At 51.9% G+C, this 115343-nt stretch carries 111 protein-coding genes, 8 tRNA genes and 3 pseudogenes (2 of these 122 cut by a window edge); 57 read left to right on the top strand and 65 right to left on the bottom strand.

What is annotated here, in order from left to right:
* Positions 1–836: the 3' portion of a hybrid sensor histidine kinase/response regulator gene (locus tag IQ22_RS14810; RefSeq protein WP_145143325.1), read on the top strand. 1339 nt of this gene lie to the left of the window's left edge; only the last 836 of its 2175 coding nucleotides appear in the window; the start codon falls outside the window, past its left edge; the stop codon is at positions 834–836.
* A gap of 220 nt (positions 837–1056) precedes the next feature.
* Positions 1057–1422, top strand: a complete 366-nt coding sequence (locus IQ22_RS14805; RefSeq protein ID WP_145143323.1) for a VOC family protein — start codon at positions 1057–1059, stop codon at positions 1420–1422.
* Between the two features lie 683 nt (positions 1423–2105).
* Here the strand turns inward: IQ22_RS14805 and IQ22_RS14800 are convergent.
* Positions 2106–2849 carry a class I SAM-dependent DNA methyltransferase gene (locus IQ22_RS14800; RefSeq protein ID WP_145143350.1) on the bottom strand — a complete coding sequence of 248 codons (744 nt, stop codon included), beginning with the start codon at positions 2847–2849 and terminating at the stop codon, positions 2106–2108.
* A gap of 420 nt (positions 2850–3269) precedes the next feature.
* Here IQ22_RS14800 and IQ22_RS14795 point away from each other — a divergent pair, with 420 nt between their 5' ends.
* Positions 3270–3698 carry a DUF2231 domain-containing protein gene (locus IQ22_RS14795; RefSeq protein ID WP_145143347.1) on the top strand — a complete coding sequence of 143 codons (429 nt, stop codon included), beginning with the start codon at positions 3270–3272 and terminating at the stop codon, positions 3696–3698.
* Entirely contained in the window at positions 3695–4987 is a 1293-nt protein-coding gene (locus IQ22_RS14790; RefSeq protein WP_145143321.1) for a PQQ-dependent sugar dehydrogenase, read from the top strand. The genes IQ22_RS14795 and IQ22_RS14790 overlap by 4 nt, the downstream gene beginning before the upstream one ends.
* Before the next feature lie 455 nt (positions 4988–5442).
* On the opposite strand, the gene IQ22_RS14785 is transcribed toward IQ22_RS14790, so the two are convergent.
* Positions 5443–5745: a DUF1883 domain-containing protein gene (locus tag IQ22_RS14785; RefSeq protein WP_145143319.1), complete on the bottom strand. Its 303-nt coding sequence runs from the start codon at positions 5743–5745 to the stop codon at positions 5443–5445.
* Between the two features lie 301 nt (positions 5746–6046).
* Between IQ22_RS14785 and IQ22_RS14780 the strand changes: the two genes are divergently transcribed.
* The 7 genes from IQ22_RS14780 (at position 6047) to IQ22_RS14750 (ending at position 12729) form a co-directional block, all read left to right on the top strand.
* Complete coding sequence (locus IQ22_RS14780; protein ID WP_145143318.1) at positions 6047–7006, top strand: ribonuclease Z; 960 nt, start codon at positions 6047–6049, stop codon at positions 7004–7006.
* A 115-nt stretch (positions 7007–7121) separates the two neighbouring features.
* Positions 7122–7838: an rRNA pseudouridine synthase gene (locus tag IQ22_RS14775; protein WP_145143316.1), complete on the top strand. Its 717-nt coding sequence runs from the start codon at positions 7122–7124 to the stop codon at positions 7836–7838.
* Positions 7839–7883: 45 nt separating this feature from the next.
* Complete coding sequence (locus IQ22_RS14770; RefSeq protein WP_145143314.1) at positions 7884–8345, top strand: YehS family protein; 462 nt, start codon at positions 7884–7886, stop codon at positions 8343–8345.
* Between the two features lie 68 nt (positions 8346–8413).
* Entirely contained in the window at positions 8414–9460 is a 1047-nt protein-coding gene (locus IQ22_RS14765) for an RNA methyltransferase (protein WP_145143312.1), read from the top strand.
* Positions 9461–9714: 254 nt separating this feature from the next.
* Entirely contained in the window at positions 9715–10122 is a 408-nt protein-coding gene (locus IQ22_RS14760; RefSeq protein ID WP_145143310.1) for a 3-phosphoshikimate 1-carboxyvinyltransferase, read from the top strand.
* Positions 10123–10586: 464 nt separating this feature from the next.
* Complete coding sequence (locus IQ22_RS14755; RefSeq protein WP_145143308.1) at positions 10587–12245, top strand: nitrite/sulfite reductase; 1659 nt, start codon at positions 10587–10589, stop codon at positions 12243–12245.
* Positions 12229–12729: a DUF934 domain-containing protein gene (locus IQ22_RS14750; RefSeq protein WP_145143306.1), complete on the top strand. Its 501-nt coding sequence runs from the start codon at positions 12229–12231 to the stop codon at positions 12727–12729. Before IQ22_RS14755 ends, IQ22_RS14750 begins: the two co-directional genes overlap by 17 nt.
* 46 nt (positions 12730–12775) lie before the next feature.
* Here the strand turns inward: IQ22_RS14750 and IQ22_RS14745 are convergent, their stop codons facing one another.
* Positions 12776–13768, bottom strand: a complete 993-nt coding sequence (locus tag IQ22_RS14745) for a YhdH/YhfP family quinone oxidoreductase (protein WP_145143304.1) — start codon at positions 13766–13768, stop codon at positions 12776–12778.
* A gap of 55 nt (positions 13769–13823) precedes the next feature.
* A complete protein-coding gene (sohB, locus tag IQ22_RS14740) occupies positions 13824–14849 on the bottom strand; it encodes a protease SohB (RefSeq protein ID WP_145143302.1) in 1026 nt (341 codons plus the stop codon).
* Between the two features lie 235 nt (positions 14850–15084).
* Here sohB and IQ22_RS14735 point away from each other — a divergent pair, with 235 nt between their 5' ends.
* Positions 15085–15399, top strand: coding sequence for an SCP2 sterol-binding domain-containing protein (locus IQ22_RS14735; protein ID WP_145143300.1), 315 nt, complete (start codon positions 15085–15087; stop codon positions 15397–15399).
* 132 nt (positions 15400–15531) lie between these two features.
* On the opposite strand, the gene nudC is transcribed toward IQ22_RS14735, so the two are convergent.
* The 6 genes from nudC to IQ22_RS14705 form a co-directional block, all read right to left on the bottom strand.
* Positions 15532–16362 (bottom strand): NAD(+) diphosphatase, encoded by an 831-nt coding sequence (gene nudC, locus IQ22_RS14730; protein WP_145143298.1) that lies wholly within the window; start codon positions 16360–16362, stop codon positions 15532–15534.
* Entirely contained in the window at positions 16359–18047 is a 1689-nt protein-coding gene (locus tag IQ22_RS14725; RefSeq protein WP_145143295.1) for a FimL-related protein, read from the bottom strand. Before IQ22_RS14725 ends, nudC begins: the two co-directional genes overlap by 4 nt.
* Positions 18048–18083: 36 nt before the next feature.
* A complete protein-coding gene (locus tag IQ22_RS14720) occupies positions 18084–18896 on the bottom strand; it encodes a crotonase/enoyl-CoA hydratase family protein (RefSeq protein ID WP_145143293.1) in 813 nt (270 codons plus the stop codon).
* 197 nt (positions 18897–19093) lie between these two features.
* Entirely contained in the window at positions 19094–19855 is a 762-nt protein-coding gene (gene dnaQ / locus IQ22_RS14715) for a DNA polymerase III subunit epsilon (RefSeq protein WP_145143291.1), read from the bottom strand.
* Between the two features lie 18 nt (positions 19856–19873).
* On the bottom strand, positions 19874–20326 hold the full coding sequence (gene rnhA, locus IQ22_RS14710) for a ribonuclease HI (RefSeq protein ID WP_145143290.1): 453 nt from the start codon (positions 20324–20326) through the stop codon (positions 19874–19876).
* Positions 20319–21086, bottom strand: coding sequence for a methyltransferase domain-containing protein (locus tag IQ22_RS14705; RefSeq protein WP_145143288.1), 768 nt, complete (start codon positions 21084–21086; stop codon positions 20319–20321). The genes rnhA and IQ22_RS14705 overlap by 8 nt, the downstream gene beginning before the upstream one ends.
* 156 nt (positions 21087–21242) lie before the next feature.
* Between IQ22_RS14705 and gloB the strand changes: the two genes are divergently transcribed.
* From gloB to fabI, 7 genes and pseudogenes are all read left to right on the top strand, one after another.
* Positions 21243–22019: a hydroxyacylglutathione hydrolase gene (gene gloB / locus IQ22_RS14700; protein WP_145143286.1), complete on the top strand. Its 777-nt coding sequence runs from the start codon at positions 21243–21245 to the stop codon at positions 22017–22019.
* 74 nt (positions 22020–22093) lie between these two features.
* Positions 22094–23683 (top strand): lytic transglycosylase domain-containing protein, encoded by a 1590-nt coding sequence (locus IQ22_RS14695; RefSeq protein ID WP_145143284.1) that lies wholly within the window; start codon positions 22094–22096, stop codon positions 23681–23683.
* A 141-nt stretch (positions 23684–23824) separates the two neighbouring features.
* Entirely contained in the window at positions 23825–25651 is a 1827-nt protein-coding gene (locus tag IQ22_RS14690; RefSeq protein ID WP_145143282.1) for an extracellular solute-binding protein, read from the top strand.
* Positions 25651–26733, top strand: a complete 1083-nt coding sequence (locus tag IQ22_RS14685; RefSeq protein WP_145143280.1) for a microcin C ABC transporter permease YejB — start codon at positions 25651–25653, stop codon at positions 26731–26733. The genes IQ22_RS14690 and IQ22_RS14685 overlap by 1 nt, the downstream gene beginning before the upstream one ends.
* Complete coding sequence (locus tag IQ22_RS14680; protein ID WP_145143278.1) at positions 26733–27755, top strand: ABC transporter permease; 1023 nt, start codon at positions 26733–26735, stop codon at positions 27753–27755. Before IQ22_RS14685 ends, IQ22_RS14680 begins: the two co-directional genes overlap by 1 nt.
* A gap of 56 nt (positions 27756–27811) precedes the next feature.
* A pseudogene (locus IQ22_RS14675) lies at positions 27812–29368 on the top strand (ABC transporter ATP-binding protein); the annotation flags it as partial.
* 15 nt (positions 29369–29383) lie between these two features.
* The gene (gene fabI / locus IQ22_RS14670; RefSeq protein ID WP_145143274.1) at positions 29384–30178 is read left to right on the top strand and encodes an enoyl-ACP reductase FabI; all 795 of its coding nucleotides are present in this window, start codon (positions 29384–29386) and stop codon (positions 30176–30178) included.
* 41 nt (positions 30179–30219) lie between these two features.
* Here the strand turns inward: fabI and IQ22_RS14665 are convergent, their stop codons facing one another.
* The 4 genes from IQ22_RS14665 to IQ22_RS14650 form a co-directional block, all read right to left on the bottom strand.
* On the bottom strand, positions 30220–31050 hold the full coding sequence (locus IQ22_RS14665) for a formate/nitrite transporter family protein (RefSeq protein WP_145143272.1): 831 nt from the start codon (positions 31048–31050) through the stop codon (positions 30220–30222).
* A gap of 9 nt (positions 31051–31059) precedes the next feature.
* Entirely contained in the window at positions 31060–31305 is a 246-nt protein-coding gene (locus tag IQ22_RS14660) for a hypothetical protein (protein ID WP_145143270.1), read from the bottom strand.
* A gap of 145 nt (positions 31306–31450) precedes the next feature.
* Entirely contained in the window at positions 31451–31828 is a 378-nt protein-coding gene (locus IQ22_RS14655) for a response regulator (protein WP_145143268.1), read from the bottom strand.
* Between the two features lie 111 nt (positions 31829–31939).
* Positions 31940–32143, bottom strand: a complete 204-nt coding sequence (locus tag IQ22_RS14650; protein WP_145143266.1) for a hypothetical protein — start codon at positions 32141–32143, stop codon at positions 31940–31942.
* A gap of 385 nt (positions 32144–32528) precedes the next feature.
* Here IQ22_RS14650 and dusA point away from each other — a divergent pair, with 385 nt between their 5' ends.
* Together dusA and tal are read left to right on the top strand one after the other, a co-directional pair.
* Positions 32529–33542 carry a tRNA dihydrouridine(20/20a) synthase DusA gene (dusA, locus tag IQ22_RS14645; RefSeq protein WP_145143264.1) on the top strand — a complete coding sequence of 338 codons (1014 nt, stop codon included), beginning with the start codon at positions 32529–32531 and terminating at the stop codon, positions 33540–33542.
* 49 nt (positions 33543–33591) lie between these two features.
* On the top strand, positions 33592–34515 hold the full coding sequence (gene tal, locus IQ22_RS14640; RefSeq protein ID WP_145143262.1) for a transaldolase: 924 nt from the start codon (positions 33592–33594) through the stop codon (positions 34513–34515).
* Positions 34516–34541: 26 nt separating this feature from the next.
* On the opposite strand, the gene rssC is transcribed toward tal, so the two are convergent.
* Complete coding sequence (rssC, locus tag IQ22_RS14635; RefSeq protein ID WP_145143260.1) at positions 34542–35024, bottom strand: anti-sigma factor antagonist RssC; 483 nt, start codon at positions 35022–35024, stop codon at positions 34542–34544.
* Positions 35021–36205: a two-component system response regulator RssB gene (gene rssB, locus IQ22_RS14630; RefSeq protein WP_145143258.1), complete on the bottom strand. Its 1185-nt coding sequence runs from the start codon at positions 36203–36205 to the stop codon at positions 35021–35023. Before rssB ends, rssC begins: the two co-directional genes overlap by 4 nt.
* 211 nt (positions 36206–36416) lie before the next feature.
* Between rssB and IQ22_RS14625 the strand changes: the two genes are divergently transcribed.
* Positions 36417–36716: a PilZ domain-containing protein gene (locus IQ22_RS14625; RefSeq protein WP_145143256.1), complete on the top strand. Its 300-nt coding sequence runs from the start codon at positions 36417–36419 to the stop codon at positions 36714–36716.
* Between the two features lie 50 nt (positions 36717–36766).
* On the opposite strand, the gene IQ22_RS14620 is transcribed toward IQ22_RS14625, so the two are convergent.
* Positions 36767–37471: an MlaA family lipoprotein gene (locus IQ22_RS14620; RefSeq protein WP_145143254.1), complete on the bottom strand. Its 705-nt coding sequence runs from the start codon at positions 37469–37471 to the stop codon at positions 36767–36769.
* A gap of 169 nt (positions 37472–37640) precedes the next feature.
* On the opposite strand from IQ22_RS14620, the gene IQ22_RS14615 reads away from it, so the two are divergent.
* Positions 37641–37907 carry a DUF4404 family protein gene (locus IQ22_RS14615; protein ID WP_145143252.1) on the top strand — a complete coding sequence of 89 codons (267 nt, stop codon included), beginning with the start codon at positions 37641–37643 and terminating at the stop codon, positions 37905–37907.
* Between the two features lie 3 nt (positions 37908–37910).
* On the opposite strand, the gene queF is transcribed toward IQ22_RS14615, so the two are convergent.
* The 3 genes from queF to IQ22_RS14600 are packed head-to-tail and all read right to left on the bottom strand — an operon-like array spanning position 37911 to position 40495.
* On the bottom strand, positions 37911–38738 hold the full coding sequence (gene queF, locus IQ22_RS14610; protein ID WP_244309164.1) for an NADPH-dependent 7-cyano-7-deazaguanine reductase QueF: 828 nt from the start codon (positions 38736–38738) through the stop codon (positions 37911–37913).
* Between the two features lie 48 nt (positions 38739–38786).
* Positions 38787–39566, bottom strand: coding sequence for an ABC transporter permease (locus IQ22_RS14605; RefSeq protein ID WP_145143248.1), 780 nt, complete (start codon positions 39564–39566; stop codon positions 38787–38789).
* Positions 39563–40495: an ABC transporter ATP-binding protein gene (locus IQ22_RS14600; RefSeq protein WP_145143246.1), complete on the bottom strand. Its 933-nt coding sequence runs from the start codon at positions 40493–40495 to the stop codon at positions 39563–39565. The genes IQ22_RS14605 and IQ22_RS14600 overlap by 4 nt, the downstream gene beginning before the upstream one ends.
* Before the next feature lie 162 nt (positions 40496–40657).
* On the opposite strand from IQ22_RS14600, the gene IQ22_RS14595 reads away from it, so the two are divergent.
* A complete protein-coding gene (locus IQ22_RS14595; protein WP_145143244.1) occupies positions 40658–41068 on the top strand; it encodes a PA2817 family protein in 411 nt (136 codons plus the stop codon).
* 83 nt (positions 41069–41151) lie between these two features.
* Here the strand turns inward: IQ22_RS14595 and IQ22_RS14590 are convergent.
* The 4 genes from IQ22_RS14590 to IQ22_RS14575 form a co-directional block, all read right to left on the bottom strand.
* Positions 41152–41227: transfer RNA gene (locus IQ22_RS14590), tRNA-Gly, on the bottom strand.
* A 2-nt stretch (positions 41228–41229) separates the two neighbouring features.
* Positions 41230–41305, bottom strand: a tRNA-Glu gene (locus tag IQ22_RS14585).
* A 69-nt stretch (positions 41306–41374) separates the two neighbouring features.
* A tRNA-Gly gene (locus IQ22_RS14580) sits at positions 41375–41450 on the bottom strand.
* 2 nt (positions 41451–41452) lie between these two features.
* Positions 41453–41528, bottom strand: a tRNA-Glu gene (locus IQ22_RS14575).
* Between the two features lie 217 nt (positions 41529–41745).
* Between IQ22_RS14575 and IQ22_RS14570 the strand changes: the two genes are divergently transcribed.
* Entirely contained in the window at positions 41746–42492 is a 747-nt protein-coding gene (locus IQ22_RS14570) for a hypothetical protein (RefSeq protein ID WP_145143242.1), read from the top strand.
* Between the two features lie 35 nt (positions 42493–42527).
* Here the strand turns inward: IQ22_RS14570 and IQ22_RS14565 are convergent, their stop codons facing one another.
* The 4 genes from IQ22_RS14565 to msrB all read right to left on the bottom strand — a co-directional run bounded on the left by IQ22_RS14565 (position 42528) and on the right by msrB (position 44964).
* Entirely contained in the window at positions 42528–43010 is a 483-nt protein-coding gene (locus IQ22_RS14565) for a GAF domain-containing protein (protein WP_145143240.1), read from the bottom strand.
* A complete protein-coding gene (locus IQ22_RS14560) occupies positions 43003–43902 on the bottom strand; it encodes an ATP-binding protein (protein ID WP_145143238.1) in 900 nt (299 codons plus the stop codon). The genes IQ22_RS14565 and IQ22_RS14560 overlap by 8 nt, the downstream gene beginning before the upstream one ends.
* Before the next feature lie 142 nt (positions 43903–44044).
* Complete coding sequence (locus IQ22_RS14555) at positions 44045–44572, bottom strand: glutathione peroxidase (RefSeq protein ID WP_145143235.1); 528 nt, start codon at positions 44570–44572, stop codon at positions 44045–44047.
* The gene (msrB, locus tag IQ22_RS14550; protein WP_145143233.1) at positions 44569–44964 is read right to left on the bottom strand and encodes a peptide-methionine (R)-S-oxide reductase MsrB; all 396 of its coding nucleotides are present in this window, start codon (positions 44962–44964) and stop codon (positions 44569–44571) included. Before msrB ends, IQ22_RS14555 begins: the two co-directional genes overlap by 4 nt.
* A gap of 199 nt (positions 44965–45163) precedes the next feature.
* On the opposite strand from msrB, the gene IQ22_RS14545 reads away from it, so the two are divergent.
* From IQ22_RS14545 to nuoN, 26 genes and pseudogenes are all read left to right on the top strand, one after another.
* Entirely contained in the window at positions 45164–46375 is a 1212-nt protein-coding gene (locus IQ22_RS14545; protein WP_145143231.1) for a pyridoxal phosphate-dependent aminotransferase, read from the top strand.
* A 4-nt stretch (positions 46376–46379) separates the two neighbouring features.
* Positions 46380–46820, top strand: coding sequence for a hypothetical protein (locus IQ22_RS14540; protein ID WP_145143345.1), 441 nt, complete (start codon positions 46380–46382; stop codon positions 46818–46820).
* Positions 46821–46911: 91 nt separating this feature from the next.
* Positions 46912–47790, top strand: coding sequence for a protease HtpX (gene htpX / locus IQ22_RS14535; RefSeq protein WP_145143229.1), 879 nt, complete (start codon positions 46912–46914; stop codon positions 47788–47790).
* 432 nt (positions 47791–48222) lie between these two features.
* Positions 48223–50457 (top strand): NADP-dependent isocitrate dehydrogenase, encoded by a 2235-nt coding sequence (locus IQ22_RS14530; RefSeq protein ID WP_145143227.1) that lies wholly within the window; start codon positions 48223–48225, stop codon positions 50455–50457.
* Between the two features lie 82 nt (positions 50458–50539).
* Positions 50540–50980 carry an NUDIX hydrolase gene (locus IQ22_RS14525; RefSeq protein WP_145143225.1) on the top strand — a complete coding sequence of 147 codons (441 nt, stop codon included), beginning with the start codon at positions 50540–50542 and terminating at the stop codon, positions 50978–50980.
* Positions 50981–51039: 59 nt separating this feature from the next.
* Positions 51040–52158 carry a tRNA 2-thiouridine(34) synthase MnmA gene (gene mnmA / locus IQ22_RS14520; RefSeq protein WP_145143223.1) on the top strand — a complete coding sequence of 373 codons (1119 nt, stop codon included), beginning with the start codon at positions 51040–51042 and terminating at the stop codon, positions 52156–52158.
* Entirely contained in the window at positions 52155–52775 is a 621-nt protein-coding gene (gene hflD / locus IQ22_RS14515) for a high frequency lysogenization protein HflD (RefSeq protein ID WP_145143221.1), read from the top strand. The genes mnmA and hflD overlap by 4 nt, the downstream gene beginning before the upstream one ends.
* An 86-nt stretch (positions 52776–52861) precedes the next feature.
* Positions 52862–54232 (top strand): adenylosuccinate lyase, encoded by a 1371-nt coding sequence (gene purB / locus IQ22_RS14510; protein ID WP_145143219.1) that lies wholly within the window; start codon positions 52862–52864, stop codon positions 54230–54232.
* Between the two features lie 57 nt (positions 54233–54289).
* Positions 54290–55459: a ribosomal protein uL16 3-hydroxylase gene (locus IQ22_RS14505; RefSeq protein WP_145143217.1), complete on the top strand. Its 1170-nt coding sequence runs from the start codon at positions 54290–54292 to the stop codon at positions 55457–55459.
* Positions 55452–55871, top strand: a pseudogene (locus IQ22_RS23570) (GNAT family N-acetyltransferase); the annotation flags it as partial. The gene IQ22_RS14505 and the pseudogene IQ22_RS23570, both read left to right, overlap by 8 nt.
* The gene (locus IQ22_RS24300; RefSeq protein ID WP_483247337.1) at positions 55857–56381 is read left to right on the top strand and encodes a DUF7931 domain-containing protein; all 525 of its coding nucleotides are present in this window, start codon (positions 55857–55859) and stop codon (positions 56379–56381) included. The pseudogene IQ22_RS23570 and the gene IQ22_RS24300, both read left to right, overlap by 15 nt.
* On the top strand, positions 56378–57163 hold the full coding sequence (locus tag IQ22_RS14495; protein ID WP_145143213.1) for a secretin N-terminal domain-containing protein: 786 nt from the start codon (positions 56378–56380) through the stop codon (positions 57161–57163). The genes IQ22_RS24300 and IQ22_RS14495 overlap by 4 nt, the downstream gene beginning before the upstream one ends.
* Positions 57164–57500: 337 nt before the next feature.
* Positions 57501–58387: pseudogene (locus IQ22_RS14490) on the top strand (isocitrate lyase); the annotation flags it as partial.
* Positions 58388–58724: 337 nt separating this feature from the next.
* Positions 58725–59138 carry an NADH-quinone oxidoreductase subunit A gene (locus IQ22_RS14485; RefSeq protein ID WP_145143211.1) on the top strand — a complete coding sequence of 138 codons (414 nt, stop codon included), beginning with the start codon at positions 58725–58727 and terminating at the stop codon, positions 59136–59138.
* 10 nt (positions 59139–59148) lie between these two features.
* A complete protein-coding gene (locus IQ22_RS14480; RefSeq protein ID WP_145143209.1) occupies positions 59149–59823 on the top strand; it encodes a NuoB/complex I 20 kDa subunit family protein in 675 nt (224 codons plus the stop codon).
* Between the two features lie 45 nt (positions 59824–59868).
* On the top strand, positions 59869–61650 hold the full coding sequence (gene nuoC / locus IQ22_RS14475; protein ID WP_145143207.1) for an NADH-quinone oxidoreductase subunit C/D: 1782 nt from the start codon (positions 59869–59871) through the stop codon (positions 61648–61650).
* The gene (gene nuoE, locus IQ22_RS14470; protein WP_208733643.1) at positions 61647–62147 is read left to right on the top strand and encodes an NADH-quinone oxidoreductase subunit NuoE; all 501 of its coding nucleotides are present in this window, start codon (positions 61647–61649) and stop codon (positions 62145–62147) included. Before nuoC ends, nuoE begins: the two co-directional genes overlap by 4 nt.
* A complete protein-coding gene (gene nuoF, locus IQ22_RS14465) occupies positions 62144–63493 on the top strand; it encodes an NADH-quinone oxidoreductase subunit NuoF (RefSeq protein WP_145143202.1) in 1350 nt (449 codons plus the stop codon). The genes nuoE and nuoF overlap by 4 nt, the downstream gene beginning before the upstream one ends.
* Before the next feature lie 155 nt (positions 63494–63648).
* The gene (nuoG, locus tag IQ22_RS14460; RefSeq protein WP_145143200.1) at positions 63649–66366 is read left to right on the top strand and encodes an NADH-quinone oxidoreductase subunit NuoG; all 2718 of its coding nucleotides are present in this window, start codon (positions 63649–63651) and stop codon (positions 66364–66366) included.
* The gene (nuoH, locus tag IQ22_RS14455) at positions 66363–67358 is read left to right on the top strand and encodes an NADH-quinone oxidoreductase subunit NuoH (protein ID WP_145143198.1); all 996 of its coding nucleotides are present in this window, start codon (positions 66363–66365) and stop codon (positions 67356–67358) included. Before nuoG ends, nuoH begins: the two co-directional genes overlap by 4 nt.
* 11 nt (positions 67359–67369) lie before the next feature.
* Positions 67370–67918 (top strand): NADH-quinone oxidoreductase subunit NuoI, encoded by a 549-nt coding sequence (gene nuoI / locus IQ22_RS14450; protein ID WP_145143196.1) that lies wholly within the window; start codon positions 67370–67372, stop codon positions 67916–67918.
* A gap of 10 nt (positions 67919–67928) precedes the next feature.
* The gene (gene nuoJ, locus IQ22_RS14445; protein ID WP_145143194.1) at positions 67929–68441 is read left to right on the top strand and encodes an NADH-quinone oxidoreductase subunit J; all 513 of its coding nucleotides are present in this window, start codon (positions 67929–67931) and stop codon (positions 68439–68441) included.
* Between the two features lie 18 nt (positions 68442–68459).
* Positions 68460–68768 carry an NADH-quinone oxidoreductase subunit NuoK gene (nuoK, locus tag IQ22_RS14440; protein ID WP_145143192.1) on the top strand — a complete coding sequence of 103 codons (309 nt, stop codon included), beginning with the start codon at positions 68460–68462 and terminating at the stop codon, positions 68766–68768.
* Entirely contained in the window at positions 68765–70612 is a 1848-nt protein-coding gene (nuoL, locus tag IQ22_RS14435) for an NADH-quinone oxidoreductase subunit L (RefSeq protein WP_145143189.1), read from the top strand. The genes nuoK and nuoL overlap by 4 nt, the downstream gene beginning before the upstream one ends.
* A gap of 30 nt (positions 70613–70642) precedes the next feature.
* Positions 70643–72175, top strand: a complete 1533-nt coding sequence (gene nuoM, locus IQ22_RS14430) for an NADH-quinone oxidoreductase subunit M (protein WP_145143187.1) — start codon at positions 70643–70645, stop codon at positions 72173–72175.
* Positions 72176–72182: 7 nt separating this feature from the next.
* The gene (nuoN, locus tag IQ22_RS14425) at positions 72183–73634 is read left to right on the top strand and encodes an NADH-quinone oxidoreductase subunit NuoN (RefSeq protein ID WP_145143185.1); all 1452 of its coding nucleotides are present in this window, start codon (positions 72183–72185) and stop codon (positions 73632–73634) included.
* 57 nt (positions 73635–73691) lie between these two features.
* On the opposite strand, the gene IQ22_RS14420 is transcribed toward nuoN, so the two are convergent.
* The 5 genes from IQ22_RS14420 to IQ22_RS14400 form a co-directional block, all read right to left on the bottom strand.
* A complete protein-coding gene (locus tag IQ22_RS14420) occupies positions 73692–74741 on the bottom strand; it encodes an AI-2E family transporter (RefSeq protein ID WP_145143183.1) in 1050 nt (349 codons plus the stop codon).
* Between the two features lie 176 nt (positions 74742–74917).
* Positions 74918–76267 carry a sensor histidine kinase gene (locus tag IQ22_RS14415; RefSeq protein WP_145143181.1) on the bottom strand — a complete coding sequence of 450 codons (1350 nt, stop codon included), beginning with the start codon at positions 76265–76267 and terminating at the stop codon, positions 74918–74920.
* Positions 76264–76929, bottom strand: coding sequence for a response regulator transcription factor (locus IQ22_RS14410; RefSeq protein ID WP_145143179.1), 666 nt, complete (start codon positions 76927–76929; stop codon positions 76264–76266). Before IQ22_RS14410 ends, IQ22_RS14415 begins: the two co-directional genes overlap by 4 nt.
* A complete protein-coding gene (locus IQ22_RS14405; RefSeq protein WP_145143177.1) occupies positions 76929–77210 on the bottom strand; it encodes a PepSY domain-containing protein in 282 nt (93 codons plus the stop codon). The genes IQ22_RS14410 and IQ22_RS14405 overlap by 1 nt, the downstream gene beginning before the upstream one ends.
* Positions 77211–77236: 26 nt before the next feature.
* A complete protein-coding gene (locus IQ22_RS14400) occupies positions 77237–77545 on the bottom strand; it encodes a PepSY domain-containing protein (RefSeq protein ID WP_145143175.1) in 309 nt (102 codons plus the stop codon).
* Positions 77546–77709: 164 nt separating this feature from the next.
* On the opposite strand from IQ22_RS14400, the gene IQ22_RS14395 reads away from it, so the two are divergent.
* Positions 77710–78792: a patatin-like phospholipase family protein gene (locus IQ22_RS14395; RefSeq protein WP_145143172.1), complete on the top strand. Its 1083-nt coding sequence runs from the start codon at positions 77710–77712 to the stop codon at positions 78790–78792.
* A 65-nt stretch (positions 78793–78857) separates the two neighbouring features.
* Entirely contained in the window at positions 78858–79967 is a 1110-nt protein-coding gene (locus IQ22_RS14390) for a DNA topoisomerase IB (protein ID WP_145143170.1), read from the top strand.
* A gap of 4 nt (positions 79968–79971) precedes the next feature.
* Here the strand turns inward: IQ22_RS14390 and prmB are convergent, their stop codons facing one another.
* The 4 genes from prmB to IQ22_RS14370 form a co-directional block, all read right to left on the bottom strand.
* Positions 79972–80883, bottom strand: coding sequence for a 50S ribosomal protein L3 N(5)-glutamine methyltransferase (prmB, locus tag IQ22_RS14385; protein ID WP_145143168.1), 912 nt, complete (start codon positions 80881–80883; stop codon positions 79972–79974).
* A 186-nt stretch (positions 80884–81069) separates the two neighbouring features.
* The gene (locus IQ22_RS14380) at positions 81070–81933 is read right to left on the bottom strand and encodes a rhomboid family intramembrane serine protease (protein ID WP_145143165.1); all 864 of its coding nucleotides are present in this window, start codon (positions 81931–81933) and stop codon (positions 81070–81072) included.
* Positions 81930–82901: a metallophosphoesterase gene (locus IQ22_RS14375; protein WP_145143164.1), complete on the bottom strand. Its 972-nt coding sequence runs from the start codon at positions 82899–82901 to the stop codon at positions 81930–81932. The genes IQ22_RS14380 and IQ22_RS14375 overlap by 4 nt, the downstream gene beginning before the upstream one ends.
* On the bottom strand, positions 82901–83785 hold the full coding sequence (locus IQ22_RS14370) for an NAD(+) kinase (protein ID WP_145143162.1): 885 nt from the start codon (positions 83783–83785) through the stop codon (positions 82901–82903). Before IQ22_RS14370 ends, IQ22_RS14375 begins: the two co-directional genes overlap by 1 nt.
* Positions 83786–83891: 106 nt before the next feature.
* Here IQ22_RS14370 and IQ22_RS14365 point away from each other — a divergent pair, with 106 nt between their 5' ends.
* Positions 83892–84770 carry a DUF1853 family protein gene (locus tag IQ22_RS14365; RefSeq protein WP_145143160.1) on the top strand — a complete coding sequence of 293 codons (879 nt, stop codon included), beginning with the start codon at positions 83892–83894 and terminating at the stop codon, positions 84768–84770.
* Positions 84771–84785: 15 nt separating this feature from the next.
* On the opposite strand, the gene IQ22_RS14360 is transcribed toward IQ22_RS14365, so the two are convergent.
* From IQ22_RS14360 to IQ22_RS14350, 3 genes are all read right to left on the bottom strand, one after another.
* Positions 84786–85703 (bottom strand): 1-aminocyclopropane-1-carboxylate deaminase/D-cysteine desulfhydrase, encoded by a 918-nt coding sequence (locus tag IQ22_RS14360; protein WP_244309162.1) that lies wholly within the window; start codon positions 85701–85703, stop codon positions 84786–84788.
* A 10-nt stretch (positions 85704–85713) separates the two neighbouring features.
* On the bottom strand, positions 85714–87051 hold the full coding sequence (locus IQ22_RS14355) for a chromosome partitioning protein ParA (protein ID WP_145143155.1): 1338 nt from the start codon (positions 87049–87051) through the stop codon (positions 85714–85716).
* A 271-nt stretch (positions 87052–87322) separates the two neighbouring features.
* Positions 87323–89374, bottom strand: a complete 2052-nt coding sequence (locus tag IQ22_RS14350; protein ID WP_167654173.1) for an NADPH-dependent 2,4-dienoyl-CoA reductase — start codon at positions 89372–89374, stop codon at positions 87323–87325.
* 202 nt (positions 89375–89576) lie between these two features.
* Between IQ22_RS14350 and IQ22_RS14345 the strand changes: the two genes are divergently transcribed.
* A complete protein-coding gene (locus tag IQ22_RS14345) occupies positions 89577–90566 on the top strand; it encodes a carbon-nitrogen hydrolase family protein (RefSeq protein ID WP_145143153.1) in 990 nt (329 codons plus the stop codon).
* A complete protein-coding gene (locus IQ22_RS14340; RefSeq protein ID WP_145143151.1) occupies positions 90563–91615 on the top strand; it encodes an AraC family transcriptional regulator in 1053 nt (350 codons plus the stop codon). Before IQ22_RS14345 ends, IQ22_RS14340 begins: the two co-directional genes overlap by 4 nt.
* A gap of 150 nt (positions 91616–91765) precedes the next feature.
* On the opposite strand, the gene IQ22_RS14335 is transcribed toward IQ22_RS14340, so the two are convergent.
* The 17 genes from IQ22_RS14335 to leuC all read right to left on the bottom strand — a co-directional run bounded on the left by IQ22_RS14335 (position 91766) and on the right by leuC (position 110033).
* Positions 91766–91842, bottom strand: a tRNA-Asp gene (locus IQ22_RS14335).
* 141 nt (positions 91843–91983) lie between these two features.
* Entirely contained in the window at positions 91984–92736 is a 753-nt protein-coding gene (locus IQ22_RS14330; protein ID WP_145143341.1) for an SDR family oxidoreductase, read from the bottom strand.
* 14 nt (positions 92737–92750) lie between these two features.
* Positions 92751–93962 carry an O-succinylhomoserine sulfhydrylase gene (locus IQ22_RS14325; RefSeq protein WP_145143148.1) on the bottom strand — a complete coding sequence of 404 codons (1212 nt, stop codon included), beginning with the start codon at positions 93960–93962 and terminating at the stop codon, positions 92751–92753.
* A 10-nt stretch (positions 93963–93972) separates the two neighbouring features.
* Positions 93973–95478 (bottom strand): amidophosphoribosyltransferase, encoded by a 1506-nt coding sequence (purF, locus tag IQ22_RS14320; RefSeq protein ID WP_145143146.1) that lies wholly within the window; start codon positions 95476–95478, stop codon positions 93973–93975.
* Positions 95479–95532: 54 nt separating this feature from the next.
* Positions 95533–96075, bottom strand: a complete 543-nt coding sequence (locus IQ22_RS14315; protein WP_145143144.1) for a CvpA family protein — start codon at positions 96073–96075, stop codon at positions 95533–95535.
* A 55-nt stretch (positions 96076–96130) separates the two neighbouring features.
* Complete coding sequence (locus IQ22_RS14310) at positions 96131–96730, bottom strand: SPOR domain-containing protein (RefSeq protein ID WP_145143142.1); 600 nt, start codon at positions 96728–96730, stop codon at positions 96131–96133.
* Positions 96731–96733: 3 nt separating this feature from the next.
* A complete protein-coding gene (gene folC / locus IQ22_RS14305; protein WP_145143140.1) occupies positions 96734–98020 on the bottom strand; it encodes a bifunctional tetrahydrofolate synthase/dihydrofolate synthase in 1287 nt (428 codons plus the stop codon).
* On the bottom strand, positions 98020–98907 hold the full coding sequence (gene accD / locus IQ22_RS14300; RefSeq protein WP_145143138.1) for an acetyl-CoA carboxylase, carboxyltransferase subunit beta: 888 nt from the start codon (positions 98905–98907) through the stop codon (positions 98020–98022). The genes folC and accD overlap by 1 nt, the downstream gene beginning before the upstream one ends.
* A 270-nt stretch (positions 98908–99177) precedes the next feature.
* The gene (locus tag IQ22_RS14295) at positions 99178–99810 is read right to left on the bottom strand and encodes a phosphoribosylanthranilate isomerase (protein WP_145143339.1); all 633 of its coding nucleotides are present in this window, start codon (positions 99808–99810) and stop codon (positions 99178–99180) included.
* Positions 99811–99864: 54 nt separating this feature from the next.
* The gene (gene truA, locus IQ22_RS14290) at positions 99865–100722 is read right to left on the bottom strand and encodes a tRNA pseudouridine(38-40) synthase TruA (protein ID WP_145143136.1); all 858 of its coding nucleotides are present in this window, start codon (positions 100720–100722) and stop codon (positions 99865–99867) included.
* 2 nt (positions 100723–100724) lie between these two features.
* Positions 100725–103601 carry a FimV/HubP family polar landmark protein gene (locus tag IQ22_RS14285; protein ID WP_145143134.1) on the bottom strand — a complete coding sequence of 959 codons (2877 nt, stop codon included), beginning with the start codon at positions 103599–103601 and terminating at the stop codon, positions 100725–100727.
* Positions 103602–103743: 142 nt separating this feature from the next.
* Positions 103744–104754 carry an aspartate-semialdehyde dehydrogenase gene (locus IQ22_RS14280; protein ID WP_145143132.1) on the bottom strand — a complete coding sequence of 337 codons (1011 nt, stop codon included), beginning with the start codon at positions 104752–104754 and terminating at the stop codon, positions 103744–103746.
* 119 nt (positions 104755–104873) lie between these two features.
* The gene (asd, locus tag IQ22_RS14275) at positions 104874–105986 is read right to left on the bottom strand and encodes an aspartate-semialdehyde dehydrogenase (protein ID WP_145143130.1); all 1113 of its coding nucleotides are present in this window, start codon (positions 105984–105986) and stop codon (positions 104874–104876) included.
* A gap of 56 nt (positions 105987–106042) precedes the next feature.
* Positions 106043–107125 carry a 3-isopropylmalate dehydrogenase gene (gene leuB / locus IQ22_RS14270; RefSeq protein WP_145143127.1) on the bottom strand — a complete coding sequence of 361 codons (1083 nt, stop codon included), beginning with the start codon at positions 107123–107125 and terminating at the stop codon, positions 106043–106045.
* Positions 107126–107179: 54 nt separating this feature from the next.
* Positions 107180–107944: a class I SAM-dependent methyltransferase gene (locus IQ22_RS14265; RefSeq protein ID WP_145143125.1), complete on the bottom strand. Its 765-nt coding sequence runs from the start codon at positions 107942–107944 to the stop codon at positions 107180–107182.
* A 9-nt stretch (positions 107945–107953) separates the two neighbouring features.
* Positions 107954–108598 (bottom strand): 3-isopropylmalate dehydratase small subunit, encoded by a 645-nt coding sequence (leuD, locus tag IQ22_RS14260; protein ID WP_145143123.1) that lies wholly within the window; start codon positions 108596–108598, stop codon positions 107954–107956.
* Between the two features lie 10 nt (positions 108599–108608).
* On the bottom strand, positions 108609–110033 hold the full coding sequence (leuC, locus tag IQ22_RS14255; protein WP_145143121.1) for a 3-isopropylmalate dehydratase large subunit: 1425 nt from the start codon (positions 110031–110033) through the stop codon (positions 108609–108611).
* A 124-nt stretch (positions 110034–110157) separates the two neighbouring features.
* On the opposite strand from leuC, the gene IQ22_RS14250 reads away from it, so the two are divergent.
* Positions 110158–111030: a LysR family transcriptional regulator gene (locus tag IQ22_RS14250; RefSeq protein WP_145143119.1), complete on the top strand. Its 873-nt coding sequence runs from the start codon at positions 110158–110160 to the stop codon at positions 111028–111030.
* 46 nt (positions 111031–111076) lie between these two features.
* Here the strand turns inward: IQ22_RS14250 and IQ22_RS14245 are convergent, their stop codons facing one another.
* From IQ22_RS14245 to alaS, 8 genes are all read right to left on the bottom strand, one after another.
* Positions 111077–112042: a tRNA dihydrouridine synthase gene (locus tag IQ22_RS14245; RefSeq protein ID WP_145143117.1), complete on the bottom strand. Its 966-nt coding sequence runs from the start codon at positions 112040–112042 to the stop codon at positions 111077–111079.
* Between the two features lie 19 nt (positions 112043–112061).
* Positions 112062–112499, bottom strand: coding sequence for an acyl-CoA thioesterase (locus IQ22_RS14240; RefSeq protein ID WP_145143115.1), 438 nt, complete (start codon positions 112497–112499; stop codon positions 112062–112064).
* A gap of 87 nt (positions 112500–112586) precedes the next feature.
* Positions 112587–112663 (bottom strand) — tRNA-Arg (locus IQ22_RS14235).
* Positions 112664–112732: 69 nt separating this feature from the next.
* Positions 112733–112809: transfer RNA gene (locus tag IQ22_RS14230), tRNA-Arg, on the bottom strand.
* Between the two features lie 108 nt (positions 112810–112917).
* Positions 112918–113008, bottom strand: a tRNA-Ser gene (locus IQ22_RS14225).
* Between the two features lie 59 nt (positions 113009–113067).
* Positions 113068–113253, bottom strand: coding sequence for a carbon storage regulator CsrA (gene csrA, locus IQ22_RS14220; protein WP_145143113.1), 186 nt, complete (start codon positions 113251–113253; stop codon positions 113068–113070).
* A 163-nt stretch (positions 113254–113416) separates the two neighbouring features.
* The gene (locus IQ22_RS14215; RefSeq protein WP_145143111.1) at positions 113417–114652 is read right to left on the bottom strand and encodes an aspartate kinase; all 1236 of its coding nucleotides are present in this window, start codon (positions 114650–114652) and stop codon (positions 113417–113419) included.
* 97 nt (positions 114653–114749) lie between these two features.
* Positions 114750–115343, bottom strand: the 3' portion of a protein-coding gene (gene alaS, locus IQ22_RS14210; protein WP_145143109.1) for an alanine--tRNA ligase. It continues 2031 nt past the right edge of the window; only the last 594 of its 2625 coding nucleotides appear in the window; its start codon lies off the right edge, out of view — the gene reads right to left on this strand; it ends in the stop codon at positions 114750–114752.

Here is a 115343-nt window from a genome sequence, read left to right as displayed (position 1 = left end):
AGCGTCAGGAGCTCGTGTTCGAGCTTGATGTTCATCAGGCACCGTTGTATGTCGATGGCGACCGCACCCGACTGGCGCAAGTTACCAGCAATATTCTCCATAACGCCGTCAAGTTTACCAACCGCGGGGGACGCATTCGAGTCGAGTTACGAGAACAGAGCGGTTATGCCGCCGTGATCATTGAGGACAACGGAGTCGGCATCTCGGAAGACGTGCTTGAGCATGTTTTCAAGCCCTTCACTCAGGTAGAGCAAACGCTTGCCCGTAGCAAAGGCGGTCTGGGTCTTGGGCTCTCACTCGTGGCAAGTCTGGTGAAGATGCATCGTGGTGAGGTTACTGCGGAGAGCGAGGGTGAGGGGCGCGGCTCTCGATTTACCTTCACGCTGCCGCTCACGATGGCATCTACGGAGCAAGTGTCTGTTGAATATGATGACGCTGGCTCGTCAAACAATGGCGGTTTGCGAGTACTCATCATCGAAGACAACGTAGATACTGCGGCCGTGTTGCAAGAATTGCTTAGCCTCGACGGTTACGAGACTAAAGTTGCCCATTCCGGCCCCGCCGGCGTGGAGGCGGCAGCTCGCTTTTGGCCGCACGCGGTCGTGTGTGACCTCGGCCTGCCGGGAATGGACGGCTTTGCAGTTGCCACGGAGCTGCGTAAGCAGCCCGCCTCGGCATCAGCGCGCCTCATCGCGCTCTCTGGCTACGGACAACCTGAGGATCGCCGCCGCTCCCTAGAACACGGTTTCGACCTGCACCTTACCAAGGCCAGTGACCCGGCCGAGCTGCTACAGGCCCTCGCCGCGCTCGACCTAAAGCTCGCGTCGCCCTGTTGAAAGCTTGCTCAAAGCCGTAGGTTTAGCCTTTGCTCCTTATGAGCGCCGCCCCCCCGAAGCGGGCGGCGGCGCTCGAATGGTTTCAGAAGTATTGGAGAGCGCAAAGGCATCCATCTAACGAGGCGCTGCCGCCGACGGTCTCGCCGTGCCTGGGCGTTAACGTTGGGCGCTTGCTCTACTAGGTATGAGCAGGCAACCCATCAAATGAAGGAACACAAGGATGAACAACAGCCCTATTGAAAACAAAATCGGGTGTGTCTTTATCCCTGTCAGCGACATGAGACAGGCAGTCGAGTGGTATAGCCGACTGCTTGGGCAGCCTGTGGAAACTATATCCCATGAAGGGCAGATTTATGATCTTCCTATGCGTGGTGCTCTAGGTGTGATTCTTGATAGCCATAAACCGGTGATCAATTCGTCACAACCAATATGCTTTTTTTGGATAGACGAGCTTCATCAGACAAGAAGCTTTCTCGCTGAAAATAATGTAGAGATTGTAAGAGAGATCGAAGACGTCAGAAGCGTTTTAACCCTAACATTAAGGGACCCGGACGGCAATTTATTGACGGTCTGCCAGCGCAAGTAATGACAAAAGTGGAGAGGCAGCTTGGAACACCACCATGTACATGCCGGGGACAAGGATGCAGTTCTCAATAGTTTTCAAGTAGTATTCAGGACCAAGTGCGCTGCGACATAATTAAAATCATCAGCAGCCCCAACAATGGCATGAACTTGCTCAATGGAGCATATCAAGCCCATCTCAGTCAGGCCTAAATTCGTAGGCTACTGGCTATTAACTCTTATTATCCCAATGGATCTTTTTAATCTTCTATTGCTTAGAGCTCTCGACTTTAAAGTTTTTTTATCCGCCTCGCTTTTAAGTATCCCAGCAACGTATTTCGCTGCGCGCTGCCTTCTGACTAAGGAACGAGACCTAGCAGACTTAATCTCCCTTATCGAAGCGCGAGTGATTTACATCACATGCCTATCAGGCTCTATTATTCTTCTAATGTTTTCTAGCCTTGAGCATACAGTTCCTGGATTTCTTGCAGCATACCTTTATTCAATTCGCGAGCCATTTGTGATAGAAATTTCAAGCTGGCTCAGCTTTTAACTAGTTCCTTAAACCATTCGCCTCTCTCAGTAGGGGGCTAAAGTCTGTCCTATAGTTTCATCGTTATGAAAAAAATTTTGTATTAATGTTAATGATTAAAAAAATCTTCTCAGCCGTCACTCCAATGGACCCACTTTTGCTAGGGCCCCTTCCCATCAAATCTTTATGCAGGCAAATATTGCGTTTCCAGACGTTTTGTTCCAAGGAATGATCTTTTCGTAATCGTGCTCAAGAACATGAACGTCAAAGTACGGCTGCAAAAGCGCCTGCAACTCGGCGAAACTTACAGCCACCATGGGATGTTCGTCGTGCCATACTTCTGTTTCATTCGCTGCCGTTTTTTCGATACGAAGTTTCAGCGACTGTTGTTCGCCCTCCCCACTATAGTTCCAGCCCGAACTGAAGCTGAATAAGCCATCAACGTGCTTGGCGGTGTGCGATAGCGATGAATAGTTGTCGATCATGTTCTTGTCGACAGCGTTGAAGCAGAAAACTCCATGAGCGTCCAGAGCGCCATATACGCTAGCAATACAGGCTTTCAGCCTATCGATGCTCGCGCTGTAATGGATGGAGTACAAAAAACAGGTAATGAGGTCTACTGGCTCATCTACTTTGAAGCAACACATATCTTGCAAAGAGAACCGGGCTTCAGGGCAGCGAGCGGAGGCTCTATCCAGCATGGGCTGATTGATATCGAGCCCAGAACTCTGATAGCCAGCATCAATAAAATGCCGAACATGCGGTCCGGTTCCACAGGCCAGATCGACATGCCTACTCCCCGCGTTCCCAAATAACTGATGCAGCCTGTGAATGCAGTGGCTTTGCGCCCGATAGTCAATATCAGCGCACATGAGATCATAGTAACCCGACAGGTCGGTATAAAGGGCGTTGCCGGGCATAGTAACCTGATTTGAGCTTGCAGCTTTGGAGCGTGCATCATATCCCAAGCCGGCCATATGACGAACTGGCTTTCAGCAGGTAGTAACCCGGCGTTGGAAACATTATAGAGGCCTTCTTTATCTATCGAATCTAGGCAACTGCTTTCTGCCTAAATGCTAAAAAGACTATGGAAGGAGGCAGAAAGCTTTCTAAGCAGATGCCGCTTTATCGCCCGCCTTTCTGTAACTTCCCTGCCCTGCTTTAGCAATTCCAAGGCTAACAACTTTGCCCCTCTAACCCCACCGATACTGGCTACCAACGGTTCAGGGTGAACTATGCGCCAGCGATACGATCCCTTTTATGCACAGTTAAAGCGAGCCTGGCGCCCAGCACATTCGCACCGGGCACAGGCCAGGATCGCCAGCGAAGAGGACTCCGCCGTGACCACAACCACCTACCGCAACTACCGAACCACGCCGCATCCGCTACACGCTATTCTGCTTGCTGGAACCGTTCCCCTGTTTCTTGGCGCCCTGTTAAGCGATATCGCTTACTTTCGTAGCTTCCAGATTCAATGGAACAATTTTTCCTCCTGGCTGATCGCTGGAGGTCTTGTTTTCTGTGGCCTAGCGATCCTGTTCGCACTGGTTAATCTGATTCGAGCCAGCCAGAAAAAAGGTCGCCCGCTAGTTTACTTTTTACTCCTGGTAGTGACATGGGCACTTGGCTTCATTAATGCTCTGGAGCATGCCAAGGACGCCTGGGCAACTATGCCTTTTGGCCTGATTTTATCGCTGATAGTCACATTGCTAGCCTGTGTAGCGGCCTGGATAGGCCTCTCTAACTTGCGCGCAAGAGGTGAAGCATGAAACAGATTCGCGCACTCTCTGTTCTGACCCTATCGGTGCTTCTAAGCGCCTGCGGTGGCGAAGGAGATAGCTCCCCATCGTACGGTGCCAACCCTCAGCTTCCTGACCCTCAGCGGGGTTTACTGCCCAAGATGAAGATTGCTGATCCTGCACAGTGGGGTGATCAAAAGCCAACGGTGCCTCAGGGCTATACGATCACGGCCATTGCAACCGATCTGCAGATCCCGCGGCAGAGCCTCGTGCTGCCTAATGGGGACATCCTCGTGGCCGAAGGCAAAGGCGGCAATGCACCAAAGCTCAAGCCAAAGGATGTAATTGCTGGCTATATCAAAGCGAAGGGTACGACTTCGGTCAAAAGTGGTAATCGCCTCACCTTGCTGCGAGATGCTGATGGCGACGGAACCTATGAAATGAAGACCGTGTTCGCCGACAACCTTAATGCGCCGTACGGTCTGGCCTTGTTCGAGGGCAATCTGTACGTAGCCAACCAGGATGCGCTCGTGCGCTTCGACTATCAGGAGGGCCAGACCAAAGCCAGCGGGCCGCCAGCCAAAATCACCGATTTGCCGTCAGAGATCAACCACCACTGGACCAAAGCGCTGACCATCAGCCCCGACGGACGTTTCCTGTATGTCGGCATCGGTTCCAACAGCAATATTACCGAGCGAGGCATGGAAGCTGAGGTTGATCGGGCCATGGTCTGGCAGATCAGTGCCGAAACCGGTGCTCACAAACCTTACGCCACCGGCCTGCGTAATCCTACAGCGCTGGCGATACAGCCTGGGACCGGTCAGTTATGGGCAGTCGTCAACGAGCGGGACGAACTAGGTCCTGATCTAGTACCGGACTATCTGACCTCGGTACGCGAGGGTGGCTTTTATGGCTGGCCTTACAGCTACTGGGGCCAGAACGTCGATGATCGTGTACGACCACAGAGTCCAGACAAGGTCGCTGCAGCGATCAAACCGGACTACGCCCTCGGGTCGCACGTTGCCGCCCTCGGCCTGGACTTTTCCACGACCGCCATGGGCGATGAGTACGCTGAAGGCGTCTTCATTGGCGAGCACGGCAGTTGGAACCGTCAAAATCCGGTGGGTTACAAGGTGGTGTTTGTACCATTCAGCAACGGGCGCCCTTCAGGCGAGCCCATTGACTTCGTCACCGGCTTTCGCACCGCTGACGGCAAGACGATGGGGCGGCCGGTTGGTGTGACCGTAGACCCACGCGGTGCGCTGATTGTCGCAGATGACCTGGCAAATACCGTATGGCGGGTAACCCGGACTCAATAACCGCTAGATGATCATAGAGACCTGCCAACGACCACTACGGTCGTTGGCAGCAATAATCATCACTTCACTGTAAAACGAGCAATGCAGGCACGCATCGTAGGTGTGGCACGTTTAGCCAAACTTTTTCCATCGTGCATGACCTTTCCGTTACAAACGAACTCGACTCCCTGCCATGGAGCGGAGAGACTTCTACAGAAATATGCCTCCCTTTAGAGGGTGCGCTTGAAGATGAGAAAGCTCTGCCCTCATGAGCCAAACTATCTTTCTTAAAACCTTCTCAGGCGTGCTTGACGATGCTACACGTGCATTACCTGTCTCGTGAGCGCTCTCTATCAAGCAGGCATTAGCTAACTGAGTTATCACATCCTTATTTAGGGCTGAGCGTTGCAGCCCCCTGACATGAATGCAGGTACTAACTGCCATAAGTATCCTGCCTGATGCTCCGCCAGCGGTTCTTAACTGAACGGCGAGCTCGAGCGGCGGACAATCTTTATCGAATATTTAAGATTTGGCTTATGCGTAACGCTAATAGGCCGACGCGTCACGGTATCGATCGTAATATTCCAGAAGCCGGTACTGGGTACGGTAATTCTGGCAGGAAACGTATCGAATGCACCGCCATGGTAACTATGACGACCGCCGTTTTTGAAACTACGGAAGTTTGCATCGTTCATGAGTCGGATATTGCACATCTGCGAGGACTCAATGACGACAAGATCGCCCTCAGTAAGATGCTCGCGCTGGTGTATGAATTTCATGACTGCTCCATAAGATGAGTCATAAGACAATTATGACTCACGCCTGGTTATTGCTCAGGCTATGCCTCTATTTTACCGAGACATGAGCACTTGTAATCATTGAACGTTCAGATAGGCAATTTAGATATACCTTAGGTGGGTGTAATGACTTTAGCCAGCCTACCATCTTGGCCAGTAAAACCTATAGCCAACCGGATTTTGCTGTCCTGCCAATTACTCGTATCGTGCAGCAATAGCGCCTCGCCTGGCTACAATACGCAGGAACACTGCTTTTTCTTTCATCTGAGTTTCGAGAAGCACTGTGGACATACTTTTTCTTGGCACATCGGCTGGAACCCCTACCAAAACACGTAACGTGACGGGACTGGCCTTGATCGAGGAAGTGGGACGCGCATGGTACTTGATCGACTGTGGCGAGGCCACGCAGCATCAGCTCCTGCATACCTCCCTGTCGCTACATGACCTGCAGGCAATATTCATCACACATGTCCATGGTGATCACTGTTATGGCCTCCCCGGGCTTCTTGCAAGTGCGGGTATGCTGGGCCGGAAGGAACCGCTTCCGATCATTGCTCCTGCCGGTATTGAACATTGGATAATGGCAACGCAGCAGATGAGCCAGCTGTACCTGCCCTTCGAGTTGATTTTCGTGGCAGTCGAGTCGCTGACGTATTGGGATACGCCTCGCTGGCGAGTCGACACGATACCGCTTTCCCACCGAGTACCTTCCTTTGCCTACCGCTTTAATGAGTCACAGCCCGAGCCAAGCCTCGATAGTGAAAAACTTATTCGGGAACACATTCCTCGCGGACCACTTTGGGGGCAACTTAGAAAAGGAATCGATGTAATACATGATGGCCGCACACTCAGGAGTAGCGACTACCTTCTTTTCCGCAATGCCCCCCGCTGCCTTGTCATAGGTGGCGACAACGACCGGCCTGGCCTTTTAAGTAATGCTTGCCAAGGCGCTCAGGTGCTCATTCATGAGGCCACTTATACGCAGGAAATCGCTGCCAAGGCCGGCAAGGACGTAGGCCATAGTACCGCCGCGGACGTTGCATCCTTTGCCCAGGCAACTGGCTTGCCTAACTTAGTGCTGACCCATTTCAGCCCACGCTATCAAACCGCTACCAACCAGGGATTGTCGCTTGAGGATCTGCGAAACGAGGCTGCTGCCTGTTATGAAGGGCATTTATTTCTAGCGGAGGATTTTTCCAGGCTCCGCTTAAGCAAAACCGGGCAACTGACTAGCCTCGCCTAGCTTGCGCTCCCGTTAGTAGACAATGAAAAAGCGTTTAGGATCTTTTTCATAAAAACCTGTCCTCTGCAGGTACTACAGTTACACTGACGGCCCTTTTTTCAACAGTGCACCTCCCATGACCGATCCCATTCGCCTGTCCAAACGCCTGATAGCGCTTACCGGCTGCTCTCGCCGAGAAGCCGAGCTGTACATCGAAGGAGGCTGGGTTACGGTCGATGGACGCATCGTAGATGAACCACAATATAAGGTGCAGTCCGAAACGGTGGAGTTGCTTCCGGGCGCCAGCGCGACCCCCTTGGAGCCCATCACACTAATATTGCATCAGCCTAGTGGCGCAATAGAGGGCCCCGACGCATTACTGCAACTCCTCCGACCCGACACGCATTGGTCTGAAGATCCCGCACAGAAGCGCGTCCTTAAAGGGCACTTTGCCCGCCTTAACACAAGCCTTCCTCTTCAGCCTGGAGCACAAGGACTCACCCTGTTCACGCAGGACTGGCGCACGCTCCGCAAGCTAACTGACGATGCGGCCAAGCTCGAACAGGAATATGTAGCAGAGGTACGTGGTGAAACGGCAACTAATGGCCTTGAGCGCCTCAAGCGCGGCCATACTCATAAAGGCCTCACATTACCCGCCTGCAAGGTAAGCTGGCAGAGTGAAACCCGTTTGCGTTTTGCCATGAAAAATCCAGCGCCGGGCATTATCCGGCAGATGTGCGAAAGCATCGGATTGCAGGTAATAACCCTGAAACGCATTCGGATCGGTGGCGTGCCTATGGGTAAGCTTCCTGCCGGACAATGGCGTTATCTGTCCTCCCATGAGCGCTTCTAGCTCTTACCGACCCAAACAGCGACGCTGTCCTAACTGGAAATACCTATGCTAAATAACGATGTATTACGAAGCGTGCGCTATATGCTGGATATCGATGATGCCTCCGTCGTTGATATTCTCAAATTGGCCGATTGTGACGCCAGCCTGACCGATATAAAGGCGTATCTTAAGAAAGACGACGAGCCTGAATATCTCCCCTGCCCTGACGAGATCATGGTGCACTTTTTGGACGGCCTGATTTTTCATCTGCGAGGCAAGGATGAGAGCCGCCCCGCTCGTCCTCTTGAGTTGCCTGTTACCAACAATCTTGTGATGAAAAAGCTGCGCGTTGCCTTTGAGCTCAAGGAAGACGACATCAGGAATATCCTTCAATCGGTAAATTTTCCTATCGCTAAAGCAGAGCTCAGTGCTGTATTTCGGACGTTCGGCCACAGCAACTACCGTACATGCGGCGACCAACTGTTACGAAACTTTCTTAAGGGCCTGACGCAACGTGTTCGAGGCTGATCAACCGGATTGTCTGGCTCATCTTGCCGATAGATACCATGCGCACCGAGTGATACCATCCGCGCCCCATGCGAATCCACGATATTCATCAACGCCTTGCCGACCTCGGCGCCAAGCCTTTACATATCGGGCGAGTCTGTCGCGCCTGGCTGAAAGGCTTGCCGCTTGATACTGGCACACGTCACCAAAAAGCCCAGGACTTTCTGCCCCTTAGCGTTCGTGAAGGACTGGCAAATCTGTCTGACGAAATAACGGGCTTGGCGCGCCTGCGCTCGGAGCATCCGGCCGCCGATGGTTCTGCCCGGTTATTGGTCGAGCTGGCCGATGGGCAAATGGTAGAAAGCGTTCTGCTACCGCGTGATGGTCTTTGTGTATCTAGTCAGGTTGGTTGCGCAGTAGGCTGTGTGTTCTGCATGACAGGCAAAAGCGGTCTGCTGCGCCAGCTAGGTAGTGCCGAGATCGTCGCCCAGGTGGCATTGGCTCGCCGCTTCCGCCCAGTCAAAAAAGTGGTCTTCATGGGTATGGGCGAGCCGGCACATAATCTTGACAATGTACTAGAGGCGATTGATCTACTCGGCACAGACGGTGGTATTGGCCACCGTAACTTGGTGTTTTCTACAGTAGGCGACCGCCGTGTGTTCGAACGCTTGCCCCAGCAGCACGTCAAACCGGCCCTAGCCCTCTCCCTGCACACGACTCGTGCTGACCTGCGCCAGCAGCTGCTACCGCGCGCACCGCGCATTGATCCGGAAGAGTTGGTTGAGCTGGGAGAAACTTATGCCCGGACTATTGGCTACCCGATTCAGTATCAGTGGACATTGCTGGCTGGCATCAACGATACGCAGGCCGAACTAGACGGCATCCTGCGCCTGCTTAAAGGCAAATACGCCGTCTTGAATGTGATCCCTTATAACAGCCTTGAAATAGATGATTATCAGCGCCCTAGCGGCGACCGTATCGTCGAGATCGTGCGTTACCTGCATAGCCGTGGCGTACTCACCAAGGTACGTAACTCAGCTGGCCAGGATATTGAAGGCGGCTGTGGCCAATTGCGGGCACGTGCCATTCAAATCATTGACACACGTCCATTGTTAAGACGTACGCATCAATCCTGACACGCCAAGCCGTACACTGTGCTAGCCGTTAGCATCTTTCCTTTAGAATACATTTCCTATCCATACCTCGGTTCGCCTTATTCAAGCAGAGACACTTGGGCAAGGCCTCATTACTGTGGCCTTCATCAAACCTTTTTCATTAAAGATAGCTAGCCATGTGTCGATATATGCCAGGTAATGCATCTCTAAAAGACTGACCAGCCTTTTAGCTTATGCCAACCGATTACGCGCAGCGGCAGACAGGAAGTAGTAGAATGCAACAGCAGGATATCCAGCAAGACCCTTTCGTTATTGGCCTGAAAGAGCGCTTGCCGAGTGATCTTCAAGACTCGTTCAGTAACGAGCAACTCGAAGCGCTAAAAATCGCCTTTGGTGCCCGCCGCTGGGGGCAGCATTCAGTAGACCTGCGAGGCACCTTTAGACTCTGGAGCTGGCGCTATTACTTCGTTTTTCTAGCGGGACGCAACAAGCGGGAGCGGAGTCGCGTCCAGGAAGAACTGTCTTCGATAGCCAAGGCATTTGCTATGGCCGTGTTCCTAGTATTTTGCGTCGGATGCGGCTTGGTCATTCTGTATTTGATTAAATCCGCCTTGGGCATCAACCTTTTCCCTGATTTTTCCCTAGGTTTATGGACTGAATTCAAACGACTTTTCGATAGCTGAAGCTAATCAGCCTTCTTTCCCTGAATACTCTGCTACGACTGCATGCCGATCTTATGATCGGCTGCGTTGATACCCTCGCATTCAAAAAACTAGCTCTTCTCAAATATCCACTTGCGCATAGCTTGTGGTAGCAGGGATAACGCACTGATCTATACGCGTTGCGTAACCTGACAATACATCTGGCCAACGCAATCTCGATCCTATTTAAGAACTATTGCAGGGTTGCCCTATATAGCCTTCCCTTTACAAGGCGACTTATCTCTATTCCACCGATCTCTGCCTAGTAATGAGTGCTTGATAAGCAGCATTGTTGCAAATACATCTCAACACCCTAACCTTATCGTCAAAACTGATTTTTATATAAAAAAACATCACTTTTAAGCATATACGTGGCCTGTTATCTTTCCTGCATGTGATAAGAACGCACAGCTGTGCGCATAGCCTTAGCCTGAGCAGGATTTTTAATGTACGTATACGACGAATACGACCAGCGGATCGTAGAGGAGCGCGTCAAGCAGTTTCGCGACCAGACCCGCCGCTACCTGGCCGGGGAGCTTTCTGGCGAGGAATTCCGCCCTCTACGTTTGCAGAACGGTCTTTATATCCAGCGCTACGCCCCTATGTTGCGAGTTGCGGTGCCTTATGGTCTGCTTAATACCAAGCAGGTTCGTAAACTGGCTCAGATCGCTCGCGACTATGACAAGGGATACGCACACGTCAGTACTCGCCAGAATTTCCAGTTCAACTGGCCGGATCTGGAAGACGTTCCGGACATCCTGGCTGAGCTTGCCACCGTCCAGATGCATGCTATCCAGACCAGCGGCAACTGTATTCGCAACACGACCACCGACCAGTTTGCAGGGGTAGCGGCGGACGAAATCATCGACCCGCGTCCCTGGTGTGAAATTATCCGTCAGTGGTCGACGTTCCACCCTGAGTTTGCCCACTTGCCCCGCAAGTTCAAGATTGCTGTTAATGGCGCCAAGCGGGACCGCGCGGCGATAGAAGTACATGACATCGGCCTTGAAGCCGTTCGTAACGAAGCAGGCGAACTAGGTTTCCGTGTACTGGTCGGCGGCGGTCAAGGCCGTACGCCTTATGTCGGCGCGTTCATTAACGAGTTTCTTCCTTGGCAGCATCTACTGACGTACCTGGAAGCCATCCTGCGCGTTTACAACCGTTACGGCCGTCGTGACAACAAGTTCAAGGCGCGGATCAAGATTCTGGTAAAAGCACTAGGTGAGCAAGTATTTGCCGAAAAGGTCGAGGCGGAGTGGGCTTATCTTAAAGATGGTCCGAACACCCTAATCGAAGCAGAAATCGAGCGCGTCTCTAAGTTCTTTGTTGATCCTGCCTATGAGACTTTACAAGACCAGTCCGACGCATTGGCACGCCTTGACGCTGAACACCCTGGCTTTGCCCGCTGGCGTTCACGCAATACATTTGCCCATAAGAAGCCTGGTTATGTAGCAGTTACCCTGTCGCTCAAACCGACCGGTACTGCACCTGGCGATATTACAGACAAACAACTCGATGCTGCTGCCGATCTGGCTGATCGTTATAGCTTCGGCGAACTGCGTACCTCCCACACTCAAAACATCATTCTGGCCGATGTTCGCCAGGATCAACTGTTTACCTTATGGGGTGAACTACGCGAGCAGGGCTTCGCGACGCCAAACGTCGGCCTGTTGACCGATATGATTTGCTGCCCGGGCGGTGATTTCTGCTCTTTGGCCAACGCTAAATCAATCCCGGTCGCCGAATCCATCCAACGCCGCTTCGATGATCTGGATTACCTGTTCGATATCGGCGAAATCGACTTGAATATCTCCGGTTGCATGAATGCTTGCGGTCATCACCATGTCGGACATATTGGTATTCTGGGTGTAGATAAAAAAGGTGAAGAGTTTTACCAGGTTTCCTTAGGTGGTTACGCCGGGCGTGACGCCAGCCTGGCTAAAATCCTGGGCCCTTCCTTTGCTCAGGACGACATGCCTGATGTAATTGAAAAGATAATTGCCGTGTATGTTGAACAGCGTACCGAAGACGAGCGCTTTATCGATACATACCGCCGTGTTGGCATCGAACCCTTTAAGGAGCGCGTCTATGCAAAGAATCATTAAGGGACGCCAAGTCGTCAACGATAACTGGCACCTGCTACCCAAGGAAACGGCCTTCGAAGACGTGCCAAACAGTGACAGCGTTATCGTTCCAGCCAACTTGTGGCTTGAGCATGGCCACGCCCTTACCTTACGCGATGGCGGCCTTGGCGTTTGGCTGGACAGCGATGAAGAGCCTGAAAGCATTGCCGACGCGCTGGAACACTTCCAGGTCATCGCCATCAACTTTCCAGCATTCACTGACGGTCGCGGCTTCTCTTATGCACGACTGCTGCGCGAGCGCTTTGGTTACAAAGGCGAACTGCGCGCCATAGGCGATGTACTGCAAGATCAGCTGTTCTTTATGCAGCGCTGCGGATTTGATGCGTATGCTATTCGCGCTGATCGCGATCCGGAAACTGCCCTGGCTGGCTTGGACGACTTCACCGTGACCTATCAGGCCGCAGCTGACCAGCCTCAACCTCTTTTCCGCCGCCGCTTGGCCTGAATAAAAAAAGCCCCGCTCAGTAAGCGGGGCTTTTTTAGTACGTGCACTAATCCAACCGAACCAGAATCCGCCCTATCATCTTTCCGGCTAACATCTGATTGATGGCGTTAGGCAAATCATCCAAGTGCACTTCACGGGTAATATCGTCTAAATCGTCGAGCTTCCATTGAGTCGCTAGACGCTCCCACATGGCAGCCTTGATATGAAGTGGCAGCTCTACTGAGTCTACCCCCAGCAGATTCACACCTCTGAGAATGAAAGGAAACACCGTGGCCTTAAAGCTGCTTCCAGCGGTCAGTCCACAGCATACAACGCTCGCACCATAATGCAGCGACTTGACGACATTGAAAAGAATGTCACCACCTACAGTATCAATCGCACCTGCCCATTGTTCCTTGAGCAGTGGCTTCTCGATACCATCCATCATTGTGGCGCGATCTAATATTTGTCGCGCTCCAAGTCTGTTCAGGAATTCAGCATGATCGATTTTGGCAGAGGCAGCCGCCACGCTATACCCCAGCCGGGTCAATAACTTGATGGCCAGCGTACCCACTCCACCGCTGGCCCCCGTCACCAACACTGACCCTGCAGAAGCCGTTAATCCGCTTTTTTCCAGCTTTTCAACACAAAGTCCGGCTGTTAGGCCTGCTGTCCCCAGGATCATTGTTTCGCGTAATGAAAGGCCGCCAGGCCGCTTGATGACCCACCCGGCCGGAACACGAATGTACTGGCCAAAACCACCCGGCGTGTCCATGCCCAAGTCATAGCCCGTTACAACAACCTCATCACCTGGCTTGAAGTCAGCAACCCTGGACTCAACGACTACGCCCGCTGCATCGATACCAGGCGTATGAGGATAGCGCCGCGTTACACCACGATTACCAATTGCCGAAAGGGCATCCTTGTAATTAAGCGATGAGTAACTGACCTTGATCAGGATGTCGCCAGACGGCAGATCGGCGATGGAGCGCTGGATAACGTCCTGCTGAAAGGCACCGTGCGCACCTTCAGTAACCCAGAGCGCTTTGAAAGAATCCATCTACCTCTCCTTCTCATTATGCACAGGCTATTTAAGGCCTCTGTTCTATAGGCTACTACTGCCAAGGACGGCTTTGACTGAGTCGGCCCCACCACGTAGTCACCAGCCGATCGATAGTCACACTGGCAGCCATTCCGATCCGCTCCTGCAGATTCTTGCGCTCGACGAATCGCACCAGAAAGACATCAGCTTCTTTAGAGCGCTCACATAAGTATTCGTCGCTCGTTTTCAACTCATCAACGAGACGCTTACCCAAGGCAGCCTGACCGAGCCAAACTTCACCCGTCGCGATTTCTTCCATGTGTAATTGCGGGCGATAGCGGCCAACAAAGCCCTTGAAAAGCTCATGTGTTATTTCGAGGTCCTGTTGAAACTTCTCTCGACCTTTCTCCGTATTTTCACCAAAGACTGTCAAAGTACGCTTGTACTCGCCTGCCGTCAGAACTTCATAATCAACGTCATGCTTTTTCAATAGACGGTGCACATTCGGTAATTGAGCAACTACCCCAATGGAGCCGAGAATAGCAAACGGGGCACTAAGGATTTTTTCACCAATACAAGCCATCATATAGCCGCCACTGGCAGCTACCTTGTCTACGCATACTGTCAAGGGAATGCCGGCCTGACGGATGCGCGCCAACTGTGATGCAGCCAAGCCGTAGCTGTGCACCATGCCACCACCACTTTCCAGACGCACTACAACCTCATCTTGAGCAGTAGCCAACGTTAGAATGGCCGTCACTTCATGACGCAGCTGCTCGGTTGCAGAGGCTTTAATATCACCATCGAAATTCAGAACATAAACATAAGTTCGTTTTTCACCCTTTTTACGCGAAGCCTTTGCTGCCTTGGCTTCCTCCTTTCGCAGCGCCTTGAAACGCTGTTTATCAAGAATGCTTTGCTGCAAACGTAAGCGTAACGACTTATAGAAATCGTTAAGCTTTTGAACCTCAAGATGACCTCCCGCTCCTCTCCGCCCTTTACTGCGTATAGCCGCAATAAAGATCAGTACCGCTAAGATCGCCAAAACGACGGTAATCGTTTTGATGAGAAAACTGGCGTAATCTGCAAAAAAGTCCACGTACTCTCCTTACCTCGGTGCGCCCGGTATTTTCACTCGGGTTAGTTTATCAAGCATACTCACCGTCGCGCCTGTGAGCCAACTATCCTGCCGACTGCATTGATTCAAACAAGCGTATGATCTTGCATTGACAGTATTCTCTTGCCCACCTACTCTCGATGATCGTCGCAATGACTACACAAAGTACATCGCGACCAACATGTTCTACCTACATGACCTCACAAGGATTCTGGATATGAGCAGTGCTGCTGAGACTATTGAAAATCTGAAAAACAAGTTCAACCCTGAAGCGGCTGCCGGCTTGGATCTGGTGTATCAGTTTGATATTGAAGATGGCGAAAACTATTACCTGATCGTTAAGGACAAAACCTGCGATGTGAAAGCAGGTAACGCTGAGCAAGCAGATTGCACACTGATTATGAATACCGAGACACTAAAAGGTATTGTTTCAGGAGAAACTGATGGTATGCAGGCGTTCATGGCTGGCAAAGTACGCACTGAAGGCAACATGATGCTGGCCCTGAAATTAGGTGAAATCTTCCCTAATTGATATTGTGAGCCGGAGGACTGCTTCCGGCTCAGCCTATCGCAATATAGATAACGCCTTATTGTCCGAACACCACAGCTAGCGCCACGCCATCTTTAAAAGGTCTCGTTGATGATGCTCCGGCGCTTAGTGCTCCTAATTTGGCAATAAGGGTTCAGGCAAGCCTAAGCGTTGTGCCAGATAAAGATCGATCAGATAACGTGAAATAGACTGTTTAGGCGGCAGCAACGGCAAGTTATTTAGAGAGAACCAACGCGCATCCTCGATTTCGTCAGGCTGACAGATAATTTCTCCACCTGCATAGTCTGCATGAAACCCCAACATCAACGAGTGAGGATAAGGCCAACTCTGGCTTCCCAGGTACCGAAGGTTTTGTACCTCTACGGCTACCTCTTCCCGGACCTCTCGCCTAACACAGGCCTCGACCGACTCACCCGGTTCGACAAAACCTGCCATCGTACTGTAGACCCCTGGCGCGAAGCGCGGCGATCTTGCCAGTAGCACTTCGTCACCTCGCGTTACCAAAACGATCATGCTGGGAGAAAGACGTGGATATTGAGTCAACCCACATGCAGGGCAGCTTAATCCGCGCTGCCCTTTGAGAGCACGGGTTGGCGTGGCACAACGTCCACAGAAGCGATGATGAGCGGCCCAGGTAGCGATTTGCGACGCATAGCCAAGCATTTTGAACACATCATGCTCGGCACATAGCATCAAAGGACGCAACGCTTGCCAAGTATAACCCTCAAGCTCAGCCGCAGCCTCGACCTCACATAACATGACCGGAAGCCCATCGAAGTAACCCAAGCCATACTGGCCGGAAATGGGCAGCCTCTTAAGTACATCAAGCGAGAGTGGAAAGAAGGCTTTCTCGCCTCGGGTTAAAAATCCTGCGGGACTATGCACAATAGCATGCCCTATAGCGTCAGCAGCTAGATCAATACATCCTGGTTCCCAACGACTCATGCGGCAGCCACCGGCCTCCAACCCAACGCACAAACGCTGTCCGACGCGACCTCAAGGATATCGGGACGCCCCGGAGAAGGTGCCAAGGCGCCACTCTCAAGAAAGAACTCGATACTGCTCAATGCATCGGCTAGCACTTCGATCAGAGAAGTCGTGGGCATGTTATGACTATCCATCATCTGCACCTGAATATATTGAGCACAGATACCGGTCAGCTCAGCCGCTCGCTCGTGTGCCAGGAACCAGAGCGCTCCCCGAACGTTATGCAGTACACCTGGAACGCTAGCAAGATGGGCGACCTCACCGCGAGAGTCTAGATAAGCCGAGATTGCTTGCTTGGCTGTTACCAGCCCGGACTTCGCCTCTTCAAGCAAGAGAACATGGGCTTCCATTAAGAGATGACTGGCAAACGATTCCGCTTCATGACCTGAAGCAGTATTACCAACAGGGGACTCCTGCCCCTCATAACGTTCAAGGCTGGCAACTAGGCTTTCTACGTACAGGATAGCATCGGCCAGCTTGTCCAACCCTTGGCGATCAGCCTTTCCTGCCTTGGCCCAAGTATTGAGCATTGGAAGATGGGCCTGAAGCGCCTTGCCAGCTGCGCCTTGCTCGATCATTACGAGTGTTTTGGCCAGAATACCAAGCTGCACGTACAACCGCGCATAAGCATCGGACTCAGCGGCATCGCGCTCAATCAAATCCAGTAGCTCTTTAGCCGTGTTCAATTCCTCTTGAATGGCTAATGAAAGCGATTGCATGACTGCAACGCCTGGACCAGTGAGGCGACGGTACGTTTCCTCTAATTGGCGATCGGTGTAGCTGAGAGGCTCCATGGCAAAAGCAGACCGCAGCGCAGTCACACGCGCCCCCCGTCCTTCAGACAACGCGGCCAGGTAGAGAAGATCTTTAAGAATACTGCGTGGCGGCTCATAGTCAGCATTAGTTAACAGCTGACGCAACTCCCGATCGAGCTTGGCAAACAATTGCTTACGTGCTGCATGGGGCAACAATGCGCCATCATTAAAGGCTTCGAGCGTAGCGGCTCCTATCCAGCATAAACGTGCGCCAGGGCGATCATGCAGCAAACTATCCAGGCGCGAAAGCGCACGCTCCATAAGCCTCAGCCCAGATCTGACATTGTTCCCTCGAAGCAACCCCATCAGGCCGATCTGATACATCTGGCGCATCCGCCGCGCTAGAGCAAGCCTCGCCTCGTAAGGCTGCCCATCGGGGCAATGGCTTGCAGGACGTGGCAGATCCAGCCGTACACTAAAGAAATAACACTCCGGTAGGGCAGGCTGCCCTGTCACATGACGAAGCTCATTGATTACGGGCAGGAGTACTTCAGGAATATCATCCTGCTGATGGTGCAGCTGTTCAAGGTAGCGGCGCAGCACATGCAAGGCATGACAAAGCGCCATAAGGTGTTCATCGCGCTCCCCCCCTGCACCAGCAGGAATATCCATAACCAGATCGAAGGCTTCCTGAGCCAATAGCTCCGCCCCAGTCAACTCGATTAGGGAAAGGGCACCTCGTATCTGATGGATACATTCCACTGCACGCTGAAGCAGGCTGCTACAGTGACGCTCCAGGATAAAGCGCTCCAGGTTCTGCTCGGCCTGCTCAATTGTCGCGAACAGTTCATCACGTACTAAACCTAGCGCTCTCGCTCCGGTAACCATGCCTTCAAACGCCTCCTGCGCTACATCCGCTTGCTATCAGTCCGGAAAATCCGGAGCCTGTCTGCTCATCTGCGCCGCTAAGGCGATACGCAAATCGTTTGACTGCAGCATTGCCGCATTCCATGTGGCGATGTAATCCAAACCGTCGTCGATACGATGATCCTGCATATAGTTGATCATCGCTTTGGTTCCACGAATGGCCCGAGGTGATTTCACTGCAATCGTTGCAGCTATCTGCATGACATCATCCATCATTTGATCAGCTGTCATATATAGACGATTGACCAGACCAATGGATAAGGCTTCTTCACCTGTAAAGTGCCGTCCCGTGAAGGCCAACTCGCGAAGCACACCATCACCAATCAGCTTTGGTAGACGTTGTAACGAGCCGGTATCAGCTACCATTCCCAAATCAATCTCCTTCAAGGCAAACCGCGCATCTGCTGAGGCGTAACGCATGTCACAGGCTGCGATCAGATCGATAGCACCACCCAGACAATAACCTTGAATAGCAGCTAAAACGGGCTTACGACAGTTAGCCACTGCATTGAATGAAGATTGAAGTTCAAGAATCTTAGCGTGTAATAACTCCGTATTGTGTCCTACGTCACGCCCAAGCTGACCAGCGGTCTCAGAAAGCAACGAAAGGTCAATACCTGAGGAAAAGTGTGCACCAGCACCAGACAAAACAATGGCACGGACAGAACGTTCCTGATCCGCCCAGTGAAAGATTTCACGGATCTCCTGCCAGAACGCGGCATTCATGGCATTAATCTTTTCAGGACGATCAATGATAACATTAACAACCTGATCGACCTGCTCCAGACGAAACGCGTGGAACTCTTTCATCTGCCCCTCTTCCAAGTAATAACGGGCCTTGGACCTGTCACGCCAGAGTCAACCAAGGTGCAGTTATCGTAATGAAAAACCTATCTAACTGCGACCTTAGTCACATCCCAGGGCAATACAGTTCAACTGTTAACCGGAAATATTTTCATTAAGGCCTTCCGGTTTAGCATGTAGCATTAGGCCTGATATCAAGTAGCCTATTTTATTTCCTGTGTTGAAGATGTCTTTGCTGCGGCTTCCAGCTGGAGCCATACCGGCAAGGCACCGGCTGACTTTTCAATAGCAGCCATACGTGACGCATGAGCGGCTAGCTCTGCTTCATTAGCCTTTATCACACGTGTTCTGGAGCGATCTGCAGGTAGTCGCCTGATAGGACTTGCCGTAGAGCCCCCAGAGTCATTTTCCTGGCCCTGCCCCGCCAGCGATAGCGAAGTCTGACCTCCTGTCATCGCCAAATAGACGTCCGCCAGGATCTCCGAGTCGAGCAAGGCGCCGTGCAGCTCACGATTGGAGTTATCTATCCCGTAGCGCTTGCAAAGAGCATCTAGACTGTTGCGCTGCCCTGGATGCCGACCTCGCGCCATCTGCAAGGTATCGAGTACAGTGCAGTGATTGGTAATTTCGCACCAGTCAGGCCGATCACCCAGCAGCTTGAATTCGTTATTGATGAAACCAATGTCAAACGGCGCGTTATGAATGATTAATTCGGCGCCTTGAATGAAGGCAAAGAACTCATCAGCAATCTCGCGAAACCGTGGCTTATCGGCTAGAAATTCGTCACTGATGCCATGAACGGCCAAGGCCCCTTCATCCACGGTACGGTCAGGGTTCAGGTAAACGTGGAAATGGCGCCCCGTCAGACGGCGCCCGATAATTTCGACACCACCGATTTCGATAATGCGATGTCCATCAGTAACAGGCATGCCTGTCGTTTCGGTATCGAGCACAACGCTGCGCATGTATCACTCACCTTAGAATCAAACAGTTCGCAGTTTACGGATTTCATCAACGCCACGGTTGGCCAACTGGTCAGCGCGCTCGTTACCGTGATGGCCGGTATGGCCACGAACCCATTCCCAGTTCACGGTATGACGCGAGACCTGAGCATCCAACTCCTGCCAGAGATCAGCATTCTTGACAGGTTGTTTGGCCGATGTTTTCCAGCCTCGCGCCTTCCAGCCGTTTAACCACTCAGTAATACCTCGCATGACATATTCCGAGTCGGTAACAAGACGCACTGTACAGGGCCGCTTCAAGGCTTCAAGCGCCCGTATGGCTGCCATCAGCTCCATCCGGTTGTTTGTAGTAACTGCCTCCCCGCCCCATAACTCGCGCTCGTTACCCTTGTAGATCAGTAAGGCTCCCCAGCCGCCGGGCCCTGGATTACCTTTACAGGCCCCATCCGTAAAGATTTCTACGACGTCATTCATTGGTTCCGCTCGTTTCTCGACGGCTGATCTTAGCTACAGGCATAGGAATCAATTTTCCGCGCGGCTCACGACGAGTCTGTGGTAGAGGCCGCAGACCCATCATTAGTTTACGGGCAGACAATAGATAGAATCCGGCCCCGTTAGCCTGATTACCGTTCTGGTTACGTTCGAGCCATGCCAGGCGGTTTTGCCAGACCGGCGAAGAAAGCGGCGGACGATAACATCCGAACCGCCGCCGCTCCAAGGCGAAACCAAGCAAAGATAGCCAGTCTCCTACCCGACTGGCCCCGATACAGCGAGCCTTGCGAAAGGCATCTGCTGCAAAATAGTGCCGGATCCCCCAGGCACTCCAGGGATTGATTCCAATAATTAACAAATGCCCACCCGGGCGCACACTCAATGCAGCCTGACGCAAAAGACGGTGCGGTGAAAGGCAAAAATCCAGACCATGTTGAAGCAGCACGACATCTGCTGCATTTTCACTTAGTGGCCAAGCGCCTTCCTCACAGGCAATATCTATTCCTGGAAGTGGTGGTCCTAGTCGAACGCCATGTCGTAGCTGACTGCCACCGGGAGGAATTCTCAATGACGGGCCGTAGTGGACCAGATAGCTACCAAAGTAGCGCTTCAGCTCATCGGCTAACAAACGCTCCTCTTCCTCCAGCATCAACTGGCCCAGCGGACCATCGAGCCATTGACGTGCAGATTGCATTAAGGTGAGCCAACGGGTGTCGGCCTGAGCAAACGCTTCATCTACCATCTGCTTATCTCCAGAATTTGACGGCCCTGCTGCCTGTCAATCGTCGCTTTGCATAAGACCGCATTATTTCTTATCTGCTTGCCTTCGCCGATCCCTTCATCTTTTTGTCGCACATGACCTAATATGCTGAGTGCAACTCATTACTGGCCAGCTCTTATGATAAAAATCGATGCCCTTTCCGCCTTTAGCGATAACTACATCTGGTTGCTGCAAGATACCGTACAACAGCAATGTGCTGTGGTTGATCCAGGGGACGCATCGCCAGTATTAGCTTGGCTCAAGACGAATCCGGGCTGGACGTTGACTGATATTCTGATCACCCACCATCACCATGATCATGTTGGTGGTATACCGATATTAAAAGACGCTACCCATGCTCATGTTTATGGCCCTGCCCTAGAAGGCATCCCTGGCCGGGACACCCCTCTGAACGAAGGGGATACGCTTGAAGTGTTGGGCATGACATTATCGGTTCTCCATGTACCAGGCCATACACTAGGTCATATTGCCTATGTAAAGCAGGGAGCCCAGCCTCTTCTTTTCTGTGGCGACACATTATTTGCTGGCGGATGCGGCCGTCTGTTCGAGGGAACACCGGCACAAATGCATGAGTCATTGGCCAAGCTGGCCGCTCTGAAAGCCGATACAGCTGTGTATTGTGCTCATGAATACACATTGAGCAATCTACGTTTTGCCCGAGCGGTCGATCCGACCAACAGCACCCTATCCGAACGCCTCGTAACCGTCGAAAGTCTACGTGCAAATAGCAACATAACATTACCTTCAACCCTTGCTGAGGAACGTGCAACAAACCCCTTCCTGCGCTGCGGTGAAGCCGTAATCAGACGAGCCGCCGATGAAAAAGCCGGCTTCCCTCATCGCTCCGAAGCAGAGGTCTTTGCCACCCTTAGAGCATGGAAAGATCATTTTTGAGGACTGTTCAACCTTGACCCTGCTGAGTCGCATTCCTAGAATCGCGCAAATTTTTCAGGGAATGCGCTCAGCCAATGCCGCCACAGCCGCAAAAAAATGTCGACTTAGACGGATTGGCTCGTACCGCCAAGCTCTCCGCCCTATGCCTTGCTATCTTTCTGGCCGGCTGTCAGGGCATGGCACCTAAGGAGCAGGAGCGTTACCTGCCAGAAGACAGCTTAAGCAGTAGCATTAATATGAAGCGTGAGCCTGAATGGCTCAAGCTAGCCCCTCAAAAGCATACTCCCAATGATGTTTGGGAGCGTGTGCGCAGCGGCTATCAGTTACAGAATGAAATTGGTGTCAATCCCCGTATCGAGCAGCAGCGGCTCTGGTATGCCAGCAATCCGGCTTCCGTTGAGCAGTCCTGTAATCGTGGCGGGCTGTATCTTCACTATATCGTCGAGCGCCTGGAAGAACGCAACATGCCACTTGAGCTGGCGCTTCTTCCCGTCGTAGAAAGCTCTTTCGATCCTTTTGCCTTATCACACAGCGCAGCGGCTGGCATCTGGCAATTCATTCCTACGACAGGGCGCTATTTCAATTTGCGACAAACCCGCTGGTATGACGGCCGGCTCGACATTACGGCTTCCACTAACGCAGCGCTGGACTATCTGAGCAAGCTACATAATATGTTCAATGGTGACTGGCTACTGGCACTGGCCGCTTATAATGCCGGCGAAGGGACAGTGAGCCGAGCGATTGAACGCAATCAAAAGCTTGGACTTCCTACCGACTATTGGAATCTCTCATCCCTGCCCCAGGAAACTCAGGCTTACGTTCCCAAGCTACTGGCTTTGTCACAACTGGTATTGAACCCTGACTCTTATGGCATCCAACTTGACCCGATTGCCAACGAGCCTTACTTCGAAGTTGTCAAAATCAAGCAACACCTCGATTTAGCCAAGGTAGCTCAACTGGCAGAGCTGGACGAAGACGAGCTTTATCGGCTCAACCCGGCATATACCCGTCGAGTCACAATGGACGGCCCCAAACAGTTATTGATTCCAGCCGAAAAAGCAGAACTTTTCGAAGAAAATCTGGCGCAGAAAGCAGCCGATGCTGTGGTTCACTGGCAGGAGTATCAGGTACGCCGAGGCGATACCCTCGGCTCGATTGCCAACCGCTACCAGATCAGCACCGCACAGATCCAATCATTCAATAAATTACAAAGTACTCGTTTGGGGATTGGGCAGCGATTAATGCTACCCCGGGTAGCTGGCATCGCACCATTGGCTCCTAAGGAAAATGTAACAGCCTTGATCGAGGAGCCGATCACCCGCACTTACCGCGTCAAGAGCGGCGATAATCTTTGGACAATAGCGCGCGAAAATCATGTCGAGCTCAACGACTTGAAACGCTGGAATGCGCTTGATAAACGCAGCCTAAAAGTAGGACAGGTACTCAAGCTGTACGGCACTCCTGTCCAAAAACAAAAGGCTAGTAAAACAGCTGCTTCGCAGACGCCTCGCCAAAACGCTACGTATTATCGGGTAAAGCGAGGAGACTCGCTCTACATGATTGCCAAGCGATTTAATGTGCAGTTACAGAATATCCAACAATGGAATCCTAGTAGCAGCAAAGCGCTTACACCAGGGCAAACGCTAACGTTGTATCTCGATTAAGGCCGCTGGCTGCACTACATGTCTTTTTTGACCTTTCGTGAACTGGTAGTGTACTGCGCTCTTGTTTCAAGCACGCACCCTCGATAGACACATCCGAGCCGTGTAGTCAGGTTATCGCCTCTCATGTAAGGGAACACTACGATGCAACATCTTACTCGTATCTGGATCCCTACCGTTTTACTGATCCTGAGCCTAGCCTGCCAATCTATCGCAGCAGCTCCTCAGCATGCCCTTACCCTTTATAACGAGCCTCCCAAATATCCGGCTGGATTCACTCATTTTGACTATGTAAACCCTGACGCCCCAAAAGGCGGAACTCTACGCCTTTCGAGCTTTGGGCATTTCGACACCCTCAACCCTTTTAACGGCAAGGGCGCTGTAGCTGATCAAATAGGCCTGCTGTATGACAGCCTGACCTTTCATGCCTTAGACGAGCCTTTTACTGAATACGGCCTATTAGCTGAAAAGATCGAAAAAGCAAACGACAACAGTTTTGTCCGTTTCTATCTGCGGCCCCAAGCACGTTTCAACGACGGCACCCCTGTTACAGCTGAAGATGTAGTATTTACCTTCAATATCTTGATGAAGCATGGTGATCCGTTCTACCGCAGCTATTATGCCGATGTGAAAGAAGTTGTTGTTGAGGCGCCTCGTCAAGTACGGTTTGACTTTAAAACGACCCATAATCGCGAGCTTCCCCTCATCCTGGGTCAACTTCAGATCCTGCCCAAACATGCCTGGGTCTCACGTGACTTCACCAAAACAACCCTTGAGCCACCATTGGGAAGCGGACCTTACCGAGTCACCCAAGTACAGCCTGGGCGTGCGATTCGGCTCGAGCGGGTCAAGGACTGGTGGGGTAAGGATTTGCCGGAGACTCGGGGGTTCTACAATTTCGATACCATCACCATAGATTATTACCGTGACCAGAACGTGGCACTAGAGGCTTTCAAAGCCGGCCAGTTCGACCTAACTTTGGAAACCTCTGCAAAAAATTGGGCCACAGCTTACAACACGCCGGCACTGCATGAGGGTCGTATCATTAAGGCCGAGCTGCCCAATAATCAGCCTCAAGGCATGCAAGGTTTTGTCTTCAATTTGCGGCGCGCTCAATTCAAGGACAAACGCGTCCGACAGGCTATCGCACTCCTGTTCGATTTCGAATGGAGCAATCGCCAGTTGTTCTATGGCGCATACAAGCGCAACAACAGTTATTTTGAAAACTCGGAGTTGGCTGCACGTGGACTGCCTGGGCCTGATGAGCGTGCGATACTCGAACCGCTTCGTGAGCAATTGCCGGCCAGTGTTTTCAAGCAGCCTCCCAGCTTGCCGCAGACGGATGGCAGCGGCATCATTCGCCCATTTCAGCGCGTGGCCTACCAGCTTTTGCTCGAAGCAGGTTACCGTATCGAAGACAATCGTATGGTCGATGCCCAAGGCACTCCCCTACGCTTCGAGTTTATGCTGGCCCAACCAGCATTTGAACGCGTGTTACTTCCTTTCAAACGCAACTTGGCAGAGATCGGAATCGACATGCAGCTGCGCAACGTAGATCTCTCGCAGTACATCAACCGCATTCGCTCACGCGACTTCGACATGCTGGTTTTCAGTTGGGGACAAGGTAGCTCACCCGGTAATGAGCAACGGGAGTTCTGGCACTCCAGCAGCGCCGACGACCCGGGCAGCCGCAACCTGATCGGCCTACGTGATCCAGCAATCGATCGCCTGGTAGAAGGCCTGATTGCAGCTGACAGCCGGAGCGCCTTGGTCAGCCATACCCGGGCCCTTGATCGCGTCCTGATGGCAGGTTACTACGTGATTCCGAACTGGTACACGGACCGTTGGCGTATCGCTTATTGGAATCGCTTTGGACGTCCAGCCAAGACGCCGTCATCTGACTATGGGTTGATGACATGGTGGCAGACTCATGACAAAGCTGTTGGTAGCGCCATACAAGGTAAACCGTAATGCTGGCTTATATTCTACGCCGCGTGCTTTTTATCATCCCAACGCTATTTGGGATCCTGCTAATCAACTTCGTTATTATCCAGGCCGCTCCTGGCGGCCCGGTCGACCAAGCTATAGCCAGACTTGAAGGCCTTAATACTCCGGGTGGCTCCACGGGACAAATTTCCGAGGGCAGCGCTGAAATTGCAGGAGGGAGCTCACACTATCGCGGTGGCCAGGGACTCGATCCCGAACTAATTGCCCAGATAGAGCAGCAATACGGCTTTGATAAACCCGCCCCGCTACGCTTTTGGCTAATGCTCAAAAACTACGCTCAACTGGATTTCGGCGAAAGCTTTTTTCGCGACACCACAGTAACGGATCTGATACTGGAAAAAATGCCAGTTTCTATTTCTCTAGGGCTTTGGAGCACATTGATCCTGTATGTGATCAGTATTCCGCTAGGTATCGCCAAGGCGGTACGTCACGGGAGCCGTTTCGACGTTTGGACCAGCTCGGCTATTGTGATCGGCTATGCGATACCGGCTTTTCTCTTTGGAATACTACTTATCGTTTTCTTTGCAGGGGGTAGTTATTTTCAGTGGTTCCCTTTACGCGGCCTTACTTCACCAGACTTCGACCAGCTTAGCCTGGGCGGTAAAATCATTGACTATTTCTGGCATTTGGCGCTTCCGGTTACTACCTTAGTCATTGGCGGCTTCGCCACCTTGACCTTATTGACCAAAAATAGCTTTCTGGATGAAATCAACAAGCAGTATGTCATCACTGCACGTGCGAAAGGCTTGATAGAACGACGCGTTCTATATGGGCATGTTTTTCGTAATGCCATGCTGCTTGTGATCGCAGGCATTCCCGCAGCGCTGCTGGGTGTATTTTTTTCCGGCTCGCTTCTAATCGAGGTAATCTTTTCACTGGATGGTCTTGGGCTACTGAGCTTCGAATCCATCATGAATCGTGATTATCCAGTCGTATTTGGCACCTTGTTTCTGTTCACACTATTCGGCCTGTTAACCAAGCTCATCAGCGATCTGACCTACATGCTGGTCGATCCCCGTATCGACTTTGAAAGCAGGGATTACTGATGCTTCGCCTGTCTCCTATCAATCAGCGCCGCTGGACACGCTTCAAAGCTCATAAGCGCGGCTGGATCTCGCTCTGGCTCTTCCTTGCCTTGTTTATTATTAGCCTAGGTGCAGAGCTTGTTGCCAACGATAAGCCCTGGGTTATCCATACGGATAACCAGTGGTATTTCCCCGCTATCGTCCAGTACACGGAAACAGATTTTGGGGGTGAGTTTCCACTGGAGCCGAATTATAAAGGGCCTTACTTTCAGGATCTGATGGATAAGAAGCAGGCTTGGGCGCTGTGGCCTCCCATACCCTACCGCTACGACAGCATTAATTATGATCTAGCGGTCCCGGCGCCGGCGCCACCGTCTGCTGAAAACTGGCTAGGTACTGACGATCAGGCTAGGGACGTACTAGCCAGGGTGATTTATGGGTTCCGCATTTCAATTTTGTTTGCTCTCATCCTGACGTTTTTCAGCACCATCATTGGCGTGGCCGTCGGCGCCTTGCAGGGTTACTTTGGTGGCTGGGTGGATTTATTGGGCCAGCGCTTTCTAGAAATCTGGTCAGGCCTTCCTGTACTCTTTTTATTAATCATTCTGTCCAGCTTTGTACAGCCTAACTTTTGGTGGCTGCTAGGCATCATGCTGCTATTTTCCTGGACCGCTCTGGTAGATGTAGTACGTGCCGAATTCTTGCGTGGGCGAAACCTAGAATATGTACGTGCCGCACGTGCGCTTGGCATGAAGGACGGCGCCATCATGCTTCACCACATTCTGCCCAATGCCATGATCTCAACCATGACATTTCTGCCCTTCTTGCTTACTGCCGCCATCGGCACGCTTACCTCACTGGATTTTCTTGGTTTTGGCTTACCGGCAGGCTCACCCTCGCTTGGGGAGCTTATTGCTCAGGGCAAAAACAACCTGCAGGCACCATGGCTTGGCATTTCCGCTTTCGTCACCCTCGCCCTGATGTTGAGTCTTCTAGTTTTCATTGGCGAAGCAGCCCGTGATGCATTCGACCCGAGAAAATAAAAATGACTACCGGCAATCTGCTTGAAATACGCGACCTATGCGTTGAGTTTGTCAATGAGGGCAAGGTCACCCGCGTTCTGGACAAGGTCAGCCTGGAGATTCGCCCCGGTGAAACACTAGCTCTTGTCGGCGAAAGCGGCTCGGGTAAATCCGTCACGGCCCATAGCGTGTTACGCCTGCTACCAAAGTCGACGACACGGTATGCTGCTGGCAGTATCTACTACGGTGATCAGGATTTATTAAAAGCACCAGAGAGGATACTAAATGGTATCCGAGGGAATCGAGTCGCCATGGTATTTCAGGAACCCATGACGTCACTCAACCCTCTTCACAATGTTCAAAAACAGATTCTCGAAGTGTTGGCCTTGCATCAAGGACTGACAGGTAAACCCGCACAGCAGCGTGTACTTGAGTTGCTGGAGCTGGTTGACATACCCGAGCCGGCAAAACGTCTTTCAGCCTACCCACATGAACTTTCTGGAGGACAGCGACAGCGAGTCATGATTGCCATGGCTCTCGCCTGTGGGCCGGAACTTCTGATTGCAGACGAGCCAACTACCGCTCTTGATGTAACAGTCCAACAGACCATCCTGCGCCTATTAAAGGATTTGCAACGCAAACTGGGCATGGCCATTCTGCTTATCAGCCATGACCTAAACCTGGTGCGACAAATTGCTGATCGCATATGTGTCATGCAATGCGGGAGAATCGTCGAAGAAGGAACATGCGAGGCTATACTTCAAACGCCTCGTCATTCTTATACCCAGGCCCTGCTCAATGCAGAGCCTACTGGCGAACCGGTAGCCGTATTGCCAGCAGCTGCCGAGATGGAAGTGAACGCATTGAAAGTATGGTTTCCTGTTCGAAAAGGGTTATTGCGCCGAACAGTCGATCATGTCAAAGCCGTGGATGGCATCGACTTTATTCTTCCCAAGGGGCAGACGCTTGGGATCGTAGGTGAGAGCGGGTCAGGCAAGACGACCTTGGGGTTAGCCGCGCTTCGTCTTCTAGAAAGCAAGGGAAGTATCCGTTTCTCCGGAAATGAGCTAACAGCGCTGACCCCAGCCGAATTGAGGCCCTTACGCCGCCAGATGCAGATAGTGTTTCAGGACCCCTACGGCAGCCTGAGCCCGCGCATGTCCGTAGCACAAATCATTGGCGAAGGACTGCGGATACATAATATCGGCACGCCGGAGGAGCAGGAAGCCGCGGTTATCGATGCATTACTTGAGGTCGGCCTTGACCCTGCCACACGATATCGGTATCCGCATGAGTTCTCAGGAGGTCAACGGCAACGCATTGCCATTGCACGCGCCCTGATTTTGAAACCGTCACTTATCTTGTTGGACGAGCCCACTTCGGCGCTCGACCGAACCGTACAACGTCAGGTCGTAGACTTACTCCGCGACCTACAAGCCAAACACAACCTGACTTACCTATTCATTAGTCATGACTTGGCTGTGGTAAAAGCACTCAGCCATTATCTGATGGTAATGAAAGGAGGCAGGATTGTAGAAGAAGGTTGTGCCGCAGAGCTCTTCACGAATCCGCAGCACCCGTACACCCGGCAGCTATTGGATGCGGCATTTCTGTCGCCCGCAGCTGCCCACTAATCAAGAGGAAAAAACATGGGATTTCTCGCCGGTAAGCGTGTCCTGATCGTAGGTGTCGCCAGTAAACTCTCTATCGCTTCCGGCATTGCCGCCGCGATGCATCGCGAAGGCGCTGAACTGGCCTTTACCTATCAGAACGAGAAGCTCAAATCGCGCGTTGAAGAATTCGCTGCCGGATGGGGCTCCAACGCTGATCTGTGCTTTCCCTGCGACGTAGCCAGTGATGAGGATATTGCTGCAGTCTTTACCGAGCTGTCCAAGAAATGGGATGGTCTGGACATCATCGTACATTCGGTCGGCTTTGCTCCTGGCGACCAGCTAAACGGCGACTTCACTCAAGTCACTACCCGTGAGGGCTTCCGTATCGCCCACGATATCAGTGCTTACAGCTTTGTTGCACTGGCTAAGGCTGGCCGCGAAATGATGAAAGGCCGTAACGGCAGCTTGCTGACACTGTCCTACCTGGGTGCCGAACGCACCATGCCCAACTACAACGTCATGGGTATGGCAAAGGCTAGCCTCGAAGCAGGTGTCCGCTACTTAGCTAGCAGCCTTGGCCCGGAGGGCACCCGCGTTAATGCTATTTCCGCAGGCCCTATCCGCACTCTTGCCGCCTCCGGCATTGCTAGCTTCCGTAAAATGCTGGCTGCTAACGAGCGCCAGACACCTATGCGTCGTAATGTCACGATTGAAGAAGTTGGTAATGCAGGAGCTTTCCTGTGCTCTGACTTGGCTTCTGGTATTAGTGGCGAAATTCTATATGTGGATGGTGGCTTCAACACCACAGCGATGGGCCAGCTCGAGGAATAAGCAGGCCCTAAATAAAAAAGGCCCTTCGGGGCCTTTTTTATTTAGGGCGTATCGCTACGAATCTGGGCATGACTAAGCAAAGTAAAAATGAATGTTCCTCCAATAATGTTTCCTACCAACGTAGGCGCAGCAAAGACAAACCAGAAATCACTCCAAGAAGACTCACCTGCAAGCACTAGATAACCTACTTCTGCAGAGCCCACAACTATATGAGTGAAGTCGCCAAGTGCCATGAAGTAAGTAACAGCAATAATTATCCAGATCTTTGAGTTTTCAGCCGAAGAAATCATCCAGACCATGGTAGCAATCATCCAGCCCGAGATAATGCCCTTGGCAAACATTTCGAATGCGCCATTCTCCATGACTTTCTGGCCAATCTTGAGGAAAGCCGTATCGGTCTCAACATTGAACAAGGGTAAATGCAATACAACATAGGCAATCAATAGCGTACCCATTAGGTTACCTATGAGAACAATACCCCACAGCCTGAGCAACTGCCTTAAGCGCCCCCAGGATGGCTTAGTCATGATAGGCAATACTGCTGTAATGGTATTTTCAGTGAACAATTGCTGACGCGCTAGAATGACTGCCATAAAGCCAATCGGATATCCCAGACTAGATATCAACTTGCTAGTGCTTACCTCTGGAAGATGAGCATTTAAAAGACCCATGGCAATTAGAGAAAGGCCCATAGTCAACCCTGCTGCCAAGGCAGACCACCATAAGGCCGCCAGACTGCGCTCCAGCTCCTGATCGCCTTGCTTGCGAATAGTTTCGTGCATCACCACGGCTCGTGGTGGTTGCTTTTCGCTTACGTCCTTCTCTTCTTCAGCCGTCAGGCCCGGCGTCTTGCCATCAGAGGCATTATTCATAGCATGTCCTTAACTTAGGCTTTCTTCCCAAATCAGATCACCATTCTCAGCGATTTCAGCCACTCGGCTTAAAGCCGCATCGGCTGCCTCTTCGGCTTCCGAAGCCAAGTCAAAATGACGCTCCGTTGCAACGCGATGAAAACGAGGCGGACTATCCTCTGTGCGGGCTTTTACACCAATTACAGCATCAAAACCTTCATCAGCTGGCACTGCCGATGAAATTGCTTCGAAATGCTCAAAATGCTTGATCGCCATGCCTGTCACTCCTTTCGCTTGTCATAAGATGATTAGCCAATACTTATACGAATATGACTGACACCGTCTTGAAACGATCAATAAGCAGAAAGAAAAGACATAAGAATAAAGTGCTACTTGCTGTCGAAACCGGACAAAACACACTTCAAGCCAGAAGCTTCTGGATATAGTCCTGTAGTTTGTCTAAAGAAAAAGGCTTGGCCAGAATAGGCGCCTTGGCAATGACAGAACTCCCTGTATCCATAATCTCAGCAGGGTAACCACTGATAAACATAACCTTAAGATCCGGACGCAATTTGAGCGCAGGCTCTGCGATCATAACTCCAGACACACCATCTGGAAGGCGATAATCCGTAATTAGAAGGTCAAGGTGGGGCTTAGTGGCCAATATGAGAAAAGCCTCTGTAGAAGATGGGGCTTGTAGCACCTTGTAACCCAGCTCACTAAGATAATCGACCAAAATGAGCAAGACTTGGGGTTCATCTTCTACAATCAATACAACTTTATTATTTGTAGAACCCATGAATGTCTCACATGAAGAATAAGGCTGCTTTGACAATTACAGCCTTTTGAGTTCCCGTAAAAGCAATCTTTCTTTCAAAGGCTTTCCTGCCTACATACCTGCGGTCAGCTCTTATTCATCCTGCCCTTGCTTATCTTCATCTGTTGAAGGAGTAACATCTCCTCCCACGTCAACACCAGCTCCTTTTCCTGTTGTTGAGCCGTCTGGCGTGCCTAGGCCAGTAGAATTAGCGTCTTTGGCATCATCCGCAAACGCAACGCCTGTAGCAGCCAACAAGCCTGAAACTACTAAAGCAGCAATCGTATTGAGTTTCATAAGTCAATTCTCCATTTCGGCAATCCACAAAGCGAAACACCTACAGGTGTTAGCATCTTGAGTAAGCTAATCGCATAGGGCTTCTGTGAAGTAGACACACAGATACCTCAAGTGTTCTTCATGCCGACACTAGAAAATTCTTTGATGAGCGCCGTCTTTAAAGAGTTTTTAGACATTATCCAACCAGAGCCAGAAAAAGCTCTTCTGTTTCAAGTAGACGTTTCATCTAAAAGTATTACCTAGCGGTTTTATACAAATCTTAAACGAGAATGGCCCACAAACATCCTGTAAGCCATAATATGTTATTCAAATACGTTTTCTACCGCGTCACCGCTCCGCCTCTTGATCACAACGGTCTAACATAGCTGTAAATCGGATCACCTTAATGACTGCTCTAACCGCATCAAGCCCAGCAGCTCCTCACTCTGCTGCACTGTCCCGCCGCTTTTCTATTGCCCCGATGATGGATTGGACTGACAGACACTGCCGGTTTTTCATGCGGCTACTGTCCCAGCGGACACTACTCTATACAGAAATGGTTACTACCGGCGCGCTGCTGCGAGGTGATGCGGAGCGCTTTCTACGTCATGACATCAGCGAACATCCTGTTGCCTTGCAACTGGGAGGCAGTACGCCTGCAGAGCTGGCAGCCTGTGCCAGAATGGCCGAAAGTGCTGGTTATGATGAGGTCAACCTCAACGTAGGCTGCCCCAGTGACCGCGTACAGAACAACATGATTGGCGCTTGCCTGATGGCCCACCCACAGCTAGTAGCTGATTGCGTCAAGGCGATGCGGGATATTGTCAGCATCCCAGTGACAGTTAAACACCGGATCGGTATCAATGGGCGAGACGATTACAACTATTTAGCTGAGTTTGTCGACACGGTAAGCCAAGCCGGCTGTACCAGCTTTACCGTACATGCACGCATCGCGATTCTGGAAGGATTATCACCAAAGCAAAACCGTGAGATTCCACCACTCCGTTATGAAATCGCAGCACAGTTAACCCAAGACTTTCCAGACCTTGAGTTTATTCTCAACGGTGGAATCAAAACCCTTGAAGAGTGCCATGCTCATTTACAAACGTTTAATGGCGTAATGCTTGGCCGTGAGGCTTACCACAATCCTTATCTGCTGGCTCAGGTAGATCAGACACTGTGGGGGGATAGCTCTCCTGTCATCAGTCGACAACAGGCACTCATCAAATTGCGACCCTATATGGCTCAGCACATAGCATCGGGCGGCGCCTTACATCACATTACACGCCATATTCTAGGCTTAGCTCAAGGAATCAAGGGAGCCCGCCGTTTCCGACAGCTATTATCGGTAGATATCCACCGAGACGAAAAACCTATGCGTATAGTTGACCGCGCCATTGAACTCCTTGAAGGTCATTGACTCTGGTTGCTCACATCAAACCGTCATCACATGAGGATCGATAGCAAACATGAACAAGCTCGAACAACTAAAGCAGTACACAACAGTCGTTGCCGATACGGGTGATCTGGACGCTATCACCAAACTGAAGCCGGTCGATGCAACGACTAACCCATCCCTTCTTCTTAAGGCGGCAGCGCTGCCCCGTTATGCAAACCTGCTCGGCGAGGCCTTACAGGATACGGGCGATGATATTGGTCTTGCTTGCGATAAATTCGCTGTGGCTGTAGGCAAGGAAATTCTCAATGTTATTCCAGGCCGCATTTCGACTGAAGTTGATGCACGCCTTTCTTTTGATACCCAAGCCACATTAAACCGGGCCGAGCGCCTCATTGAGCTTTATGAAAAAGCAGGTATTGGTAAGGATCGCGTCTTGATCAAGATCGCCTCTACATGGGAAGGCATTCGGGCAGCAGAGAAGCTTGAGAAGGATGGCATCCAGACTAACCTAACACTCCTCTTCTCCTTTGCTCAGGCATCTGCTTGCGCCGATGCTGGCGTTTTTCTCATTTCACCTTTCGTAGGTCGTATCTATGACTGGTACAAAAAAGCGGAAGGGCGCGATTACACCGGCAAGGAAGACCCTGGCGTTCAGTCCGTTGCCCGTATCTACCAGTATTACAAGGCGAATAACTTCAACACTGTTGTAATGGGCGCCAGTTTTCGCAATCTGAACCAGATTGAACAACTAGCCGGTTGTGACCGTCTTACCATTAGTCCAGAGCTGCTACAAAAACTGGCAGAGGATCAAGGTACTCTTGAGCGCAACTTAGTAGCGGGCGGAGAAGCAGAGGCATTGCACTCACTAAACGAAAGCGAGTTCCGCTGGGCATTAAACGAGGACGCGATGGCTACTGAAAAATTGGCGGAAGGTATTCGTCAATTCGCACGTGATCAGGAAAAACTTGAGAGCTTGATCAGCGCTAAAAAGTAAGCATCTTTTGAGATGCGCCCTACTGGTCAGTGCCTCTCAAGAGCACTGACCAGATCCCGAAAAGCTTCACGATTAGACTCGTTCAGACTCATCAGAATTTGGTGGGCCTCCAGAACCTTGTTACGCACAACGTCCTCAGATTGATCTTGAGGAGGCAGATCATGCAGACAGTCCGAGCAAGGAATAGGCTGATTAACAATATTGAAGACTTGATCGAAACCCATAGAATCCAGCAACCGCGTAATGTCTGGATTTGTTGTCACCAGGGTTGGCAGTAGTCCGATTTTCTGACGCGACAGAATGGACAACTTAGCCAGTAATCCCAAAGTAGTACTATCAATACTTTTTGTGTCGATCAAATCAATAATAATTGAAGAGAAATTCAGCGCTGAAAAAATATGCTCGATTGTTGCGTCCAAAGCTGAACATAACGTCAGACGCACCTCACCTATGAACTTAAGCACAAAGGTGCCGTCCATCTCAGCGAACTGGATTTTACCGGTACTCATGCAAGATTCCTGCTCAACACCAGCATGGCGATATCATCCGGCATGTCGCGCAAGTTGGCCAGCCCAAGCTGCTTTGAAATCCCATCCAGTGTCCCACTAGCGAGGCGTACCTGCTCGGGCAATGAAGCTTCTTTCGCTTTCAAGCTTTCTCCAGGCAACAAATCAAAGATCCCATCAGAAAATAGCGCAAGGCTGAACGCACCAGGCAATTGTAAAGTGTTATCCGAATAAGAAGCCTCCTCAAAAAGGCCCACGGGAAAACCTTTACCTACCAAAAAATGCGTCTCCTCCGCTGTATACAGAACTGGAAGCGGCAAATGGCCTCCAATGCTGTAAGTCAAGGTATCACTGTCTTCATCAATGACTCCACCCAGCATGGTGACATGTTTTCCAAGTTTGCAATTAAGCAATCCTCGATTTATGTGCCCCAATACATCGGAAGGCTTGAAGTCCGGTAGGGTTCCATTACGACGGAACTCATACAATAGCCGCGTCGTCATGAACTTAAGCAATACCGTTACAAAAGCTGACGAAGCACCGTGCCCTGACACATCCGCCAAGTAGAAGGCAATACGATGCTCATCTACTCGAAAATAATCTACAAAATCACCCGAAAGATATAGCGATGGAATAATCCGGTGTTCAAATTGCAGCCCTCGGGTTTCCCACGGCGTCACAGGCAACATGTTCATTTGAACTTGTCGACCTGCATTCTGATCTTCTTGCAGCAAGCTCAAGCTCGCTTGCAACTCACGGTTAGCCGTTTCCAACTTCAAGCGATAACGATCATTTTCAAGCCGCAAACGTGCACGGTCCAAAGCTCGCTTGACAGAGTGCTCTAATACCGCCAGATCTTCGAGAGGCTTGATAAGATAGTCAGCTGCGCCCAATCGAAGCGCTTCGACTACATCACTCATTACCCCTGCGCCAGACAATACGATAACAGGCGTATCAAGTGACATCTCCGAAATACGGCGTAACAAGGTTAAGCCATCAAGTTGCGGCATCCGCAAATCGCAAATAATCAGGTCTGGTTGTTCTTGCTCGAACACCTGCAGCCCCTGAGCGCCATTTGCAGCTTGCAGAACAACGAAACCGCTGTCCTCAAGATAGTCCGTCAGACTGAGGCGTACTACGTCATCGTCATCGATGATCAAAAGTGTAGCGCTGGGATTAGGCATAAACTATCCAGGCATGCGCACCCCTACGAATTGGTCTTTTGAATCAAACGAGGGCGCACGCAGTAAGTACCGTTTTAATACGGCGCAGACACTACTCCCATCGGCCGAGCCGTTCAAGCATCGTCATGTGTATCCTGCCCTTTACAACCAAGCGGCGATATAGCTATATGAAGCCTTTAGATAAGAAATACCACCCTAAGAGATCCGTCTCATGAACATAAGTGATCGCTCTTACAGCGAAAAACGTGACTTTATTAGGATGCGCCTGGACTCCAAAGCCATTCTTCTTGTCAACGGCCAAGAGCTTACCGCTACTTGCCGTGACCTATCCAGCACAGGCCTACAAGTAGAAGCACAAAGCCAGGCAACCCAAGGCGATCAGGTTACCGTGATCATCCCTTCCGAGCATGTCGAGCTTGAAGGTCTTGAGGCCGAAGCAGAAGTTGTCCGAGTAACGCCACTCGATAGCGGACGACAGCTGCTGGGCCTAAGCATTCTATCCATGAAGTAACATATTTAATTGTTAGATAGGCAGCCTTTCAGGCTGCCTGATCCGGCCTATCAAAAATCATCCTCGACCTTGCCATCCTGAACACGGAACTCGCGGTTCTGTAGATAAGCATTGCGGATAAATATGTATTTATCCCCTGTGATCATCTTTTCGGCATCCAATAAATTTGCACGCGTATCAACGATACCAAGCCCCATCATGGTATTTCGTGCAGCGACATCATTCATATAGGGGTATGGGGCCGAATAGGAGTCAGGAATTCGGCCAAAGGTGTCCCTTACCGTACTAGGTCCGAAAAAAGGCAAGACGACATAGGGACCACTTTTCATACCCCACCAACCAAAGGTCTGGCCAAAGTCCTCATCGTTACGAGCAAGTCCGGCATGACTAGCCACATCAAAGAAACCCAGCATACCTATCGTTGTATTCATTAGAAAACGTGCAGTGTCCACGCCAGCGGCATGAGGCTTCCCCTGCAGAACATCATTGGCCAAGTTTCGAACTTCTCCAATATTGTTGAAGACATTGCTAATTCCGGTCTGCAAAAAATCAGGTGTTACCTTGTCGTATCCCTGAGCGACAGGCTCAAGGGCATAGGTATCTAGTGTATCGTTAAAACGAAAAACGACACGATTGACACCTTCCCATGGGTCGTCTTCAGACGCAGCTAAAGCAACGTTACCCATAACAACCATACTGGTGCAGACAGCCCATCGTGCCGCACGAGTGATCCATGTTCTTTTGCAAGCACGCATCTTCATCATCTCCCCAGAAAATTTTCGAATCACTTTAACTGGCCGATTATAACTCCTGTTTATTGCGTACAGACCGATGTCTCTCTATTAGTCTGGATACAGACAAACATTGACCTTTACTTGAAAAAACTGGTCTATGGAGTCGTAAGCATTAGTAAGGAGAACCATTATGCCTGCTTCTCGTCTGCAACAAGAATTGATCGATCTGCAGCATCAACTGAAAACTAATCCACCTCATACTGAAGAAGACCGCGAATCGCTTGAAATGCTCATCCGTGACATCGAATTACAAATGGCTCACGAAGAGAGTACCAAACCAGATAGTAACTTGGTCGATGGGGTAAACCTTGCCGTAGAGCGGTTCGAAGTTAGCCACCCTACCGTTGCCAATACGTTACGCTCGATCATGCAAAGTCTTGTCAGTATGGGTATCTGATGGCTATTGTCGAGCCAGGCGCGCCACTTCCGGAGCAATAGCAGCAGTGCTGCGATAAGGATTGATATCGAGCCCTCCGCGCCGAACATAGCGCGCATAGACAGTCAAATAAGCAGGCTGAAGTAAAGTCTTGAGGTCTATGAAAATGCGTTCTACACATTGCTCATGGAAGTCAGCATGCTGCCGGAACGAAACGACATAGGCTAGTAGCGCTTCACGGTCTAGCTGTGCACCTTCATAATCGATAACTACGCTTCCCCAGTCTGGCTGCCCGGTAACAGGGCAATTAGAACGCAACAAATGGCTGTGGAGCGTTTCTTTGACAACACGCCCAGGCGAGCACAGCAACCTTGCCGCATCCGGGTGATTATATTGGTCAATCTCTACATCTAGCTCGTCAATACAAAATCCAGGCGCAGCTCCAAAGCCCGCTATCGCAACGTTTTGTAACGACTCAATACTGACACCAACCGCAGCGCCAGCTGCACTCGAAAGATCCTTGATCAAAACATCACGAACAGCATCGGCATGATCAAATCTGGTCTGATTGAGAGAGTTCAAGTACAACTTGAAGGATTTAGACTCGATGATATGAGGAGAGTCTGCCGGTATAGAAAACTGAGCTACTGCTACGACAGGCTTACCTTTCTGAGTGAGCCAAGAGAGTTCGTAACAGTTCCAGATATCAACTCCTACATAAGGCAGATTTTCACGGGTCAACCCCAGCTCAGCCCACTTTGTTGCCCTTGGAATGGGATACAACAAGGCTGGCGCATAGGTATCTGTATATTGACTACTCTTTCCCAACGGTGAATGTTCAACCGAATGCATCATTAATCTCAATAAGTAAGAGCGGCCTAGCATAAGGCCGCCAAGATATTACTGCCGCATGCCTCGCCCACTTTTCAGCAAGTGGATACACCACAGATAAAGAACTGAAGCAGCTACTAACATCAAACCAACTGCTACGCCAATCTGAATGTCAGACACACCTAAAATGCCATACCGGAACGCGTTCACCATGTGAAGGATCGGATTAGCCATCGATACGCCTTGCCAGAAGGGGGGCAGTAGATCTATTGAGTAAAAAACCCCTCCTAAATAAGTCAAAGGTGTAAGCACGAAGGTAGGAACAATTGAAATATCATCAAAATTACGGGCATAAACCGCATTAATGAAACCTCCAAGAGCAAAAATAGCGGCGGTCAAACTAATCACCAACACCGTTATGCCAAGATGATGCACCTGCATATGAGTAAAGAACAGCGACAATATCGTCACGATGGCAGCCACAGCCAAGCCACGCAGGATACCGCCACAGGCATATCCAATCAGAATGACATGAGGCGAGACAGGCGAAACCAATAGCTCCTCGACAGAGCGCTGAAACTTACTACTGAAAAAGCTGGATACAACGTTACTATAAGAATTGGTAATAACAGACATCATGATCAAACCGGGCACAATGTATTCCATATAGGAAAACCCGCCCATGCCGCCTATACGGTTACCGATCAAGTTGCCGAAAATTACAAAATACAAAGCCATTGTAATTGCGGGAGGCAGTAATGTTTGTGCCCATATGCGAGTAAAACGCCGTACCTCTCGATTAACAATAGTTTGTAAAGCAATTAGGTTCGCACTGAATTCACTTTTCATTGCTTTCCCTTCGCCAGATTTTTCTCGACCAGCGATACGAACAGCTCCTCAAGACGATTTGCCTTGTTTCGCATACTTATTACTTCCATGCCCTGGGCATTTAATTGCACAAAGAGGTCGTTAATTCCTAGCGACTTGTCTACTTGCACCTCAACGGAATGCTCACTGATCAATCTGACGGGATAACCTGCCAATACTGGAGCCTTAGAAAGGCTTTGCTTCACATCTAAAATAAAAGTCTCTACATGCAGCTTTTGAAGAAGCTGACGCATACTAGTATTTTCAACGATCCGCCCATGATCAATGATGGCGATATTTCGACAGAGCTGCTCCGCTTCCTCTAGGTAGTGAGTCGTAAGAATGATACTGATACCCTGCCGATTGAGCTCAGTGAGAAAAGTCCACATGGAGCGACGCAACTCGATGTCGACACCCGCAGTTGGCTCATCAAGAATCAGTAGTCTTGGCTTGTGGATCAGCGCTCTGGCAATCATCAGACGACGCTTCATACCTCCTGACAACATACGAGAAGGCGTATCTCGCTTGTCCCACAAGCCAAGCTGTGTCAGGTACTCTTCAGCACGCTCTTTGGCCACTCGAGCTGGAATACCGTAATAGCCTGCCTGCGTAACTAAAATATCAAAAGTTTTTTCAAACTGGTTGAAATTGAACTCTTGGGGAACGACACCCAAACAACGCTTGAGCCCTGCTGGATCCTGATCAAGATCATGCCCAAAGGCAGAAACCTCTCCCCCACTTTTATTAACAAGCGTAGAAAGGATACCAATCGTAGTTGATTTACCGGCACCGTTCGGCCCTAGCAAGGCGAAGAAATCGCCTTCAGCAACATCAAGATCAATGCCCTTGAGTGCGTGAAAGCCGTTACCGTATGTTTTTGTAAGCTGGCGTATGGACAGGGCTTTACTCATGTCTCGCACAATTATTAAGAGTGGACTTGTTTAATAAGGGTAAAGCATCCGTTTTACAACCTCTTGTGCATGTATACCCACACGCCTCGAAGCCAGCATGTGAACAGACAGCCTAGAGCAAGCCCCTTATACTGCTCACCTGAATACAACCCGGACATGCAAATGACCACCGACTACCTGCAATATAACCTTGCATTACTAGCCCACCTGCGCACTATCCTAGAAGCATTGGGAGAAGCAGAGCAGGTTCCAGAGGAAAACCATGCTCTTTTTTTAGAGCGCTTCGACGACTTACTCCAACAACTACCAAGCAATCCCGAAACAAATCATTACCTAGGACAGGATTTGATTGGCCAGGTGTTTTACCGATATCCGCAAATAGCACATTTGATACCTAGAGACCTGCTCTGGTTTTTTGGAGGCGATTGCTTGCATTTCATGCCTGACGAAGAAATTGAGCTTTATCAAGCACTTGAAGAGCGCCGTCATGAAGCTGAAGCCGCTGGCAGGCCCTTCGATTGGGCTCAAGAAAAGCAATTGCTGTTCGTACCAAGAGAAAACAACGCACACTGACGCTAAAAGGGCTGGCTCTGCTGGCCCCTCAAGGAAAATTACGCACAAACAAAAATACCGCCGAAAGGCGGTATTTTTGAATTTGGAGCGGGAAACGAGACTCGAACTCGCGACCCCGACCTTGGCAAGGTCGTGCTCTACCAACTGAGCTATTCCCGCAATGGCGTCCCCTAGGGGACTCGAACCCCTGTTACCGCCGTGAAAGGGCGGTGTCCTAGGCCACTAGACGAAGGGGACATTACCCAATGGAGTTTACAACCGCAAACCCCTTAACTTACCAGCACCGCCTTAGCAATGCCTTTAAACTGGAGCGGGAAACGAGACTCGAACTCGCGACCCCGACCTTGGCAAGGTCGTGCTCTACCAACTGAGCTATTCCCGCAATGGCGTCCCCTAGGGGACTCGAACCCCTGTTACCGCCGTGAAAGGGCGGTGTCCTAGGCCACTAGACGAAGGGGACGTGACCTGGAGCTTATAACAGCTTCCCACTTCCTACGCTTGCCAGAGGCTTTGCGCTTGAAGTGGCGCGCATTTTAGGGAGACCTTACAGACCCGTCAACACTTATTTAAATTTTTTTAAATCAATGACTTTGAGGCTAAAGAAACAGCCGAATTGGCCAATAAAGCATTACCACAATTGATATGCAGGTCGACAGGAAACCTTGATGTCAGTATCAATGATTGCCTCCCTGATTGTATCAGGTGCCTTTCTTCTGATTTTTATCAGCTTTCTCAATCAGAAGCTGGAAGCCCATCAGCTTGAAAAAACCCGCTTGAGAGCTGAGCTGACTAGCCGCATCAGGCGCTACGAACAGCTGTCCAATAACTTACCAGGACAATGGATGAGCCCTGCTCTAAAGCTTTTACTGTCTAGACTGGAGCTCGTTCTTCTAGAACGCCTGACGTTAAAAGGTAAAAGCCCGGTTGATGAAGCACGCATTAAGCTTCTACAAGAGGAAATCGCAAAGGGCGACGAAATCGAGATCCATAATGCTCATCAGACGATAAGCAGCGAAGCAAAAGCCAAACAGGTCCGTGCCCAGCTGGAAAACCTGCATGCACAGATCAGCTATGCTATTCAGAACAGCTTAATCGACTCGCGCGAGGCGGAATACTGGGACGGAGAAATTCGAGATTTAATGACATTATTGCATTTCGAGTTCTTCGACTCCCTGGGCCGCCAGTTTCTCGAACAAGGACAGCTATCTCCAGCTAGGCAAGCCTTTGAACGAGCTGCTCAGTACATTCGAAAGAAACCCAACGCCGATAAATTCGAGGAACACCTGCTTTATCTTGATGAGCAGGTTAACGCCATTAAGATAAAGCAGGGTGTAGGTCAAAATATCCGAGAACCTACTCAACTTCTTCAAGGCATGGAAGAGCTGGAAAAAGAAGATGCGCCAATGAAGTCGATTTACGACTGAGAGGACACGGCCAGAGATAAGGCCGTGTCATATCATTAGCACTGACTGGAAGCTAACAGGATTTCTGCCAGCCGCTCTACGCCAGCCTGATCGACCTCGGTAAAACGTCCCAACTCAGGACTGTCCAGATCCAAAACACCAATCAGCCGACCATCTTTGACCAATGGTACAACCAGCTCGCTGTTAGACGCACTGTCGCAGGCAATATGCCCTGGGAATGCATGCACATCCCTGACCCGCTGCGTCTGACGTGTCTGAGCCGCTGCTCCACAAACACCTCGACCAAACGGAATACGTACGCAAGCTATTTTACCTTGAAAAGGCCCAAGAACCAGCTCATCGTTTCGGCTCAGATAAAATCCGGCCCAATTCAAGCCTGGCATTTCATGGAAGAGAAAGGCTGCACACTGCGATGCATTCGCAATGAAATCATGCTCGCCTGAAAGCAAAGACTCCAATTGTGCAGCCAATAGTTCATATCCTGCCAAATCCTGGCCGATGTCACTCAAATCACGCATAAGACTCCCCCAATAACTTCATTCCCACCCAATGGCGGGCAAATTGGTAAGCACAACGACCGTTGCGATTGCCTCGTCCCAGCGCCCATCGGATCGCCTCTTTTTCCTCAGCTTCGCCCCAATGCAAATCAAGTCGAGCCTTTTCTGCCTGTACCTTTACCCAATGCTTAACAACAATAAGAAATTGATCCTGAGTAAAAGGATAAAAAGACAACCAAAGACCGAAACGGTCTGATAGGGCAATCTTATCCTCTACCGACTCATTAGGATGTAACTCGCCATCCTCCCCCCGCTCCCAATTAGCATTATCACTTTGCCGCTCGGAGACCAGATGCCTGCGATTGGAGGTAGCGTAGAGAAGAACATTGTCGGGCGCCTGCTCAAGCGACCCATCAAGAACACTTTTTAATACACGGTAGTCATCGTTACTGGCATCAAAAGAAAGATCATCGCAAAAGATCACGAACCGCTGTGACAGCTTGCTCACCTGCGTAACAATACGAGGCAGATCAGTTAAATGATCACGCTCGACCTCAATCAGCCGCAGCCCTTGTTGGGCATATTCCGCTAATAAAGCCCGAACCAGCGAAGACTTACCAGTCCCACGTGCCCCCCATAACAGAGCATGATTGGCGGGCAGGCCGTTAACAAATTGCTGGGTATTCTGCCCTAGCTGAACCTGCTGCCGGTCTACACCCTGCAAATCGGATAAGTGTAGATCCAGATTGACATCAATTGGCTGCAAATAACCACTTTGCCCCTCACGGCGCCAGCGCGCCGCAATTGTCTTTTCCCAATCGATAGGCTCACGCACCGCAGGAAGTAAAGGTTCGAGTCTTGCCAGAACTGTTTCGGCCCGGACTAGGAGCGCATCGAGTCTTGTTGAGTCCACGAATGTGTATCCTTAAATATAAACTGCTTGTTACAGACGCCTTACAATGCAGCTTCATAAGACCAATCCTCAACGGATTGCACTTAAGGCGCACGATGCAACAAGACTTTAGATACAAATAGCTTAAACGACCGATAGTCAGCTAACAAATCAGTAGCCGTTCAAGCTTTTTTCTTAAAGAGACCGGCTTGACCCAAGGCGCGAAGCGTTGAACTGATGCGTCTCGGGTACCAACCAAGAACTTTGTAAAATTCCATTTGATGCTTGGACCTCCTAATAATCCAGGAGCCAACTCCTTGAGCAGGGAAAACAGCGGGTGAGCTTCTTTGCCATTTACGTCGACCTTGCATGACAACGGAAAAGAGACACCAAACCTAACTTGGCAGAACCTCTCAATATCGTGGTTAGACCCTGGCTCCTGATGATTAAACTGATTACAAGGAAACCCCACCACAACGAGACCTTTTTCCTGATAAAACTGCCAGAGCTCCTCCAGCCCTTCGTACTGCGGAGTAAACCCACAACGACTTGCTGTATTAACAAGCAGATAGGCTTTCGCATCAGGCGCAATATCCAGCAAACACACAGAAGCGCCACTCACCAGCCTGAACGGTGTTTGCAGCAGCCTTTGGATAGCCTCTGCCTTACTGCTCGAACCGCGCAGGATCATTCGCGCGGCGCTAACTCGAGCGCCACCGAATTAATGCAATAACGCAACCCTGTAGGTGGCGGCCCATCAGGAAAAACGTGCCCCAGATGGGCATCACAGCGGACACACAACACTTCAATACGATGCATGCCATAACTGAAGTCTTCTTCCTCACGCAAAGCCTCAGGGGAAATCGGCTGATAAAAACTTGGCCACCCACAGCCGGAACTGTACTTGGTACTAGAATCGAAAAGCGCCTGTCCGCAGCACGCACAATGATAAGTGCCTGGTGTTTTAGTGTCACAATATCTTCCCGTATAGGGCGCCTCGGTCGCCTTAAGACGACAAACACGAAACTGCTCTTCAGTCAGGTCTTCACGCCAGACCTCTTCAGGCTTGCTGATTTTATCCATTGATTCCCCCTTTACCCTGGAAAAGCCCCGAATCTGTATCTTTTGAAAAATCAGGGGCAGTCGTATGATTCCGCTCAGTCTGTCACTCACTGAAAGGGCTGCCAAGCCACCCAGATAATCTGCAGATATCTGCACCAGACACCAAGAATATCCAGGCACTTCCAATTTTTTGGCCACTACCAAACGGGATTCGTAATAAATGCAGGTTAGCAAATCGAACAAGCTCGCCAATGTCTGCTATGACATACGTGGGCCGGTGCTTAAGCATGCCAAACGCCTTGAAGAGGAAGGCCACCGCATCCTCAAGCTCAATATCGGCAATCCGGCACCATTTGGTTTCGAGGCTCCCGAAGAAATTCTGCAGGATGTCATTCGCAACCTTCCAACAGCACAAGGTTATAGTGACTCCAAAGGCCTATTTAGTGCACGCAAGGCCGTCATGCAGTACTACCAGCAGAAGAAGGTAGAGGGTGTTGGCATTGAGGACATCTACCTAGGCAACGGTGTTTCTGAACTCATTGTCATGGCAATGCAAGCTCTTTTGAATAACAATGATGAAGTGCTGATCCCGGCGCCTGACTATCCACTCTGGACCGCTGCTGTCAGCCTGGCTGGTGGCAAGCCTGTCCACTACCTGTGTGATGAGCAGTCAGACTGGTTTCCCGATCTGTCAGACATGGCTAGCAAAATCACGTCGAATACCAAAGCCCTGGTTCTCATCAACCCAAACAACCCGACCGGCGCCGTTTACTCTAAGGCCGTCTTGGAAGGTATTGTCGAGCTGGCGCGCCAACACAACCTGGTCATTTTTTCCGACGAGATTTACGACAAAATCCTGTACGACGAAGCTGTCCATATTTCGACCGCCTCACTGGCTCCCGACGTGCTGTGCCTAACGTTCAACGGCTTGTCAAAATCCTATCGCGTTGCCGGCTTCCGATCCGGCTGGGTGGCTATCTCTGGACCAAAACAGAAAGCACAAAGTTATATCGAGGGATTGGATATCCTGGCCAACATGCGTCTTTGTGCGAACGTACCGAGCCAACACGCGATTCAAACCGCTCTCGGTGGCTATCAGAGCATTAATGACCTCGTATTGCCGAACGGCCGCCTGCTTGAGCAGCGCAATAGAGCATGGGAATTACTCAATGACATTCCTGGGGTGAGCTGCGTTAAACCAATGGGCGCCCTTTATGCCTTCCCCAAAATTGACCCCAAGATATGCCCGATTCATAACGATGAAAAATTCGTTCTCGACTTGTTGCTATCAGAAAAACTATTGATCGTTCAGGGAACGGCATTCAACTGGCCCTGGCCTGATCACTTCCGTGTAGTTACGCTCCCCCGCGTCGATGATCTTGAGCAGGCTATTGGCCGAATCGGTAGTTTCCTACGCACCTATCGGCAATAACCAGATGGATCTCCAGATCGAAGATTTTTACAAGGACGCTGCACGAGCCATGCTTGTCCTGTATCAAAACTTTCCGCGTAAAGCCACGCTTTATGTAGAAGACTTGATCGGCCGCGAGGAGCCCGACCAGTTCGGGCTTCCTAGCGCTCGGCATCAAAGTTGCTTTGGTGCTCTACTCTGGCTCGCCGATGAAGGTTATCTGCGCTATACCAGCACCCTGGGTTACGATGCATTGGATCAAGCCATCTTGACTGAAAAAGCGTTTCTTCGTCTTTCAGCAAGCCACCCTCATTTGCTAAAAGAAGCCGAGGCACTTCCTCCCTCTGTAAGACGTCAACGCTCTACGCTAGCCCAGCATCTACGGGAGGCCTTGGCCGAAAACGCTAGCGAGCGGTTAGTCTTGATTACCCGCTTGGTCTTCAGATCTAGCAGCCAAGCGACATAGTTTGAAATAGTCGTTTGATTGAATCAACATCAGGCGAACCTTATATACGCCGCATACAATCGGTTTTTCCTGTTAGGAGAAGTTTTACACCATGATGCGTATTCTGCTGTTCCTAGGCACTAACCTGGCAGTACTGCTGATTGCCAGCATTACGCTCAAGGTACTGGGAGTGGATCGTTTTACCGGCCAGAACTATGGAAGTCTGCTGGTTTTCTGTGCCGTTTTCGGCTTTGCCGGCTCGCTGTTCTCATTGTTCATTTCCAAATGGATGGCAAAGATGAGTACCGGCACGGAAATCATCAGCCAACCACGCACCCGACACGAACAATGGCTGCTACAGACTGTAGAGGAGCTTTCTCGTGACGCAGGCATTCGGATGCCTGAAGTTGGTATTTTTCCTGCCTACGAAGCAAATGCCTTCGCAACAGGTTGGAACAAGAACGATGCGCTCGTTGCCGTCAGCCAAGGATTGCTGGAGCGATTTTCTCCAGAAGAAGTTAGGGCGGTCCTTGCTCATGAAATCGGGCACGTTGCCAATGGCGACATGGTGACCCTCACGCTAATTCAAGGCGTGGTCAACACCTTCGTCATGTTCTTTGCTCGTATCTTTGGCAGTATTATTGACAAGACCGTTTTCAAGACGGAAGAAGGTCATGGACCAGCATACTATATCACCAGCATTGTGGCCGAACTGGTACTGGGTATTCTCGCAACCATGATTGTCATGTGGTTCTCACGATTCCGGGAGTTCCGTGCCGACGATGCCGGTGCTCGTCTCGCAGGCACAGGAGCCATGATCTCTGCACTGCAACGACTACGCGCTGAGCAAAATATGCAAAGCCAGCACATGCCAGACACCTTGACGGCTTTCGGCATCAATAGCGTCAAGAAAAGCGGTATTGCTCAATTCTTTATGAGCCATCCGCCGCTTGAAGAGCGTATCGAAGCACTTAGGCGCCGCCAGCATTAAGCATGACGTAATATTGAAGGCCCTGGTTTAACCGGGGCCTTTTCATATGCACCGCTCTGCCAGTCGATAAACAGCCCCCCTCTTTCAAAAAGAATCTCTGTTGCAGATGTATCGCATTGGCTTGCTAGACCGAGATATAGAGCCTATGCGGTGAATGCGAAAGCATGACCTTGCTGATATACTGCCCGCCGATTGTTGGGTCTTTAACCCAGGGATCAATTCGGGAAGGCTCCACTCTGGATCCACCCAGCGTACAGGCCTGAAACCTGGAACCGTCTTTCGGCATCTCCATTCGGGCCCGCTGAGCGCTCGAACTTGCTCCCCGATCTCGCGTTTTCATCTGCGCTCATGAGTGCCTTGTCGGCGTACTCGCTGGTTCTGCGCTCCACTATCTGCGCAATCGCTATGATACAGAGAGGATAACGTAACAAAATGTCCACAACGTCGAAGATCATTTATACGCTCACTGACGAAGCTCCTGCCCTCGCCACGTATTCCCTGCTACCGATCGTCAAAGCATTTACTGCATCATCTGGTATTGCTGTCGAGACTCGCGACATTTCGCTTGCAGGTAGAATTATTGCGACTTTCCCCGAGTACTTGAGCGATGACCAGAAGATTTCCGACCACCTGGCTGAATTAGGTCAGTTGGCCAAAACTCCCGAAGCCAACATCATCAAGCTTCCTAACATTAGCGCCTCCGTACCGCAGCTAAAGGCCGCAATCAAGGAATTGCAAGCGCAAGGCTATGCGCTTCCAAACTATCCGGACGAGCCCAAGACTGACGAAGAAAAAGACGTTAAATCCCGCTACGACAAGATCAAGGGCAGCGCTGTAAACCCTGTGCTACGTGAAGGCAACTCGGATCGTCGGGCTCCTCTCTCAGTCAAGAATTACGCCAAGAAGCATCCTCACAAAATGGGAGCCTGGAGCACTGACTCTAAATCCCATGTAGCCCACATGAGCAGCGGCGACTTCTATGGCAGCGAAAAATCTGCACTTATTAGCGGAGACGGCAGCGTCAGGATCGAACTGATCAAGAAAGACGGTAGCACTCAGGTTCTGAAAGAGAAGACAGCGGTCAAGACTGGAGAAGTCATCGATGCTGCTGTAATGAATGCCAAGGCACTGCGCAGCTATATTGAAACGGCTATTGCCGACGCCAAGGACTCAGGTGTTCTGCTGTCCCTGCACCTGAAAGCGACCATGATGAAAGTCTCTGACCCCATCATGTTTGGTCATGTTGTTTCCGTCTTTTATGCAGAAGCTTTGAACAAGCACGCCGAAACGCTAAGCCAGCTAGGCGTCGACCTTAATAATGGCCTGGGCGACCTCTACGCCAAAATCAAGTCGCTTCCGGAAGAGAAGCAAGCTGAGATTGAAGCAGACATCCAAGCCGTGTATGAAAAGCGCCCCGCGCTGGCTATGGTCAATTCGGACAAAGGCATTACCAATCTTCATGTCCCGAGTGATGTCATTGTGGATGCTTCAATGCCCGCCATGATTCGTGAGTCGGGCAAGATGTGGGGCCCGGACGGTCAGCTACACGACACTGTAGCCATGATTCCCGACCGCTGCTACGCAGGTCTTTATCAGGTTGTAATTGATGACTGCAAACTGAATGGCGCCTTTGATCCAGCGACCATGGGCAGCGTTCCCAACGTAGGCTTGATGGCGCAGAAAGCAGAAGAATACGGCTCGCATGACAAGACATTCCAGATTCCAGCAGACGGCGTAGTTCGCGTCACTGACGATAAAGGCCAGCTCCTGCTAGAACACACCGTTGAAGCAGGTGATATTTGGCGCATGTGCCAGACGAAGGATGCCCCGATTCGTGACTGGGTAAAACTGGCCGTCAACCGTGCCCGCGCCAGCAACACTCCTGCAGTGTTCTGGTTGGATCCTGCCCGAGCGCATGATTCGCAACTAATCGAAAAGGTAAAGACCTACCTAAAGGATCATGATACTAACGGGCTAGATATCCAAATCATGTCCCCAGAAGAAGCCACCCGTTTCTCCCTGGCCCGCATCCGTGAAGGTAAAGACACTATTTCTGTTACTGGCAACGTACTGCGTGACTACCTGACAGACCTGTTCCCGATCATGGAACTGGGTACTAGCGCCAAGATGCTATCGATCGTTCCGCTCATGAATGGCGGTGGTCTATTCGAAACCGGCGCAGGCGGCTCAGCGCCCAAGCACGTTCAGCAGTTCGTACAAGAAAACCACTTGCGCTGGGATTCGCTGGGTGAATTCCTGGCCTTAGCAGAGTCGCTCGACCATTACGGCAACGTAACTAATAACGCTAAAGCCAAACTGTTTGCAAAAACCTTGGACCAAGCGAACGGTAAGTTCCTCGACAGCAACAAATCGCCCTCGCGCAAGGTAGGTGAACTGGACAACCGAGGCAGCCATTTTTATCTGGCGCTCTACTGGGCTCAAGCTCTGGCAGAGCAAACGGAAGACAGTGCGCTGCAGGCCCAATTTACCAAACTGGCCCAGACACTTTCAGACAATGAAACCAAGATTGTCGAAGAGCTGAACACGGTACAGGGCAAGCCGGTAGAGATTGGCGGGTACTACCACCCGAACCCTGAACTGGCCAGCCAGGCGATGCGCCCAAGCGCAACGCTTAATGCGGCCTTGAACGCTCTTGCTAGCGCTTAAGTATTAGCCTTGATATAAACGAAGCCCCGGTTGATCCGGGGTTTCGTCTATCAGGCGCCCTAACACGAACCTGGATGGATTTATGGATTGGCATCCGCATGTAACAGTCGCTACCCTCATAGAAGACCAAGGCCGCTTTCTGTTTACCGAGGAACTGATCGAAGGCCAGATACGCCTCAATCAGCCTGCAGGCCATTTAGAGCCCAACGAGACACTCCTAGATGCCGCTATTCGCGAAACACTAGAAGAAACGGGCTGGGAAGTAGAGCTGACAGGTATTACAGGAATTTATTTGTATACAGCGCCAAGCAACGGCATTACCTATCAGCGCATCTGTTTTTCAGCAAGCCCGGTACGCCATCGATCCGATCACCCTCTTGATAAAGGTATCATCGGCCCCAAATGGTTGAGTCGAGATGAACTTCTTGGCGAAAAGCCCCGATGGAGAAGCGAGCTAGTTCTGCGATGCATCGATGACTACTTATCGAACGGCGCCTCTTCACTTGATCTGATACGCCTTTAAGCTCATCGCCGCAGCCTCACTGAGCCTGTTAAACTGTGCCTTTTTAGATAACTCTTCCTATGTATACGCCCTCTTCATCTCGCGTCATCGTTGGCATGTCCGGCGGAGTAGACTCCTCTGTCTCAGCTCTGCTACTGAAAGAACAGGGCTACCAGGTTGAAGGCCTGTTCATGAAGAACTGGGAGGAAGACGATGGCACCGAATACTGTACAGCTAAAGAAGACCTAGCCGATGCGCAGGCTGTCTGCGAGCGACTCGGCATTAAACTGCATACTGCGAATTTTGCGGCGGAATACTGGGACAATGTATTCGAGCATTTTCTCGCCGAGTACAAGGCCGGACGCACGCCCAATCCCGATATCCTCTGCAACCGGGAAATCAAGTTCAAGGCCTTTTTGGACTACGCCCTTCTGCTGGGCGCAGATCTCATCGCGACAGGTCATTATGTACGCCGGAGAGACGTTGAGAACCAGACTCAGCTACTCAAAGGCCTGGACGCCAATAAAGATCAAAGTTACTTCCTGCATGCTGTAGCAGGTGAGCAGTTGGCGCGCAGCCTGTTTCCGGTAGGCGAGCTGGAAAAGCCCGAAGTGCGAGCCATTGCTGAGCGACACGGTTTAGCCACGGCCCGTAAAAAGGACTCCACAGGCATCTGCTTTATTGGAGAACGTCGCTTCGCTGACTTCCTTAAGCAATACTTGCCGGCACAACCTGGCAATATTGAAACGACCGAAGGCAAAATCATCGGCAAACATCACGGGCTTATGTACCACACGATTGGTCAGCGGCAAGGATTGGGCATTGGTGGCATGAAGGACTCGAACGACGACCCTTGGTATGTCCTAGCCAAGGACCTGAACCGCAACGTCTTAGTCGTAGGCCAAGGGAATGAACATCCCTGGCTTTATTCGAAAGCCTTGACTGTTAACACGATGTACTGGGTAAACCCCATCGATCTCGCCCAGCCGCGAGCTTTAAAAGCCAAGGTGCGTTATCGCCAGCAGGATCAGGCTTGCATCCTGCATCAAACCGAAAGCGGTTACCGGGTCGTATTCGAAACGCCACAGCGAGCAGTTACGCCTGGTCAGTCCGTAGTGTTTTATGAAAATGACATTTGTCTGGGCGGAGGCGTCATCGAGCAAGCAGAGCCAGCTTACAAGGAGTTTTCAGCCGCATGAGCTCGATCCATGAACAACTCGTAGCATTGGGCGCAGTATTCGAAGCAGCTGTTCTTGTCGATCGCCTGGCGAAAACTGGGCAGATCAGCGAAGCTCCACTGGCCTGCATGCTAGGCAGCCTGCTAGCGCGCAACCCAAGAAATACCCTAGAAGTATATGGCGGCGACAGCGTCAATCTGCGTGAAGGTCTTAAAGCCCTATCCAGTGCCTTGGAACGCAACCCTTCAAGCCTGCAAAAGGAACCTCTGCGCTATGCTCTGACAATGATCGCTCTTGAGCGACGCCTAGAGCGCCGAGGTGACATGCTCGAACTCATCGGCAAGCGGCTCGATCAGGTGCAACAGCAAGTCCAGCATTTCGGACTGGTTCATGACAATGTAATAGCAGCCTTTGGCAGTATTTACGAAGACACACTCAGCACGTTTCGCCAGCGCATTCAGGTACATGGCGAGATGCGGCATTTACAGGTGCCCTCTAATGCAGCCAAGGTACGCACGTTACTACTGGCAGGTATTCGCTCAGCCCGCCTCTGGCGTCAACTAGGCGGGCATCGTTGGCAAATGGTATTTAGCCGTCGAAAACTGCTCGATGAACTTTATCCATTACTAAACAGCTAATCGGACAAAAGAACCGATCAGTCCCCAAGAAGGCGCTTTGGTGTATTCTATTGCGCCTTTTTCCTTTATGACTGTCGAGAATGCCCATGCAGCTTTCCTCGCTTACTGCGGTTTCGCCTATTGATGGCCGCTATGCCGGTAAGACCCTTGCCTTACGCTCCATTTTTAGCGAATACGGCTTGATTCGTTTCCGCGCCATGGTCGAAGTTCGCTGGTTACAGCGACTAGCCTCCCACGAGGCGATTGCCGAGGTAGCTCCATTCTCTAACGAGGCCAATGCGGTTCTTGAAAAGTTGGTTACCGAATTCAGCCTTGAGCAGGCTGAACGCGTAAAGGAAATCGAACGCACCACGAACCATGATGTAAAAGCCATTGAATACTTACTGAAAGAACAGGCTTCGACACTGCCTGAGCTTGAGGCTGTTAGCGAGTTCATTCATTTCGCCTGCACATCCGAAGATATCAATAACTTGTCCCACGCCTTAATGCTACGTGAAGGACGGGATACTGTATTGCTTCCCTTGATGCGCAACATTGCTCAGGCTATCCGTGAGCTGGCACATCGATTTGCCGACGTGCCTATGCTTTCACGCACACACGGGCAACCCGCCTCGCCTACAACGCTGGGCAAGGAAATGGCTAATGTCGTGTATCGCCTGGAACGCCAGATTCAGCAGATCGCCAACATAGAACTGCTAGGTAAGATCAATGGCGCCGTAGGCAACTACAACGCCCACCTTTCCGCTTATCCAAATGCAGATTGGGAAGCCAACGCCCGTGATTTTGTAGAGAAAGATTTAGGGCTGGCGTGGAATCCGTATACCACCCAAATCGAGCCGCACGACTATATCGCCGAACTGTTTGATGCCATTGCTCGCTTCAATACCATTCTGATCGACTTTGATCGCGATGTATGGGGCTATATTTCGCTGGGCTATTTCAAGCAAAAGACCATAGCCGGAGAAATTGGCTCATCAACCATGCCGCACAAGGTTAATCCGATCGATTTCGAGAATTCGGAAGGCAACCTAGGTATTGCCAATGCCCTGCTACACCACTTGGCCAGCAAGCTCCCCGTTTCCCGCTGGCAACGTGACCTGACGGATTCTACTGTTTTGCGCAACCTTGGCGTGGGGATTGCCCATGGCGTTATTGCCTATGAAGCGACCCTTAAAGGTATCAGCAAGCTTGAGCTTAACGCTCAACGCATTGCAGAAGATCTCGACAATTGCTGGGAGGTTCTGGCCGAACCAGTACAAACCGTTATGCGCCGCTATGGCGTGGCGAACCCCTATGAAAAGCTTAAAGAGCTGACCCGAGGAAAAGGCATCAGTGCGGAAGTTCTCCAGACTTTCATCGAGAGCCTAGACATCCCTGCTCAAGCCAAGGCGGAACTCAAGCAACTGACGCCTGCAAACTATATTGGAAACGCAGCTCAACAAGCCAAGCGCGTCTAACCAAGCCCAATCATTTATGCCCGGCTGTGCCGGGCTTTTTTATTTCAGAGAACGATAATGAACGCCGATCGCCCGTTGCAACTCCTGGGAGGGCTAACTGCCCGAGAATTCCTGCGTGATTACTGGCAGCGCAAACCCCTGCTTGTTCGCCAAGCCATCACTGACTTTGAAAGCCCGCTATCGCCTGACGAACTGGCTGGCCTAGCGCTAGAGGAAGAAGTCGAGTCGCGAATTATCACATCCGAAGGAAAGAACACCTGGCAATTACGCCGCGGACCTTTTGTAGAAGATGATTTCAGCACTCTTCCTGAGCAAGACTGGACGCTGCTCGTCCAGGCAGTCGATCAGTTTGTTCCTGAGGTTGCCGAACTACTGGAGCATTTCAGGTTTCTGCCCAGCTGGCGCATTGATGACATTATGATCAGCTACGCTACGCCAGGCGGTGGCGTAGGCCCACACTATGACAATTATGACGTCTTCCTTCTGCAAGGACATGGTCGCCGTCGCTGGAAAATAGGCCAACGCTGCACCAGTGATAGTACATTGCTTGAAAATACCGAAATCAAGGTTTTAGCCGAATTCGAGCAAAGTGATGAATGGGTTCTAGAGCCTGGAGACATGCTTTATCTACCGCCCCAAATCGCTCATGACGGCATTGCCGAAGACGAATGCATGACCTACTCGATCGGCTTCCGCGCCCCTAGCGCAGCCGAAGTGTTGACGCATTTTACGGACTTCCTAGCTCAATTCCTTCCAGAAGAGGAGCGCTATAGCGACGCTGGCAGCACACCTGTCATCGATGATCCACATAAAATTCAGCGGGATGCTCTAGATCGTCTGAAGTCACTGATCAGTGAGCACATGAATGATGAAAGAATGATGCTGGCCTGGTTTGGTCAATTCATGACAGAGCCGCGCTACCCTGAATTAATTAGCGGCGAAACACTGGAAGACGATGAGCTCACACAGACTCTTTCCGAAGGCGCCTTACTGGTACGCAACCCTAGTGCACGCCTAGCCTGGTGCGAGATGGAGGGGGATCTAATGCTATTTGCAAGCGGACAGAGCCGACTGTTACCCGGGCATCTCCAAGAGCTGTTGAAATTGATATGCTCAGCGGATGCGCTGCATCAGGAAAACCTGGGCCGCTGGCTACAAGACGAAACAGGCCAGGAGCTGGTGCGCGAACTAGTTAGACAAGGCAGCTTGGTATTCGCTGATGAGTGAAACCTCTATCCGTTTGGCGGATTGGAAACGTGACAACAAGCTTTTGCGACAAATACGGGAAACCGTATTTGTTCAAGAGCAGGCCGTGCCACCAGAAATGGAATGGGACTCTGAAGATGACCAGGCAGTACACTTCCTTGCACTCGAAGGCGAGTATGCCATTGGGACGGCCCGCCTGCTTAAAGATGGGAAAATAGGCAGAGTGGCTGTTTTAAAGGACTGGCGGGGCCTGCAAATAGGCTCTGCTCTCCTGCAGGCAGTACTTGCTGAAGCAGAGCGCCTCGGCATGCATCGGCAAACATTAAGCGCTCAAATTCCGGCCATTGCGTTTTATGAGCGCTTTGGTTTCAGCGTAACCAGCAAGGAGTATCTAGAAGCTGGTATTGCCCATGTAGACATGACACGTTATAGCCCACCAGTACTCGAGCCGGCCTTACACCTGGAGAAACAAGAAGTCCGCTTCGATACTGCTGAAGCCGCCGCTGAACATATATTGGCCTTGCTAAATCAGGCTCGGCGCACGATTTGCATTTATACCCCTGATCTTGAGCCCCTGCTGTATAACCGTAGCGACATTGAGCATTCCCTTACTCGCTTCTTACTCGCTCACCCTAGAAACCAAATTAAACTATTGGTCAAAGATACTAGTCCGGCTATTAGGCGAGGTCATCGGCTTATTAATCTATCGCGACGCTTGAGCAGTAACTTTTATATTCGCAAATGCTCTCCAAACTACCCAGCAGAAGAACTTGCCTATCTGCTTGTCGACGATAGTGGGCTAGTCATCCGGAAGAATCCCCAGCTATACCACGGTGTGGCCTATTATTCAGCCAAACGCATCGTACGCCTACAACAAAACCGTTTCGACATGACGTGGCAAACTGCCGTGTCGGATCCAAACATGAGAAGCCTGTTGTTATGAGACGCCTCCAATCGCTTACCCTATTCGCCATGCTCTTAAGTGGAGCTTTTTCGGCCCAAGGCGCAGTACGAACAGAAATCGTTGCACTTAACTATCGCACTGCGGATGAGTTATTACCGGTCATACAGTCTTTATTAGGCAACGAAGGCAAGGCAAGCGCATATGGGAATCAGCTGATCATCAATACCGAAGCCAGCAAACTCAACGAAGTCAAAGATTTGCTCCTTCAGCTTGACACCCCGCCGCACCGGCTACTTATTAGTGTCGATACGCGCGCTTCAGGTGAAGACAGTGATCAGGGATATACCATCAACGGGAACATAGGCCGACAGCACAACAGTCAAACTAGAATCATCAGCCGCAGCACAGGCAGCCAACAAGACGGCATTCAACAAGTACAGGCCACTGAAGGCACGCCAGCAAGAGTGCATATAGGCCAGAGCATTCCAGTTACTACAACCGAGATCGATGGTTATGGACGTCCATATACCCGCATGGAATATCGTGATGCCAATCGTGGTTTTTATGTAACTGCCAGCCTGACGGGCAATATTGTTCACCTCTCAATTGAGGGAGGAAACGACACAGCTGATCGCTACAACCCCAATATTATTAATACTCAATCTACGCAGACACGAGTAAGCGGACGACTTGGAGAATGGATTACTCTGAGCGGGTTCAGTCAAAATGCCTCAAGCACTGACGAAGGAATCTTATATAACTACTCTACTCAAGGCCGCTCGGATACACAGTTACGTGTAAAAGTTGACATAACTGACTAACGCACCTATGCGCTCTATCAAGCTTGCTAACAGCCAAATGGCCAAACTATTTTAAAGATATCTTCCTCTACCGCCAGGCAGGCTTCTTGCTCGTCGCTATAAAGCAGTAACGCTCCAAGCCGTTGCAGGCTTACGCCTTATATGCCCTGTTTTATATCTACGACTTTTGTAGTGTTTTTTACTTTATAATAACTACAAAACCTATTGATACCTCACATTCAGCAAGGCAATCTAGCCTCGCTACCGCATAAAAGCCATTCTAATGGCTTGAATATGCGCATCAGGCGACTCCCTGAGGCAGAAATGCAGCATAAGCCTAAAAGGCGCTACATGAAGAATCGCCAAGATCAATGCGGTGCGCTATGCATTCCTAGAGCTGGGCGTCGATGAAGGGGTCATCGTAGCGCGAACTGACTCACTTGGCGCCGGCCTTACAAAACAAATAGCTGTTAGTAAGCAGCCGGGAGACCTAGGGGATCAATACAATAGCTTCTTGGACTGTGAAGAAATTAGCTCAAAGGAGTTAAAAATGGCGATGTCATTATCAACCGTAATGGCAAGCTGTTGCGCCCTAAACGCCTAGCAAGCGGCCTGTTCCAGTTCCGTAAAGGCAGCGGCTAAGATCGGGGTATCTTGGACTGCATCACTTCCCTTCAGAATGGTGCAGATTTTTTATGGATCGAGACAGAAAAACCTCATATCGGCCAAATTAAGAGCATGGTCGATCGCATCCGCGAAGTCGTTCCAAGTGCAAAACTGGTTTACAACAATAGTCCGTCCTTCAATTGAACATTGAGCTTCCGCCAACAAGTGTTCGACGCCTTACTGGCTGAAGGCAAAGACGTATCTGCCTATGATCACAATCAATTGATGAGTGCTCATTATGATGATGCTGAACTGACTCGCATAGCCGATGAAAGAATCCGCACATTCCAACAAGATAGCGCCTGTGAAGCCGGTATCTTTCATCATTTGATTACCCTACCAACCTACCATACTGCCGCCCTCTCCACTGACAATCTAGCCAAAGGCTATTTTGCAGAAGAAGGCATGCTGGCCTATGTCAAAGGCGTACAACGCCAAGAGATTCGCCAAGGCATCGCCTGCGTCAAACATCAAAACATGGCTGGATCCGATATGGGCGATGACCATAAGGAATACTTTGCCGGCGAGGCAGCCCTAAAGGCGGAAGGCAAAAACAATACGATGAATCAGTTCCATTAAAAGTCTGTAATAGATCTCATCAGCATCCTACGACACCACTGGGATGTTGGTGAGATTATTTACTATAGCCGTTCCACTGCTTTTCAAATGCGACTCTATAGGGACACTTACTTAATAGAGAACAAACAAATAAATATTAATGATAATCAATATTATTTAACTGAATTCGAATGTTTTAATAGAGATCAATAATTGACGAAAGTCATTTGAATGAATCTTTTTTGGTCAAAAAATTTACACCGATGTTATTCAGGCATAGAATTCCCTCGCCACTTGCGACCTCATGTCGCAGGATGAGTTAAAGATTTTTCTAGCAAAAATATAAGGACCTTGAGCAATGTCTGACACGACCGGTCTTCTGGCTCACAACTGGAGTTTCGCCATTTTCTTGTTGGGTGTGGTCGGTCTGATAGGATTCATGCTTGGGGTTTCGAGCCTGCTAGGCAGCCGAGCTGTTGGCCGCAGCAAGAACGACCCTTTCGAATCGGGTATCGTTTCTACCGGCGGGGCACGCCTACGCCTCTCCGCTAAATTCTATTTGGTCGCGATGCTGTTCGTGATCTTTGACGTCGAAGCACTCTTTCTCTTCGCTTGGTCCGTTTCTGTCCGGGAATCTGGGTGGGCTGGATTTATCGAAGCTACAGTTTTTATAGCAATTCTGTTGGCAGGTCTTGTCTACCTGTGGCGGATCGGGGCGCTCGATTGGGCTCCTGAAAGCCGTCGCAAGCGGCAGGCGAAGCTAAAACAATGAGGCTTTGGCAATGCAATACAAACTTACCAGGATCGATCCTGATGCTGTAGTGGAGCGCTATCCGGCAGGAACACGTGAAATCGTGCCGGATCCCTCCGAAGAGCAAGCCCATAAAAGTGTTTTTATGGGTAAGCTGGATGACGTTCTGCACAACACAGTCAACTGGGGCCGCAAGAACTCCTTATGGCCTTATAACTTCGGCTTGTCGTGCTGCTATGTGGAAATGACCACAGCATTTACAGCACCCCATGACATTGCTCGTTTTGGTGCAGAAGTTATTCGAGCATCACCTCGTCAGGCTGATTTCATGGTGGTGGCCGGAACCTGCTTTATCAAGATGGCCCCGGTCATTCAGCGCCTGTATGAGCAGATGCTTGAGCCCAAATGGGTTATCTCCATGGGCGCATGTGCCAATTCCGGTGGAATGTATGATGTCTACTCGGTTGTCCAAGGCGTGGACAAATTTCTACCCGTAGACGTTTACATCCCGGGCTGCCCTCCTCGTCCCGAGGCATTCTTGCAAGGCCTCATGCTTTTGCAGGACTCGATTGGCGAGGAGCGTCGTCCCCTTTCGTGGGTAGTTGGCGAACAAGGCATCTACCGTGCCGAAATGCCAGCTCAACGAGAAGAACGGCGCGAACAGCGTATTCAGGTTACCAACCTGCGCAGCCCCGACGAAGTGTGAGCCTCCTGGCTCACACATGACGTTGACCGATAGCGACGGATAATCATGACTGCAGACACTGCTCTGTCCGCACCCCTGCATGCTGCCCAAGATGAAGGTGTAGTGGGTGAACTTAAGGCACGCTTCAGCGCTGATATGCTGATTGTTCAAACCACTCGTACGGGCATGCCCGTGGTGTGGGTGCCCCGTGAAAAGCTTAAAGAAGTACTGACCTACCTGCGTAATCTGCCGCACCCTTATGTCATGCTGTACGACCTGCATGGCATGGACGAGCGGCTACGCACTCAGCGCCGCGGTTTACCGCCAGCTGACTTCACCGTGTTTTATCAGCTGATGTCCATCGAGCGGAATAGCGATGTGATGATCAAGGTCGCGCTGTCGATTAACGACCTGACTCTGCCTACCGTAACGGACATCTGGCCGAACGCCAATTGGTACGAACGTGAAGTCTGGGACATGTTCGGTATCCGGTTCGACGGCCACCCCCTACTCAAGCGGATGCTGATGCCTGATAACTGGCAAGGCCATCCGCTACGTAAGGACTATCCAGCCCGAGCTACGGAGTTCGACCCCTATGCCCTGAACGCGGCCAAGCAGGACCTGGAGCAAGAGACTCTGCGCTTCAAGCCTGAGGAGTGGGGCATGAAGCAACAGAGCGATACGTCTGACTTCATGTTCCTGAACCTGGGCCCAAATCACCCGTCCGCCCACGGTGCCTTCCGCATAATTCTTCAGCTGGACGGTGAAGAGATCGTCGACTGTGTTCCCGAGATCGGCTATCACCACCGTGCAGCCGAGAAAACTGGCGAACGTCAGTCCTGGCATAGCTATATCCCCTATACCGACCGGGTTGACTACCTAGGCGGTGTGATGAACAACCTTCCATACGTGCTGGCGGTTGAGAAGCTTGCTGGAATTACCGTTCCTGCGCGGGTTGAAGTGATTCGTATAATGATGTGCGAATACTTCCGCATCATGAGCCACCTGTTGTTTTTGGGTACCTATATCCAGGACGTAGGCGCCATGACGCCAGTCTTCTTCGCCTTTACAGATCGTCAGCGTGCCTACAAGGTCGTAGAAGCCATTACCGGCTTCCGGATGCACCCGGCCTGGTTCCGTATCGGGGGCGTCGCACATGACTTGCCGCGCGGCTGGGACAAGCTGGTCAAGGAATTCATCGATTGGTTACCCAAGCGCCTTGATGAATACGAAAAATCGGCGATCCGCAATAGTATCCTCAAGGGCCGTACGGTCGGCGTAGCGCAATACAATACTGAAGAAGCATTGCGCTGGGGCGTTACCGGACCGAATTTGCGCGCGACCGGCCTGAGCTACGATATGCGCAAGGCACGTCCTTACTCTGGTTACCAGAACTTCGAATTCGAAGTACCGATAGCCCATAACGGTGATGCCTATGATCGCTGTCTGGTTCGCATCGAAGAAATGCGCCAAAGCCTGCGTATCATTGATCAGTGCCTAAAGAACATGCCAGAAGGCCCGTTCAAGGCGGATCATCCGTTGACCACCCCGCCACCTAAAGAACGCACGCTACAGCACATCGAGACCCTGATTACTCACTTCCTGCAAGTATCTTGGGGCCCTGTCATGCCTGCCAATGAATCCATGCAGATAATTGAGGCGACCAAGGGGTTAAATAGTTATTACCTGACGAGCGACGGCAGTACGATGAGCTACCGTACCCGCATTCGTACGCCCAGTTTCCCGCACTTGCAGCAGATCCCTTCGGTGATCCGCGGCAGCATGGTGGCGGACCTGATTGCCTACCTTGGCAGTATTGATTTCGTCATGGCCGATGTGGACCGCTGATCATGAGCACACTGATTCAAACTGATCGTTTTGAGCTGAGCGAAACTGAACGCTCAGCCATTAAACATGAAATGCATCACTACGAAGATGCCCGTGCAGCTTCCATCGAAGCGCTAAAAATTGTTCAAAAAGAGCGGGGTTGGGTTCCGGACGGCGCTATCTATGCCATCGGAGAAATTCTTGGTATCCCAGCTAGCGATGTAGAAGGCGTTGCAACTTTTTACAGCCAAATTTTCCGCCAGCCGGTAGGACGTCACATCATCCGCGTTTGCGACAGCATGGTCTGTTATATCGGCGGACATGAATCAGTACTAGGTCAGATACAGCAACAGCTCGGTATTAGCCTAGGACAAACAACCCCGGACGGCCGCTTCACGCTGTTACCGGTCTGTTGTTTGGGCAACTGCGACAAAGCACCTGCTCTGATGATTGATGAAGACACTTATGGCGACGTTCAGCCGACCGGTGTTGCCAAACTGCTGGAGGGTTATGTATGACGCTTACCTCCGAGGGACCCGCGAATAAAATCGCCCGTACACCCGAAACTCATCCTCTTACCTGGCGCTTGCGCGATGACGCAGCACCAGTTTGGCTTGAGGAGTACACTGCCAAAAACGGCTACGGCGCTGCTCGCAAAGCACTGTCGGACATGGCTGCTGCAGATATTGTCCAAACGGTAAAGGACTCCGGACTCAAGGGCCGTGGCGGCGCAGGATTCCCTACCGGTGTGAAATGGGGCCTGATGCCTGCTGATGAAAGCCTGAACATTCGTTACTTGCTCTGCAATGCTGACGAGATGGAGCCCAACACCTGGAAGGACCGCCTGCTCATGGAGCAGCTGCCACACCTTTTGGTGGAAGGGATGATCATTAGCGCACGTGCGCTCAAGGCCTATCGTGGCTATATCTTCCTGCGCGGCGAATATGTGGATGCTGCAGCTAACCTCAATCGTGCCATTAAAGAAGCCAAAGCAGCCGGATATCTAGGCAAAAATATCTTTGGCAGTGGCTTCGACTTTGAGCTGTTCGTTCATACCGGTGCCGGCCGCTACATCTGTGGCGAAGAAACAGCGCTGATCAACTCGCTTGAAGGTCGCCGCGCCAATCCTCGCTCGAAACCCCCCTTCCCTGCTGCCGTTGGCGTTTGGGGCAAGCCGACCTGTGTGAATAATGTCGAAACCCTATGTAATGTGCCAGCCATCGTTGCTAATGGCGTCGATTGGTACAAATCATTAGCCCGAGAGGGTAGCGAAGACATGGGCACCAAGCTCATGGGCTTCTCTGGCAAGGTTAAGAATCCAGGTGTTTGGGAGCTACCTTTCGGCATACCCGCTCAGGAACTGTTTGAAGATTACGCTGGCGGCATGCGCGACGGCTACACACTGAAAGCCTGGCAGCCCGGTGGTGCAGGTACCGGCTTCCTGCTGCCTGAGCATCTCTCTGCCCCCATGTTCGCTGGCGGTATTGCTAAAGTTGGTACGCGTATGGGTACAGGCCTTGCCATGGCGGTAGACAATACCGTCAACATGGTCTCGCTATTGCGCAATATGGAAGAGTTCTTTGCTCGTGAATCATGCGGGTGGTGTACCCCCTGCCGCGACGGTCTGCCCTGGAGCGTAAAACTTCTACGTGCTTTAGAGCGCGGTGAAGGCCAAAGCGGCGATATTGAAACATTGTTGCAGCTATGCAATTTCCTTGGCCCAGGCAAAACATTCTGTGCTCATGCACCAGGTGCAGTCGAGCCGCTGGCCAGCGCAATCAAGTATTTCCGTAGCGAATTTGAGGCGGGCGTGAAGAAGGCTCCGAGCGAGCCCCACCCTTCCACTGTAGAAACGGTCATTTGATTTATATGCCGACCCTTCGGGGCTCGGCCATTGTTGCCATCCAAACGCCTCTCGCGAAGACGGCAACACCGTGATTCCAATAGCCACGCCTGCGGTAAGGCTGTGGAGAGGCTCGAGCCTCTCCAGGCCCCCCGGCAAATGAAGACTGAAGAACCATGGCCACTATCCACGTAGACGGCAAAGAATACGAAGTCGACGGTGCGGACAACCTCCTCGAGGCTTGTCTTTCCCTCGGTCTCGATATTCCCTATTTCTGCTGGCATCCAGCGCTCGGTAGCGTTGGTGCCTGCCGACAGTGTGCGGTCAAGCAGTTCGCTGACGAGAACGACACCCGCGGTCGTCTCGTCATGTCCTGCATGACGCCTTCAACGGACAAGACCTATATTTCCATCGATGACCAGGAAGCCAAAGACTTCCGTAGTAGTGTTATCGAATGGCTAATGACCAACCATCCTCACGACTGTCCGGTTTGTGAGGAAGGAGGCCATTGCCACCTGCAAGACATGACTGTGATGACAGGTCATAACAAGCGCCGTTATCGCTTTACCAAGCGCACGCACCAGAATCAGAACCTGGGTCCATTCATTTCTCATGAAATGAATCGCTGTATCGCCTGCTACCGCTGTGTGCGCTACTACAAGGACTATGCCGGTGGTACCGACCTAGGCGTTTATGGCGCTCATGACAATGTGTATTTCGGCCGCGTCGAGGAAGGCACACTGGAAAGCGAATTTTCTGGAAACCTGACAGAAGTCTGCCCAACAGGTGTTTTCACCGACAAGACTCATTCCGAGCGTTACAACCGCAAGTGGGACATGCAGTTTGCACCAAGCATCTGTCATGGCTGTTCGTCTGGTTGCAATATCAGCCCCGGTGAGCGTTATGGCGAACTCCGCCGTATTGAAAACCGCTACAACGGCTCTGTTAACCATTATTTCCTATGCGACCGTGGCCGCTTCGGTTATGGCTATGTAAACCGTAAGGATCGTCCTCGCCAGGCGCTGGTGCGTAATGGCTCGCTCAATGCTGGGGTGGATGCTGCACTGGATAAAGCTGCCGAACTATTGCGAGGACGCAAGGTAATCGGTATCGGCTCTCCCCGTGCCAGCCTGGAAAGTAACCATGCACTACGCGAGCTGGTAGGTGCAGAAAACTACTACAGCGGCATGGCCAAGCATGAGCTTGAACATGTTCGTCTTGTACTGGATGTCTTGCGTAGCAGTCCTCTCCCGGTACCAACCATCCGTGATATTGAACACCACGACGCTGTACTGGTATTAGGTGAAGACCTGACCCAGACGGCGGCCCGTGTCGCCTTGGCAGTCCGTCAGGCAGCCAAGGGCAAGGCAACCGATATCGCAGCGGCAGCTCGCATTCCTGAATGGCACAAGGCGGCTGTCCAGACTATTGGACAATCCAGCAAGAACCCCGTGTTCCTGGCCAGCCTGGCTGAGACACGCCTGGATGACATCGCTGCACAGACTATTCACGGTGCGCCGGAAGATCTGGCTCGCTTCGGCTTTGCATTGGCTAACGCTCTGGATGCTTCCGCTCCAGCAGTAGAAGGCCTGAGTGATGAAGTGACTGAACAGGTCAAGCTGGTCGCCGACACATTGCTGAATGCCAAGCGACCTTTAATTATTTCTGGTACTTCCCTGGGCTCACGCGCGCTGATCGAAGCCGCTGCCAATATCGCAAAAGCGTTGGCGCTAAAGGAAAAGGCTGGCTCGCTGAGCCTGGTCGTTCCGGAGGCTAACAGCATGGGGCTGGCTATGTTCGGCGGCGAGTCGGTAGACGATGCCTTCGATGCATTAATTTCTGGCAAGGCCGATGCGCTGGTCGTGTTGGAAAACGACCTGTTCCGTCGTGCCGACGGTGCACGAGTCGAAGAGGCGCTGAAAGCAGCTAAAACACTGATTGTGCTGGATCACCAGCGCACAGCTACTGCTGAGCGCGCCGATCTGATACTGCCAGCCGCAAGCTTCGCCGAAGGTGACGGTACCCTGATCAGCCAGGAAGGCCGTGCTCAGCGCTTCTTCCAGGTCTATGAGCCTACTTACTATGATCCAAGCAGCCTGATTCGTGAAGGCTGGCGCTGGCTGCATGCCTTACACAGTACATTGCAAGGCAAGGCTGTTGACTGGACACAGTTGGATCAGGTTACTGAAGCATGTGCCGCAAGTAATCCGAGCCTGGCGGGCATTCGGGATGCAGCGCCTAGCGCGTCCTTCCGTATCAAGGGTCAGAAGCTTTCCCGTGAGCCTCACCGCTACAGCGGTCGCACTGCAATGCGCGCCAACATTAGCGTTCATGAGCCGCGTACGCCACAGGATATAGACTCTGCCTTTGCCTTCTCCATGGAAGGCTATTACGGCAGCGCAGAACCTCGTCAGCAGATTGCGTTTGCCTGGTCTCCTGGCTGGAACTCGCCGCAAGCCTGGAACAAGTTCCAGGATGAGGTAGGCGGACATCTGCGTGCGGGCGATCCTGGTATCCGCCTGATCGAGCCTTCTGGCGACCGCTTGAATTGGTTCAATGCCATTCCGGCAGCCTATGCGGCTCAGGCGAACCAGTGGAAAGCCGTACCGATCCATCATTTGTTCGGCAGCGAAGAAACCTCTGCTCGCTCGGAGACTTTCCAGGAGCGTATCCCCGAGGTTTACGTCGCGCTTGCAAAAGCTGATGCAGACCGTCTAGGTGTCAATCCTGGTGCCAAGGTCAGCGTCACGATTGCTGGTCAGGCGCTAAGCCTGCCGCTAATGGTCAAGCCTGGCCTGGCGGCTGGCCTGATCGGTCTGCCGGTAGGGTTTGAAGGCATTCCAGCCCGCCTGGCGGGTCTTACCATCGATCGCGTCCAGGAGGCTGCGCAATGAGTTGGCTAACCCCTTCCGTCATCGCCATTATCCTGGCCGTCGTGAAGGCCATCGTGATCCTGCTTGCCGTCGTTATTTGCGGCGCGCTGCTCAGCTGGGTCGAGCGTCGTCTGCTCGGCCTCTGGCAAGATCGTCACGGGCCAAACCGTGTCGGTCCTTTTGGTGCCTTCCAGCTGGGCGCCGACATGATCAAGATGTTCTTCAAGGAAGACTGGACGCCGCCGTTCGCGGACAAGATGACGTTCATGCTGGCGCCTGTCATTGCGATGAGCGCCCTGCTGATTGCCTTTGCTGTCGTCCCGATCACGCCAACCTGGGGAGTGGCAGATCTGAACATTGGCTTGTTGTTCTTTTTTGCCATGGCAGGTCTGGCGGTCTATGCCGTACTGTTTGCTGGCTGGTCGAGTAATAACAAGTTCGCCCTTCTAGGCAGCATGCGTGCCTCGGCACAAACGGTGTCTTATGAAGTATTTATGGGCCTTTCGCTCATGGGCGTCGTGGCCATAACCGGCTCCTTCAACATGCGCGATATTGTTGAAGCACAGCACCAGGGCATGTGGTTCATCATCCCGCAGTTCTTTGGCTTCTGCACCTTTCTGATTGCAGGCGTTGCGGTAACTCACCGCCATCCCTTCGATCAGCCTGAAGCCGAGCAGGAATTGGCGGACGGTTACCATGTGGAATATGCCGGCATGAAGTGGGGTATGTTTTTCGTAGGCGAATACATCGGTATCGTGCTGGTGTCCGCTCTGCTCGTCACGCTGTTCTTTGGCGGCTGGCATGGTCCGCTGCTGCCACCCTTCATCTGGTTCGCCTTGAAGACTGCGTTCTTCATCATGCTGTTCATCTTGCTGCGGGCTTCTATTCCGCGTCCGCGCTATGACCAGGTAATGGCGTTTAGCTGGAAGGTGTGCCTGCCGCTAACCCTGATCAATCTGCTCGTCACCGGAGCGGTGGTTTTATATAACGCCACCCCTGCCGTGGTTCACTGAGGAGAGCCGCCATGTTCAAAGAAATTATCAATGTCGTGCATGGCACATGGACTCAGCTGCGAAGCGTGCTGATGATCTTTTCCCATGCCTTTAGAAAGCGTGACACGTTGCAATACCCTGAGGAGCAGGTTTACTTGCCGCCCCGCTACCGTGGCCGGATCGTCCTGACCCGCGATCCTGACGGGCAAGAACGTTGTGTAGCCTGCAACTTATGTGCGGTTGCCTGCCCGGTAGGCTGTATATCTCTGCAAAAAACCGAAGCAGAAGACGGCCGCTGGTATCCAGAGTTCTTTCGTATCAATTTCTCACGCTGCATCTTTTGCGGCATGTGTGAAGAGGCGTGTCCAACTACGGCTATTCAGCTAACGCCGGACTTCGAAATGTGCGAATACGAGCGTCAGAACCTGGTGTACGAGAAGGAGCACCTGCTCATCTCTGGCCCTGGCAAATATCCGGACTACAACTTCTATCGCGTCGCCGGTATGTCCATTGCGGGCAAACCCAAGGGTGCTGCGGAGAACGAGGCCGAGCCGATTAACGTCAAGAGCCTGCTGCCCTAAGGACGGAACGATGGAATTTGCTTTCTACTTCGCTGCCGGTGTTGCTGTACTGGCCACATTTAGGGTGATTACTAACCGTAATCCGGTACACGCCCTACTCTATCTGATCATCTCACTACTGGCCGTTTCGATGATTTTCTTCAGCCTTGGTGCACCGTTTGCCGGTGCGCTGGAGGTAATCGTCTATGCAGGCGCCATCATGGTGCTGTTTGTGTTCGTCGTGATGATGCTTAACCTAGGGCCTGCAATCATGGAACAAGAACGCAAGTGGCTGACACCCGGCATATGGATAGGTCCTTCACTGCTATCTCTGGCGCTGTTAATCGAGCTGCTGCTGGTATTAGGCAGAATTCCTGGCGGTGCCGCCATTGGCCATACCACAGTAGATGCCAAAGCTGTGGGGATCAGCCTGTTCGGTCCATATCTTCTAGCAGTTGAACTGGCCTCGATGCTGCTACTGGCTGCATTGGTCGCGGCTTACCACCTGGGCCAGCAACAAGACGTTAAAGGCGTCGGCGAGTAATCGTTAAGGAATAGACCTATGAATACGATACCTCTGGAACATGGTCTGGCACTCGCCGGCGCGCTGTTCGCTCTTGGCCTGGCAGGCCTGATGGTACGGCGTAATATTCTGTTCGTGCTGATGAGCCTGGAAATCATGATGAACGCTGCAGCGCTAGCCTTCGTAGTTGGTGGCAGTCGCTGGGGCCAGCCTGACGGACAGGTAATGTTCATCCTGGTGCTCAGTCTTGCAGCTGCCGAAGCCAGTATTGGCTTGGCGATTCTGTTGCAACTCTATCGCCGTTTCCACACCCTCGATGTCGATGCTGCCAGCGAGATGCGCGGATGAACCTTTTACCTCTTACTTTCATCTTTCCTCTTATCGGCTTTGTGCTGCTGGCTTTCTCCCGTAGTCGCTGGTCCGAAAACCTGTCAGCATTGATTGGCGTCGGCTCGGTCGGGCTTTCAGCTCTGACCGCTGCCTGGGTCAGCTGGCAGTTCCTAGCCAGCCCGCCACCCAACGGCGCCATGACGCAAGTCCTATGGAATTGGATGACTGTCGATGGCTTTGCACCGAACATCGCGTTGTACTTGGACGGTCTATCACTGACCATGCTGTGTGTAGTGACCGGTGTAGGCTTCCTAATTCATCTGTTTGCATCCTGGTACATGCGCGGCGAAGCGGGTTATGCACGCTTCTTCGCCTACACCAACCTGTTCGTAGCCAGCATGCTGTTCCTAGTGCTAGGCGACAACCTGTTGTTCCTGTACTTCGGTTGGGAAGGCGTGGGTCTGTGCAGTTACCTGCTGATCGGCTTTTACTACAGTGAGCGCGCCAATGGTAACGCAGCTCTCAAAGCCTTCATTGTCACCCGTGTCGGTGATGTGTTCATGGCTTTTGGCCTGTTCATCTTGTTCATGACGCTCGGGACGCTAGATATTCAGGAATTGCTGGTTCGCGCTCCGCAGGAATTTGCCAGCGGCGATCCGATGATTGTTCTAGCGACCCTGGCGCTCTTGGGTGGTGCGGTTGGTAAATCCGCTCAGCTGCCCTTGCAGACATGGTTGGCTGATGCGATGGCAGGCCCGACGCCTGTTTCTGCCCTGATTCACGCTGCGACAATGGTTACTGCAGGCGTCTATTTGATTGCTCGCTGTCATGGCCTGTTTGTATTAGCTCCAGAAATCCTTCACCTGGTAGGTATTATCGGTGCGGTCACCTTGGTGCTGGCCGGCTTCGCGGCACTGGTGCAGACCGATATCAAGCGGATCCTGGCCTATTCCACCATGAGCCAGATCGGTTACATGTTCCTGGCCTTGGGTGTAGGTGCCTGGAGTGGTGCGATCTTCCACCTGATGACTCATGCCTTCTTTAAAGCCCTGCTGTTCTTGGCATCCGGTTCTGTAATTCTGGCCTGCCATCATGAGCAGAACATCTTTAAGATGGGCGGCCTATGGAAGAAGATTCCATTGGCTTATGCCAGTTTTCTCGTAGGTGGTTCGGCTCTGGCAGCGTTGCCGCTGGTAACTGCTGGTTTCTACTCTAAAGATGAGATCCTTTGGGAAGCCTTCGCTAGTGGTCATCAGAATCTGCTTATTGCCGGCCTAGTCGGAGCGTTCCTGACTTCAATCTATACCTTCCGCCTGATTTTCATTGTGTTCCACGGTGAAGCTAAGACCGAGGCTCATGGCGGTCACGGACTCGCTCATCATGTGCCGTTGATTGTACTGATTGTGTTGTCGACCTTTATTGGCGCCTGGATCACTCCACCTTTGGCTGGAGTATTGCCCGAGTCTGTCGGTCATGCCGGTGGTGAGGCCCAACATCGCCTGGAGATCGCTTCGGGTGCTATTGCTCTCGCAGGCATACTATTAGCCGCCCTCCTCTTCCTGGGAAAACGCCGTTTCGTCGGTGGCTTGGCCAAAAGTGCTCCAGGACGGTTCTTCGGCACTTGGTGGTATCACGCCTGGGGTTTCGACTGGCTATATAACGTGCTCTTTGTAAAGCCTTATCTGGCTATTACTCATCTGCTGCGCAGTGATCCGATCGATAAAGCGATTGGGATCGTGCCGCTCCTGGCACGCGGCGGAAACCTTACACTGAGCCTTACCGAGAACGGCCGCCTGCGTTGGTATGCCGCCTCCATCGTGGGTGGTGCAGTGCTGCTTCTTGCTGCGCTGCTTCTGGCCTGACTTGAATCTACGAAAGGAATTGAGCCCGTCATGATTCTGCCTTGGCTAATCCTGATCCCCTTTATAGGCGGTCTGTTGTGCTGGTTAGGAGATCGCTCCGGCAATCTTCTACCTCGCTGGATCGCGCTACTAACCATGCTGCTGGAGCTGGTTCTAGGCCTTTGGGTCTGGGCAAACGGCGATTTCACTCTGGCACCGGCCCCCGGCGCCGAACAGGCATGGGCCATGGAATTCCAGTATCCCTGGATCCAGCGCTTTGGCATTAGCCTCCATTTTGCCTTGGACGGCTTGTCGCTACTTATGGTGCTGTTGACCGGCCTGCTCGGCCTGTTGGCTGTGGTCTGCTCCTGGCGTGAAATTCAGAAGCACGTCGGCTTCTTCCACCTGAACCTGCTTTGGATTTTGGGTGGCGTGGTCGGTGTTTTCCTTGCGCTTGACCTGTTCTTGTTCTTCTTCTTCTGGGAAATGATGCTGGTGCCGATGTACTTCCTCATCGCACTTTGGGGTCATAGCTCGGCGGATGGCAAGAAGAGCCGCATTACCGCTGCGACCAAGTTCTTCATCTTCACCCAGGCTAGTGGCTTGATCATGCTGGTCGCCATCGTGGCGCTTGTATTGGTGAACTACAGCTCAACGGGTGTGCTGACCTTCGAATATGAAGATCTGCTCAAGACCCAGATGAACCCAACGGTTGAATACCTGCTAATGCTGGGCTTCTTCATTGCATTCGCGGTTAAGCTGCCTGCGGTTCCAGTTCATTCCTGGTTGCCCGATGCCCATGCCCAGGCACCTACTGCTGGTTCCGTGGACCTAGCGGGCATTCTGCTCAAGACCGCCGCATATGGCTTGCTGCGCTTCGCAGTTCCATTATTCCCCAACGCCTCGGCCGAATTTGCGCCGATTGCCATGTGGCTGGGAATTATCGGTATCTTCTACGGAGCCTTCCTATCGTTCGCGCAGACCGATATCAAGCGTCTAGTCGCTTACTCTAGCGTCTCGCACATGGGCTTTGTGCTGATCGGTATCTACTCTGGCAGCCAGCATGCGCTACAGGGCGTTGTGATCCAGATGATCGCTCACGGTTTATCAGCTGCGGGTCTGTTCATTCTGTGCGGTCAGCTCTACGAGCGTTTGCATACTCGTGATATGCGTGAAATGGGTGGGTTATGGGGTCGTCTCCCCTACCTGCCAGCTATCAGCCTGTTCTTTGCCTCAGCGTCGCTGGGCTTGCCCGGTACCGGTAACTTCGTAGGTGAATTCCTGATTTTAATGGGTGCCTTCCCAGTGGTACCGATCATTGTGGTTATTGCCACATTCGGTCTGGTAGCTGCCTCGGTGTACTCGCTGATCATGATTCATCGGGCCTATTTCGGGCCTGCCAAGTCGGATGAGGCACTACCGGGGCTAAACATGCGCGAACTGTCCATGGTGCTGTTTTTGGCTGTCCTGCTGATTCTGCTGGGTGTCTACCCGCAGCCCATCCTGGACACCTCAGCTGCCAGCATGAACGGCGTGCATCAGTGGCTCGGTACAGCCTTCTCTTCCCTTGTTTCTGCCCGGTAGTAGCGCCATGACTTTTACAACGGAACACTTCATCGCACTTCTGCCGCTGCTCATCACCGGACTTACTTCCATCGTGGTGATGTTAGCCATTGCCTGGCGGCGCAATCACACCCTGATTCCAACCTTGGCAGTCATCGGGTTAAATCTGGCTTTATTGTCCATCGTTTACTCGGTGCGTGTAGGCGAGATCGATGTCACCTCGCTAATGCGTCTGGACGGCTATACCTACTTTTACACAGCCTTGCTGCTGGTAACCACGCTAGCCTGCATGACCCTTTCTCATGCCTACATGGAAAACTACCCGAGCAATCGCGAAGAGCTTTATCTTTTGCTGTTGCTCTCATGCGCCGGAGGCCTAGTTCTCGTTAGCGCGCAACACCTAGCGGCTTTGTTTATTGGCCTGGAACTCCTATCTGTTCCGGTCTATGGGCTTGTAGCTTATTCGTATTTCAACCGTCGTTCGCTCGAAGCGGGTATGAAGTACTTAGTGCTGTCGGCAGCCGGCTCCGCCATTCTATTGTTTGGCATGGCGCTGCTATATGCCGAATCAGGCACCTTGAGCTTTAGCGGAATCGGCACTCAACTGGCACAACAGGCTTCTGCAGGACTGCTATTGGAAATCGGTATCGGGATGATGTTTGTAGGCCTGGCCTTCAAACTATCCCTGGTTCCTTTCCACCTGTGGACACCGGACGTTTATGAAGGCGCCCCGGCACCTGTCGGCGCTTTTCTTGCCACAGCTAGCAAGGTCGCAGTATTCGCCGTTGTCGTTCGCCTGTTCCAGACCATGCCCGCAGCCCTGAATGATACTTGGCTGCATAACGTGGTTGCCTTTATTGCCATCCTCTCCATTCTGGTCGGCAACCTACTGGCGCTAATGCAAAGCAACCTCAAGCGCCTACTAGGCTATTCGTCCATTGCCCACTTCGGCTATCTATTGGTTGCTTTGGCAGCCGGACAAGGTATCGCCGTCGAGGCCATTGGCGTTTATTTGGTGACTTATGTGGTAACCAGCCTGGGGGCATTTGGTGTCGTGGTGCTGATGTCCAGCCCAAGTGATGGCGAGCGCGACGCAGATGCCCTGTTCGAGTACCGTGGTCTATTCTGGAGACGCCCCTACCTGACAGCGGTACTAACGGTCATGATGTTGTCCTTGGCCGGTATCCCGTTAACGGCTGGCTTTATTGGTAAGTTCTACATCATTACCGTAGCTGTCGAGTCCAGCCTGTGGTGGCAAACGGCAGCTGTAGTACTGGGTAGTGCCATTGGCTTGTTCTACTACCTGCGCGTTATGGTCACGATGTACCTGGTTCAGCCAGGTCTTAGCCGTCACGATGCTCCAATGAACTGGGGTGAGCGGGCTGGCGGTATCATGCTGATTGCTATTGCCCTACTGACGCTGCTGCTAGGTGTCTATCCGCCGCCACTGTTGCAGGTTCTACAGTACACTGGTCTCTAAGACGGCAACGCACAAAAAAGCCCCGATATTTGGGGCTTTTTTGTGCCTAAAGCCGTACTACATATCTTCTCGATGACTAAAGAGATCCCATACGGACATGAACAAGGCTGCCACTAGTGGGCCAATTACGAATCCATTCAAACCGAACATAGCCATTCCGCCCAGAGTTGAAATCAGCACAACATAGTCAGGCAACTTGGTGTCTTTGCCTACCAAAATAGGACGGAGAATATTGTCGACCAGACCAATCACTACCACACCAAACAAGATCAACACGATACCTTGCCAGAGTGCACCGGTAGCCAAGAAGTAGATTGCTACAGGCCCCCAAATCAGACCAGCGCCAATAGCTGGCAGTAAAGAGAGGAAGGCCATCACTACTCCCCAGAGCACGGCACCTTCAACACCCAAGACGCCTAGAATGAAACCACCTAGAGTCCCCTGGATGACAGCTACAATAATGTTTCCTTTTACGGTAGCGCGAATAACGGCTGTGAATTTACGCAACAAGCTGCGCTTATGGATCTCGCTAAGAGGAATAGCTTTACGGATGATGGCTACCAGTTCCTGTCCATCACGCAAGAGAAAGAACAGCAGGTACAGCATGATGCCGAAGCTAATAAAGAACTGGAATGTACCTTGGCCAAAACTCAACACTCTGCCAGCCATGACCTGGCTACCTTGAGCAGCCCCTTCGGTGAGGCGTTGACGGATGCTTTCTGGATCCGTGATATCGAAGCGATGTAGAACGCTTTTAAAGCTATTCGGTAAGGAGTCCCACATATGCTGGAAGTACTCACCGAAATTCAACTGACCGCTGTTGATTCGCTCATAAAGAGCCGATCCTTCTTGAATCAGAGAAAGCGTAATAAGCGTGATCGGCAGAATCACAAGCAGCAGACAAACCCCTAAAGAACTCAAGGCAGCCAGGTTTCGGCGCTGATTGAAACGCCTGAGAAACCAGCGCTGCATGGGCGCAAACAGGATGGCAAGAATCGCGCCCCAGAACACAGCGCCGTAATACGGCAGCAGGATCCAGACGAAAGCAACCGATACAATAATCAATAACAGGAGAAAAGCTTTGTTTTCTAAAGGCGTACTTTTCATAAGTTGTCCAAACGGAGGCAAGGCGAGCGCATCGCTCCTTGTTAGAACCATGGACGTAGGGCAGTTGTTCCGGCAATTACACGTTAGAAGGTGAAGGAGTGCCTAGCCTAAGACAACTGAATCACTTACCTCTTATAACAGACCATTGAATTACAATTACGCCGCTAGAGAACTCATTACACGCTTGGAGTGCTTGCCAGCAAAGGCGAACGCTTTTTCAACGGCAATATGATTTGGATGTGCAGTCCGCCCAAGGAACTTTCTGCCAGGGTTAGCGTACCGCCACAACTATCCACGATATCCCGGACAATACTGAGCCCCAAGCCATGGCCGGTAATATGCTCGTCCAGCCGAGCCCCTCGATTGAGAATTTCTTCCCGCCGGGTAGCTGGCACCCCAGGCCCGTCATCATCGACCGTAATTAGATAGTGATCCGCTTTGATTTGAATCACGAGACGAATCTGCGCATGGGCCCATTTACCAGCGTTGTCCAGTAAATTACCCAAGAGTTCGAGCATATCCTCACGATCCCAAGGCAGTTTAAGCCCCACCGGCACCTGACAGTCGATAAAAAGGCCTGCCCCATGCAGATGGCGAACCAGGCTACATAGTGTAGGTAGCTCTGCGTCACAATCGAGATAGACTCCGGGTAACTGGTCCCCAGCCAAACGGGCTCGCCGCAGCTCATGTTCCAGCCGCTGCCGGATATAGTCGAGCTGCTCTCGTAGAGTCTGCTGTACGTCAGGATGTTGGGCTAGCTCGTCCCGTGCAGACATGCTGACCAGAACGGCCAAAGGTGTCTTCAAGGCATGCCCCAAGTTTCCGATACCATGGCGGGCGCGCTTGAGGTTATCTTCAGTATGACGCAACAGATGGTTGATCTGGCTGACCAAGGGTTCTAGCTCAAGCGGTACCTGGTTATCCAGTTGGGCGCGCTGCCCCTGTTGCAACTGAACAATCTGTCGACGTACCGTTTCCAAGGGGCGCAAGGCATTCCGCACAGTCAGCCGCTGCAATAACAATATGATGACCAGCGCGACGAGCCCAAGAACTGCCCCCAGGCGGAGCATTCGATTGAAGCTGGCAAGCAGAGGATTGTAATCCTGCGCCACGATTAAGGTCAGCGATTGCCCGAACCGCTGATAGTTTGCTCGATAGACTAAAAGGCGCTGCTCATCGGGCCCGTCTACAAGCCTGCCGGCGAGTCCTTCACTCGATGGCACAGCCAGGGTACTGTCCCAGAGCGAACGCGATCGCCAGCGAGATGCGCCGGTATGAATTTCAAAATAGCGTCCCGAAAAAGGCCGCTGATAGGCAGGATTGAGGCGTTGCTCATCAAGCTGAAGGCCATTCGGGCCACGCACTAGAGCGATTAGCAAATTTTCACTTTCTGTTTGAAGACCGCCTCTTAGGTAACCACGTAACGCATGGTCTACTAGCCATTGGCTAACCAGAATCAGACTCAAACCACAGACGACCAGTACCGCCACCAAACCCATACTCAGACGTCGTTGAATTGACCTCATACTGAGGTTCCGAAGCGATACCCTTGCCCGCGTCGCGTTTCAATAATGTCGCGCCCTAGCTTTTTACGCAGATGATTGACATGCACCTCGATGACGTTGGAGTCGCGCTCACTTTCACCATCGTACAGGTGCTCCCCCAAATGGGTTTTAGACAGGATCTGACCCGGATGCAGCATGAAATAACGCAATAGACGAAACTCGGCAGCTGTTAATTCGATTATGGCGTCGCCTTGTTGAACACACTGCCGCGCCTCATCCAAACTTAAGCCGGCAACGCGTAACGAAGGTTGGTTAGCCAGCCCACGGGAGCGCCGTAACAGGGCCTGAATACGCAAAAAGAGTTCCTCTGGATGAAAAGGCTTGGTCAGGTAGTCATCCGCACCCGCTTTAAGACCATCGATACGCTCAGCCCATCCATCACGCGCGGTCAGGACTAATACGGGGGTTAAAAGACTTTGTGAACGCCATTCGCGTAATACATCCAGACCCGAGCGGCCCGGAAGACCTAAATCAAGCACGATCAGATCGTAAGGCTCGACAGCGCCTTGGAAGGCGGCATCACGACCATCCGCAAGCCAGTCCACGGCATAGCCCTGTCGTATTAGTCCCGCCTGCACTTCTTCAGCCAGTGCAACGCTATCCTCTACCAACAACAGACGCATCAGTCATCTACCTCATCCTTTAGAATGGTGCCGTTTTGGGCGCTGATTTCGATCTCTCGAACCACTCCGCCTACGAGCAACTCCAGTTCATAGACATAGACACTGCTCTCCTCCTCCAGCTCAGCCTCCAACAACGTAGCCCCTGGATACCGAGCGTAAGCATGACTGATGAGCACCTCAAGCGGCTGGATAAGCCCTTGGCTGCGTAGAGATAGCGCCTCGTCTTGGTCCAGGTCCCGCGCCATGGCTGGCATTCCTATCCATGAGACTAGGATGGCCATACGTAGAACCTGATGGCAGTAAAATCTCAATCGTCCTGAACATCCTTTAGCACTTCGCCAGTGGCAGCATCGAGTTCCAGATCCCATTTCACACCTTTTGGATCGCACAGTTCGACTTGATAGATGTAGCGACCATATTCCTCTTCCAGCTCGGTATCGTGCGTTATTGCCCCTGCATGCTTGGCAATAGCAATCTTGTTCAATTCTTCAAAGGGTTTGACGGTACCGGCATCGCGCAGCTTCACAGCCTCGTCAGGTCCCAGGTCACGTCCTTGGGCAATACCTGCCGTAGCGGTTAGGGCTGCCGTGGTGATCAAGGCAATTAATGTTTTCATCGATCTATTCCTCATGTGAATTATCGTCTTGGTAAGTTCACTTTATCCAGGACGGCTTAATTCAGGCTTAATCTCTGCAAGGCGGCATTCGGTACTAGGCAGAACTCTTCATTCATGACCGGCCCCGTTCGTATACTGATAGCCTTGCCTACGCCGGAGTCCGCATGACTGCTATCCATATGAAATACCAAGCCTTAACTATTCGGGCTGGTACGCATGCCATGAGTCACATCCAGACTCATGGGCTCTCTCCTGCCGATGTAGCGATCCTGCCCGGTGCTGCTGGCGGACCTAAGGCGCTAGGGCTGCAGGGCTTGGATTTGGCTTTATTTGGCGACTGGTTGCCACGGGTGCCTCGTGAACGCTCGTTGATTGGCGCGTCGATAGGTGCTTGGCGCTTTGCCTGTGCGTGTCTGCCAGACCCAGTGAAGTCACTCAGGCGACTAGGTGAGCTCTACACGGATCTGAGTTTTCCCAAGGGTATCCGTCCGGTCGATGTCAACCGCCTCTGCCGCGAGATGCTGGATGACCTATTGGAAAATAATCATTCCTCGATCCTGACCTCGCCCTGTTACCGGCTGAACCTTCTCGTTGTTCAGTCGTTGGGACTGCTGGCCAGCGATGAGCGCCGCACGCTAGGGCTGGGGTTGAGCGTAGTCGTCCGGGATAACCTGATTTCTCGCTCACGACTGGCGCGATATTTCAATCGAATCATTGCCCATGACCCACGCCGGGTGCCACCGCTTGAGGTCTTACAGGATTTTCCGTCCCGAACTCAGTTACTAACATCGGATAATCTTCGCCCGACCCTTTTAGCCTCTGGCTCAATCCCGTTAGTGATGGAGGGAATTCAGGATATTCCCGGCTTCGCACCAGGCACTTACCGCGACGGTGGGCTCCTGGACTACCATCTCGATCTGCCTTACTCCGAGCCTGGGCTCGTGCTATATCCACACTTTCTTGAGCGTGTCATTCCGGGCTGGTTTGATAAAGGGCTCTTTTGGAGAAGGGCTAATTCATACCATCTTAGAAATGTCGTACTGATCGCACCGACGAAAGCCTATCTGGAGCGACTGCCTAACCGCCGACTACCGGATCGCCGAGATTTCACCCGTTATGCTTCAGACCCAGGCACTCGGCAGCGTTACTGGCGCCAGGCGATTACTGAAAGCCAACGGTTGGGCGATGAATTTCTCGAATTGGCAGGCAATGATCGGATCGCAGAGCGTTTGCAGCCCCTGGTCTGATCACCCGAACCGACTCAGACCAAAGTGGTCTGAATGGCATTACAGCAGTGATTTTTCGGTGCGCCATGCTCAGAGAGGATTCGCTCGTTCATCCCTTGGCAGAAGGTACCCGTCCGACTCCGGAGGACGAGGCTATCGATACCGGTACACCATTATGCCCCTCGCTCCCCCCAGACCTGCATTATGTGGATGACACTCAGCCCGGCCTGTGCCGTAAGAAGCAGCGCGGGAACTTTGTCTACTTTGACGCACAAGGCGAGCGAGTCCGTGATCCGGCAGAGATCGAAAGGATCAACAAACTAGCAATTCCGCCAGCCTATACCGACGTTTGGATCTGTGCTGACCCATGCGGTCATTTACAAGCGACCGGCCGCGATGCCCGAGGACGTAAGCAGTACCGTTACCATCCACGCTGGCGCGAAATCCGTGATACGAACAAGTACGAGAGAATGCTTGCCTTTGGGCACGTCTTGCCAGAGCTGCGCAAGCGCCTTGATGAACACTTGGCTTTACGTAAATTGGGCCGTGAAAAAGTCATGGCCACAGTGATCAGCCTGCTTGACGCGACGTTAATCCGGGTGGGTAATCAACAGTATGCCCGTAGCAATAAATCATATGGCCTAACAACCCTACGCAACCGCCATGCCGACGTAAACGGCAATACTATTCGATTTCATTTTCGCGGCAAAAGTGGTGTAAAGCACAACATCAAATTGACCGATCCACGTCTGGCGCGTACCGTAAAACGTTGCCTGGAACTGCCAGGACAGCATCTTTTCCAGTATTTCGACGAGGAAGGCGAGCGGCATACCGTGACCTCTTCCGACGTCAACGCCTATTTGCACGAACTCACCGGCGCTGATTTTACGGCCAAGGATTATCGTACCTGGGCTGGCAGTGCGCTGGCCTTGTCCACCCTCCGCGAGCTTCCTTGTGAGACCCAGAGCGAGGCTAAGAAGCATCTTCAGGAGATGATCAAGGAAGTCTCCCGCACGTTAGGGAACACACCAGCGGTCTGCCGCAAATGCTACATACACCCCAGAGTAATGGAAGCCTATGTAGCAGGTGAGCTTGCGGCCCTTCCTAAGCCGCGCAAACGTAAAGGTCTACGCGAGGAAGAAGTAGCCTTACTGATGTTTTTGGAGCGGCTAGTGGAAAAAACCGATGCGGCCTGACGCCCTACTTCACACGTTCGGCAAACAATGCCTGATGCTGGCGGCACTGTTCGGCCGATAAAAGAAATACGCCATGGCCGCCGCGCTCGAAATCGAGCCAGGTAAAATCCACTTCCGGGTAAAGCGCCTCGACGTGAACTTGGCTGTTACCGACTTCAACAATCAAAATACCCTTTTCATTCAGGTGGTCAGCCGCCTCGGCCAGCATGCGCCGCACTAGATCAAGTCCATCCTCACCACAGGCCAGCCCCATTTCGGGCTCATGGTGGTATTCAGCAGGCATATCGGCAAAGTCTTCTGCATCCACATAAGGCGGATTTGAAACGATCAAATCGAAACGTTGGCCAGGTAACCCTGAGAAGCCATCACCTTGAACCGTATAGACGCGATCCTCAAGTTCATGCCGCTCGATATTCTGCCAAGCGACTTCCAGCGCATCAAAGGAGAGATCAGCCAAGGCGACCTCGGCTTCAGGAAAGGCATAGGCGCAAGCAATTCCAATGCATCCAGACCCTGTACACAAATCCAGAATACGACGGGGCGCTTCAGGTAACCAAGGGACGAAACGGGCATTGATTAGCTCAGCGATGGGCGAGCGCGGCACTAACACACGCTCATCGACCACGAACGGCAAGCCGCAAAACCAAGCCTCTCCCAGTAGATAGGCGGTTGGAATTCGCTCAGCAATACGTCGATGCAGGATTACATTTAATGTGTAACGCTCATCATCTTCCAAATGACAATCCAGGTAAGCATCTGCCGTCTCCCATGGCAGGTGCAAGGCACCTAGTATCAAATGACGAGCCTCATCCCAGGCATTATCGGCCCCATGCCCAAAATAGAGCCCTTCGGCATGAAAGCGGCTCACGGCCCAGCGGATGTAGTCGCGAAGTGTACGCAAACGGGATTCGGTCATCGAAGGCTCCTTAGCTCAGCCGCATAGTGTAGCCGTGTGCGTTACCATTCGAAATGCAACGTCGAGACTTACCCGCTTTATGACTAGAACAAATGACTTAGGGCGCGCTTGATTATGCGGCTGGGTGACACGTAAGTGCGCCAGGCCATTCCCCTAACCTGACGTCTTACTCTAAAGCACTGATAATCAGGCGCGAAAGCGAGCTATCATGCCGCCTACCAGCCCTGTTATACATCCAACGACAAGCCCGCCAACATGGGCACCATTAGCAATAGCGCCGAACCCCAGCACGTCAATGACGCCCGTCAAGCAAATCGCCAACCAAGCCAACATCATGACGACTACCCCTTTGGGCATTTGATACGCTAGGTTAGGGGCGATCATCTGAAACAACCAGCAGTGGCCTAAAAGTCCATAAAGAACACCTGACAGCCCGCCAAATAAAGCCGGTCCGCTCCACCCGTATTGCACAAGGTTCGCCGTGAGCGAAAAGACCAGGGTCAGAATCAGGAGCAGTATGCTGCCCTGACGACGCTCAATCCGGCGCCCAAGCTCCCAATACCACAGCGAGTTCATTGCCAGATGCAAAATACCAAAATGCAAGAACATGGGAGAAACTAGGCGCCACCACTCTCCAGCATCGAGCGCGGCAGATAATGGCTGGAACTCGATATAGCTGTCATACAGACGAAAATCTAGAAAGGTCAGCCAGCGTACAGTCTCGAAACGCTCACCCAGCAGCGTGACAGCCGCTGCTATCAGCGTCAGGCTCAGAATCAAAGCTGTCATAGGGCTTGCACGAAGCTGAGCGCCTAACCCTGTTGAAGTTCGCTTCGTTTCAATTACCTGAACTTCTCCCGTCTGGTCACCTTGCGGATAACGGGAATAAAGCTCTTTAACTTCATTGGCCAGGCGTGTATCCAATACCCAAAGGACCTGAGCATCACGTTCTTCAGTTACCCGATGTGGAATACGCAGGCGCCGTAGCAACTGCGTGAAGCCGAGCAGGTTGACATCCAGGCCCACGCGTAAGACAGGTTGTGCGCTCATGCCACACCTCCTGACGGCAGCACATCGACCCAGACAAACTTTTGCGGATCGAGCCGGGTCTCGTCATCCAGCCGGTATGCGACCAGCTTGCCTTCATTAACAGCGCTGTAATCCAGGCAGGCCAAATTAGGCCGGATAGGTGCGGGATAACCGGTACGCCAATAATGACCAACAAATAGTAAAGGCTCATCGACACCGTAACATAAGAGTCTCGCCTTTTCGTCGTCGCTTAACCGCTCACAAGCCACCTCATCAGGCAAACCATCCGGTTGGAACACGATATCCCCATAGGTCTCTGGATTTTCTTCCCAAAACTTCGTTCGGAATTTGGTTCGGGTAAACCCATCCTGTCCGGTTAGGGCCATACCGTGAGGCAAGGACAAAGACACACCATTAAGCAGACGCGAGCAGGCCCGGTTGGCTAGGCTACCTGCAAAAGCGGACTGCTCAATGAATGCAGCATCGACACGTCCTTCTGGATAGTGCTCGCGAATAACTTCTATCAAGGCAGCATCCCAGCAGGCATGAACAAGCCGAAAGCGGCCTGCGTCAATAAAAAGCGGCAACTCCTGCAACCAGCCAAGAAAGGCCTTCCATTCATCAGGGTAAGACTCAAACTGCGCCAGTGTCGTCTCGATCACCTGCTGATAACGTGCCGTATGCTCACGTACGAATGACTTTCGGGCACCAGGCGGTGCAGGCATATGCCACCCCAACGCATTAAACTCATGGTTGCCCATCAGGCACAGCGCCTGGCCCTGTTCGACCATAGCGTGGACGCAATGCAGCGACTCGCGAATATGCGGCCCCCGGTCAATAAGATCACCTAGAAACAAAGCCATCCGCTGTGGATGTCTCCACACTCCGTTATGCCGACGGTATCCCATTTGATCCAACAGACGTTCCAATACATGAGCGCAGCCGTGTATATCGCCAATCAGGTCGTAGCCACGATCAGGGTCAAGCATCAATCACTCCCCAAACGGCTGCTCCAGCCGAGCTTTGTCCGGCAGATTTCGTAATAGTTATGATCCAGAGGGTGGATGAGCCGCAATTTGTGTGGCTTTTTCTGGATAGTTACGACGTCACCAGGCGCACAATTAAGATGATTCTGTCCATCACATGAGACCTGCGGATAAATCGTCATGTTCGGCGACACGACAACTTTCAATTCGCTATCGCCGCTTACTACGATTGGTCGACTGGACAAGGTATGGGGATACATCGGGACTACTACAATAGCATCCAGCTTCGGATGCATAATCGGGCCGCCGGCCGATAACGAATAGGCTGTCGAACCGGTTGGTGTCGCGACGATAAGCCCATCGGCCTTTTGGGTACAAACAAACTTACCATCAATGTGCAAGGCGAATTCGATCATGCGGGTCGACTTACCTGGATGTAGCACCACATCGTTGAGCGCATCCGCCTTGCCAATCATTTCACCTTCACGGGTCACGAAAGCATCCAGCAGGAACCGGGTCTCGACGATATATTGCCCGTCCAGTACCTCGGCAACCTTGGTCTCCAGCTCATCGGGACGGATATCGGTCAGAAAGCCCAGGTTGCCTCGGTTAATGCCCAACACAGGGACCCGGGGGCGAGCCAGAGCTCGAGCAGCTCCTAACAGGCTACCATCACCTCCGACCACGATCACCAGATCGCACAGATCGCCCATGGTCTTACGCGAACAGGTCTCCAAACCATGCCCAGGAAGGACTTCAGCAATGATGTCTTCTAAGATGACATGTAGCCGCCGTTCCAGCAAAAACGCTTTCAGCCGACGGATCGTATCCAGCACCTGAGTGCTGCCCAAACGGCCAATGATGCCGATAGTGTGAAAAGAATCCATACCTGGCCGTGGCCCTTCTATGGCGGATGTATCGAAGGATTATGGGCGAAAGCCTGGATGAGCAGCAAACCGCACGAACAGACTTAACCCGGAGTATGCTGGGCCCATGCCGAACCCTTTTGCTTCTATAGCTGATTTACCCTCTATGCTCCGTACGCCAGCCGTACGTGATCTGGCCTGGGTATTAACTTCACCTCCCCTGTTGGATCTCTCCTGCCAACGACATCCACTGGCTGCAAGTGATTGGACAGCAAAACCTTGGAAAATAGCCGACTGGCTATGCAGCCTTGATCGTGACCCCGCTGTTCTAGAATATTGGCTTACTCAAGGAAATGATCGCCGCTTGGGTCGGCATTACGAACAGCTTTGGCAGTTTGCTTTGACCCAGGCACCAGGCGTTTCACTTCTAGGCGCCAATATCCCGATTCGTGTTGAAGGCCACACCTTGGGCGAGCTTGACCTCCTTGTCCAGGACCAGGACGGCATTCATCACCTGGAAATAGCCGTAAAGTACTATCTAGCCACAGGCTCTACAGAACAACCTGTTTGGCTAGGTCCCGGCGCTAGAGACCGCCTGGACATAAAACGCTCTCACCTGATCACCAAACAACTGCCGCTATCTACGACTACGGAGGCACAGGCATTACTGACTTGCTACAGCGAAGCGCCTGTTCGTGCCTGGCTCTGGATGAGTGGCTATTTATTCTATCCAATAGACGAATCCATGCAGGCACCCCAGGATGTCAATCCGGCACATCTACGGGGAGCATGGTATTCGCAGATGTGTGCTCGTAATCAGCTATCTGGATGTTGGTGGAAACTGCCAAAGCAGCGCTGGCTTGCACCAGCTACTTCTTATGAAATAAGCGAGTTATATGACGTCAGCGGCACGTCGATATGGCCTCAACTAATCGTGCAACTCGACGATTATGGTAGAGAATCCCACCGGGCTTTCATCGTGCCGGATAGTTGGCCTGATCATTAACACTAGCCCCGATAATCACTGTGCAAGTTGGTGAATGCGAGCAGCCAAGGCACGCCGCCCTTGCAAGCCTCCAGTATGCACAGCAATGATTCGCTGCCCGGCAGAAATATGCCCCGCCTCGATTGTTTCCTGAAGTGCCAAAAGCATCTTGCCGGTGTAAAGAGGTTCCAACGGAACGCCGGTTTCCGCCTCGAAGGTTGTCAAGAACCGAGCCAGGGCCACATCGAGGCGCGCAAAACCGCCACGGCTGGCGTCGAGCAGCTTATACCCGGCATCAACCACCCCGCTTTCCTCCAGGCAACGAGAAATAGACACCTGAGCGCCATGATCGAGAGGGACAGCCAAGGCACCAGTAACAGGATGCCGGCCTTGTTCACCTACAACTAAGCCGGCCAGTGTCGTTCCCGTGCCTACCGCCACCCAAAGCGCATCGTAATCGTCCCACCCGAGCGAAGATAACTGCTGCTGAAGAGTCTCGATTAGAGAGATACAGCCTTTAGCTCCCCGCCATCCGCTTCCTCCTTCAGGAACCGGAATATGATCTGGGTAGTGAGACAGCCACTCATTCCAAAAGCTAGAGTGATGGCGGGCGCGATACCCCCCATAACCAAGCCAGTGTAGTTGCATCCCCCAACGAGTAAGATCCTGAACAGTAGGCGTTAGCTGGGCTTCACCCCGCAGCAGACCAACCGTCGAAAGGCCTAACCGATAGCCTACCGCCGCGAGTGCATGCAAATGATTAGAATGCGCTCCACCCAGGCTGATTAAACCTGTTGCACAGCTATTCCGGACTTGCTCCAGATATCCTGCAAGCTTGTAAGCCTTGTTGCCAGACACCTGCGAATCGATGCTATCGAGACGCAATAAAGCCAGTTTTACGCCAGCTTCGTTTAACCAAGTCGTTTCGATGGATTGGAGCAGTGGATATTCCAAGTGCAGTAAGTCAACCCGCCTGATTCTTTAATAAAAGAGACACCTGGTGCCGCTCGCAACAATCGGACTCGCCAGCAACGAAGTGCTGAGGGGACTCCACCCGAGGGATAGGAGCGCTGCACAATTTGCCACCGATTGACACACCCTGACAAACAGGCCGCTTGTAGTGACTAAGCCAACACTCGTACTGGTCTTCAGAAAGCTGACATTGTGCCGCGATATAGGACGTGGGGTGTTCGACAAAACGTAAGACGGCGTCGCTGGCTAACGTCATATGTCCTGCACCCGGTTGATAGGTGACAAAAACCACACCTCGGCTGGACATCTTATCAATCAGCGCTTTTCCTGCGTTGGCCTCTAACGTGGTGCATCGGGCTTTAAGTTGAGCGAGTTCCTCTTCAAGCTGAGTATCGAGTTCCTCCCGATAGGAGAGTTCTACTTCGCGAATGGCCAGTTGTTCTTTGTAATCAGCCACAGCCGCTTCTATCCGCGCCTGCTGCTCGGCTTCGAACTGAATCTTCAAGGCCTCAACTTTGTACTCTGCATTTTTTTCCAGCGCACGCAGTTGCTGTGTTAACTCATGGCGGTTCGAACGATATTGGGCCGCTTGCTGTGCAAGCTGCTCCGCCAGTTCTGCATGATACCGTTGCTCTTCAGCAAGTGCGGCTTTCAAAGCATCGTTTTCCTGCTGGAGTTGTCGCAATTCCCCTTCGTGCTTGCGCGTCAGGGCCAGAATACGGAGCCGCTGCTGACGTACCAGATGCTCCATTTTAGCCTGATGCTCTCGCTCAAGCACTGTCGAGTCGAATGGAGACTTTGCTGGCTCAGCCTCATGAACATACCAATGGTGTTCATTGGCTAGGTTTAAATGCTCGGTCTTGACCTCTTTAACTACAGGCGCAACCACAGGCAAACCCAACTGGTTGCGTCTCGTACACTCACGCAACAGAAATAAGTCGTTATGCCCAGCCTGCAGTATCGGATCCCATAAGCCGGGCTGATGCCATGGCACCGGACATTGACTCCGGCAGGCCAGACGAATCGGTCCAGCCCCTAAATCAGGGCCGCGCCCCGCCCGTTCGGCCAGATCCCTAAGCGGGATGTTCCACTGCGGATCAGGCGCACCGCTACGGCTGAATTCGAGATAGAAGAATACAGCCGCCCGGATACACAACTGAGAGTCGATCACGGCGTAGGCCAGACGTACTCGCTTCCCCGAGAATGAGGGCAGAGTAAACACGCCATCAAGCAGAGCTTCGAATTCATGGAAAAACATTTCCTTGACGATTTCCTTCTCGTCAAAAAATGCTACGACTTCGATTTTTTGCGATTTGTAGACAGTACTCATGGGGCAATCCTCGACCCATTGGAAAGTGCTTCGCTGATCATCGCTCCGAGGAGGGTACATATGACCAAACTTCACTAAAGGCAAGTCAAAGGCTGAACAAAGCACAACCCTAAACGCGTCCCTACAGTCTAGGGTGTCCCTCGCAAAACACTAGTGCAACAATGTGACCGGCTCATCAGCTAGGACATACAAACGGTACGAACATGCATCCTGGCCTCTTATTGCATCAAGCCGGGTCGTCATTCTGAACCTCTCAAACGGTCTGCATGAGTCATAGCATGGCAGCCAGACGAGCGCCCTGATTGATTGCACGCTTCGCATCCAACTCAGCAGCAATATCAGCGCCACCAATTAGATGTACCGACTGCTCGGCGCCGCTCAGCGCCTCGTACAGTTCACGGCGCGGCTCCTGGCCGGCACAAAGAATGATCGTATCGACAGCCAGTACCTGTAACTCACCAGCTAGACGGATATGCAGACCAGCATCATCGATTTTTTCATACTCCACGGCGTTAAGCATTTTGACTTGGCGATGCTGAAGGCTGGCCCGGTGAATCCAACCTGTGGTTTTGCCTAACCCAGCCCCTACCTTGGAAGCTTTACGCTGCAATAAGTAGACTTCACGCTCTATCGGCTGCTTTACAGGTCCCATGGCAGCTAGCCCGCCTCGCGCCGCGAATGCAGGATCAACTCCCCATTCGCGCCAGAACACTGCAGGATCTTGAGTACTGCCATCGTTAACATGAGTAATAAACTCACATACGTCGAAACCGATCCCTCCGGCACCAATAACGGCTACTTTTTGACCCACAGGCTTGCGGCCTAACAGAACATCGAGATAACCCACTACTCGCTTATGCTCGACCCCTGGAATAGCAGGAATACGAGGTATGACGCCCGTCGCCAGAACGATGGTATCGAACGACCCCTCAATCAGCTCGGCTGCACTTACACTATGCCCCAGACGCACCTGGACACCCGTGGTCTCGAGACGTTTGCGAAAATAACGCAAGGTTTCCTTGAACTCTTCTTTGCCAGGAATGCGCTTTGCCACATTGAACTGTCCACCAATGTCATCGGCAGCTTCATATAGGGTAACCGTATGGCCACGTTGGGCTGCAACAGTAGCCGCCGCCAATCCTGCGGGCCCGGCTCCAACCACGGCAATACGCTTGGGAACAGAAGCTGGCAGATAATTCAGTTCGGTTTCATGACAAGCGCGAGGATTTACCAGGCAGCTTGTAAGTTTTCCAGCGAAGGTATGATCTAAGCACGCCTGGTTACAGGCAATACAGGTATTAATCTCGTCAGGGCGCCCCGTCTGTACTTTTAATACGAACTCGGGATCAGCCAGAAAGGGGCGCGCCATAGAGACCATATCGGCCTGACCCTCTGCCAGAATGCGCTCCGCCACCTCGGGCATATTGATCCGGTTGGTAGCTATCAAGGGCAGACCAACCTTGCCCTTTAGCTGAGCCGTCACGGTACTAAAGGCCGCACGTGGAACCCGCGTAGCGATAGTAGGTATGCGTGCCTCATGCCATCCAATGCCCGTGTTGATAAGCGTCGCGCCAGCACGCTCGATTGCCTGAGCCAGTAAGATGACCTCGTCCAGACTGCTACCGTCTTCAACCAGATCCAACATCGACAATCTATAGATAATGATGAACGTCTCGCCTACAGCCTCACGAATTTGCCGAACGATCTCAACGGCGAAACGGATGCGATTGGCATAGTCCCCACCCCATTGATCATTACGATGATTAGTCCTTGCAACAAGGAACTGATTGATCAGGTAGCCTTCGGAACCCATGATTTCAACACCGTCATATCCGGCCCATTGGGCTAGACGGGCACACTGGACATAATCGGCAATTTGCTTTTCAACACCAGCGCTATCCAGGGCTGCTGGCATGAAAGGATTGATCGGCGCCCGGATGGACGAGGGTGCTACCAATTTGGGTGTATAGGCGTATCTTCCTGCGTGCAGGATTTGCAAGCAGATCTTGCCCTCTTCTGCATGCACGGCAGCCGTAACCCGACGATGCTTTTCCGCCTCGTGCTCATCGGTCAGCTTAGCTGCTCCAGCATACACTGCGCCTTCCTCATTAGGTGCAATCCCTCCCGTTACAATCAGCCCTACCCCACCACGGGCTCGCTCGGAAAAATAGACTGCCATGCGGCTAAAACCGTCTTTGCCCTCCTCTAGACCCGTATGCATAGAGCCCATCAAGGTGCGGTTACGCAGCTGGGTAAAGCCTAAATCAAGCGGTTCAAGCAAATGTAGAAAATGAATAGCGGTCACGGCAATCTCCAGGTTCATAGCGTCTAGGGCTACGTTAACGTGACCATAAGCCCACCCAAGATGCAGCTCAATCACCCAAAATGACAACTTGTTTACCTTGCCGTACAGCGGCGACTTGGCATTTGAGGATGATTTCCCTACCCTGATAGCGAATTTTCAGTCAGGCAGCATCCTGGATGCATGGCGCTTTCACGCGCTCCTGACCGCAGGCGGAGTTTTGATGCGCAAGATTGTGTTTCTGGTGCTGATCGGTATCTTTGCAGCTGTAGCCGGCTGGATAGCCCAGCGCCCTACCTTCCATTACCTCTCGGATCTGCGTAGCGAGGTTGCTCTGAACGTAGGGGAATCGCGGGGACATGGAAACCTGCTGGCCATTCAACCTGAACTGTTCACGTTTGATTACCAGACGCCTGATCGCCTCCGCCTAAAACTTGAAGGCTACTTGAAGCGGGCCCAGGATGAAGGTTTGCTCAACGACAAGACCGTAGTGATCTTCCCAGAGCATATTGGGACCGGCTTTTTATTAGTAGGTGAAAAACCTCTCGTCTATACGGCCCGTGACTCCAACGAAGCCCGCCACTGGCTAGCGCTCGGTAACCCACTTAAATTCACCCGTGCCTGGCTATCTTCTCCAGCCGGTGAAAACCGCTTCAATGAAGCATTGTTGCGCATGAAAGCCTGGGACATGGCTGGTACATATCAAGTCTTGTTCGGTACTCTCGCCCGTACATTCAACGTGACCATAATAGCTGGCTCTATCATACTTCCCTCTCCTTCCTTGCAGGATGGCCTGCTCCGCGTCGGAAGTGGTCGCCTGTACAACACCAGTCTGACATTTGGCCCCGACGGAGCCCCCTTGAGCACGCTCCTCAAGCGACGATGGAGACACGGTGCCAAGAGCACCCCCGTCATACCGGAAACGCTAGCAACCCGGGCAGGAACGGTAGGTTTAATATTAGGTAGCGATACCTTGCAAGCCGTCCCCTCCCTGTCAATCGATGCTCTGATCATTCCATCTGTCAATGAAACGAGCCAGCAAAGCCTGGATACCGCTCTCATGCTAACCAAGGCGCAGGTCGGGCTTCAGGTTTTCCCGAACGGTAAGTTCTGGGAACTGCTAGTTACAGGCCAAAGCACTCTCAAGCTCAACGGGCAACCAGTACTGAAAGCATCAGGTACAGGAGCAAAATTATTGAATGTTTGGCTATGAACAAGTCTCGGATTCGTTTAGGCGATCTTTCCGTAGGCCTTGTTTTACCATTGATATCCGCCTTGCAAGCCAGAGAAATAGACCCTGCCCCCCTGTTGCTCCGCTTCGGACTTGACCCCACGTTCATGACGAAGGCGCAGGCGCAACTGTCAATACCTCGCTACATGCGCTTAGGACATGCAGCCCTTCAATGTGCAAAAGACCCAGCTTTTGGCCTGGAGATAGGCCGTTTCAGCCATCCAGCTCAGCTTGGTCTGGTAGGAATAACCGCCTTACAAGCACCAACGATTAGAGAGGCGGCACGCCTTCTAATCGATCATGAGCGTTTATACGTCAGCAGCTATAGAGGGCACTCACAGTTTGAAGAAGCAAGTGGGGGCGCTTGGCTAAATTTTTATTCCATTAGCCCGTACAACAACTTTAATCGCTTTATGGTAGATCAAGTCTTAGCAGGCTGGGTTACTCAATTGAGTCATATTGCAGGACGCCCCCTCAAACCGACCAAGGTAACGATTGAATACCCCATGCCGGATGGCGCTGAGCGCTATGTCTCCACCTTTGGCTGTCCAGTGGAGTTTGCTGCCAGTCGAAACGCAGTCCACTTCAATGCTGCAACATTGAATGAAGCAGTCGCACCCCATTACCCCATTACCTGGCATCAACTACTTGAACTATGTCAAACCGAACTGCAGCGAGCGACAAGCCTACACAGCGTTAGGGAAAGAGTCGTTTTCCTGCTGGGGCCGTTGCTTAAGGATGGAGAACCCTCTTTGGAAGATATAGCGAAACGACTACAACTGCCAGCCTGGACACTACGCCGAAAATTGGCTGAGGAGGGAACTCGCTACTTAGACATTCTAAACGAGACACGTCGAGAGCTGGCGATCAGTTATGTTCGCGAAACGGATCTTACCTTTAACGAAATTTCTTACGTGCTCGGGTTTTCATCCGCCGCCGCCTTTCAACGTGCATTCAAACGCTGGACGAACCTGTCACCAGGAATTTTCCGACGTACTTGGCGAAACCAGGGCGAAATCATAACTCTGTAGGATCGTTTTCCAACCAGCTCTTTTCATGCTGGTAAGCCAGAGAATCCAGGAGTTCTTCAATATACTCATCCATAAAAGTATCACCCTCGTCATTCAAGCCTGAGCTTGATAAGGATGCCTTTCTCTTATGAGTAAATCATGAAAGGAAAATGGCGCAGCGGACGGGACTCGAACCCGCGACCCCCGGCGTGACAGGCCGGTATTCTAACCGACTGAACTACCGCTGCGCGTCGGCCGGGCTTACGCCCGTAGATGCAAGAGGACTTTTTATTACTCATCAACACCAGTTACAGTGTTAACCGTGTAACAATCATCCTCTTGGATGGCGCGCATTTTGCGCATACACCATTGATCAGTCAAGGATTTTTTTAGTCCTGATAAATCATTTTTCGTGTCATGCCACCATCAAGCGTAAATTCCTGCCCCGTCGCGAACCCCGAATCCTCCGAAGCAAGCCAAGCCACCAACGCAGCTACATCTTCAACGAGCCCCACACGCCCGACGAGATGCTGAGCATGATCACGCTCAGCCAAAGGTTCGACCTCCTGCTCCCAAGGATCTCGGGAGTCGATCCAGCCAGGGCTGACCACATTCACACGAACATCAGGCCCTAGACTGGTCGCGAGGGCATGTGTGAGCGCCACCAAACCGCCTTTGCTGGCGACATAAGCCTCAGTTGAAGGCTCCGACTGGTGCGCTCGCGTAGAGGCAATATTGACAATGGCGCCGCGGTTCACGCGCAGGTACGGAGCACAGTGTTTCGCCATTAACATGGCCCCCGTTAGATTGACTGCCAGAATCTGGTTCCAATGCTTCAGACTCAATCTTTCAATCGGCTCGTTGTATGGATCGGATAGCCCAGCATTGTTAACCAGTAAATCCAGACGGCCAAACTGACCAACCACTTCAGCAACTACAGCCTCTACCTGAGACTCATTACTAACGTCCAGCTCGACAAACCAGGCACGCTCACCCAACGCCTCGGCAACTCGTGAGCCACGAGCACGATCACGATCGGCCAGAATTACTTGCCAACCCTCGGTAATCAGCCAAGCCGTGATGCCTAGACCGATTCCTCTAACGGCTCCCGTAACAAGCGCAACCTTACTGCTCGTTAGCATCTGATACGGATCACTCACAACGCTGCCATGCCTCTCGCCAAGTCTGCCTTGATATCTTCAACCGACTCCAAGCCGATCGCCACACGGATAAGACTGTCGCGAATACCAGCCTTGGCACGCTCTTCAGGCGACAATCGCCCATGAGTAGTTGTGGCAGGATGAGTAATAGTAGTTTTCGTATCGCCCAGATTGGCCGTAATGGAAATCATGCGGGTCGCATCGATAAAGCGCCAGGCACCTTCCTGTCCGCCTTTCACTTCAAAACTGACCACAGCTCCAAAGCCCTTCTGCTGCCGCACGGCTAGTGCATGCTGAGGATGGCTGTGCAAGCCGGCATAATACACCTTCTCCACAGCCGGCTGATTTTCTAACCACTCGGCAATCGCTTGTGCACTAGCGCAATGGGCCTCAACACGCAAACGCAACGTTTCCAGCCCCTTCATGAACAGCCAAGCATTAAAGGGGCTCATGGTAGGTCCAGCCGTCCGCAGAAAACCGACAACTTCCTTCATATGTTCACTGCGGCCTGCTACAACACCACCAAGGCCGCGACCTTGCCCATCAATATATTTCGTAGCCGAATGCACGACGACATCAGCCCCTAAGGCCAGTGGCTGTTGCAATGCCGGCGTACAGAAGCAGTTATCAACCACGAGCAACGCACCGGCAGCATGAGCAACGTCGGCCAACCCTGCGATGTCGACCAGCTCAGCCAAGGGATTCGAAGGCGATTCGACGAAAAACAGCTTGGTATTGGGCTTACAAGCTATACGCCACGCATCAAGATCAGCCAGTGTCACGTAGTCGACCTGTACGCCAAAACGTTTGAAGTACTTATCGAACAAGCTGACCGTAGCGCCAAAAACACTACGTGATACTAGAATATGGTCGCCTGCGCTGCATAAGCTCATGATGGTCGCCATAATGGCGGACATACCGGAGGCTGTCGCAACAGCCTGTTCCGCACCTTCCAAGGCAGCCATACGCGCCTCGAAAGCACGTACGGTAGGATTGGTATAGCGGGAATAAACGTTACCCGGTACTTCTCCGGAAAACCGCTTGGCCGCATCGGCCGCACTTCTGAAAACGTAGCTTGACGTTAGAAAAAGTGCTTCTCCATGCTCACCTTCAGGCGAACGATGATAGCCGGAGCGGACGGCCAGGGTATCGAATCCTACACCATCCAGATCGCTATCGAGCCGCCCTGCGTCCCAGTCATGACTCATGTAGTGCTCCTCAGTCGTTGTACAGATCGATGATGGCATTTACTGCCTGCGATTTGGCCTTTGCCGCATCATTGCGTGCCTGTTCGATCCGATTCAAATAGGCCTCATCGATGTCTCCCGTGATGTACTGCCCATCAAACACAGCGCAATCAAACTTTTCAATAACGGATTTAGTACCACGGACAGCATCAATCAGGTCCCCTAGATCCTGATATAGCAACCAGTCGGCTCCGATCAGCTCTGCCACTTCTTCTGTCGTCCGTCCATGGGCAATCAACTCATGAACGCTCGGCATGTCGATACCGTACACATTAGGATAACGAACGGCAGGAGCTGCCGAGCAGAAATACACTTTTTTTGCACCAGCTTCGCGAGCCATCTGAATGATCTGCTTGCAAGTCGTACCGCGCACAATCGAGTCATCCACGAGCATGACGTTCTTGCCGCGGAACTCCAGCTCGATGGCATTGAGTTTCTGACGTACCGACTTTTTACGCGCAGCCTGCCCTGGCATGATAAAAGTCCGGCCGATATAGCGGTTTTTGACGAAACCTTCACGGAACTTCACGCCCAGATGATTGGCCAACTCAAGCGCTGACGTCCGGCTGGTATCCGGGATTGGAATTACCACATCGATTTCATGATCAGGCCTCTCCCGCATGATCTTGTCCGCCAGCTTTTCACCCATACGCAGACGTGCCTTGTATACGGAAATGCCGTCGATGATTGAGTCGGGACGCGCCAGATAAACGTGCTCAAAGATACAGGGCGCATATTGAGGAGCCTTCGCGCACTGACGGGTATATAAGCGACCGTCCTCAGTGATATAGACCGCCTCGCCTGGTTCCAAATCACGGATCAAAGTAAAACCCAGCACGTCCAGCGAAACACTTTCTGAGGCAATCATGTACTCGACACCGTTATCGGTGTGGCGTTGGCCAAATACGATTGGCCGAATAGCATTAGGATCGCGGAAGCCAACCAGTCCATAGCCGGTGATCATGGCGACGACTGCATAACCGCCCCGGCAACGCTCATGTACAGCAGAAACAGCTGCAAAGATATCGTCTTCGGTCGGCTGGAGCTTATTGCGTACAGCCAGTTCGTGAGCCAATACGTTAAGCAATACTTCCGAATCCGAATTGGTATTTACATGGCGCAGGTCTGACTCATAGATCTCTTGGGACAACTGCCCCACATTAGTCAAATTACCGTTGTGAGCCAGGGTAATACCATAAGGCGAGTTGACATAAAAAGGCTGAGCTTCAGCAGACGTTGAGCTTCCTGCCGTTGGATAGCGCACATGGCCGATCCCCATGCTTCCTACCAGCCGCTGCATATGCCGCTGTTGGAAAACATCCCGAACCAGTCCGTTGTCCTTGCGCAGGTAGAGCTTGCCGTCCTGACTAGTCACGATGCCAGCCGCATCCTGACCACGATGTTGTAGGACAGTGAGTGCGTCATATAACGCCTGGTTGACGTTCGACTTACCCACAATACCAACGATGCCACACATGTGACGAAACCCCACTGTTTAAGACTAGTTCGATTGGATGCTTAAGCGCATCGGTTATCTGGCGATATCACCCAAACCACTCAGGTTCTGCGGCACTGCTGCCGCCTGGGTCATCCAATGACCTGCGAATCCAAGCATGAAATTCTTGGACCAGTCGGCCACCAAAAGAAAATGTGGCAACAGAATGGATTGCTGCCACCAGGGATCCTGTTGTACCGGTGCCAGGCTCAACAAACCTACCAGCACCACAATAAGAAGCCCTCCACGGGCAGCTCCAAAGGCCATACCGAGAAAACGATCGGTACCCGAAAGGCCGGTTACCCGAATCAACTCACTCAAAAGGAAGTTGACCAGAGCGCCTACCATCAGCGTTGCAACGAAAAGTAAGGCACAAGCCGCAATAATGCGAGCCGAAGGAATCTGAATGATCCCAGTAAGATGCTGAGAAAGCGCCCCGCCGAATAGCCATGCGATAGCGCCCGCCACAATCCACGTTAATAAGGAGAGCGCTTCCTTGACGAAACCACGTTTTAGGCTGATCAGACTGGATACTGCAATAGTTCCAATGATAGCCCAATCCACCCAAGTGAATCCCACGGTGTGACCCACAACTAAAAAAGGCCCTGCATTTTAGCAGAGCCTTTCCATTTGGTTAACCGCGCTCCGGCTGGAAGCGTACAACAAAGCCACTGACCTTATGCTGTTTATTTAACTGCTCACGCAGCCGGTCCGCTTCCTGACGATCAACTACAGGCCCGACAAACACTCTGTTCATACCATCGACACTTCGAACATAGGCATTATATCCCTGAGCCCTAAGAGTGTTCTGCAGCTCATTGGCCCTTGTCTTGTTTGAAAGACTAGCCAATTGCACAGACCAACTTACCGGCAGATTATTGCTGTCTAAACGCTGCTCTGGCTGAGCAGGCACTGACGGCACAGGAGTAGCAGACGGAGCTGGAGGAGGCGTTGTAGCGGACGGCATCGCTGTAGATGTAGCAACTTCCGGAACGGCAGCAATCGGAGTGGAAGGAAGAGCGGTAGAATTTTCCGGCTTGTCCGGTATGACTTCCGGGGTTTCAACCGGCTTCACTTCTACATCCGGCATCGCAGGCACTACCGGCTGCGGAGTAGGCTCAACTACGACACTCCGCGTTTCATCTTGGCGCGTGAACAACATAGGAACAAAGACAATCGCTAAGGCGATCAAGACGACCGCACCTACGATACGTTGTTTGAGCACCCTATCCATACCCTACTCCTCTTGCGTTTGGCCCTTTAGCCAGATCATGGCTTCTGCCACACTGTAGAACGAACCAAACACTACGATTTCGTCATCCTCGGATGCAAGATTAACTAGCCACCTCAATGCCTCTGCCATGTCACACCGAATAGTGACATGTGCGCCATGGCGTTGCAGAACATCGGCTAGTTCACTAGGCTGTCGGCTCCGAGGCGTGGGCAACGCTGCAACAGCCCATTGCTCGAATGTATCGACCAAGGGTGCCACAACCCCCTCAAGATCTTTATCGGAAAGCAGTCCAAAGGCAGCCAAACGACGACCTGCGAGCGGCCGCTCTTTTAGACGACGAGCCAGATAGCTAGCTGCATGCGGATTGTGCCCGACATCAAGTAACAAATGTATATTTTTGCCAGCAACGCGGACCTGCCGACGATCCAACCGCCCGGCTACACGCGTTCGACCTAACGCCTGTATTACCTGCTCAGGAACCCATACTAAGTTCAAGGACGCAAACGCCTGTAGCGCCAGGGCTGCGTTTTCCAAAGGCAACGGGAGCAATGGTAAATTTTGTAGTGTCAATGCTGTACCGTTCGACGAAACTCCACGCCAATGCCAGCAGTCTTGGTCAAGCGCCAGGTCGAATTCGACCCCGCGGCGAAGCAAAGGCGTACCCAGCTTACGAGCTTGCTCACTCAAGATGGCTGGAGGATCAAGGTCTCCACAAATTGCAGGCCGCTCGGCGCGAAAAATACCTGCTTTTTCAAAAGCTACGCTGTCACGCGTATTGCCAAGCCACTCAGCATGATCAAGGCCAATACTGGTTACCAGAGCTATATCTGCATCAACCAAATTAACCGCATCTAACCTTCCGCCCAAGCCAACCTCAAGCACTACCGCATCGAGCCTAGCACGGGCAAACAACCAGAATGCAGCCAGCGTTCCCATCTCGAAGTAAGTCAGCGAAACCGAACCACGAGCGGCTTCTACTGCCGAGAAGGCCTCACACAAGGTGTCGTCGTCAACTTCGCAGCCCTCGATGACGACACGCTCGTTATAACGCAGTAGATGAGGCGAGCTGTAAACCCCAACCCGCAGACCAGCCTCGCTGAGCAATTCAGCAAGAAAAGCGCAGGTTGAGCCTTTGCCATTGGTTCCAGTCACAGTAACAACACGAGGCGCCAGGCGCCCCAAACCAAGCGACTGGAAGACCGTACGCGAACGTTCAAGCCCCATCTCGATAGCCGATGGATGTAGCTGTTCGAAATAACTCAACCAGTCGCTCAGGGTTCTACTCATGATCAGGCCGCCGGGCTAGGCATAGGCATAGGCATAGGCAGGCTCTGAAGACTGGCAAGCAGCTTGGCTAGGCGAGGTCTTAGCTCTGCACGCGGAATGATGATATCGACAGCACCATGCTCTAACAAAAACTCACTACGCTGAAAACCTTCCGGCAGCTTTTCACGCACTGTCTGTTCAATAACGCGAGGCCCTGCGAATCCGATCAAGGCCTTAGGCTCGGCGACAATAAGGTCACCTAGCATGGCCAGACTCGCCGAAACTCCGCCATACACAGGGTCAGTCAGGACCGAAATGAATGGAATTCCTTCCTCTCGCAGACGCGCCAGGACAGCAGACGTCTTAGCCATTTGCATCAGAGAGATCAATGCCTCTTGCATCCGAGCGCCACCCGAAGCGGAAAAGCAGACGAGAGGACAACGCTTCTCAAGTGCTTCATTAGCAGCACGAACGAAGCGCTCCCCAACGACAGCCCCCATAGAACCGCCCATGAAAGAAAATTCGAAAGCACACACAGCAATAGGCATGCCTAGCAAAGTTCCACGCATGGCGATCAGGGCATCCTTTTCACCTGTTTCCTTTTGCGCAGCAGTCAAGCGATCCTTGTACTTCTTGCTATCTCTAAACTTGAGCCGATCTACAGGCTCAAGCTCGACTCCCAGCTCTTCACGCCCGTCCGCATCAAGAAAAATATCAAGACGCCGACGCGCATTGATGCGCATGTGATGGCCGCACTTAAGGCAGACATCAAGATTTTTTTCCAGCTCGGGACGGTAAAGCACCGACTCGCATGAAGGGCATTTATGCCAAAGCCCCTCGGGTACGGAACTGCGCTTGACTTCTGAGCGCATGATCGAAGGAATCAGTTTATCTACCAGCCAATTGCTCATGCATTACTCTCCACGTGCATGGGCTCATATGTACCAGGCTTCACCGATACACATTCCCTGAGCGAATTATGAATGTAAGTGGACTTGGTTCCAGCCATGCTATCTATGCCAACGCGCCACATGACCGTTCCACTCGTCTCACCCAGCGATACCCCTACCCGTATCGCATCTACTAAACCTGCCGCTATATAGGGCAGGCCAATTGTTCTACCAACCGGACCGGAGCCCGGGGTAAATTACCGTATACAGACGGCTCAGCCGTCGCCACCGTCACATGGGCAAACGACACTGCCTTACCGCCTCGACAAACGCATGCATCTTAGTGTGATCCTTAATGCCCTTGGCCAGCTCCACACCGCCACTCACATCCACCGCATAAGGACTCACCTGAGCAATCGCTTCGGCTACATTGTTCACCGTCAAGCCACCTGCCAGAACAATTGGCTTAGGCAAACCTTCAGGAACTTGCGCCCAATCAAAAGCCTGCCCCGTGCCCCCTGGGATTCCCTGCACATAGGTATCAAGCAGAATACCGGACGCTTCAGAAAACTCCGAGCAACGTGCAAATAGGTCTTCACCTGGTTTCACGCGCAAGGCCTTCATGTAAGGACGCCGATAACGAGCACACTCCGCAGGCGACTCGCTTCCATGAAACTGCAGTAAATCCAGAGGGATCGCATCCAATGTTTCATCAATTTCACATCGCGAAGCATCTACGAACAGCCCAACTGTCGTAACGAAGGGCGGCAGCGCCGACAGAATGGCGCGCGCTTGCACGATAGAAACGGCACGAGGACTTTTTTGATAAAATACCAGGCCAATCGCATCTGCTCCAGCCTTGGCCGCTGCCAAAGCATCCTCAACACATGTGATCCCGCAAATCTTCACACGTACGGCAGACAAATCATTCACACCCTTAATCAAATCGGCGATGGTAACAGAAGGTGGCAAATTGCGTCAGCTGGCCTTATCGGGCAAACCGGAGAGAAATAATGGCCCAACAAAACGTTCGGGCACGTCGAACTCTTCAGGATACTCCACCTTCACGAGATACAGCCCATAAGGATGGGCAGTCACTCCACCCGCTTTTCGATCACGTGCGGCTAAGATTTCAAGCACCCACTCAACCGGACGCTCCCCTGCACCGATAGTCATCAGTACGCCAGCAATATTGCGAACCATATGGTGCAAGAAAGCATTAGCTCTGATATCCAGAATAATTAGACGGCCAAAAGGTTGTACCTCTATATGATGTACCGTCTTAATAGGTGACTTCGCTTGACACTGCTGCGCCCGAAAGGACGTAAAGTCATGCGTCCCAACAAGCTTAGAAGCAGCCCTACGCATTAACTCGACATTTAACGGGCGATGATTCCAGGTTACCTCCTCTGCCAAATGGGCCGGTCGGATGGGGTCATTGTAGATGACATACCGATATCGGCGGGCTATGGCCGAAAACCGCGCATTGAATGCAGCTGGCATAGGCTTCGCCCAAGTGACACTTATGTCTTTAGGCAAATTGGCATTGGCACCTAATACCCAGGCTTTGAGAGGACGATCCACTGATGTATCGAAGTGCACGACCTGACCGCAAGCATGCACCCCCGCATCCGTCCGTCCTGCACACGCAACGGTAACAGGATGAGCGGCTACTCGACTGAGTGCCTTTTCGAGCGTTTCCTGCACCGAGGCTACGCCTTCCTGCTGACGCTGCCATCCGCGGTAGCGCGCGCCCATGTACTCGATACCCAACGCTATTCTGGAAACATCGGGGGCAGCCTCATCGGCTGCCCCCGGTACAACGCTATCAATCATAATTAACTTAATTGAGCGAGCATCTCACGCGCTTCATTGCGCTGAGCATCGCTACCCTCCGAAAGAACTTCGTCGAGGATATCACGAGCCCCGTCAGCATCTCCCATATCGATGTAAGCACGAGCCAAATCCAGCTTAGTGGCCGTTTCGTCCTCTCCTGACAGGAAATCAAAGTCATCATCCAGCCCCTTCTCACTGGTATCCACGACACCAAAGGGCTCCTGTCGAGACTCTTCCTGCACCTGGGGCACATTCTCGTCAGCCTCCCCCTGGCGTGTCAGGTCTTCATTGGCCCGCTGAAGCTGCGCTTCGAAACTATCTTCTTGTACTAGAGGAGCCTCCTCTACAGAGGTCTCTAATGACGAGGGCTCCTCAGGAAGCGTTTCAGACTCATCCAAGGAAAGATCGAAGTCATGAGACAAGTCCTGATCGTGCTGCACCGCAGAAGCATCTCTTCCAAAATCTAGATTGAATTCATCCTCAGGCTGATGAAGTGCTTGGTCTGGCACGTTTTTATCCGAATCATCAGTTAATAAGGGCTCATCTAGATCCAGAGAAAATTCGTCATTCAATGCCGAAGCATCCGCGACCGGCTCTTCCTTGGAGGGCTCGTTGAAATCCAGACTGAAGTCAAAATCATTATTTTCGAGAGGTGCCTCTGGTGAGGCCGCCGGCTGACTATCAATGCTGCTCGTTTCGAGAGTAAAGCCAGGCTCCTTTACCGCCATCGACTTATCATCGTCTTTGTCGAAATCGAAATCATCGAAATTCAAGTCAAAATCATCATCAGACGTCTTTTCTTGGCTCGCCTGCTCTAATGATGATTTCTCAGACTCACTTACCTCATGCGCCGCAGCTAGGGCAGCCGCTCCGAGTGCTGTTGCAGCTGCCGCCGCAGCCATGTCAGGGTAACGGGACTTAAGCTGCTCCACTTCAGACTGAGAACCGCCAATCTCACGCAACTCATTTTCCTGACGGACAAAACCGTCACGATCACCCATTTCCGCATACACTTCCATAAGCTTCAGACGCAGATCAGTACGATGCGGCTCTTCATCGCTAGCCTTCTGCAATACATCAGCCGCCTGATTAAAGCGTCCATAGGCCATATAGATATCTGCCTGCCCCAATGCATCCGAGGTAGTCTTATCATCTGCAGCCTGATCAAACGAGGTGTCGGACAAATCGCCAAGATCCAGTCCGTCCAGGCTATGTTCATGAACGTCCGGATCTACTCGGAAGGCTCCCACCGACTGCTCTTCTTCAAGTGCAGCCTCGCGCTCCGCCTCGCGCATGGCATTGCGTCGGGAGTTGACCATCAGCAAAACCAGCAACGCCAATAAAGCACTGCCACCAATCAAGCCCAACCATAGCGAATTGCTCAAAATATCGTTCAGGAAACCCGCTGGCTCGGGCTCTTCGGAGGCCACAGGCGATGCAACTGGCGCCGCAGGAGCTACCGGCTGTGGCGTCACCTGAACGGCTGAAGGAGCAGAGACCGGCGTTTCAGGTGTTTCGGACGACTCCAACGGTGCGGGAGTTATTTCTGTTTCAGCCGCTTCATTACCTACCAATGTTTCATTGGGCACCGGCTCAGGTGCTGCTTCCTCAGAAGCTTCAGCAGAAGGAGGTGGATTTTCATCGGGTGCCTGAGGAACTGACACAGGTTGCTCAGCAGAAGGCTCAGGAGTAGTCGGCACCTGAGCATTTTCTGTCGCAGGGGTATCACCTGGGGCATTTTGGCTTTCAGGCGGATTGGCCATATTGGCTTGCAGACGGGCCAACTGAGCATCTTTTAGCTGCATGAGCTTTTGCAATTTATCTAGCTGGCTTTGCAAATCACCCATACGGCTTTTCAGTTCTTCATTTTCGCGACGCGTCGAGTCCAAACTTTCCTGTGTAATTGCCAACTTATCGGCCAACGCCTGGTTAGTGCCTGTATTACCTTGATCACTTCCAGAAACCGATTGCCCCGCCTGCCCAGATAAAAGACGCAAATTGTCATGCTCATCTACTACTGAAGAAGGCTGCTCTGTAGGCGCACGATTAGTCGCATCCAATTGTCGAGGAGGAGTGGTTGTCTGCCCGCCTTCGTTACGAAGTCCGCCGCGCCAAGCGCGATTTTGAGCAGCCACCTCTTCCAACGCCTGCTGCTGAGAGCGAACTCTTACCTGCTCCTCATTCGGCAAACGCAGTACCTGACCGCTCTTAAGTAGATTGATATTGTTGCTGAGGAAGGCGTTCGGATTACGATCCTGAATAGCCAACATCATTTGATGAACAGATACGCTGTCATTGGGGCGTGTCCGATCAGCGACCTCCCACAATGTATCCTTAGGGCTGGTCATGTATTCGCCATCCATGATGGCAGGCGATCCCGCTGAGCCAGCTGGAGCTGTAGTCGAGCGCGGGGATGCGCGAGGTATTGGCGAAGGAACTGTAACGGGCGCGACCGGGGCTGCAGCACGTTGCGGCGTATAGAGAGGAGGATCCAGCAAAACCGTGTATTCGCGAAGTACACGTCCGCTGGGCCAGGTAACCTCCATTAGGAAATTAAGATAAGGCTCACGAACCGGCTTGGACGATGTAATTCGAATGACACTTCGTCCATCCGGACGAACTTCAGGCGTAAACTTTAAATCCGTGAGAAAATAATTCCGGTCAATACCTGCCTTATTGAAATCATCAGGTGAGGCCAGGAGCGGTCGTAGTTCTTGCGCGCTCAGGTCACGGACATCCGTCAGATCGACAGTAGCATTGAAAGGTTGATTCAATGCCGAATTTAGATGAATTTCACCTAGGCCGAGGCCATACGTCGATCCTGACGCAAATGCGGATGCCGCCGCGATTGCTAATACTAATTTACGAACCCGAACCATAGTTTTCCCTTATGATTTCTGTCGGCAGCAGATTACTCACCATCACACAGTCTCGCCTCATTTCTACGACGTTTTTTTGAACTGTGTACGGCCAGCCTATTTTATGTACTGATAAGTTTGCCCTAACTTAAATCAGTATCTTTTACGAAGTGTGTTTTATCAACAATTCCGCAGTCTGTATGGCATTCAACGCTGCTGATCTTCGAACATTGTCTGAAACGATCCACATTTCAATCACATGCCCATCTGAAGGATGCTGTCGCATACGTCCAATGAGCGTCTCATCCCGCCCAATCGAATCTTCTACAGCTGTTGGATATTCATCAGCCTCAAACAATTCCAAATTTTGTATTCCAGAATAGGCTAGATTCAATTCTTTTATAGTTAAAGCGCTTTGCGTCTTCAAAGTCACTGCCAGGCTTTCGCCATAAAAGACTGGAACCTGAATACACGTCGCCGATACGATCCCGAGGGATTTACCTAATATATGTTGGCTATCCTCGATTAGACGCCGCTCGATTTGACTGTATCCATTTTCCTGCTGATTTCCCGCTAGCCCTAGTATATTGAACGCTAACTGACGCCCAAACACGCGGGGCTCGATAGAGCGCCCGTTAAGTAGCTCTGTTGTTTGGCGTGCTAACTCTCGGACACCCGCTCGCCCGCGACCAGAGGCAGGAAGACAGGCGGTAACGGTAACGTACTCAATGGGTGTTTTGGCACACAGCGGGGCCAGTGCGCTAACCAAGGCAGCAGCCGGGGAACAGGGAATCGAGACACGCCAAGGCTTAGGAAGCAGGTTTAAGACCTGATCATTAACACCTGGAATAACACGTGGCGATATTGATGCCTCTAAGGCTCCAGAAAGATCAACAATTGAACTTCCGGCTTGGAAAGCCCGGTCGGCGATTACTTGCGACACCTCTTGATTAGCAGCCAGAAACGTCACAGCCACCTGCTTGAAATCAAAAGTTTCGGCTACACCTACTCTTAAATTCTTACCGCGAAACGGTAAAGACTTACCTGCAGACTCAGCGCTGGACAAGAGATACAAGCTGGAGAGCGGAAAGTCACGCTCCTCGAGCAAGGCAACCAGGGCCTCACCCACGGCACCAGTAGCACCGACAATAGCTATCGAAGGAAGTGAGCTCATGAATAGGCCTGATATATAAAAGAAGGCGGCACTCTAACGGCCACCTTCTCTAGTTTCAATCGTCACAGGCCAATCGTGCAGCCAAATCCATAAGAGAAGCTTGAAAGCTCCCCTTACTACTAACGCTCAAGCAGGATACGAAGCATTCGGCGTAGTGGCTCAGCAGCCCCCCACAGAAGCTGATCACCAACGGTAAAGGCTCCAAGGAAATGCGACCCCATGTTCAGCTTACGCAAGCGACCAACCGGAACGCTTAAAGTACCTGTAACCGCAGCTGGCGTCAGCTCGCGCATAGATGCCTCACGCTGATTGGGAACCAGCTTGACCCAGGGATTATGCTGGCTGATTAAACCCTCGATATCTGACAACGGCACATCTTTATTAAGCTTGATGGTCAACGCTTGACTGTGACAACGCATGGCTCCAATGCGTACACACATACCATCGACTGGAATCGGATTGTTGAAACGTCCCAGGATCTTGTTAGTTTCTGCCTGCCCCTTCCACTCTTCGCGACTTTGTCCATTAGGCAGCTCTTTGTCGATCCAAGGAATCAAGCTGCCCGCTAGCGGCACACCGAAACTCTCGGTTGGGAAAGAATCGCCGCGCAGGGTTTCAGCCACCTTGCGGTCAATATCGAGAATGGCGCTAGCTGGGTTCGCCAGTTCATCCGCCACGCTGTTATATGTGGCGCCCATCTGACGGATAAGCTCGCGCATGTTCTGCGCACCGGCACCAGAAGCAGCCTGGTAAGTCATGGCGCTCACCCATTCCACTAAGCCAGCCTCAAAAAGCCCGCCTAATGACATAAGCATCAGACTAACCGTACAGTTGCCACCAATATAATTCTTAGTGCCTTCGTTCAACGCCTGATCGATGACACGACGATTGACCGGATCCAGAATGATAACGGCATCATCTTTCATGCGCAGGCTGGAAGCCGCATCTATCCAGTAACCGTTCCAACCAGCCTCACGCAATCGAGGAAAAACCTCATTGGTGTAGTCGCCACCCTGACAGGTCAGGATCACGTCGAGACTTTTGAGCTCATCAATGCTGTAGGCATCTTTCAGCGGCGCGATTTCTTTGCCAATTGAAGGACCTTCGCCACCCACATTGGAGGTAGTAAAGAACACCGGCTCGATCAAGTCGAAATCCCGCTCATCCAACATGCGCTGCATGAGCACGGATCCCACCATACCGCGCCAACCGATTAGACCTACACGCTTCATTGCTACTGCCCTTTGTTATAGATGGAGGCCGGAAGCACTCCGACCAGCCATACAGATTACTCAGCCGCGAGCGCCGCGACTACCGCCTCACCCATTTCACGGGTGCCTATTTTTTGGCATCCCTCGGACCAGATATCGCCGGTACGCAATTTTTGATCCAATACTTTACTTACAGCCTGCTCGATTGCATTGGCAGCTTCGAGTTGATTGAAACTGTAACGAAGCATCATCGAAACCGACAGAATAGTCGCCAATGGATTGGCGATACCCTGCCCGGCAATATCAGGAGCCGAGCCATGACATGGCTCATACATCCCCTTGTTATGGGCATCCAGAGAAGCCGACGGCAACATGCCGATTGATCCTGTCAGCATAGAGGCCTCATCCGACAAAATGTCGCCAAACATATTATCGGTGACCATAACGTCAAACTGCTTAGGCGCACGGACTAGCTGCATGGCAGCATTATCTACATACATATGGGAAAGCTCGACGTCCGGATACTCTTGTGCAACCTCTTCAACAATTTCGCGCCAGAGCTGGCTGGACTCCATAACATTAGCTTTGTCTACCGAGCATAATTTCTTGCCGCGCACGCGCGCCATATCAAAGCCAACCCGGGCGATACGACGGATTTCGCTCTCGCTGTAAGGAAGCGTGTTATAGCCTTCGCGCTCACCGTTTTCTAGTGTCCGAATACCACGTGGACCACCGAAATAGATACCACCTGTCAGCTCGCGCACGATCAGAATGTCCAGACCAGAAACAACCTCTGGCTTGAGGGTGGAGGCCTCGGCCAGTTGCGGATAGAGAATGGCCGGACGTAGATTCGCGAACAACCCCAGCTCCGACCGAATCTTTAGCAGTCCTTTCTCGGGACGAATGGCCCGGTCGAGCTTGTCCCATTTCGGACCACCTACAGCGCCTAACAATACAGCATCGGCCGCACGTGCTTTCGCCAAAGTCTCATCAGCCAGCGGCACACCATGCTTGTCAATGGCCGCACCACCAATGACATCTTCGGTGAGCTCGAAACCCAACGAATACTGCTCGTTGACTCGATTCAGAACCTTGACGGCTTCCGCCATGATTTCAGGACCGATACCATCGCCTGGCAGAACGAGGATCTGCTTACTCATCTTTTTCTCGCTTATCCATGTAAAGTAAAAGCAACACATCAGCGCTGCTTGTGATTAAAGCGGCTGTGCCCATAGCACCATGACGTCAACGCAAAAAGAGCCGTTACGGTCGATCTCATAATAATGCCGTACCTCTTGGCCAATACGGCCCTGCAAGGTACGGATAGCCTGACGCATAGGCTCCGGCGTGTTCATGCGCTCTGTCCACGTATCGAAATCCAAGCGAAGTCGCTGCCTGACACAACGCGTAACGCCCAGGCGCGCTACACCCAGAAGCTGCAGCCATTCCGCCATCGAATAGTCACGAACATGACTATTGTCTCGCAAAATTTCTACTGTCTGCAGATAGGTATCCAGCCGTGGACTCGCAGGCGATACAACATCCACGAACGCTGCCTGCCCACCGACCCGCAATACACGACGAACCTCGCTTAATGCCGAGCCGATATCACGCCAATGATGGGCAGAATAACGACTAAAGACAAAATCGAAACTGGCATCACCAAAAGGTAAACGCTCGGCCATCCCAGGTTGGACGGTAATATTGTCCAAACCCTGCTCTTGTGCCGTACGCTTAACGATGGCCAACATTTCTTCAGAAAGGTCTAGCGCAACGACCGAACCGGCTACAGGAGCCACGTTATAGCTGACATGACCGGCGCCACATCCCAGATCCAGAACCTTAGCCTGCTCACGTTTAGCGACCTGCTCGCGCATTTCTGCAAACTCGGTACCCTGAGCATGTACGCTGCTGCTTAGATAAGATTCTGCAGTCGAGCCAAATTGAGATCGAACTAGATTTTCATGTTCGCCAGTCATGTTGTTACCTCATGCGTTTTGGAACAACCAAGGATTAATCTTCTTATACGACTCTTCAAAAGCTCTAATAGAGTCAGCATCCTGCAACGTCAGTCCAATATCGTCGAGACCATTAAGCAAGCAGTGCTTACGGAACTCATCAATCTCGAAGGAAAGCGCTTTCCCGTCAGGTCGAGTAACGGTCTGAGAAGCCAAATTTATTTCAAGCGTATACCCTTCTGTCGACTCAACCTGCTCGAAAAGCTCACTGACGTCTTGTTCAGACAAAATGATGGGTAGCAAACCGTTCTTAAAGCTGTTGTTGAAGAAGATATCAGCAAAACTTGGGGCAATAACGGCACGGAAGCCGTACCCGTCTAGCGCCCAAGGTGCATGTTCGCGTGACGAACCACAACCGAAGTTCTCCCGTGCAAGCAGAATGCTTGCTCCTTGGTAACGAGGCTGATTCAGTACGAAGTCAGGGTTTAAGGGGCGCTTGCTGTTATCTTGCCCTGGCTGACCAACATCCAGATAACGCCATTCATCAAAGAGGTTCGGTCCAAAGCCCGTCCGCTTGATTGACTTAAGGAACTGCTTAGGGATGATCTGATCAGTATCAACGTTGGCACGATCCAAAGGAGCGACAATGCCGGTGTGCTGGGTAAATGCTTGCATGAAGGACTCCTTAGGCACGGCCAAATTCACGAACATCGACAAAGCGGCCCGCAATCGCTGCGGCGGCTGCCATAGCTGGGCTCACCAGATGAGTGCGCCCACCTGCACCTTGACGTCCCTCGAAGTTACGGTTGGACGTAGAAGCACAGTGCTCGCCACTTTCAAGGCGATCAGCATTCATGGCCAGACACATCGAGCATCCCGGCTCACGCCACTCGAAACCAGCCTCAATGAAAATTTTGTCCAATCCTTCCTTTTCCGCTTGCGCCTTGACCAGTCCGGAGCCAGGAACAACGAGGGCCTGCTTGATCGTATTGGCAACTTTGCGTCCCTTGGCTATCGCAGCGGCAGCACGTAAGTCTTCGATGCGCGAGTTGGTGCAAGAACCAATAAATACACGATCCAGTTGAATTTCAGTAATCGGCTGGCTGGCTCTAAGTCCCATATACTTCAGGGCACGCTCTATGGATCCGCGCTTAACGGCATCTTTTTCCTGAGCAGGGTCCGGTACCGACTGATCAACAGCCAGCACCATTTCAGGCGAGGTTCCCCAACTGACCTGAGGCTTGATTTGGGTAGCGTCGAGCTCGACAACAGTATCGAACACTGCATCGCTGTCAGAAACCAATCCGCGCCATAACTCGACAGCTTGGTCCCAATACTCAGGAGCCGGAGCGAAAGGTCGCCCTTTTACATAATCAATTGTGGTCTGGTCCACAGCAACCATGCCCACCCGCGCGCCCGCCTCGATGGACATGTTGCAGATAGTCATACGACCTTCCATAGACAACGAGCGGATCGCGCTTCCAGCAAATTCGATAGCATGTCCATTGCCACCAGCCGTACCAATTTTACCGATGACAGCCAAAACAATGTCTTTAGCTGTTACACCGAAGGACAGCTCTCCCTCGACACGAACCAGCATATTTTTCATTTTTTTGGCAACAAGACACTGTGTCGCCAAAACATGCTCCACTTCTGAGGTACCGATGCCATGTGCCAATGCGCCAAAAGCACCATTGGTCGAGGTATGTGAATCGCCACAGACTACGGTCATGCCAGGAAGAATCGCGCCTTGCTCAGGGCCGATGACATGCACAATGCCCTGACGAACATCGTTCATTTTGAATTGCGTGATGCCAAAAGCATCGCAATTCTCATCAAGAGTACGCACCTGAATACGTGAAGTTTCATCCTTGATGGAAGCAATACCTTCCTTACGATCCGGTGTCGTTGGCACATTATGGTCTGGCGTTGCCAGGTTAGCAGCCAAGCGCCAAGGCTTACGGCCTGCCAAACGCAACCCTTCGAAGGCCTGCGGCGAAGTCACTTCATGAATGATGTGACGATCGATATAAAGCAGAGCCGAGCCATCGTCACGCTGCTTGATCAGATGCATGTCCCAAAGTTTGTCGTAAAGCGTTTTGCCAGCCATCACTACGTCCTCATCGGCGTGTTTCTATGCCCTTAGGGCTTGTAAGGATGATGCTATCGCCCTAGCATCGAATAACACAAATTCATAATTTTCATGATATGCATAACAATCTGGAATCAAACTAGTGGATCTCAGTAACCTCAAGGCTTTTATCGCCGTTGCGGAAATGTCCAGTTTTTCCGAAGCAGGTGAGCGCCTTCACCTGACCCAGCCGGCAATCAGCAAACGCATCGCCAGCCTAGAGCAGGACTTGGGGACACGCCTGTTTGATCGTATAGGCCGAGAAATAAGCCTTACAGAGGCAGGACGTGCATTGCTGCCTAGGGCCTACCAGATACAGGAAGTGCTAACCGATACCCGTAAGGCACTGACCAATCTCAGCGGCGAGGTATCCGGCAAACTAACCTTTGCCACAAGCCACCATATCGGCCTGCATCGATTACCGCCCGTTTTACGTGCATTCACCCGCCGCTATCCTAGCGTGGCATTAGATATCCGCTTTCTCGACTCTGAAGCCGCTTATGAAGAAATTCTTCAAGGGCGGGTCGAGCTGGCCATCATTACGCTAGCACCTGAGAAGTCACCCTTGATTCAAGCGGTTCCAGTCTGGGATGACCCGCTGGATTTCGTAGCCGCCCCAGAACACCCTTTAGCCTTGGCCAAGTCAATAAGCCTAACTGACGTTGCCCAGTATCCAGCTGTCTTTCCAGGCGGGAACACATTTACTCATCACATCGTACGCAGACTTTTTGAGGCACGACAGCTTTCGCCTAATATCGCGATGAGTACCAATTATTTGGAAACTATCAAAATGATGGTTTCCATCGGCATTGCCTGGAGTGTACTTCCGCGCACCATGCTGGACGACCAAGTCATGCGCTTACCGCTTCCTGGCCTCTCACTCAAACGCCAATTAGGCTACATTGTGCATACGGAGCGTACCCATTCGAATGCGGCGCGTGCGCTTATGAGCTTACTAGACGAGGAAGCCTCTTAAATACCAAAGGCGCCGAACGGCGCCTTTGGTATAATATAAAATAGCCTTACGCCATCTCGACAGCTCGATAATCGACACCTAACAATTGATCGATCCGCTCACATGCTGTTTCACGACGAACCTCACCAAACAAGGCCATCGCTTCTGGATAATTACGCGCCAGCATTCCGAGCCATTGTTTCAAGCGTCCCGGCGCGTAGCGTGGTGCCAGTTTTTGACAGGCTTTCAGCCAGAACAATTGTAACAACCCTAGCAATTCGTCCCAGACCATACAGGTAACCACCTCGCCTTTAACACTGGCTGCAATCTGGCGCGCCAGATCCGGGCGAGATACCAGTCCACGCCCTAACATAACATCCGCCATACCACTGACCTCACGGCAACGCCAGTAATCCTCCAGCGTCCAAATCTCACCATTAGCCAGCACAGGCACACTTACTTTATCGGCAATGCGAGCAATCCACTCCCAGTAAGCTGGCGGTCTATAACCGTCCAGCTTCGTGCGCGCATGCACCACAAGTTGAGCCGCACCACCCGCCTCCAACGCTTGAGCACATTCGATCGCCCTATCAGGACATTCATAGCCCAACCGCATTTTTGCGGTGACAGGAATAGAGGCTGGAGCCGCCTGCCTAACCTCTCTGACAATCTCATAAAGCAGTTCAGGCTCTTTTAACAGCACAGCACCGCCACGAGACTTGTTAACGGTCTTGGCTGGACAACCAAAATTGAGGTCGATCACCGGAGCGCCTAGCGTACAAACATAAGCTGCATTTTCTGCCAGACACACAGGATCGGAGCCCAGAAATTGCACCCGCATTGGCGTACCGGACAATGTTCTAGAACCATGAGCCAATTCCGGCGCATATTTCTGATAAGTCGATGCTGGCAATAATCGATCGGTTACCCGAATGAATTCGGTTACGCACCAATCGATGCCCCCGACCTGGGTCAACAGTTCACGCAGGATCTCATCAACCAAGCCTTCCATGGGCGCTAAAGCAATCTGCATAAAACCTCAACAGCACGCCCTATGGCGTTTTACCAAAAGCCCGGCCATACCCCTGAATGAACTCTTCCGGCATCCGCCGGGGCTTGCCGGACGATAGTTCGATACAGGCAAATGTGGTCTGCGCACGTAGAAGTGTGACACCATCAACGAGACGAATCAGCTGAAAGCGTCGACTCATGCGCAATCTTCGATCCCAGTCGACCAGCCAGGTCCCTAGCGCCAGCTCATCCCCATCGAATGCACTCGCCAGATAATCAATCTCATGGCGTACTACTGCCATAGCACGATCTAATCGATGAAAGACCTCTATACCGAGGCCAAGACTAGTAGAGTGCTGCCAAGCGCACCGCTCCAGCCAAGCAACATATACCGCATTATTGGCATGCCCCAACGCATCGATATCGCCGGCCTGGACCAACAATGGCATAACAAATGGCTTTTCTAGATCCCAGTTCATGCATCTTTACCGATCGCAAAAAACATAGCCAATCTTTTTCCAGGCACAAAAACAAAGGGCTTGCATTTCTGCAAGCCCTTTGAGATGTGGCGCGCTCGAGAGGATTCGAACCTCTGACCGCTCGGTTCGTAGCCGAGTACTCTATCCAGCTGAGCTACGAGCGCGCTGTTTGGTGCTTTTATATCCAGATCACCACTGGTATTGCGAGGTACTCGTTAAAGCACCCTTCAAAATGGCGCGCTCGAGAGGATTCGAACCTCTGACCGCTCGGTTCGTAGCCGAGTACTCTATCCAGCTGAGCTACGAGCGCGCTGAGACTGCACATTATAGACTTATGGATTACCAAGTAAGACGATCTTTCTAATGAAATCAGAGGGATAGAACTCTGAATCGTCTTTCTCTAAGCCTGTAATATAAATGGCGGTGAGGGAGGGATTCGAACCCTCGACACCCTTTTGAGGTGTACTCCCTTAGCAGGGGAGCGCCTTCGGCCTCTCGGCCACCTCACCGCGACGGGGCGTACTATACTCTATTTTTTCCCCTGTGCAAGCAAAAAGTTAAACAAAAATCAGAGGTTAGGTTCCTGATCCTTTTCTTTCTGGATGCGCTGGTAAATTTCCTCACGATGAACCGCTACTTCCTTGGGCGCATTAACTCCTATGCGTACCTGATTTCCTTTTACACCAAGAACCGTTACGGTCACTTCATCGCCTACCATTAGGGTTTCTCCAACCCGCCGAGTCAGAATAAGCATTCCTTTTCTCCTTAAGTTTCAGGACCACAGTCTGCAAAAAGAGTAGAACCCGTCAAACACGGGCTCATACTGAATCTATTGACCCGTGCCTCCAGAAGGAAAGTTCCAGAAGCACGGGCAAATCGATGGAAGGCATCTATTACTACCCTCCAAGGGATAGTATCTATTCGCTAACGCGGGCCGGCGCATCCAATTCGAATGCGGTATGAAGCGCCCGCACAGCCAGCTCTAGATATTTTTCTTCGATGACTACCGATACTTTGATTTCGGAGGTGGAAATCATCTGGATATTGATGCTTTCCTTGGCCAACGCTTCGAACATACGGCTAGCCACTCCGGCATGGGAACGCATGCCGACTCCGACAATAGATACCTTAGCGATTTTGGTATCACCACTGGCTTCACGCGCACTCATGGCATCAGCGGTCTGTTTCAGCACATCTAGGGCGTTTTGGTAATCGTTGCGATGCACCGTAAAGGTAAAATCTGTCGTGTTATCGTTCGAAACATTCTGCACGATCATATCGACTTCGATATTAGCCGCACTGATAGGTCCGAGAATTTTGAAAGCTACACCCGGGGTGTCTGGAACACCGCGAATGGTCAGCTTGGCTTCGTCGCGATTAAAGGCGATGCCGGAAATAATCGGCTGTTCCATGGATTCCTCGTCATCAAGAGTAATGAGGGTGCCCGGACCCTCTTTGAAGCTGTGAAGAACACGCAAGGGCACGTTATATTTGCCTGCGAATTCTACGGAGCGGATTTGCAAGACTTTCGAGCCCAGGCTGGCCATTTCCAGCATTTCTTCGAATGTAATCTTTTCCAGGCGACGAGCGTGCGGCACTACACGCGGGTCAGTGGTATACACACCGTCTACATCGGTATAGATCTGGCACTCATCCGCCTTTAATGCGGCGGCCAATGCTACACCCGTAGTATCGGAGCCCCCCCGCCCCAACGTAGTAATGTTGCCCTGATCGTCAACGCCCTGGAAACCAGCGACAACAACGACGCGGCCTTCCTTGAGATCGGTACGGATACGCTGGTCATCAATGCTCAGAATCCGCGCTTTATTGAATGCGCTATCGGTCAAGATACGTACCTGCCCGCCGGTATACGACACGGCTGGGACACCACGCTTGATCAACGCCATGGCGAGCATGCCAATGGTGACCTGCTCGCCCGTCGAGACCATAACATCCAATTCGCGCGGATTGGGCTGCGGCATAATTTGCTTGGCTAGATCGATCAGACGATTGGTCTCGCCACTCATGGCGGATACAACCACCACGATGTCATCACCGGCTTCACGGAATCTCTTGACCTTTTCGGCCACCTGCTCGATGCGCTCGACAGTACCTACGGAGGTGCCGCCGAACTTCTGTACGATCAATGCCATTTGATTTGCCTAACGCGATAGGCGCTCATTTAACTAGTTCAGGCCTATAAAAACCTGCCAAAGGCTCACAGAGCGCGATGCGAGCCTTCTCGTTATCTTATAGCCCAGCTTCGGTAAAACTCTTGGCCAATGCCAGAGCACTTTCCAAAGCAGAGGGATCAGTGCCGCCTCCCTGAGCCATATCCGGACGGCCACCGCCCTTGCCACCAACATGGGCAGCAGCCTGCTTCATCAAATCACCGGCCTTAAGCTGGCCTGTCAGATCAGCCGTCACACCAGCCACAAGCACCACCTTGCCGTCGAGTTCACCGCCCAACAGGATCACAGCGCGCCCCAGCTTGTTTTTCAACTGGTCGACCATTGCCATTAGCGCTTTGCTGTCCAGACCATCCAGCCGAGCCGCCAAGACGTTAACACCTTTGACTTCAACAGCCGAACCAGCCAAATCATTACCGGCTGCACTGGCAGCCTTGGCTTTCAGCTGTTCCAGTTCCCTTTCCAGCTGGCGGTTTCGATCAAGCAGACTGGACAGCTTGTCGACAACACTTTCCTTGTTGCCCTTGAGCAGACCTGCGGCTTCCTTGAGCTGCTCTTCCGCTTTATTCAAGTAAGCCAACGCGCCAGCGCCTGTAACCGCTTCGATACGGCGGACACCTGAAGCGACGCCAGCCTCGCTCACAATCTTGAACAC

The sequence above is a fragment of the Pseudomonas duriflava genome (genome assembly GCF_007830155.1).
In the GTDB taxonomy this organism is placed as follows: domain Bacteria; phylum Pseudomonadota; class Gammaproteobacteria; order Pseudomonadales; family Pseudomonadaceae; genus Chryseomonas; species Chryseomonas duriflava.
The sequence above is the reverse complement of the archived record's forward strand: the minus strand, read 5'-3'. Positions and strand labels throughout refer to the sequence as shown.

What these genes read in the sequence shown, in the direction of transcription:
- IQ22_RS14755 (WP_145143308.1), top strand. Translation starts at nt 10,587, where the DNA reads ATGTACGTATACGACGAATACGACCAGCGGATCGTAGAGGAGCGCGTC.
- IQ22_RS14735 (WP_145143300.1), top strand. Translation starts at nt 15,085, where the DNA reads ATGAGCAGTGCTGCTGAGACTATTGAAAATCTGAAAAACAAGTTCAAC.
- IQ22_RS14390 (WP_145143170.1), top strand. Translation starts at nt 78,858, where the DNA reads ATGCTCAGAGAGGATTCGCTCGTTCATCCCTTGGCAGAAGGTACCCGT.
- IQ22_RS14415 (WP_145143181.1), bottom strand. Translation starts at nt 76,267, where the DNA reads ATGAGGTCAATTCAACGACGTCTGAGTATGGGTTTGGTGGCGGTACTG.
- IQ22_RS14595 (WP_145143244.1), top strand. Translation starts at nt 40,658, where the DNA reads ATGACCACCGACTACCTGCAATATAACCTTGCATTACTAGCCCACCTG.
- nuoG (WP_145143200.1), top strand. Translation starts at nt 63,649, where the DNA reads ATGGCCACTATCCACGTAGACGGCAAAGAATACGAAGTCGACGGTGCG.
- IQ22_RS14545 (WP_145143231.1), top strand. Translation starts at nt 45,164, where the DNA reads ATGCAGGTTAGCAAATCGAACAAGCTCGCCAATGTCTGCTATGACATA.
- nuoI (WP_145143196.1), top strand. Translation starts at nt 67,370, where the DNA reads ATGTTCAAAGAAATTATCAATGTCGTGCATGGCACATGGACTCAGCTG.
- IQ22_RS14555 (WP_145143235.1), bottom strand. Translation starts at nt 44,572, where the DNA reads ATGATCCTGCGCGGTTCGAGCAGTAAGGCAGAGGCTATCCAAAGGCTG.
- gloB (WP_145143286.1), top strand. Translation starts at nt 21,243, where the DNA reads ATGATAAAAATCGATGCCCTTTCCGCCTTTAGCGATAACTACATCTGG.
- nuoH (WP_145143198.1), top strand. Translation starts at nt 66,363, where the DNA reads ATGAGTTGGCTAACCCCTTCCGTCATCGCCATTATCCTGGCCGTCGTG.
- IQ22_RS14530 (WP_145143227.1), top strand. Translation starts at nt 48,223, where the DNA reads ATGTCCACAACGTCGAAGATCATTTATACGCTCACTGACGAAGCTCCT.
- purF (WP_145143146.1), bottom strand. Translation starts at nt 95,478, where the DNA reads ATGTGTGGCATCGTTGGTATTGTGGGTAAGTCGAACGTCAACCAGGCG.
- IQ22_RS14605 (WP_145143248.1), bottom strand. Translation starts at nt 39,566, where the DNA reads ATGAAAAGTGAATTCAGTGCGAACCTAATTGCTTTACAAACTATTGTT.
- IQ22_RS14540 (WP_145143345.1), top strand. Translation starts at nt 46,380, where the DNA reads ATGGATCTCCAGATCGAAGATTTTTACAAGGACGCTGCACGAGCCATG.
- csrA (WP_145143113.1), bottom strand. Translation starts at nt 113,253, where the DNA reads ATGCTTATTCTGACTCGGCGGGTTGGAGAAACCCTAATGGTAGGCGAT.
- IQ22_RS14720 (WP_145143293.1), bottom strand. Translation starts at nt 18,896, where the DNA reads ATGAAAGAGTTCCACGCGTTTCGTCTGGAGCAGGTCGATCAGGTTGTT.
- IQ22_RS14765 (WP_145143312.1), top strand. Translation starts at nt 8,414, where the DNA reads ATGCGAATCCACGATATTCATCAACGCCTTGCCGACCTCGGCGCCAAG.
- IQ22_RS14505 (WP_145143217.1), top strand. Translation starts at nt 54,290, where the DNA reads ATGAACGCCGATCGCCCGTTGCAACTCCTGGGAGGGCTAACTGCCCGA.
- hflD (WP_145143221.1), top strand. Translation starts at nt 52,155, where the DNA reads ATGAGCTCGATCCATGAACAACTCGTAGCATTGGGCGCAGTATTCGAA.
- rssB (WP_145143258.1), bottom strand. Translation starts at nt 36,205, where the DNA reads ATGCCTAATCCCAGCGCTACACTTTTGATCATCGATGACGATGACGTA.
- queF (WP_244309164.1), bottom strand. Translation starts at nt 38,738, where the DNA reads ATGCATTCGGTTGAACATTCACCGTTGGGAAAGAGTAGTCAATATACA.
- leuD (WP_145143123.1), bottom strand. Translation starts at nt 108,598, where the DNA reads ATGCAAGCATTTACCCAGCACACCGGCATTGTCGCTCCTTTGGATCGT.
- IQ22_RS14775 (WP_145143316.1), top strand. Translation starts at nt 7,122, where the DNA reads ATGACCGATCCCATTCGCCTGTCCAAACGCCTGATAGCGCTTACCGGC.
- prmB (WP_145143168.1), bottom strand. Translation starts at nt 80,883, where the DNA reads ATGACCGAATCCCGTTTGCGTACACTTCGCGACTACATCCGCTGGGCC.
- msrB (WP_145143233.1), bottom strand. Translation starts at nt 44,964, where the DNA reads ATGGATAAAATCAGCAAGCCTGAAGAGGTCTGGCGTGAAGACCTGACT.
- IQ22_RS14660 (WP_145143270.1), bottom strand. Translation starts at nt 31,305, where the DNA reads ATGGCGATCAAGCATTTTGAGCATTTCGAAGCAATTTCATCGGCAGTG.
- tal (WP_145143262.1), top strand. Translation starts at nt 33,592, where the DNA reads ATGAACAAGCTCGAACAACTAAAGCAGTACACAACAGTCGTTGCCGAT.
- IQ22_RS14495 (WP_145143213.1), top strand. Translation starts at nt 56,378, where the DNA reads ATGAGACGCCTCCAATCGCTTACCCTATTCGCCATGCTCTTAAGTGGA.
- IQ22_RS14690 (WP_145143282.1), top strand. Translation starts at nt 23,825, where the DNA reads ATGCAACATCTTACTCGTATCTGGATCCCTACCGTTTTACTGATCCTG.
- rssC (WP_145143260.1), bottom strand. Translation starts at nt 35,024, where the DNA reads ATGAGTACCGGTAAAATCCAGTTCGCTGAGATGGACGGCACCTTTGTG.
- IQ22_RS14680 (WP_145143278.1), top strand. Translation starts at nt 26,733, where the DNA reads ATGCTTCGCCTGTCTCCTATCAATCAGCGCCGCTGGACACGCTTCAAA.
- nuoN (WP_145143185.1), top strand. Translation starts at nt 72,183, where the DNA reads ATGACTTTTACAACGGAACACTTCATCGCACTTCTGCCGCTGCTCATC.
- IQ22_RS14410 (WP_145143179.1), bottom strand. Translation starts at nt 76,929, where the DNA reads ATGCGTCTGTTGTTGGTAGAGGATAGCGTTGCACTGGCTGAAGAAGTG.
- mnmA (WP_145143223.1), top strand. Translation starts at nt 51,040, where the DNA reads ATGTATACGCCCTCTTCATCTCGCGTCATCGTTGGCATGTCCGGCGGA.
- accD (WP_145143138.1), bottom strand. Translation starts at nt 98,907, where the DNA reads ATGAGCAATTGGCTGGTAGATAAACTGATTCCTTCGATCATGCGCTCA.
- nudC (WP_145143298.1), bottom strand. Translation starts at nt 16,362, where the DNA reads ATGAGTCGTTGGGAACCAGGATGTATTGATCTAGCTGCTGACGCTATA.
- IQ22_RS14330 (WP_145143341.1), bottom strand. Translation starts at nt 92,736, where the DNA reads ATGCTAACGAGCAGTAAGGTTGCGCTTGTTACGGGAGCCGTTAGAGGA.
- IQ22_RS14355 (WP_145143155.1), bottom strand. Translation starts at nt 87,051, where the DNA reads ATGAGTACTGTCTACAAATCGCAAAAAATCGAAGTCGTAGCATTTTTT.
- dnaQ (WP_145143291.1), bottom strand. Translation starts at nt 19,855, where the DNA reads ATGCGCAGCGTTGTGCTCGATACCGAAACGACAGGCATGCCTGTTACT.
- IQ22_RS14665 (WP_145143272.1), bottom strand. Translation starts at nt 31,050, where the DNA reads ATGAATAATGCCTCTGATGGCAAGACGCCGGGCCTGACGGCTGAAGAA.
- dusA (WP_145143264.1), top strand. Translation starts at nt 32,529, where the DNA reads ATGACTGCTCTAACCGCATCAAGCCCAGCAGCTCCTCACTCTGCTGCA.
- nuoF (WP_145143202.1), top strand. Translation starts at nt 62,144, where the DNA reads ATGACGCTTACCTCCGAGGGACCCGCGAATAAAATCGCCCGTACACCC.
- IQ22_RS14245 (WP_145143117.1), bottom strand. Translation starts at nt 112,042, where the DNA reads ATGCAGATTGCTTTAGCGCCCATGGAAGGCTTGGTTGATGAGATCCTG.
- IQ22_RS14405 (WP_145143177.1), bottom strand. Translation starts at nt 77,210, where the DNA reads ATGGCCATCCTAGTCTCATGGATAGGAATGCCAGCCATGGCGCGGGAC.
- IQ22_RS14745 (WP_145143304.1), bottom strand. Translation starts at nt 13,768, where the DNA reads ATGGATTCTTTCAAAGCGCTCTGGGTTACTGAAGGTGCGCACGGTGCC.
- IQ22_RS14400 (WP_145143175.1), bottom strand. Translation starts at nt 77,545, where the DNA reads ATGAAAACATTAATTGCCTTGATCACCACGGCAGCCCTAACCGCTACG.
- IQ22_RS14240 (WP_145143115.1), bottom strand. Translation starts at nt 112,499, where the DNA reads ATGAACTGGGATCTAGAAAAGCCATTTGTTATGCCATTGTTGGTCCAG.
- nuoJ (WP_145143194.1), top strand. Translation starts at nt 67,929, where the DNA reads ATGGAATTTGCTTTCTACTTCGCTGCCGGTGTTGCTGTACTGGCCACA.
- IQ22_RS14375 (WP_145143164.1), bottom strand. Translation starts at nt 82,901, where the DNA reads ATGCTTGACCCTGATCGTGGCTACGACCTGATTGGCGATATACACGGC.
- nuoK (WP_145143192.1), top strand. Translation starts at nt 68,460, where the DNA reads ATGAATACGATACCTCTGGAACATGGTCTGGCACTCGCCGGCGCGCTG.
- htpX (WP_145143229.1), top strand. Translation starts at nt 46,912, where the DNA reads ATGATGCGTATTCTGCTGTTCCTAGGCACTAACCTGGCAGTACTGCTG.
- IQ22_RS14365 (WP_145143160.1), top strand. Translation starts at nt 83,892, where the DNA reads ATGCCGAACCCTTTTGCTTCTATAGCTGATTTACCCTCTATGCTCCGT.
- IQ22_RS14620 (WP_145143254.1), bottom strand. Translation starts at nt 37,471, where the DNA reads ATGCGTGCTTGCAAAAGAACATGGATCACTCGTGCGGCACGATGGGCT.
- IQ22_RS14625 (WP_145143256.1), top strand. Translation starts at nt 36,417, where the DNA reads ATGAACATAAGTGATCGCTCTTACAGCGAAAAACGTGACTTTATTAGG.
- IQ22_RS14570 (WP_145143242.1), top strand. Translation starts at nt 41,746, where the DNA reads ATGATTGCCTCCCTGATTGTATCAGGTGCCTTTCTTCTGATTTTTATC.
- IQ22_RS14785 (WP_145143319.1), bottom strand. Translation starts at nt 5,745, where the DNA reads ATGAAATTCATACACCAGCGCGAGCATCTTACTGAGGGCGATCTTGTC.
- purB (WP_145143219.1), top strand. Translation starts at nt 52,862, where the DNA reads ATGCAGCTTTCCTCGCTTACTGCGGTTTCGCCTATTGATGGCCGCTAT.
- IQ22_RS14280 (WP_145143132.1), bottom strand. Translation starts at nt 104,754, where the DNA reads ATGAGCTCACTTCCTTCGATAGCTATTGTCGGTGCTACTGGTGCCGTG.
- IQ22_RS14800 (WP_145143350.1), bottom strand. Translation starts at nt 2,849, where the DNA reads ATGCCCGGCAACGCCCTTTATACCGACCTGTCGGGTTACTATGATCTC.
- IQ22_RS14565 (WP_145143240.1), bottom strand. Translation starts at nt 43,010, where the DNA reads ATGCGTGATTTGAGTGACATCGGCCAGGATTTGGCAGGATATGAACTA.
- IQ22_RS14395 (WP_145143172.1), top strand. Translation starts at nt 77,710, where the DNA reads ATGACTGCTATCCATATGAAATACCAAGCCTTAACTATTCGGGCTGGT.
- IQ22_RS14265 (WP_145143125.1), bottom strand. Translation starts at nt 107,944, where the DNA reads ATGACTGGCGAACATGAAAATCTAGTTCGATCTCAATTTGGCTCGACT.
- IQ22_RS14340 (WP_145143151.1), top strand. Translation starts at nt 90,563, where the DNA reads ATGAACAAGTCTCGGATTCGTTTAGGCGATCTTTCCGTAGGCCTTGTT.
- IQ22_RS14790 (WP_145143321.1), top strand. Translation starts at nt 3,695, where the DNA reads ATGAAACAGATTCGCGCACTCTCTGTTCTGACCCTATCGGTGCTTCTA.
- IQ22_RS14325 (WP_145143148.1), bottom strand. Translation starts at nt 93,962, where the DNA reads ATGAGTCATGACTGGGACGCAGGGCGGCTCGATAGCGATCTGGATGGT.
- leuC (WP_145143121.1), bottom strand. Translation starts at nt 110,033, where the DNA reads ATGGCTGGCAAAACGCTTTACGACAAACTTTGGGACATGCATCTGATC.
- IQ22_RS14655 (WP_145143268.1), bottom strand. Translation starts at nt 31,828, where the DNA reads ATGGGTTCTACAAATAATAAAGTTGTATTGATTGTAGAAGATGAACCC.
- IQ22_RS14480 (WP_145143209.1), top strand. Translation starts at nt 59,149, where the DNA reads ATGCAATACAAACTTACCAGGATCGATCCTGATGCTGTAGTGGAGCGC.
- asd (WP_145143130.1), bottom strand. Translation starts at nt 105,986, where the DNA reads ATGAAGCGTGTAGGTCTAATCGGTTGGCGCGGTATGGTGGGATCCGTG.
- IQ22_RS14380 (WP_145143165.1), bottom strand. Translation starts at nt 81,933, where the DNA reads ATGAGCGCACAACCTGTCTTACGCGTGGGCCTGGATGTCAACCTGCTC.
- IQ22_RS14615 (WP_145143252.1), top strand. Translation starts at nt 37,641, where the DNA reads ATGCCTGCTTCTCGTCTGCAACAAGAATTGATCGATCTGCAGCATCAA.
- nuoM (WP_145143187.1), top strand. Translation starts at nt 70,643, where the DNA reads ATGATTCTGCCTTGGCTAATCCTGATCCCCTTTATAGGCGGTCTGTTG.
- IQ22_RS14420 (WP_145143183.1), bottom strand. Translation starts at nt 74,741, where the DNA reads ATGAAAAGTACGCCTTTAGAAAACAAAGCTTTTCTCCTGTTATTGATT.
- IQ22_RS14350 (WP_167654173.1), bottom strand. Translation starts at nt 89,374, where the DNA reads ATGAACCTGGAGATTGCCGTGACCGCTATTCATTTTCTACATTTGCTT.
- nuoL (WP_145143189.1), top strand. Translation starts at nt 68,765, where the DNA reads ATGAACCTTTTACCTCTTACTTTCATCTTTCCTCTTATCGGCTTTGTG.
- IQ22_RS14705 (WP_145143288.1), bottom strand. Translation starts at nt 21,086, where the DNA reads ATGGTAGATGAAGCGTTTGCTCAGGCCGACACCCGTTGGCTCACCTTA.
- IQ22_RS14285 (WP_145143134.1), bottom strand. Translation starts at nt 103,601, where the DNA reads ATGGTTCGGGTTCGTAAATTAGTATTAGCAATCGCGGCGGCATCCGCA.
- IQ22_RS14525 (WP_145143225.1), top strand. Translation starts at nt 50,540, where the DNA reads ATGGATTGGCATCCGCATGTAACAGTCGCTACCCTCATAGAAGACCAA.
- fabI (WP_145143274.1), top strand. Translation starts at nt 29,384, where the DNA reads ATGGGATTTCTCGCCGGTAAGCGTGTCCTGATCGTAGGTGTCGCCAGT.
- IQ22_RS14650 (WP_145143266.1), bottom strand. Translation starts at nt 32,143, where the DNA reads ATGAAACTCAATACGATTGCTGCTTTAGTAGTTTCAGGCTTGTTGGCT.
- IQ22_RS14685 (WP_145143280.1), top strand. Translation starts at nt 25,651, where the DNA reads ATGCTGGCTTATATTCTACGCCGCGTGCTTTTTATCATCCCAACGCTA.
- IQ22_RS14750 (WP_145143306.1), top strand. Translation starts at nt 12,229, where the DNA reads ATGCAAAGAATCATTAAGGGACGCCAAGTCGTCAACGATAACTGGCAC.
- IQ22_RS24300 (WP_483247337.1), top strand. Translation starts at nt 55,857, where the DNA reads ATGACACGTTATAGCCCACCAGTACTCGAGCCGGCCTTACACCTGGAG.
- IQ22_RS14695 (WP_145143284.1), top strand. Translation starts at nt 22,094, where the DNA reads ATGCCGCCACAGCCGCAAAAAAATGTCGACTTAGACGGATTGGCTCGT.
- leuB (WP_145143127.1), bottom strand. Translation starts at nt 107,125, where the DNA reads ATGAGTAAGCAGATCCTCGTTCTGCCAGGCGATGGTATCGGTCCTGAA.
- IQ22_RS14600 (WP_145143246.1), bottom strand. Translation starts at nt 40,495, where the DNA reads ATGAGTAAAGCCCTGTCCATACGCCAGCTTACAAAAACATACGGTAAC.
- IQ22_RS14805 (WP_145143323.1), top strand. Translation starts at nt 1,057, where the DNA reads ATGAACAACAGCCCTATTGAAAACAAAATCGGGTGTGTCTTTATCCCT.
- IQ22_RS14760 (WP_145143310.1), top strand. Translation starts at nt 9,715, where the DNA reads ATGCAACAGCAGGATATCCAGCAAGACCCTTTCGTTATTGGCCTGAAA.
- IQ22_RS14770 (WP_145143314.1), top strand. Translation starts at nt 7,884, where the DNA reads ATGCTAAATAACGATGTATTACGAAGCGTGCGCTATATGCTGGATATC.
- IQ22_RS14485 (WP_145143211.1), top strand. Translation starts at nt 58,725, where the DNA reads ATGTCTGACACGACCGGTCTTCTGGCTCACAACTGGAGTTTCGCCATT.
- truA (WP_145143136.1), bottom strand. Translation starts at nt 100,722, where the DNA reads ATGATTGATAGCGTTGTACCGGGGGCAGCCGATGAGGCTGCCCCCGAT.
- IQ22_RS14310 (WP_145143142.1), bottom strand. Translation starts at nt 96,730, where the DNA reads ATGGATAGGGTGCTCAAACAACGTATCGTAGGTGCGGTCGTCTTGATC.
- nuoC (WP_145143207.1), top strand. Translation starts at nt 59,869, where the DNA reads ATGACTGCAGACACTGCTCTGTCCGCACCCCTGCATGCTGCCCAAGAT.
- rnhA (WP_145143290.1), bottom strand. Translation starts at nt 20,326, where the DNA reads ATGAATGACGTCGTAGAAATCTTTACGGATGGGGCCTGTAAAGGTAAT.
- IQ22_RS14345 (WP_145143153.1), top strand. Translation starts at nt 89,577, where the DNA reads ATGCGCAAGATTGTGTTTCTGGTGCTGATCGGTATCTTTGCAGCTGTA.
- IQ22_RS14215 (WP_145143111.1), bottom strand. Translation starts at nt 114,652, where the DNA reads ATGGCATTGATCGTACAGAAGTTCGGCGGCACCTCCGTAGGTACTGTC.
- IQ22_RS14370 (WP_145143162.1), bottom strand. Translation starts at nt 83,785, where the DNA reads ATGGATTCTTTTCACACTATCGGCATCATTGGCCGTTTGGGCAGCACT.
- IQ22_RS14725 (WP_145143295.1), bottom strand. Translation starts at nt 18,047, where the DNA reads ATGGTTACCGGAGCGAGAGCGCTAGGTTTAGTACGTGATGAACTGTTC.